Raw genomic sequence first — 94,870 nt, 5'->3', positions numbered from 1 at the left:
CGCTTCCGCGTGCCTCCGCGTGCCTGCGCGGGTGGGAGCCGGCCGCTTCCGCGTGCCTCCGCGTGCCTGCGCGGGTGGGAGCCGGCCGCTTCCGCGTGCCTCCGCGTGCCTGCGCGGGTGGGAGCCGGCCGCTTCCGCTGTGGGCAGGCGTCCCGCACGGCGGGACGGGTGGGCACAGCCCACGACGCAGGGTGCGATGAACCAGAAAGATCAGCCCCGACGACCTCGGGCAAGCAACAGAGAGGCCAGCACCGAACCGGCAAGCACCAACCCCGAGTTGACCACAACAGCACCGGTCACCCCAGAAAGCACCGAGCCCCGCGCAGCGACCACCGCACTCATCACCGGAATCCCCAACGTGATCCCCACCTGCTGGGTCATCGTCGCGAGCCCCGTGGCCAGCCCCTGCTCATGATCGGGAAGCCCCGACGTCGCCGTGGCCGTGAAGCCCACGAGGGGCGTGCGCACCGTCCCGTACCGCCCGACCACCCGCCCGCCCAGCGGCCCGCCGAGCACGGTGCCGAGCCCGAGCACCCCGAAGGCCAGCCCCGTCGCGAGCGGCGAGTAGCCGAGGACCTCCTGGAGGTACAGGGTCAGCAGGAACACCAGCGAGGTCTCCGTGGCGAAGGCCACGAGCCCGGCCACGTTGCCCCACACGACGCTGCGGCGCCGCATGATCCGTACGGGTACCAGGGGCGCCGCGGCCCGCTGCTCGACGAACCAGAACCCGACCAGCAGCGCCAGCCCAACACCGATCCCCACCACACCAATTGGGTCGGCCCAGCCCTCCGCCCCCGCCCGCGTCAGCCCGTACACCAGGGCCAGCAGGCCACCCGTCACGGTCACCGCGCCCGGCACGTCGAGCCGGTGCCTGCACACGATCTTCGAGTCACGGATGACGGACGGTGCGAGAGCGACGACGGCGGCGGCGACCGGCACGTTGACGAGGAACGCCCACCGCCACGACAGCAGCTCGGTCAGCAGCCCGCCGAGCACGGCGCCCGCCGTGAACCCGGCCGACATCAGGGCGCCGTTGAGCCCCAACGCCCGCTCCCGCAGCGGTCCTTCGCGGAAGGCCGTCGTCAGCAGGGCGAGCCCCGCCGGGGTGACGGCGGCCGTCGCGAGACCTTGCAGGACGCGGGCCACGATCAGCGTCTCCGGCGTCGTGGCCAGCCCGCCGAGCAGCGACGACAGACCCAGCACCGCCATCCCGCCGACGAAGAGCCGCTTGCGCCCGAAGAGGTCGGCGACCCGCCCGAAGAAGAGCGTGAACCCGGCGGCGGCCAGCGCGAACGATGTCGCTATCCACTGCAACTGCCCGAGCGGGAAGCCGAGTCCGGCGCCCACGGCGGGCAGCGCCACGTTCAGGATGGAGAAGTCCACGGCGACCATGAACTGGGAGCCGAGGAGGAGCGTCAGGACGAGCGTCTGCCGGCCGGTCATGCGGGGCACGGCCTCGGTGGTGGCCCGCGCGTCGGACGCGGGCTCTTGGAGCGGGGACATCGCACGTGACTCCTTGTGGCTCAGAGGGAGTCGATGTCGACCGCACGCGCCATCGCCGCATAGCCCGCGTCGTTCGGGTGCAGGTGGTCACCGCTGTCGTACGCGGGGCGGATCCGCTCGGGGTCCGCGGGGTCGGCCAGCGCCTTGTCGAAGTCGACGTACGCGTCGTACTCGCCGGACGTGCGCACCCACGTGTTGAAGGCGTCGCTGACCGCCGCCGCGTGCTTGCCGTAGTGGTCGGAGCCGCCGAGCGGCAGCAGCGTGGCCCCGACGATCCGCTTGCCCTCCGCGTGCGCCTCGCGGATCAACGTCCGGTGCCCGTTGATGAGTTCGCGGGCGGACACGACGGGCGCGGGCTTGTAGGTGGGCTTGTCGGTCTCGCTGAAGCCGATGTCGTTGAGCCCTTCGAGGACGACGACCGTGGAGACGCCCGGCAGGTCGAGCGCGTCCCGGCGGAAGCGGGTGGAGCTCTTGTCGCCGTACCAGGCCGAGTCGTTGAGGACCATGTTGCCGCCGATGCCCTCGTTGACGACGGGGCGCGGCGTGCCCGCCTTGGCGAGGCGCCCGGCGAGCGCGTCGGACCAGCGGCGGTTGAGGTCGGTGGAGGAGGCGAAGCCGTCGGTGATGGAGTCGCCGAAGAGCACGACTCCCTTGCCCGCGTGCTCTCTCGGCCCGCCCGTCACGTCCACGCCCGACAGGTAGTACCAGGACTCCGTCGACTCCTTGAACGCCCCGCCCCCGGTGTCCCGGATGTGGTCGCCGTCCGCGCGGTAGCTCGTGGCGAAGGACTGGGCGTGGAAGGTGGCGGGCCCGGTGGTCCGCTTCAGGTGCAGCGTGACGGTCACGGACTCAAAGGGCTTGAGGTCCAACTCGGCGGCATCACTGGAGAGTTGACCGTACGCGGGGATGGTCACCGAAGGCTTTCCGCCAAAGGTGAGCCGCCGCACCGATCCGTCCTCGACGGCGGAGCCCTTCGTTCCCTTGGTGCGGGCGACGGTCGCGCCTGCGATGTGCAGGGGCGAGGGTCCGTACGCGTTGGAGAGCCGGATGCGGGCCCGGTCGCCGCCCGCCGTGACACGGACGACCTGGCGCAGGGTCTGTCCCGAGAAGCCGGACTCCGACCAGTTCGCCTTGAATCCGGTGCTCGGGCGCTGCGGGGCCGCGGCCCAGGCGGCGCTCCAACTGTCGTGGCTGTTGGATTCGTTGTCGGCCTGCGCGGAGGTCACGGCGAGGCCCGCCGTGAGGGCGAGCGCGGCGGTGGCGACGACGGTCTTGCGGGCGAGCGTCTTGCGGGCGGCAGCAGACATGGGAATCTCCGGGGAGTGAGGGAGGGGGAGGCGCTCGGTCGTCCGTGAACCGGACAACTCAAAGATCCGCCGACGCCACTTCCCGATCAACGGCGAAGCGTGAAACGATCCACGCGCTATCGCTTATCGATGCAGGTCAGAGGCTATTCGTAGGGGGAGCGGCCGTGGAACGGCATGAGCTGGAGACCTTTCTGACGCTCGCCGAGGAGCTGCATTTCGGACGCACCGCCGAGCGGCTGCTGCTCTCGCAGGCGCGGGTCAGCCAGACCGTGAAGAAGCTGGAGCGCAAGATCGGCGCCCCGCTCTTCGAGCGCACCAGCCGGGTGGTGCGGATGTCGCCGCTCGGACGGCAGTTGTACGAGGACGTGGCGCCGCTGCACGCGCAGATGGAGCAGGCCCTGGCGCGCGCGAAGGACGCGGCGCGGGGCGTCGAGGGCGAGCTGAAGGTCGGCTTCCTGGGGTCGGGCGCGGGCTCGCTGACCGCCGCCGTCCTCGCGACGTTCAAGGAGCGCTGCCCGCGCTGCGAGGTGCGGATGCGCGAGACGCAGTTCCAGGACCCCCTGGGTGCCCTGCGCGGCGGCGAGGTCGACGTCCTGTTCACCTGCCTGCCGGTGGCGGAGCCGGACCTCACCGTCGGCCCGGTCGTCATCAACGAGCCCCGGGTCCTCGCCATGCCGCTCGGCCACCCCCTCGCGGGCCGCACCTCGATCTCCCTGGAGGAGCTGGCGGGGGAGACCTTCTTCGGCGTCGTGAACAGCGCGCCCGCCTACTGGTGGGACTTCCACGTGCCGTCGCGCACCCCGAGCGGCCGCGAGATCCACCGAGGCCAGGCGGTCTCCACCTTCCAGGAGCTGATGACGCTCATCGCGACGGGCCAGGGCATCTCACCGGTCATCGCCTCCGTCGAGACGTACTACTCACGGCCCGACGTGACATTCGTGCCGATCCACGACATTCCGAAGGCGGACGTCGCGCTGATCTGGCGGACGGAGGGCACCAACTCCCGCACGCAGGCGTTCATCCGCGCGGTGGAGGACACGGTTACGGCCAATGGCGGTCCCGCCGAGTTCTAGGGAGTGCGGGCGCGGGCAGGAACCGTGTCCAGCATCCTGACCCCGCGCCCCCGGGGTCAGGATGCGTCCCGTGACCGCCCTGACGTTCTCCGCCGCGTTCATCACGTTCTTCTCGGTCGTCGGCCCGCCCAAGGTGCTCCTCGCCTTCGCGGAGCTGGCCCAGACCCGGGAGCTGTCTGCACTGCGCCGGATCGCCCTCGTCTCCTCCGGTGCCGCCGTCCTCGTGGGCCTGGTGGTGAGCGTCTCCGCGCCGTGGGTGCTGAAGCTCTTCCACATCTCCACGCCCGCGCTCCAGCTCGCGGGCGGCATCATCTTCTTCCTCTACGCCGTCGGCCTCGTCCTCGGCATCCACCTCGGCTCCGACGGCCCGCACGCCGCGACGCCCGACCTGATCGGTGGCGTGCGCGAGCTGCTCATGCCGTACATCGTGAGCCCGCTCGCCCTGACGGCGGTGCTGATCGAGGCCGCCGAGCGCGAGAACTCGTGGAGCTGGCGCTCGACGGTCGGGGGCGCGTACGTGTCCGTGATCGCCCTGAACCTGGTCTGCGTCCTGCTCCTCGGCCACTTCCTGCGCCGCACCCACCACACGGTCACCGAACTCCTCGTCCGCCTCCTCGGCCTGCTGCTCGCGGCGGTGGCCGTGGACCTGATCCTGGACGGCCTCTACGACCTGGGCGTCAAGGCGCTGCATCCGCCGTTCGGCCAGTGACGCTCGCCGGCGGCGCCTGTGCGACCAGCATCTCGGGCCGCCCGCTGACCAGCAGCCACGCGGGCAGCGCCGCCACGCACAGCAGCGGCAGCAGGTCCAGGTCGAGGACGACGGTCGCCGCCGTGAACAGCGACAGCCAGCCCTGCCGGGTGGTGGCGAGCAGCAGCCCGAGGATGGCGCAGCTGACGGCGAGCGCGGGCTGTACGGAGTCCACGAGGGCGTGCGCGCACAGGCCGAGCGCCGTTCCGGCGAACACGGCGGGGAAGATCCGCCCGCCCCGGAACCCGGCGCAGGACGCGACGGTCAGCGCCGCCAGCTTGACCACGCCGAGCAGCAGCAGATTCCCCGCCCCGCGCCCGCCCGCGTCCGCCGTCAGCTCCTTCATCTCCTCCAGGCCCTTGAACAGGGTGAGTTGACCGCCCAGCGCCCCCAGCGCGCCGAGCACGACCCCGCCCACGGTCAGCATCAGGACCGGGTGCGGCAGGGCGTGGAAGACCCGGTGCAGATACGGGAAGGCGGCGACGGCACCGAGTCCCGCGAGCGCGGCCAGCGGGCTGATCACCAGCGCCGCGGCCCCGTCCGCCCAGTGCGGGCCCCGGAAGTCCGGCAGGTCCACGGAGAACGCCGGGTGCGCCACGAGCACGGTGGTGAGGGCACCCGCGCCCGCCGCGACGAGGGGCGCGAACAGCCGGTCCCACAGGGGCTGTTGAGGGCTGCCCCCTTCGCTCCCGCTGCCGCCGCCACTGCTGAGTGACTCCGAGAGCACGAGGGCCGCCGCCACCGGCGTCCCGAACAGCGCCCCGATCGTCCCGGCCGCCGCGAGCGCCGCCCACGCCGCGCCCGGCACCCGGGGCAGCGCCCGTACGCCGAGCCCGTACGCGAGGGCGATGTTGATGGCCGTGATGGGGTTCTCCGGGCCGAGGCTCACGCCGCCCGCGAGTCCGACGAGCGCGGTCAGCGCGATGCCGGGCAGCACGCGCAGCGGCAGCGGCGGGTCGACGAGCCCGGTCGTCGCCGGGTCGGGCCCGGCGTGCCCCGGCACCTTCCACACGAGGAGCCCGACCACCAGTCCGGCGGCCGTGAGCACCGCGAAGGTCCACCCGGCAGAGGTCCCGTCCACGCCCGCCCAGTCCGGCACGGAGTCCCAGAGCAGGTCCTGCAGCCGGTCCGCGACGGCGGAGAGGGCGAGCAGCACGAGACTGCTCCCGACGCCGATGAGCAGCGCCGGGAGCACGGTCGGGAGCAGGGCGCGGGCCTGGGCCGTCCCGCCGCCGCTGGTCATGCGCGTCAGCTGGTGGTCGACCCGGTGGACGACCGGTCGTGGCACAGCGCCCAGATCACGAAGATCCCGATGGCGATGGAGATGAGACCCCACAGCGGCTGGTACGGCAGCCACACGAAGTACACGACGATCGCGAGGGCCGCGAGCCCGATGCCGGTGGCCCGCGCCCACTCGGCGCCCTTGAGGATGCCGTAGCCGGTCACCGCGACCAGGATCCCGAGGATCAGGTGGATCCAGCCCCACGTGCTCAGGTTGAACTTGTAGACGTAGTCCCCGAGGCGCTCGTACACGTCGTCCTTGGCGATTCCCGCGATGCCTTCGAGGATGCCGAGGATGCCGTTGACCAGCATCAGGACACCCGCGAAGACGGTGCCGCCGACGGCCCAGCCGCTCTCCGCGTCCCCGCCCTTGTCCGCGTTCTTCTCCGTCTTTTCCGTGTCGCTCATGCTTCGACCCTGTGAGGGGCGCGGGCGTGCGGCTACCCGGGTGGGCCGTTCAGGTGTCGCGGTCGTGGTCGCACTCGAACCAGATGGTCTTGCCGTCGCCTCCCGGCAGGTGCCACACCTCCCAGCGGTCGGTCACCGCGTCGACGAGCAGCAGTCCGCGTCCGCCTTCGGCCAGGCCGTCGGGGTAGGGGGGTTCCTCGGGCGGGAGATCCGGACTCCCGTCCGCGACCTCCACACGCACTCCCTGCTCGCGCCGCCGGATCAGCACCGTGCAGCGCCGGTCCGGCACATGGCGTACGACGTTGGCGACCAGCTCCGTGAGGGCGAGCACGGCGGCGTCGGCGAGCGGGTCCATGCCCCAACTCGTGAGGTAGCTGCGGAGGATGAGGCGCAGGTGCCGGGCCGAGTGGTCACTGACCGTGAGGCTCATCCGGTAGGAGTCGCCAACTCCGGGGTCCAAGAGGTGAGTTGCGTGATTCACGTCACCAGACTGAAGCGGTTTGATTACGCTGGGCTACGTCTAGAGAGCAACACTGCCGGGCGTTGCCGGCTGGGGGTGGCCGTTCCCATGGTGCGCATCAATGAACTGGACCCCAGCGCGTCGCCGCTGGACTACTACGGCTCGGAGCTGCGCCGCTTGCGGGAGGCGGCGGGCCTGAAGCAAGGGCAGTTGGGGGACTGCATTTTCTGTACGGGTTCCTTGGTCGGACAGATCGAGACGGCGAAGAAGGTGCCGACGCGGGACTTCTCCGAGCGGGTGGACGCGGCGCTGGGGACGGATGGGGTGTTCTCGCGGTTGGTGGGGCTGGTGTTGCGGAGCCAGTTGCCGAGCTGGTTCCAGGCGTATGCGGAGATGGAGGCGAGAGCGGCGTATATCTCCACGTTCCAGGCTCAGTTGGTGTACGGCCTTCTCCAGACCGAGGGATACGCCCGTGCCGTTCTCGAAACGGGTCAGCCCAGCAACCTCGATGACCTGGTGGCCGCGCGAATGGAGCGGCAACGCATCTTGAGCAGGGAGCGGCCACCTCTTGGGCTGGTTGTCCTCGACGAATCCGTACTCCATCGACCGATCGGTGGGGTCGACGTGATGCGAGACCAACTCGCGCACCTATTGAGCTTCCAGGAAGCACGGTGGCTGCAACTTCAGATCCTGCCGTTCGGGGTGGGGCAACACGCAAGCTTGGATGGGTCGTTCAACCTGCTCCGGTTCGACGATGACCCGGACTTGATCTATACAGAGGACCTGATCTCGGGCCACATGACGGCCAACCCGGAAACCGTTCGTGAGGCCAGCCTTCGTTACGCTAGCTTGCAGGCCGCCGCCCTCTCTGCAGAGGATTCGGCAACTCTGATCAGGCGTGTACTGGAGGAACGTTATGGGCACGAAGCCGGATCTGACCAACGCACCCTGGCGTAAATCCAGTTACAGCGGCAGCACAGGCGGCGACTGCATAGAAGTCGCTCAAGCCCCTTGCAAAGGCACCGTTGCGGTTCGCGACAGCAAGAACCCCGGTGGGCCCACCTTCTCCGTCGCGCCGCACGCCTTCGTGGCCTTCGTGACCGCCGCATCCCAGGGAACCCTCTAGCAGCAAACGGCGCGATCCGGCCCCGGCGGCGTCAGGTGAGGCCTCGGATTGCGTCGAGTGGCCGCCGTGCCAGGACCACCGCTCGAACACCGGTTTGCCCCGCCCGCCCCGGCCAACCGCCTGCGCACACCGTCCCGTACGCGGCGTGAACTTCCCGTTTCACAGGGTGAATTGAGCCACTCAGTCACCGGAGCTACACAATCCGTTACCGCTCCGCATAGCCTTCCTGAGTGTCACGGAGCCAGTGGTTCGGGCGGCCACTGCTCTTGGTGTCCGGTCGTACGCCGCGTCGTTCTCCACTGCCGGAGCGACGGGGCGGACCGGACACCGTCTGGGGGAGAGGGGAGGGAGGCCGCACCGTTTCAGGAGCGGTGCGGCCTTCTGCCTCCAGGAGGGGAGGCGGCGGACAAGTGGGGTCACGGGACCGGTAGTTGGGGCTACCAGGTGGGGCGTGCCCCCACTCCGCCGTCCACCACCAGATCGGTTCCCGTGATCCAGGACGCCGCGTCCGAGGCGAGGAACACGCAGGCGGAGCCCACGTCTTCGGGGCGGCCGAGGCGGGTGAGGGGCGCGGCGGCGGTCCAGCGGGCGACGCCCTCGGGCCAGGCGTCGGCGAGGCCGGGCCGGTCGATGAGGCCGGGCGAGACGCTGTTGACGCGGATGCCGAGGGGCCCGTACTCCAGGGCGGCGGAGCGGGCGAACATGATCAGGGCGGCCTTCGAGGCGCTGTAGTGGGCGTGCCCGGCGGCGGGGTGGGAGCCTTCGATGGAGGCGATGTGGGTGACGGACCCGCCCCCTTCCTGGTCCCGCATCCACCCCGCGGCCGCCTGCGTGCAGCAGAACGCACTGTGCACGTTGGCCTCGTTGACCTCACGCCACTCGGCAGCCGTCATGCCCGCGAGGTCCTGAACCGGTTGTACGCCCGCGTTGTTGACGAGTGAATCGAGCCGCCCGCGCCAGGCGTGGGCCTCCTCGACGAGGTGGTGGCAGTCGGCCTCGTCGGTGAGGTCGGCCGGGACGGCGAGGGCGTCCCCGCCGCGGTCGGTGATGCGCTGCACCAGCTCCCGGGCTCCCTTGTCGCCCCGGTGGAAGTGGACGACGACGGCCGCCCCCGCCTGGGCGAACCGCCAGGCGATTCCGGCACCGAGGAGACCGCTGCCCCCGGTGACGAGGGCGACCCGCCCGGACAGCAGGGGCAACGTCTCGTCGCGCAACGACTCATCACTCATGCGCCCCATCCTCCGTCATCCTCAACGGGGCGTCGGGACGGCACAGTTCGCGGATGACCTCCGCCCGCCCCGGATACCGCGCAGCCAGCGCATCGGCGTCCCCGCCCTCGTAATCCCGCTCCATGAACCCCGGCGCCATGGTCGTCCCGACCAGTGACCAGCCCCCGCCCGCCGCGACCCGCGCCCCCATCCAGGTCCCGGCGGTCACGACGAACTGCACGATGTCCGGCCCCAGTTGGACGATGCGATCGCTGCCGTCCGGTGCGAGCAGCACCAGCTCCAGCGGATCCCCCCGATAGAAGTGCCAGATCTCGTCGATGGGGAGCCGGTGGAGGGCGGAGAAGTCGTCGGGGGCGGAGGTCAGGAGGACGAGGATCGCGGAGCCGGCGGGCCGCCCGTCCGGTCCGGGCGGCCCCGCCCACGTACGGCGGAAGCGGCCGCCCTCCACGGGCAGCGGTTCGAGCCCGTGGCGAGCGGCAAGGGCCTCCGGGTCGTCAGGACTTGAGGATGTGGACGTCATAGAAGAACTGGTACCGCGTCGGGTCGTCCGGCAGGAACCAGTGGAAGCCCTCCAGCAGGAACACCGCGACGAGGTTGACGGCGATGATGAGGGCGACGAAGCCGAACACCAGCCGCCCGACGGTGCGTTGGGGGCGGATCTGGATCTCGCGGGCCGCCGTGAGGTGGGCGAGCGACATGACGATGCCGACGGCGACGACGGACGCCATGAAGAGGATCCACGCCCACACGTACATGTGCAGGCCGAGCACCGGGGCGCCGTAGCCCTTGTCGCCGGGCAGGATGTGCAGCATGGTCTGCCGCCAGGCCGCGAAGCCGCCCCCGATGCAGGCGACGAGCGCGAGACCCCAGCCGGCCATGTAGTCGCGCCCGGTGACGGTGCCGGTCATGCCCTTGCGGACGATGTGGAGGGCGCCGAGCGCGGCCAGCAGCATGAACATGCGCTGCACCATGCAGAGCGGGCACGGGTAGTCCCAGCTGCCGAACTGGACGCCGAGCCCGGCGCAGACGATGCCGGTCCAGCCGACGGCGAAGAAGCAGGCGAACCAGTACTGCACCTGGCCGAGGAACCCCTCGGCGTCCCGCTCCGCGAGCGGCGCTGTGGTCGTGGTCATCAGTAGCTCAGCCCCAGCTTCAGGCTGCTCGTGATGTGGTGCGAGAGCAGCAGGATGGTGGCGAGGAGCACGATCCACCAGGCGGCGAGGACGAGGGTCCGGGAGCGCTGTTGATAGAGCGCGACGATCGTGGCCAGGAGGCCACAGAAGATGAGCGTGTCCATGGCCCCGGACGGTAGGAGGGCGGGCGTGCGCGGGCCGGGGAGCGGGTGCCGGACGCGCGCGAAGTCCCACGGGAAGGGACACGGGCCGTACGCCGGTTGGCGGTGCGGGGGCGGCGGGCCGGCCCGCCGGTGCGCAGCCTGGTCGTATGACGCCCCCTGCCGCTCCGGCCGCCCCCGAGGGCCCTGGCGGTCCCACGGGCTCTGCTGGCCCTGGCGGTCCGGCTGACCCTGCGGGTCCTGGCGGTCCGGGCGGTGGCCCGTGTCGGCGTGCGGTGTGGCAGCGGGGAACCGGGGCCCCGCCGGGGGGCTCCCGGCTCTACGGGCCCGAGCACCCCCACGGGCCCGAGTCCCTCGGGGACTGGTGGCGGCAGTTGCCGCCTGCCGCCGGGTCCGCCGTCATGGCCACCGGGATCCTCTCCGTCGGGCTCGGTCTGCTCGGGTACGAGGGGGTCTCGCGGGTCCTTCTCGGGGTGGCCGGGGTCGCCTGGCTGGTCCTCGCGGCCGCCTTCGTGAACCGGTTCGTGGGGGAGCGGACGCACTGGGAGGCGGACGCCGACACCCCGGCCGCGCTCACCGCCGTCGCCGCGACCACCGTCCTCGGCACCCGGTTCACCGGGCTCGGCTGGCGGCCCCTCGGCGCCGCACTGCTCGCCCTCGCGGTCGTGCTCTGGCCCGTGCTGCTCACGTTCGTCCTACGGCACCTGGGGCGCCGTATGCCCGGCGTCGTCTTCCTCGTGTGCGTCGCGACCGAGGGCATCGCGGTCCTCGCCGGGACGCTCGCCGCCGCCTGGCCCGCCCCGTGGCTCGCCCGCGCGGCCCTCGTCTTCTTCGTCCTCGGGTTCGCCCTCTACGCGGCGGTCTTCCCGCGCTTCGGCCTCCACTACGTCCGGGACGGGGCCGGGGACCAGTGGGTGGCGGGCGGGGCGCTCGCCATCTCGGCGCTGGCGGGCGCGAAGCTCGTGGGCGCGAAGCTCGCGGGCACGGAGCTCGTGGGGCCGGCAATTTTCGAGGGTGCCGCCCACGACGTCCTGCGCACCGTCACCCTCGTCGTCCTCGCCCTCGACCTCACCTGGTACGCGGTCCTGCTCTGCGCCGAACTGCGCTGGCCCCGCCCCCACTACGACGTGCGCCGCTGGGCCACCGTGTTCCCCATGGGAATGACGGCGGTGGCCACGCTCTCCGTGGCCACCGCCGCCCAGGTCCCCTGGCTCACCCGGCCAGGACAGGTACTGCTGTGGATCGCGCTCGCCGCCTGGCTGCTCACGCTCGCCGGTCTGCTGCGCCGAGCAGCCCGCGCACCGCGGCCCGGTCCACGCTCGTGAGGGCGCGGAGAAGGACCGGGGTCAGCAGGACGAGGGCGACGCCGACCAGCGAGACACCGGCGATCTGCCACGGCGACTCGATGTAGTACTCGTGGTGCGTGCCGCCCGACGTGGTGAAGTCGAAGACGCGGTAGCCGGGCCAGTCCAGGTAGTGCGGGAACACCCAGGCGTAGGTGGGGAAGAGCGCGACCACCCAGCCGGTCACGAAGAACGTCACCGCGAGCACGAAGCTCGCCACCCGCCACGGGAACATGACCACCTGGAACACGAGGGCCTTCCAGCCCGCCGCGTCCGCGACCCGCGCCCGCACCGCGCCCCACGCGCCCGCGCCCTCCGGCACCGCGACGGGCGCGGGCGCCGCCACGTCCAGGCCGAGCGCGCCCCGGGCCCGCCCGCGCTCGGCGGCCCCGAGCCCCCGCGCCCCGGCGAGCATCGCGGCGAACACCGGCAGGCCGAGCAGCGTCACCAACAGCCCCGCGCCGAGCGAGAACAGCGTCACCGCGAAGGCGAACCCGACGATCGCGACCGGCAGCGACCCGACGGTGTACCCGAGCTCGCGGAAGGTGACGGCGCTGAACGGGGCGCGCCAGAAGCTCCGTCGGGGAGCGGCCACGGAGCCGGAGTAATGGGTCGGGTAGTCGGTGGAGCGGGGAGTGGTGAGCGTCGTCGTCATGGCGGGCCTCTTCGTCTGCGTCTTCGGCATCGGTGGGGACGTTCCGTGCTGATGCCTCAACTCTCGCCGAGCAGGCGGCCCGAGGGCATGGGGCGACCATGCCTCTTGGGGTGGTGCTAGGCCCCCTATACGGGGGACCGGTTGAGACCCGCTACACCGGGGACGGGGTGAGGCCCGTCTCCTCTTCCTGTTCCGCCTCCGACTCCGGCTGCGCCGCCAGGCGGTGCGCGCCGATGACGCTCGCCGTCCCCTCCGGGTCGAGGAGATGCACGGGCAGCCGCGTCTGCGCGCGGATGTGCTCCTCCAGGCCGGGCAGGAGCGCCCCGCGCCCGCACAGCAGGATCCCCCGGTCCAGGACGTCGTGGGCGAGCTCGGCGGGGCTGTCCGTCATGACCGCGCTGATCAGGTCGACGATCTCCTCGCGCAGCCGGAGCGTGAGCCCCGGCAGGTCGGCGGGGGCGAGCTCCTGGGCGCGGGGCCAGCCGCCGGTGAGGTCCTTGCCGCGTACGGGCAGCGGCTCCATGGCCGAAGTGGCCTGTGCCAGACGGAGTTTGGCGTCCTCGGCGGACTCGGCGCTGACCATCAGGCCGTACCCGAGGCGGAGGTGCTGGGCGAGGGCGGCGTTCACGGTCTCGCCGCCGTAGTCGGAGCTGCGGGCCGCCATCGTGTAGCCCATGGTCATCATGGCGGCGGAGGTGCGGTGGGTGCCCACGTCGACGACGAGGGCGCCGGAGGGCTCCCGTACGGGCAGGCCGAGGCCCACCACGTGGGAGAGGGACTTCGGTATGAGACGTATGCGGCGCAGGCCCGCTTCCTCGCAGAGCTCGGCGAGGGCGCTGCGCTGCAGGGGCGTCGCCCCGTCCGGCACGCACACCGCGGCCTCGCCGTCCTCCCCGGGACCCGGGACGCCGGCGTCGGCCGCCGCGGCGCGCAGGGCGGCCCGCAGCAGGCGTACGGCGGCGTGGGGGTGCGTCACGACGCCGCGCGCCACCGGCTGGATCACCTCCAGCTCGGCGGGCGCCCGGCCGCGCAGCCGCAGCGCGTCGGTGCCCCAGGCGCGCACCTTGCCCGCGTGATCGAGGGCGACGATCGAGGGCGCGCACAGGACGGCGCCGCCCACCGGGCCCGTGCACAGACGCAGGGTGGAGCTCCCCAGGTCCAGTGCGAGGGTCTGCTGCCGTGTCCGCCGCATGGTCCGCCCTTCCCGCCGCCGATGCGCGTCGCGCGCTCTGCTCCTGACTCTCGCAGCAGGTCAGCGGGTGCGCGAACGCTGGCGGGCTCTCCTTAGGCCACCCGAAAACGGGTGCCGTGAGAACGCGAAACGGCGAGCGGAAATTCGATGCCGCCGGACGCGGGAGCGCGGGTAGCGTCGGCGTCCATGACTCCCGCGCACCCGCTCCCCGCCGACCCGACCGTCCTGCACCCGATGCCGGAGCAGCCCCGGGTGGTGCTCCTGAAGCCCCTCGTCACGTCGCCGCTGATCGAGGTCGGCGAGTTCTCGTACTACGACGACCCGGACGACCCGACGCGGTTCGAGACCCGCAACGTCCTCTACCACTACGGCCCCGAGAAGCTCGTCATCGGCAAGTTCTGCGCGCTCGGCGAGGGCGTCCGCTTCCTCATGAACGGCGCCAACCACCGCATGGACGGCCCCTCCACCTTCCCCTTCCCCATCATGGGCGGCTCCTGGTCCGACCACTTCGACCTGATCTCGGGCCTGCCGGGGCGCGGCGACACGGTGGTGGGCCACGACGTGTGGCTCGGCTACCGGACGCTGGTGATGCCGGGGGTGCGGATCGGGCACGGGGCGGTGGTGGCGTCGGGCTCGGTGGTCGTGGACGACGTACCGGACTACGGGATCGTGGGCGGGAACCCGGCGCGGCTGATCCGGACGCGGTACAGCGAGGAGGAGGTGGCGCGACTTCTCCGACTGGCGTGGTGGGACTGGCCGCTTGAGCACCTCACGGCGCATGTGCGGACGGTGATGTCGGGCACGGTGGCGGAGCTGGAGGCAGCGGCTCCGTAATCGGGGGAGTGCCCTACAGGGGCGCGGGGCTGTGTCGATATGCGGCTCCGCCGCGTGGGCGCGACAAGCCCCCACCGGCCCGCAGTGGAAGAACCACCCGTCAACGGGGCCCCCGAACAGCACTGCGCCCGACCACCGTCCCCGCCCGGTCGATACAGATGACGTCGACCGCGACGGGGGCACCCCGCAACACGGCCAGGGCCTGGTCCCGGGCCTCCGCCGCCACCAGGTCCCCCAGCGCAACCCCCGCCGCCAGGCTCAACTGCAGCGCCGCAAGCCCCGTGTTGGCACCCGCGATGTCCTCGCAGAGGGCCGCGTCCGCGCCCCCTCGGCGGGCCAGCCCGGCCAGGAACCCCTTGTCGACCTGGGACCTCCCCGAGTGCAGATCCATGTGCCCCGCCGCCAGCTTCGACAGCTTGGCGAAGCCCCCGCAGAGGGTCAGCCGGTCCACCGGATGCCGCCGCACGTACTTCAGGACGGCCCCCGCGAAGTCCCCCATGTCGAGGAGTGCGTCCTCCGGCAGCCCGTACTCGGCGACGACGGTCTTCTCCGACGTCGAGCCCGTGCACCCGGCGACATGGGTGTGCCCGGCGGCGCGCGCCACGTCGACGCCGCGCCGGATGGAGTCGATCCAGGCGGAGCACGAGTAGGGGACGACGACGCCGGTCGTGCCGAGGATCGAGAGCCCGCCGAGGATGCCGAGCCGCGGGTTCCAGGTGGAGCGCGCGATCTCCTCGCCGTGATCGACGGAAACGGTGATCTCGACGTCGCCCCGGGCCCCGTACGCCTCGGCGACGCGCGCCACGTGGTCGCGCATCAGCTGCCGGGGCACGGGGTTGACGGCGGGCTCCCCGACGGGCAGCGGAAGGCCGGGCTTGGTGACGGTGCCGACGCCGGGCCCCGCGACGAAGACGACCCCCGCACCGGCGGGGAGCGCCCGCACGGTGGCCCGCACGAGGGCGCCGTGCGTGACGTCCGGATCGTCCCCGGCGTCCTTCACCACGCCCGCCATCGCCCACGCGCCGTCCCCCAACTCCTCGGCGGCGAGCGCGAACGACGGGGTGTGCCCCTTGGGCAGCGTGACGGTCACGGGATCGGGGAACTCACCGGTCAGCAGCGCCGTGTACGCCGCCGTCGCCGCGGCCGTCGCACAGGCCCCGGTCGTCCATCCGGCCCGCAGCCCGGTGTGCTTGAGTTGACCGCTCCGCCCACCCCCGGGGGCACCGACACCGTCGGCCCCATTCGCCCCACCCACCACACCACTCACGAGAGGACCCACCCCACCGTGCACGTCCTGATCCTCGGCGGCACCGCCGAGGCCCGGCGGCTCGCCGAGGTCCTGCACACCGCCGCGCCCGCGGGCACCCGGGTCACGACCTCGCTCGCCGGTCGCGTCGCGGCGCCCCGGCGGCCCCCGGGGGACGTCCGCGTGGGCGGCTTCGGCGGGGCCGAGGGGCTGGTGGGGTGGGTGCGCGAGCACCAGGTGGACGCGGTCATCGACGCCACACACCCTTTCGCGGGGACGATCAGTTTCTCGGCGGCGGCGGCCACCGCCACGGCCCATGTTCCCCTGCTCGCGCTCCGCAGGCCCGGCTGGGTCGCGGGCCCCGGCGACGACTGGCACCCGGTCGGCTCCCTCACCGAGGCCGCCGCCCTCCTGCCCGCGCTCGGCGCCCGCCGTGTCTTCCTCAGCACCGGCCGCCTCGGGCTCGCCGCCTTCGCCCCGCTCGGTGAGTTCCACTTCCTCCTGCGGTCGGTGGAGCCGCCCGAGCCGCCCCACCCCCCGCATCTCCAAGTCGTCCTGGACCGGGGGCCGTTCACCCTCGACGGGGAGCGGGAGCTGCTGCGCACCCACCGCGTGGACGTCCTCGTCACCAAGGACAGCGGCGGCGCGGCCACCGCCCCCAAGCTGGCGGCGGCCCGGGAGGCGGGCATCCCGGTGGTGGTCGTGCGGCGGCCACCGGTCCCCGAAGGGGTTCCGGTGGCGGCCGACGTCGAGCAGGCCGTCGCCTGGGTCCTTACTCTTCCTCGCTCGCCAGCGCGTTGACCGCCGCGGCCGCCATCGCGCTGCCGCCCCTGCGCCCCCGTACGACGAGGTGGTCCAGGCCGAGGCGCTGCGCGGCCAGGGCCTCCTTGGACTCGGCGGCGCCGACGAAGCCGACCGGTACCCCGATGACGGCGGCGGGCCGCGGCGCCCCCTCCGCGACCAGTTCGAGGAGCCGGAAGAGGGCCGTCGGCGCATTGCCCACCGCGACCACGGCCCCCTCGAGGCGGTCCCGCCACAGCTCGAGGGCGGCCGCGCTCCGCGTCGTGCCCAGCTTCGCCGCGAGGTCCGGCACCGCCGGGTCGGAGAGCGTGCACAGCACCTCGTTGCCGGCGGGCAGCCGCCTGCGGGTCACGCCGCTCGCCACCATCTGGACGTCACAGAGGACCGGCGCCCCCGCCCGCAGCGCCGCCCGCGCACGGCTCACCACGTCCGGCGTGTACGCGAGGTCCCGTACGAGATCGACCATCCCGCAGGCGTGGATCATCCGGACCGCGACGCGGGAGACGTCCGCGGGCAGCCCCGCGAGGTCCGCCTCCGCGCGGATGGTGGCGAAGGACTGGCGGTAGATCTCCGCACCGTCCTTCTCGTACGTGTATCCGCCGTCCTTCTCGTACTCGTGCTGGTACCCGTACTCGTGCACTCCGGCCCGCCCGCCCTCGTCGTCCCGCACCGCTCTGACCGCTCTGACCGGCCCGATTGTCCCTCAGAGGCCCCGGCTGAGGTGCCGCCGCCCGCGCCCCCTGCCATGTTGAAGTCATGAGCCACGACCACGGCGCCCCCTCGGCGGCCCAGGGAACCCTCACCGGGACGTACCGGAACCGGCTGCTGTGGACCATCGGCATCAGCGCGAGCATCACCCTCATCCAGGTCGTCGGCTCGCTCCTGTCCGGCAGCCTCGCGCTCCTCGCCGACGCCGCACACAGCCTCACCGACGCGATCGGCGTCTCCCTCGCGCTCGGCGCGGTCACCCTCGCCCAGCGCGCCCCGACGCCGCGCCGCACCTTCGGCTTCTACCGCGTCGAGATCTTCTCGGCGGTCCTCAACGCCCTGCTCCTGCTCGGCATCTTCGTGTGGGTCCTGTACTCGGCGATCCAGCGCTTCAACGAGCCGGTGGAGGTGAAGGGCGGGCTGATGTTCGCCATCGCCGTCCTCGGCCTGGCGGCGAACGGCGTCGGCCTCTACCTCCTGCGCGACGCCAAGAACGACAGCCTCAACATGCGCGGCGCCTACCTGGAGGTGCTCGGCGACGCCCTCGGCTCCATCGCCGTCATCGTCGGCGGCCTCATCATCCTGTTCACCGGCTGGCAGGCCGCCGACCCGATCGCCTCCATCGTCATCGGCCTGCTGATCGTGCCCCGCTCCTACCAGCTCCTGCGCGACGCCACCCACGTGCTCCTGGAGGCCACGCCCCAGGACACCGACCTCGACGAGGTCCGCCGCCACCTCCTCGACGAGCCGGGCGTGGTCGCCGTCCACGACCTGCACGCCTGGACGGTGACGTCCGGGATGCCGGTGCTCACCGCGCACATCACCGTCGCCGCCGACGCCCTGCGCGCCGAGGACTACGGAAAGCTCCTGGCCCGCCTCCAGGACTGCCTCGGCGACCACTTCGACATCGCGCACTCGACGCTGCAACTGGAGCCGGAGGGACACCGGGAGCCGGAACGGGTGCTGCATTCGTAGCACTGGGTGCGGGCCCATGGGGGTGAGACGGGCGCGGGCGGGATTGGCGGCGCCGGTCGGGGAGGAACACCTTGCGCCATGAGTGGAACACGTACGAGATCGGCCCTGGCGAAGGTGACCGCCGCCCTGTTCGCGGCGCTGGCCCTCACCCTGGGCGCGGCCTTCGAGTCCCCTGCCGCCCCCGCGGCCCCGGCCGCCGACCCCACGCCCGCCGGGTCCGGGGCGCAGCAGCGCTTCGTCTCCCCCTTCACCGGCCTGAATGCCCGTCAGGGACCGGTCCTGGCCGTCAAGTTCGACAACCACAGCATGGCCCGCCCGCACACCGGACTCGACCAGGCGGACATCGTGTACGTCGAGAAGGTCGAGGGCGGCCTCAGCCGCATCATGGGCGTCTACTCCAGCCGCTACCCGCGCACCCTCGGCCCGGTCCGCAGCGGCCGCGAGTCGGACCTGGAGCTGCTGCCCACCTTCGGCCGCCCGGTCCTCGCCTACTCCGGTACCCACCCCGGCATCAACCGGCTGTTCCGCAAGGCCCCGTTCCCGACCCGCTCGCACGGCAAGCTGCCCGGCGCCTACTTCCGCTCCGGCAGCCGGGTGCCCCCGCACAACCTGTTCGTGCACCCGCGGGCGGTCCTCCGCTCCGCGCCCACCACGAGCAAGGCCGCCGACATCGGCTTCCGCTTCGGCCCGGCGCCGCGCGGCGGCAAGCCCACCGCACGGCGCACCGTCCGCTACGGCGCGGCCACGCACTCCTTCACCTGGTCGCCCCGGCGCGGCCGCTGGCTGGTGTCGATGGACGGCAGCCCGGCCAGGGCCACCAATGGCGCCCGCCTGGGCGGCCGCACCGTCGTCATCCAGTACGCGAAGATGTGGCCGACGCGCTTCCGCGACTCCAACGGAGTGCCCGAGCCGTACATCAAGACGATCGGCACCGGCCACGCCACGGTCCTGCGCGACGGCAAGGCGTACGCGACGCGGTGGAGCCGCCCGACCCGCAACAGCCCGACGGCGTTCACGCTCCGCAACGGAAAGCGGATGCCGTTCGCGCCGGGCCAGGTGTGGGTGGTCTACCAGAAGCAGTGACTCCCGCTGCCGGCCGCCAACTAGCCTCTGCTTGCGCCTACTTGGGGAGCTCGGTCCCGAAGCCGAGCGCCAGGTAGGACTTGGGGCCCTTCTTCGACGTCGGCCTGGACAGCAGATCGGTGCTGATGTAGAAGCGGCCGTGCGTGAAGCGCATCTCGGAGTCGAGCTGCGGGATGCCCGCTCCGGCGACGCTCGCCTTGCTCTTCAGGAGCGTCGACTGCTTCATCGTGCGGCCGTCGATGGAGACGATCTGGACGCCCGAACCCCACTTGTAGGCAAGGACGTTGCTCCCGTCCATGCGGATCGGGAACATCTCGTACGGCTCTCCGGCATCGGCCCGCTCACCGGTGGTCTTCCCGGTGCCGAGGGCGTACGAGATGATCTCGTTCGTCGAGCTGAACTTGCCCTTGCCGTCGTGCCGCGCGGTCGCGAGGTACAGCTTGTCGTTGCCGACGGTGATGCCCCGGCAGCCGTTCACGATGCCGGTGGGGCAGTCGAACTGGAACTTCCGGTCCGGCGTCACGATCTTCGAGCGCAGCTTTCCGCGCCGGTCGATGGCGAGGATGTCGCTGGCGCCGGCGCCGGAGATCTCGCCCGAGTCCACGCCGACGACCAGCGGGTCGACGGAGAAGATCTTGGGGCTGCGGACACCGCTGGGCAGCTTGTACGTGATCTTGTCCTTGCCGGAGGCCGGGTCGAGCACCTGGACCTTGTAGCGCTCCTTGCCCGTCTCGCCGCACGCGCGCACCGCGCCGAGCCGGCTGCCGCCGCCCGTGTAGCCGAGGTCCTGGCACTGGGACGACAGGGACGGCCGCCACAGCTCCTTGCCGCTGCGCAGATCGAAGGCGACCCCTCCATAGATCCCGCCGACGCCGACCGTATTGCCGCTGATGGCGGCCTGGTTGAACTCCATCTTCCGCGACTGGCTGCCGAGGGTGACCGACTTGGTCCAGAGCTTCTTGCCGGTGTCGACGTCGAAGGCGACGATCTCGGTGCAGCGGGGGAAGAGGTCCTGCGCGGACGGCTTGTCGTCCTTCTTCTTGTCCCCCTTCTTCCCCTTGCCCTTCTTCCCCTTCTTGCCCTTGTCCTTCTTGTCGTCCTTCTTGTCGTCCTTGGGCTTCTCGGGCTTCTTCGTGGGCTGGGCGGCGATGACCACGCTCACGCCGTCCTTGCTGATGTCCGGGGAGGCACCGCACGACTTGCCGGGCAGCGGGAGCTGCCACTTGTCCTTGCCGGTGACGGCGTCGACGGCGCCGATGCGGTTGACGGACGCCTTCGCGTACACCTTGTCCGTGAGCCAGGAGCCCTTGGTCTCCCAGGAGTTCGAGCCTTTGGGTAGCTCCGGTCCGGGCGCCGAGACCTGGAAGGTGGCGGTGGGATCCTTCGGGACCCGCTCCTCGGGCCGCACGTAGGCGGGCCCCTTCGGTCCCTTCCCCTTGGCGTCCGCGTCCCCGTCGTCGCTGATGGCCTGCCAGCCGAACCAGCCGCTCCCGCCCACGAGGACGGCGGCCGCGGTGGCGGCGGCGCCGAGCACGGCCCGGCGACGGGCCGCGGACGGGGCGGCCGCCCGGCGCCTGGACTCGCTGAACTCGCTGAGCGGGTGCGGCCCTTGGGGCGGTCCGAAGCCGTCGGGCGGCGGGGTGGGCTGCGTCATCGGGTGTCCACCTTGAGGTGCGAAGAGAGAGCGCGGGCTGAGGTCGGTTCAAGAATCTCCGAACGACAGGATGCCCGCCCGCTTCCCTTCGGTTCCGGCGCTTTCCCCTTTTTTGTAATCGGTGTTCACTTTGCTGGGCCGGAGGTCAGCGCCCCGGGCGCGGGAAGGGCCCGCTGCCGGGCGGGCTGTGGACGATCTCGGCGGCCACGTCGGCGATCTTCAGGTGGTTGCGGCGGGCGTGATGGCGCAGCAGGTCGAAGGCGTCGCCGACGGTGCAGTCGAGCCGCTCGGCGAGGATGCCCTTGGCCTGCTCGATCAAGACCCGGCTGTTCAGGGCGTGTTGGAGCTGCTGCTCGCGGTTCGTCGCCTGCCGCAGGGCGTTGCGGTGGTCGAGGCCCGCGGTGGTGGCGTCGGCGAGCAGGGTGCTCCAGCGCAGGTGCTCCGGCAGCAGGGCGCCCTGCGGGTGGTGGAGCGTGAGCGCGCCCAGGGAGCGGTCGTCGTGGCGCAGGGGCAGGGCGGTCACCGTGGTCACCCCGGCCTCGACGGCCCGTGGGGTGAAGTGGGGCCAGCGGACCCGGCTGTGCTGATGGGTGAGATCGACATTCGTCAGGGGTTTCCGGGTGCGCCAGCTGTCCGTGCCGGGCCCCTCCCGCACATCGCCCTGGATCAGCTCCAGTTGACCGGCGACGTCGCTGGTGGCGGTCGTCTGCACCGGATGGGCGTCGGCGTCCAGGAGACTGCAACTGGCCGCTTCCACGCCCGGGATGAGGACGGCGGCCCGGGCGAGACGGCGCAGCAGCTGCTCGTCGCTCTCACCGTTCAGGGGCGCGTCGGCCAGGGTGATCAGCGCAGGCGCCATGGCGAGATCCTGCGCGGGAAGGGACAGCGGGGGCGAGACAGGAGGGCGAGGCATGGCGACAACCCTTGGACGATGGGGAGTTCCACATTTGCACGCTGAACTGTTGCCGATTTGCTGACTTGTGCTGGTGGCACATGACCGCACAGCGAGCGAAGCACATCCCGCAAGCAGTCCGCTACCCCGCGTCAGCGCCCTTCGTCACCCGGACGCGGTAGGTGCCGTCGTCGTCGGTGCCGAGGACCTGGACGGAGACATTGTTCCTGGTGTCGGTGTAGGTCTGACCGGGAGTGAACGTGGCGTCGCTGAAGTCGGCGCTGACGTTCGGGTCGGTGTAGCAGCCCTCGCTGCCGGGGGTGGAGTCGGCGACGCGGACGGGCCCCGTACCGGTGTTGACACGGGTGCTGACGGTGGCGATCAGAACCCCTGGCCGGCACACCGCCGCGTCGAGCTCTCCCTTCGTACGGGCCTCGACGGTGATCAGCTCGTTCGCCGAGACCGGCACGGCGACCAGCTTGACCCCGCCGCTCACCGACAGCGGACTGAGCGTGAACTCCCGTGTCCCGTCCTCGGCTTGGCACCCGACCTGGTCCGCGTCGAGCCAGCCCAGCTTCCACTTGTGCCAGGCCATGAAGTCATTGGTGGGCCCCCAGTCCTCGTCCATCGGGTCCCAGTGGCCCGCGAAGTGCGGCGGGTACCCGGACCGGGTGGCGTACAGGTCGGGGAGCCCGAAGGCGTGCCCGTTCTCGTGGGCCAGGACGCGCCAGGCGCTGTCGCCGGTCTGCCGGCTCCAGATGAAGGACCCGGCCCAGGGCACGGACCCCTTCCCGAGGTCCATGTATCCCCCGGCGAAGGTGACGGAGAGGACCTTCTCGGTGGCGGGCGGACCGGCGTTGGGGGTGGCGAGGACGTTGAGGACGTCATACGAACCGAGGTCCGCCTCGTCGCCGACCGCCGCGACGATCTCCCGCGTGACCGCCTCGTACCCGGGCTGGAACGGCACGCCGCGGTCGATGCCGTACGCGCTGAACGGCTTGGACATGCGGATCCACTGGAGGCGGGGCGTGGACCGGTAGTCCATCTTCCCGTACGAGCTCTTGCCGTAGTAGTCGGCGACGGCCGGGAAGAACTCGGCGTAGCGCTCCTGCGGGGTGCCCTCGGCCGGGGCGTCGGGGAAGTCGATGAAGACGGTGTACGCCTTCACGGCCCCGGACGACGTGCGGAAGTTGCCCGGCGTCGGCACGCCCTCGAACTGGTAGGCGCCGCCAGGTCCGCTGAGGGCGCAGGGCCCGGAGGGCGGGGCGGACACGGCGTCCGCGGCCGCGGCGGGCGGAACGGTGGCGGCGAGGGCGGCAGGGGCCGCGGGGGCGGCGAGGGCGGTGAGGGCGGCGAGCAGAACGGTCGTGGTGGCGGCGGCCGCGGCGGCGGCCAGGGATATGCGCTTCATCAGGGCTCCCGAAGGTCGGCTTGTGGTGGCGCTGTGCGACCAGCACAAGCCGGGGAGTCCGGCCCGCGCGCGACGGGAGGGCCGGATGGCCCCAACAAAAGAACCCCCAGACCGTCATCGGTCTGAGGGTTCGAAGAAGAGCGGGTGACGAGAATCGAACTCGCACTCTCAGCTTGGGAAGCTGATGTTCTACCACTAAACTACACCCGCGTAGTACGGCCCCTGAAGCGGCTTCGTACTGGCGGACACTGTACCTCATCCCGGGCTCCGGGCGCCTCCGCGTCCAGGGCCCGGCTGCGTTCTGAGAGGTGTAAGTGACTGCGGGTGAAGGGAGTTGGGGCGTACGGTGAATCGCGGTCGTGCCGCCTGGAGCCGCGTCCCTTTCATCCCTTAATGTGGCCTTTCGTCGTCACGGTATTGGGGAAGGGACTCGAGGACTTGATGGAGCGCACCGTCGTCCGTTGTGCCGAGGGGCACGTGTTCAGCACCGCTTCGTTTCCGATGCAGCAGGCCGACCGGCTCGGCCCCGGGCGGCTCCTCCGGTGTCCCCGGTGCGCCCGGCTCCGGCACGCGGTGCCGGTGACGCTGCAGAAGCGGTAGCAGCAGGCAGCAGCAGGAGCGGTAGCAGGAGTCGTAGAACAGCGCTGGAGCGCAGGGCGCGCGGGGCGGTCGCGGAGAGTGAATTGCGGCTGGCCCGCGCGCTCTGCGTATCCTCGGGGCGTGCTTCTCTCAGACAAGGACATCCGGGCCGAGATCGACGCCGGACGGGTGCGGATCGATCCCTACGACGAATCCATGGTGCAGCCGTCGAGCATCGATGTGCGGCTCGACCGCTACTTCCGGGTGTTCGAGAACCACCGGTACCCCCACATCGACCCGTCCGTCGAGCAGGCCGACCTGACGCGGCTCGTGGAGCCGGAGGGGGACGAGCCGTTCATCCTGCACCCCGGTGAGTTCGTGCTCGCGTCGACGTACGAGGTCATCACGCTCCCCGACGACCTGGCGTCGCGCCTGGAGGGGAAGTCGAGCCTCGGGCGGCTCGGGCTCGTCACGCACTCGACCGCCGGGTTCATCGACCCGGGCTTCTCGGGACACGTGACCCTCGAACTGTCGAACCTCGCGACGCTGCCGATCAAGCTCTGGCCGGGCATGAAGATCGGCCAGCTGTGCATGTTCCGGCTCACCTCGCCCGCCGAGGCACCGTACGGCTCGGAGCGGTACGGGTCGCGTTACCAAGGACAGCGCGGGCCGACCGCCTCGCGGTCCTTCCTCAATTTCCATCGGACACAGGTGTGACATCCAGCATGAGTGACGTGCGCGAGAACCTTACGTACGAGAAGTTCGGCACCGCCGTGCGCGAGCTGGCGCAGACCATCGCTGACGACGGGTACGAGCCCGACATCATCCTGTCGATCGCCCGCGGCGGCGTCTTCGTCGCCGGCGGTCTCGCCTACGCGCTCGACTGCAAGAACATCCACCTCGTGAACGTGGAGTTCTACACGGGCGTCGGCGAGACGCTCGAGATGCCCGTGATGCTGGCGCCCGTTCCGAACGCGATCGACTTCTCCAACAAGAAGGTGCTCATCGCCGACGATGTCGCCGACACCGGGAAGACGCTGAAGCTCGTCCACGACTTCTGCCTCGACGAGGTCGCCGAGGTCCGGTCCGCCGTGATCTATGAGAAGTCGCACTCGCTGGTGAAGTGCGAGTACGTGTGGAAGCGCACCGACGAGTGGATCAACTTCCCGTGGAGCGTCGAGCCGCCCGTGGTGCAGCGGGCCGGGCAGGTTCTGGACGCGTGAGCCAGTGGACCGCGGGCCGGTCCACGGATGTACGAGGGCCCCGGTGAGAGTGCGTCACTCTCGCCGGGGCCCTCGTGTGTGTCCGCCTAGAACGTGCCGAGCTTGATGATCGACAGGATCGCCAGGAGCTGGATCGCCGAGGCACCCAGGGCCTTCGGCCAGGGCAGGTCGTGGGACTTGCTCACCATCGACGTGAGCAGCGCGCCCGCCGCCAGCCAGGTCGCCCAGCCGAGGAGCTGGACGAAGGGCTGGTCGCCGCCGAGGAACATGGCCACGATCAGGCGGGGGGCGTCCGTGAGGGACATGATCAGCATGGAGAGGCCGACCGTCGGCTGCCACGCGCCGTTGCCGCCGAGCTGGCGGGCGAGGCTGTGCGTGACCACGCCGAGGATGAAGGCGCTGATCGTGATCGCCACGGCCGTGGTGAGGACGTACGGGACGGCCGCGGACAGCGTCGCGTTGATCGCGTCCTCGCGGGCGCCGTCGAAGCCGAAGATCGCGAGCAGGCCGTAGAGGAACGTGACGATGACGGCGGGCGCCCACATCGCGTAGTCCCGCATCTGCAGGAAGGTCGGGCCCGGGCGGACGACGATGCCGCGGAGCAGGTCCTTCCAGTGCAGCTTCGGGCCGATGGGCGGGGCCGGTGCCTGGCCCGCGCGATAGGTGTCGCCCTGGCTGTACGGGTCCTCGCCGAGGGAGAACGCCTGCGTGCTGCCGGGGTTGTTGGCGGCGTACGGGTCGTAGCCGCCGTGGCCCGGGTCGCCGGGTCCGCCCTGGCCGCCGCCGAAGTACTCCGGCTCGCCGTGGGCGCCACCACCTGCCTGCGGCCACTGCTGCTGCGGATGGCCCGGCTGCTGGGGGTACCCCTGCTGTTGCGGGTAGCCCGGCTGCTGCGGGGCGCGGCCGTAGGCGTGCGGGTTCGGCTGGGAGCCGTACGGGGGCGGGCCCTGGGGGGCCTGCTGTCCGCCGTACGGCTCCTGCCGCGGTCGTTGTTGCGGGGCGCGGTTGTCCCGGCCGCGTCCGATCCTGAATCCAGCCACGGAATCGAACGTACCTGGTCTGCCTGAGTGGGGCGTCCCTCCTCCGGAGGAGAGGGCTGTTTGCGGCCGTCCTGTGACAACCCCTAGGGGGACCCTGAGGGGATATCCCCCCAGCCCTACCGGCCGAGGACGTCTCGTACGCCGTAGGGCGCCTAGCGGGGCAGTACCGACCCGTACGACACCGCGCCCGACAGGCCCAGCTTCGCCGGGGTCACCGAGTGGGTGTCCTCGAAGGGTGCGTCGTCCGGGCCCCAAGCCGCCCATACGCCGCCGGAGTCGGCGTTCTCGCCGGGCGCGCCCACCGCGTAGTCCGTGTAGCGGCCCGCGTAGAAGCCGGTGGCCGCCACCGTCGCGCCGAACTGGTCGCCCGCCTCGGCGGTGCCCTCCACCCCGTCGGAGTTCTGGGTGGTCATCCCGCCGACGAACGTGGGCTGGTCGTAGGACGCCTCCAGGTAGGAGTACGCGCCCGCGTTCTTCGCCGTGCCGACCGCCTCGTGACTGTTGCCCACGAGGAGGGCGTCGTACTGGTCGCCGGTCGGGTCGTGGATCGTGGCGAGCGAGGTGCCGAAGTTGTCCTCGGCCTCCGCCGTGCCGCCCACGCCGGGCGAGTCCTGCGTGGTGCAGCCCGCCGCGCCGCCGAGCGTGGTGCCCTTGGCGCCGAGGACGAGGGCGACGGCGCCGCCGAGGGTGTCCTTGCAGTACGTGTTGCCGGGGTCCGCCTCGGGGTTGGGCCTGACCAGGCCGATGGCGAGGTCCTTCGTCCCGTCGTGGTTGTAGTCGCCGATCGCGAGGGAGTCGCCGTAGTCGGGCGCACGCCACGTGTTCTTCCACTCGCCGGACGCCTTGCTCAGCGCGCGCGTGCCCGCGACCTCCATGCCCTTGTGCGTGGTCACGAGCTCGTCCGTGCCGTCGCCGTCCAGGTCGCCGGAGGCGTACGTGCGCGGGGCGCCGAAGGCGTAGCCCTCGACCAGGGAGGGGGTCGTGGCAGACGATGCCGTGACCGGGCCCGGCCGGGTCATCGTGGTCGTGCCCTCGTCGCCCTGCGAGGAGAAGACGAGGTCCTGTGTGCCGTCGCCGTCGTAGTCGCCGGCCGTCATGATGCGGCCGATACGGGTGTCCTCGGTGCCGCTCTTGAGGGCGGTGATGCCGCCCTTGGTGAAGCCGTTCGCGGAGCCCCACACCACCGAGACGGTCCCCATCGAGGGGGTGTCGCCGATGGCCTCCTCGGGCGCGGAGACGGCCAGGTCGCTGTAGCCGTCGCCGTTGAAGTCGGCGGCCGTGACGGCGGTGCCGAAGAGGTCGCCCGCCTCCACCGTGCCGGGCACGCCGCTGGTGCCCTGGGAGACGTTGACCGAGCCGTGCCTGCCGAGGCCCTTCTCGCCGCCCCAGACGACGTTGACGTATCCGGCCTTGGCCTTGCCGCCGACCGTGGCGGAGGGCATGCCGACCGCGAGGTCCGTGTAGCCGTCGCCGTTGAAGTCGGACGTCAGCTTCGAGGGCGTGGCCGCGGAGGCGCCGCCCGCGGTGAGGCCCGAGAGTCCGAGGACGGTGGCGGCGCACAGGGCGCCGGCGGCAAGCAGCTTGTTGCGCTGACGCACGGGTGTGCGCACGTGTTGTCCGTGTCGTGACACTGAGTTTCTCCAACTCACGTAAAAGTAAAGGGGGTTCAGTGGGCAGGGGGGAGGTGGGGTGAGGTGAGGTGGGGTCGGGGTTCGGTGGAGAAGGGTCAGCGCAGCGTGTGGCCGAAGTCCGCGTCCGCCCCGCCGCCCACGCGGAAGTCCGAGCCGTTGAAGGACGTCGCGTACGAGGACGTGAGGCCCGTCGTCGTGCCGCGCAGTACCCACACCGCGCCGACGTCCGCCGTCGTGCCGATGTCCTCGCCGTTCGCCGCGATCGCGAGGTCCGCCCTGCCGTTCTTGTTGATGTCCTTGAGGCGCAGCGAGGAGCCGAAGTGGTCCTCGGGCTCGGCGACTCCGGGGACGCCCGCCGTCTCCTGGTGCCAGGACTTCCCGGCGCCCAGGCGGCCGTTCGCGGCGCCCTTGAGCAGGACCACGCTGCCGGTGCCCGCGACGCCGTCGACGGTCTCGCCGGGCGCGCCCACCGCGACGTCGGGGTGGCCGTCGCCGGTCACGTCGCCCGCGGTCACCGCCGCGCCGAAGCGGTCGCCCGGCTCGTCCGTGCCGGGGACGCCCGCGCCGGACTGGTCGTACGTCACCGGGGCGCCCAGCCCGTTGCCGTGTCCGCCCATCCGGACGGTCACCGAACCACCCTTGCCCGCCCCGGAGTTGCCGGTGACGAGGTCGTCGAAGCCGTCGCCGTCGAGGTCGGCGTGCGCGGCGGCGTCGCGGGTCGCGGTGGGGTCGTCGCCCTCGGCGAGGACCTTCGCGTAGTAGCCGTAGTCACCGGCGCCCGCCGGGAGGTGCGCGGTGTAGGCGCCGCCGTCGGCCCGCTCCCCGTACAGGACGTACGAGACGATGTCCTTGGACTGGAACGTGCCCGCGTCCATGCCGGTCAGGCGCACGCCCTTGGGCAGGAAGTCGACCTCCAGGCCGAAGGGGCGGTCCGGGTCGGGCACGCCGTCGGCGTAGTACCACCAGTTGTCGCCGCTGATCACGGCGAGGTTCGGGGAGCCGTCGAAGTCCATGTCGCCGAAGGCCACGCCCTCGCCGAAGCGGCCCTCGGTGTCGGCGGGGGCGTTGAGGGCCAGACCGCCGGAGGCGAAGCCCGACTCGTTGCCCCACAGGATGGTGACGGAGCCGGTGGGCCTGCCCTCGACCCGCTCGCCGGGGGCGCCGACGATCAGGTCCGCGAAGCCGTCGTGGTTGACGTCGCCGCTGGTGAGGCTGTCGCCGAACTCGTCCTCGGGCTCGGTCTTCCCGGGCACCTCGGAGGTCTCCTGGGTGAGCGTGAGGTGGCGGGCGGCCGCGACGCCGTTCGCCGAACCGAGCGTGACCGTCACGGAGTTGGTCCTGGGGTTGCCGATGGCGAGGTCGCGGTAGCCGTCGCCGTTGTAGTCGTCGCTGAGCGTCGTGGCGGCGCTCGCTGAGCCCGCGAGGGGCAGGGTGGGACCCGCCGCGGCGAGGGCCGCGACGGTCGCGGTGGCGGCCAGTGTTCGTACGCGCACGGGAACTCCCTGACAGAGGGGTGGAGCTGTCGGGGATGTGACTCGTGGGGTGTGCCAAGGGTTGTGCGCCGGGGGCGGGAAGTTGGCTTCCAGGTGAACGGGGCGCGGGGCAAATCCCCCTATGGGGGGCTGAGTTGGACGTATGGCTGCCCGGGTCCGACCCGCGGGAGGCAGAGCCCGGGCCCGACCTGCGGGCGGCTCAGCCCGGGCCCGACCTGCGAGAGGCCGGATCCGGCCTACGGGCGGCCGAGCCGGACGCCGAGTTCCTCGCTGCCGAAGTGCCGCACCCGCCCCACGTCGAGCCCGTCCGGCCCGCCCGGGAACACCAGGAACCGCCCGTCCTTCTTGTCGTGCCGCTGCGTGAACGCGACCACGTCCTGGCGCCCGTCGCCGTCCGCGTCGAGCAGCGCCTGCGCCCCGAACGTGAACGCCTCCACGCCGTCCGGCAGCTCCTTGTCGTCCCCGCTCACGGTCTGCCCGGCCGCCACGTCGAAGCCGCCCTTCGCCGACGCGGGCAGCAGGATCAGCTTGTCCGGGTCGATGAGGTGGAAGCCGGGCCTGCCGGTCAGCAGGTCGGCCTTGCGGTCGCCGTTGACGTCGCCGATCTCCGTGCCCGAACCCCAGGTGGAGCCGCGCCCCTGGAGGACCTCGGGCGAACGGCCGCCGCCGGGGCCGGACTTGGAGCCGTAGAAGAGGGTGAGCTTGCCGGGTTCCAGGTCGCCGGGGCCCGGTGAGACCACGAGGTCGTCGATGCCGTCGCCGTCCACGTCGCCGGCGGTGGCACCGCCAGGGCCCTCGTAGCCGCCCATGGCGGAGCCGATCGCCTCGGCGGAGTCTCTGGTCAGGCCCTGCGGGCCGCCCCGGAAGTAGGCGGTCTGCGGCGGCCCGTCCGGCGGGTCGTCGTTCTGCTCGTAGTCATCGGCGTCGTACGGGTAGGTGAACAGCGCGTCCGTGTGCCCGTCGCCGTCGAAGTCGCCGGTGACGCCGCCCTGCGCCGCCCCGTGATCACCGCTGACGCGGCCCGTGCGGGCGGGTCTGCCGTCCTTGAAGGGGCCGAACTGGATCGTTCTGCCGCCGGTGAGGTCGGCGTGGCCGTCGCCGTCGAAGTCGCCCGCCGCCGTCGGCCGGAAGGCGTCCGGAACCGAGAGGCGGCGCGGCTGCGAGACGCCGCGCCGCCCGCCGTGCAGGGCGACGGTCTCGGCCTTCTTGCCCCGCTGCCGCAGGGCGACGAGGTCGGGGAAGCCGTCGCCGTCGAGGTCGGCGCGGAGCGGGGAGCCGTACCCGGAGTCGGGGCCGCCGCCCGGCAGGGTGGTGTGCCAGCCGGGGTGGAGCCCGGCCTTCGAGCCGTAGACGACGACGAGCGAGGTGCCGTGCTCGCGGGAGGTGAGGGGGCCCGCGAAGTCGTCGTAGCCGTCGCCGTTGAGGTCCTTCAGGTGGACGGGCTGCCCGGGTTCCGCGGGCTTTCCCGCGGCCGGGCGGGTCCCGGAGGGCGCGGGTGCGGCGCCGCCGTCCGGCTCCCCGGCGGTGAGGAGCCCGCACCCGGACAGGAGCGCGGCGCAGCACAGCGCGGCGCCGGGCGCTCGCCACTTCGCACCGGCCGTCGGCCGCTTCACGAGGACGCCCCCTTCTCCATGGTGGTGAACTCGGCCGTGGAGAAGGTGAGTCGGGCCTTGCGCGACACCAGCGTCCCCGACTCCGCCCCCGGATGGACGCCCACCGTGTCCCCGCCCGAGTCCAGCGACGTCTGGAGCACCAGGTCGGCCTTCTTGTCCCCGTCGAAGTCCGCGACCTTCAGGACGCGCGTGGTGCCCTTGGCGGAGCCGGATCCGACGAGCGCGGTGGCGTTGTCCACGAGCCCCGACGCGCGGGCCCGCAGCACCCGGACGTCCCCGGCGGCGCCCCCGTCCCCGCTGCCCGCCCCGCTCAGCACGAGCTCGCTCAGCCCGTCCCCGTCGAAGTCCCCGGCGTCCACGGCGACATCGCGTGACTCCAGCGTGCCGCGCACCGTGCCCGGTACGTCGTACCGGAGGGCGACGCCGCGCGGCCCGGCGACGGCGGCGTCCGTGCCCTTGCCCTTCCCGAAGCGCCCGAAGGCCACGTCGGTCCCCGACGGAAGCAGCACCCCGGTCCGGTTGGGCCCCTTCGGCCCGCCGCGGACGACGCTGAGGGTGCCGCCCGCCTTCCGGACCACGATGTCGTCGTAGCCGTCCCGGTCCACGTCCGTGGCGGGCAGCGGCAGGATGTCGTTGCCCGGCGAGAGCAGCGGCTTTCCGGCGGCGCGCGGGGCGCCCTTGCGCGTGAACGGCCCGCGCAGGAAGCTCAGCCGGGCCCCGCTGGCGTGCACCACGAGGTCGCTCGCGCCGTCCCCGTCGAAGTCCCCGCAGGCGGGCTGGTCGGCCCAGTCGTTGCCGAACCGGGCCTGCGCCGGGACCTGGAGCTTGACGGCCTTGCCGGCGAGCCCGCGCGGCGACCCGAAGAGGATCTGCAGCGGCACGGGCGGCTGCCCCTGTCCGTCGTACGGCGGGTCGGTGGAGACGACGAGGTCGGTGAACCCGTCCTTGTTCAGATCGCAGGACGCCTCCGACTCGAAGGCGGCGGGCAGCTGGCCCTTGGTGCGGGCCCCGTTGGCGTGCGCGGTCAGCAGCTGCCGCGCCCCGGGCGTCAGTCCGTCCGGCCCGCCGTACAGCACCCCGATCCCGGCGTCGTCGCCCCCGTCGGGGTGCGCCAGGTCGTCGAGTACGAGATCACGGGCGCCGTCGCCGTTGAAGTCGTCGTCGACGCGGCTGCCCTTGCCCTGCGGGACGGGCCGGAGCGCGGCACCCTTGCCGGCGAGGCTGACGGGCTTGTGCCGGTCGCCACCGGAACCGCCGTCACTGCCGCTGCCGCCACAGGCGGTGGCGAGGGTGAGCAGAGCCGCACAGCCGACCGCCACGGAGACGAGCCGTGCCCGCCCCCCGTACCCGCCCGGCCCCGAGCTCGGTCCCTGCCCCGGGCCCCGGCCCACGGGTCTGTCCCCGCTCACGCCACCGTCACGTATGCCCGCACTCCGCATTGCCGCTCCACCCCGACCACACCAGACGTCACAACGCCCACATGATGCGCCTGCACCCTGCACACGAGTAAGCCCGGGGGGATGCCGCTTTGGTCACGCAGGGGTCACAGGTGCCGACGTGCCTGCCGGCATGACGAACGGCCGGTGCCTCCCCTCCTCGGGGCGGCACCGGCCGTTCGGCCTTACGGCTTGCGCTACTTCACCGGCTCCGGCTCCGGCGCGTCCGCCGACTCCTCCTCGCCCGCCGGGTCGACGGGCGTCTTCACGGAGTCGAGCAGCAGCTGCGCCACGTCCACGACCTGGATGGACTCCTTCGCCTTGCCATCGTTCTTCTTGCCGTTGACCGAGTCGGTCAGCATGACGAGGCAGAACGGGCAGGCGGTGGAGACGATGTCGGGGTTCAGGGACAGGGCCTCGTCGACGCGTTCGTTGTTGATGCGCTTGCCGATCCGCTCCTCCATCCACATCCGCGCGCCACCGGCGCCACAGCAGAAGCCGCGCTCCTTGTGGCGGTGCATCTCCTCGTTGCGCAGGCCCGGGACCTTGCCGATGATCTCGCGCGGGGGCGTGTAGATCTTGTTGTGGCGGCCCAGGTAGCACGGGTCGTGGTAGGTGATGATGCCCTCGACCGGGGTCACCGGGATCAACTTGCCCTCGTCCACCAGGTGCTGGAGCAGCTGGGTGTGGTGGATGACCTCGTAGTCGCCGCCGAGCTGCGGGTACTCGTTGCCGAGGGTGTTGAGGCAGTGCGGGCAGGTCGCGACGATCTTCTTCGCGGTCTTCGGCTTCGCCGACTCGGGGACGACCTTGCCGTCGTCGTCGAGCTCCTCGCCGAACGCCATGTTCAGCGCCATGACGTTCTCCTGGCCGAGCTGCTGGAACAGCGGCTCGTTGCCGAGGCGGCGGGCCGAGTCACCGGTGCACTTCTCGTCGCCGCCCATGATCGCGAACTTGACGCCCGCGATGTGGAGGAGCTCCGCGAATGCCTTGGTGGTCTTCTTCGCGCGGTCTTCGAGCGCGCCCGCACACCCGACCCAGTAGAGGTACTCGACCTCGGTGAGGTCCTCGATGTCCTTGCCGACGACCGGGATCTCGAAGTCGACCTCCTTGAGCCACTCCAGGCGCTGCTTCTTCGCCAGGCCCCAGGGGTTGCCCTTCTTCTCCAGGTTCTTGAGCATCGTGCCCGCCTCGGACGGGAAGGCGCTCTCGATCATCACCTGGTAGCGGCGCATGTCGACGATGTGGTCGATGTGCTCGATGTCGACGGGGCACTGCTCCACACACGCACCACAAGTGGTGCAGGACCAGAGCACGTCCGGGTCGATGACGCCGTTCTCTTCGTGCGTGCCGATCAGCGGCCGCTCGGCCTCGGCCAGGGCGGCGGCGGGCACGTCGGCGAGCTGCTCGGCCGAAGCCTTCTCCTCGCCCTCCATGGACTTGCCGCCACCGGCGAGCAGGTACGGGGCCTTGGCGTGCGCGTGGTCGCGCAGCGACATGATGAGCAGCTTCGGGGAGAGCGGCTTGCCCGTGTTCCAGGCGGGGCACTGCGACTGGCAGCGGCCGCACTCGGTGCAGGTGGAGAAGTCGAGGATGCCCTTCCAGGAGAACTGCTCGACCTGGGAGACACCGAAGACGGCGTCCTCGGCCGGGTCCTCCCAGTCGATGGGCTCCCCGCCGGAGGTCATCGGCTGCAGCGCGCCGAGCGCCACGTCGCCGTCCGCCTCGCGCTTGAACCAGATGTTGGGGAAGGCGAGGAAGCGGTGCCAGGCCACACCCATGTCGGTCTTCAGGGCGACCGTGATCATCCAGATGAAGGAGGTCGCGATCTTCAGGCCCGCGAAGAAGTACGTGAGCTGCTGGAGCGTGGAGACGTCCAGGCCGTCGAGGGCCGAGACCACCGGGTACGAGATGAAGAACGACGCCTCGTAGCTGTCCACGTGGTGCTGGGCGCCCTCAAGGGCGTGCAGCATGAAGATGCAGACACCGACGATGAGGATGACCGTTTCGACGAAGTACGCCTGGCCGGTGTTGGAGCCCGCGAAGCGCGACTTGCGACCCGGCTTGTCCGGGCGGCTCAGCTGCCGGATGACGATCAGCGCCAGAATGCCGAGCACGGTCATCGTGCCCATGAACTCGACGTAGACGTTGTACGGGGCCCAGTCACCGATGACCGGCAGCAGCCAGTCGGCCTTGAAGAGCTGGCCGATGGCGTTGACGATCGTCAGCAACAGGGTGAGGAAGCCGACCGCCACGAACCAGTGCGCGACGCCGACGACGCCCCAGCGGTTCATCCGCGTGTGGCCGAGGAACTCCTTGACCACCGTGATGGTGCGCTGCTTGGGGTCGTCGGTACGGGTGCCGGCGGGGACGGGCTGGCCGAGCCGTACGAAGTTCCAGATCTGGAGGATGGCACGGCCGAACAGCGCGACGCCGACCGCGATTAGGACGAGCGACACGATGATCGCGGCGAGTTGCATTGAGGGCTCCTCGGGCCTGCGAGGCGGACTTCGTAGCTGACTGACTGGCTCAGCCGACTACGCGATTACTAAGCGGTAACTTATGCAGTCCGTCTGAGACTACCCACTTACGCCGCCGCACTGTAGTCGGGCCCGTGGTGATCTGTGTCGCTGAGGCAACCCTGAGTGGTGCCGTGGCCCCATTGACCCATGACAGTTCTGCACCGCGTACGGCGGGCGGCCCGCCGTGTCGGACTCGACGTCGGCCGCTATCCCCAGGAGACCGACGACTTCCGCACCGCCCTCCTGCTGCGGGAGCACGGGGTCGGCGTCGTGCTCGACGTCGGCGCGCACACCGGGGGATACGGGGCGGGCCTCAGGTCGCACGGCTACCGGGGGCGGATCGTCTCCTTCGAGCCGGTCGCCGAGCACCACCGCCGCCTCGCCGCCCGCGCCGCCCGCGACCGCGCCTGGACCACCCGCAGGCTCGCCCTCGGCGCGGCGCCCGGCGAGGCGGCCCTGCACGTCGCGGGCAACGCGGGCGCGAGCAGCTCGCTCCTGCCGATGCTGGAGCGGCACGCCCGGGCGGCGCCGGACAGCGCGTACGTACGGCAGGAGCGGGTCGAGGTGGGGCGGCTCGACGCGGTGTGGGACGAGGTGGTGCGCCCCGGCGAGCGGGTCTTCCTGAAGCTGGACGTGCAGGGCTTCGAGCGGCAGGTGCTCGACGGGCTCGGCGCGCGGGTCGCGGACTGCGCGGGCCTCCAGCTGGAGATGTCGCTGGTGCCGCTGTACGCGGGCGGGGTGCTCTACCGGGAGCTCCTCGACTGGGCCGAGGAGCGCGGCTTCGCCCTGATGAACCTGCTGCCGGGGTTCGCGGACGCGGGCTCGGGGCGGATGTACCAGTGCGACGCGGTGCTGATGCGGGAGTGATGCGGCAGTGATGCGGGAGCAGTTCAGGAGGTACGGGCCACGCACGCCACGTCCGAGAACAGCGTGGGCCGGGCGCGGGCCAGGAAGGTGCCGAGGCGCTCGCCGAGGAAGCGCGGGCTCTCGAAGTACGGGTGGAAGGCGGCCTCCGCGTAACCGCAGCGGCGCGTGAGCATCAGGCCGAGCGAGCGGTGGGTGAAGTAGTGCAGATGGCCCTCGTCGTAGAGGTCGGCGGGGGCCCCGGCGTAGGTGGTGAGGCCCTCGTCGGTGCTCGCCGTGGACGGGAAGCGGCCCGCGGCGAGCTTGAGGCGGCGGGTCCACTTGGCGAGGTTCGGGGTGTCGACGTAGGCGAAGCCGCCGGGCCTGAGCAGGGAGCGGATGTCCCGCATCGCGCCGAGCGGGTCGACGAGGTGCTCGATGAGGGCGATCATCACGACCGCGTCGAAGGGCCCCTGGACGGTCGCCGACGGCCGCTCGGCGTCCGCGTGCGCGAACCGGATGCGCGGGTCGCCGAACGTGCGGCGCAGTCCGGCCAGGCGCGGCGGCGAGATGTCGCCGATGGTGTAGCTGCGGAACGGCACGCCGCCCGCGCGCAGGCTCTCCGCCACCACCCCGTTGCCCGCGCCGAGTTCGAGGACGTCGGCGCCCTCGGGCAGCAGCAGGGCGAGCGCGGTGACGGCGGCGGCCGCGCGGTGCGTGGGCCGGGGCGCGGCCAGGGGGAACGGGTCCGGCGGGGGAGCGGTGCGCTCGGCCGCGTACTTCGCCTCGTAGTGCTCGGCCAGGCGGGTGGGGATCACGGGGCCTCCAACGCTCGGTGCGGCGTCAACATCCTTATTTGTAGGCGAATGTATCTTTTGCCCGAATTGATCAGAGTGGATCACTGACGGGCAAGGAGACGTGTCGTGGCTGGCATTGACGCGGTGGTGACCGGAGCCGGTGGCTTCATCGGAGGGCATCTGACCCGGGCCCTGCTCGCCGAGGGGAAGAGCGTCCGCGCGGTCGACCGCAAGCCGGTCGAGGAGTGGTACCAGATCCACGACGACGCGGTGAACACCGTCCGCGACCTCTCCCTCCGCGACGCCTGCGTGCAGGTGCTCGACGGCGGCGCCGGCGAGGTCTACCACCTCGCCGCCGACATGGGCGGCATGGGCTTCATCGAGTCCCACAAGGCCGCCTGCATGCTGTCCGTCCTCTCCAGCACCCACATGCTGCTCGCCGCCCGCGACAGCGGCGTCGGCCGCTACTTCTACTCCTCCTCCGCCTGCGTCTACGCCGCCGACAAGCAGACCGACGCCGACGTCACGGCGCTGCGCGAGGAGGACGCCTACCCGGCGATGGCCGAGGACGGCTACGGCTGGGAGAAGCTCTTCAGCGAGCGCATGGCCCGCCACTTCCGCGAGGACTACGGGCTCGCCGCCCGCGCCGCCCGCTACCACAACGTCTACGGCCCGTACGGGACCTGGACCGGCGGCCGCGAGAAGGCACCCGCCGCCGCCTGCCGCAAGGTCGCCGCCGCCGTCCTGTCCGGCGCGCGCGAGGTGGAGATCTGGGGCGACGGCGAGCAGACCCGCTCCTTCACCTACATCGACGACTGCGTCGAGGGCACCCTGCGCCTGGCCCGCAGCGAGGTGACCGAGCCCCTCAACGTCGGCTCCGACCAGCTCGTCTCCATCAACCAGCTGTACGCCATCGTCGAGCAGATCGCCGGGGTCGAGCTGAGCCACCGTCATATCCCGGGCCCGCTCGGGGTGCGCGGCCGCAACAGCGACAACACCCGGATCTACAAGGAGCTCGGCTGGCAGCCCGGGATCTCCCTCCTGGAGGGCCTGGAGCCCACCTACCGCTGGGTGTACGACCAGCTGAAGGCCCAGCTCGACGGCCGCCCCCACCAGGTCTGACCCGACCTGACCCGACCTGACCCGACCTGAACCGAGCCGAGGTGAACTGATGTTGAGCATCCCCCGCGTCGATGTGCTCGGCACCGCCGTCAGCGCCGTCGGGCCCCGCGTCGCCCTCGACGAGATCACCCGCTGGGTGCAGTCGGACGGCGCCGTCCGCAGCTACGTCTGCGTCACCGGCGTCCACGGCGTCATGGAGTCCGTCCGCGACCCCGAACTCCGCGCCGTCCACAACGCCTCCGGGCTCACCGTCCCCGACGGGATGCCCATGGTGTGGGCCGGGCACCGGGCCGGGGCGTGGTGGATGGACCGGGTCTACGGGCCCGACCTGATGCTGGCCACGCTGCGGCGGGCGGCGGAGCGCGGGTGGTCCTCGTACTTCTATGGCGGCGGGCCCGGGGTCGCGGAGCTGCTCTCTTCACAACTCCGCTACCGCATGCGGGGGTTGCGTGTCGTCGGCAGCTACTCCCCGCCGTACCGGCCGCTCACCGCGGGCGAGGACGAGGACGCCGTCGCGCGCATCAACGCCAGCGGTGCCGACCTGGTCTGGGTCGGCCTCTCCACGCCGAAACAGGAGCGCTGGATGGCCTCCCACCGGCCCCGCCTCACCGCGCCCGCGCTGCTCGGCGTCGGCGCCGCGTTCGACTTCCACGCGGGGCTCGTGCCGCAGGCGCCGGAGTGGATGCGGGGGCGGGGGCTCGAGTGGACGTACCGCCTGGCGAAGGAGCCGCGGCGGCTGTGGCGGCGGTATCTGCGGAACAACCCGGAGTACCTGGCGCGGATCGCCCTCAGCCCGCCGAAGCTGCTGCCGGTGCCGCATCCGGCGAAGCCGCATCCTGCGAAGCCGCATCCTGCGAAGTCGCAGGCATGAAGGTCGCGCTGGTTCACAGCTTTTACGCCTCCGGGCAGCCCAGCGGCGAGAACGAGGCCGTGCGTGACCAGGTGGGGGCGCTGAGCACGGCCGGGCACGAGGTGCACCTGGTCGCGGCGCACACGGACGAACTGTCCCGTGACCCTCTCTACCCGCTGCGTGCGGCCGGGCGGGTGGCGACGGGGTGGGGTGCCAACCCCCTTGCTGAGCTACGGGAGTTCGGGCCGGACGTCGTCCACGTCCACAACCTCTTCCCCAACTTCAGCCGCTCCTGGGTGACGTCGTGGCCCGGCCCGCTGGTCGCCACCGTCCACAACTACCGGCCCCTGTGCGCGGCCGGGGACCTCTACCGGGACGGTGCCGTCTGTACGCGGTGCCCGGATGGTGACCGGTGGGCGGGGCTGCGGCACGGCTGCTACCGGGGGTCGCGGCTCGCCACGGCGCCGCTGGCCTGGGCGGGGCGGGGTGGGGCCGGCGGGGATCCGGTGCTCGCGCGGGCGGACCGGGTGGTCGTGCTGTCCGAGTCGGCCAGGGAGACGTATGAGCGGGCGGGGGTGGGCGCGGGGCGGCTGGCGGTCATCCCCAACTTTGTTGTGGACGGCGGGGGTTGGGCTCGTACCGCGCCTGTTGATGCTCCGTGGATCTTCGTCGGGCGGCTGTCCGCCGAGAAGGGTGTCCTCGAACTGCTTCGCCGCTGGCCCGAGGGCGAGCCCCTCGACGTGGTGGGCGACGGTCCGCTGGCCGGGGACTGCCGGGCCGTCGCGCCCTCGTCCGTGCGGTTCCACGGGCAGCTCGGCCGTGCGGAGGTGCGGCGGTTGCTGCCGCGCGCCCGGGGGCTCGTCTTTCCGAGCCGCTGTCGTGAGGGTGCGCCGCTGGTGCAGGTGGAGGCGTTGGCGGCGGGGGTGCCTGTGCTGGCCTTCGAGGGGTCGGCGGTGGCGGACGTGGTGCGGGAGCGGGGGGTGGGTGTGGTCACCGGGTGGGATGCGCCGCTCGGGCCGGTTCTGGTGCGGGCTGCGGGGGTGTTCTCGGGGCTGCGGGCGTGGTGTCGGCGGACGTACGAGGAGGAGTTCGGTGAGCGGACGTGGGTGGAGCGGATGCTGGCGTTGTACGGAGGGTCGGGGCGGGGACGCGGCGGTATGTCCGTCCTCGAAAAGCCGGGGGCGCGGTAGGGGTACACGAGTACTGGCTTGGGTGGGGTGCTGTACTGCGGGCGGACATACCGCCGCGTCCCCACCCCTTGCGCCGTCGCCCGTCTGCGGGCCGTCTCCCCTTTCCGCACGGGGGCGCGCCACACCAGGCCCAGCATCACGCCTGCAGGCCGTCTCCTCTTCCCGCCTTCCCGCGCGGGAATGGGCCCCTTTCAGCCTCGGGGGGTGTCTTTCAGCCCGTCCGGCGTTTGAGGACGAGGCCGTTCAGGCCGATGGGGGGTCTGGGGGCGCAGCCCTCAGGGGTGCGCCAGGGGCGACGGAGTCGGCGGATTCGGGAAGGGGCGGGGATGGGGAAAGAGCCCCGCAGGGGCCACCCCTGAGGCGGTGGGCGTGACGCGGCCCCGGGTCGCCGTGGTCGAGCCCTATCTGGCTCGCTATCGGGTGCCCCTCTACCGGCAGCTTGCCGTTGACCTGCGGGCGCGCGGTGTCGATCTCGTGGTGGCACACGGCCAGGCCACCGGGGCCCAGGCCCGACGCACCGATGGCGTGTCGGTGCCGGGCGCCGTGGTGCTGCGGCAGCGGTCGTTGCGGGTGGGGAGGCGGGAGCTGCTCTGGCGGGAGTTGGGTGAACTCGCTTCGTCTGTCGATGTGTTGGTGCTTGATCAGGCTCTGCGGAACCTGGAGAACCATCTGTGGCTGGGGCGTCGCCGGGGCCCCGCCGTGGCGCTCTTCGGGCACGGGGGGACCTACACCGTGGCGCAGGGGCGCCTCGCGCGTGCCGCCAAGCGGGGCATGACCCGGGGCGCCGACTGGTTCTTCGCGTACACGGACGCGGGGGGTGAGGACGTCGTGCGGGACGGGTTTCCTCGCGCGCGCGTCACCGTCGTGCGCAACGCCGTCGACACGGGCGAGGTGGCCGGGGCGCGGGAGCGGGTCACGGAGCGGGAGATGGCTGAGTTCCGGGCCCGGCACGGGCTGGTGGTGGGGCGGACCTGTCTGTTCCTCGGGGGCTTTGACGCCGCCAAGCGGATTCCCCTGCTGGTGGCTGCTGTTGAGCGCATCGAGCGGCAACTGCCGGGGTTTCGGCTGCTGATGGCGGGTGACGGGGAGCTGCGGGAGCTGGTGCGGGGTGCGTCTGCTGTTGTTGATCTGGGGCCGGTCGCGCGGGCCGAGGACAAGGCGCTCCTCGGGGCCGTGAGCGAGCTGCTGCTCATGCCGGGGCGGGTCGGGCTGTGCGCGGTCGACTCGTTCGCGCTGAGGACGCCCGTCGTCACGGCCGAATGGCCCTTTCACAGTGTGGAGTTCGAGTATTTGGAGCATGGGCGCAACGCGTGGGTGGTGCGGGGCGGGGAGAGAGAATTCGCTGCTGCTGTAGTGGAGTTGCTGCGGGACGGTGAGCGGGTGGAGCGGTTGCGGGCCGGGTGCGTCGAGGATGCCGCGCGCTACACGGTCGAGGGCATGAGCGAGCGGTTCGCCGACGGGCTGGAGCGGCTGCTAGCCCTCCGGTGAGGGGGTGGCGGCCGCAGTGAGGCGGGGGCTCTTTCCCGTACGGCGGGTGAGCAGGCCCCGGGACGCCACGACCCCGTACACGGGGAGGCGTTCGCGCACCATCAGCAGCGCCGCCCCCGCCGGGACCAGCGCGCACACCGCGCCGAGCAGCGCCCCCAACGGGCCCCCGCCGCCCGTCACGCTGTGGCCCGCCGTCGCCGCGAGGCCGAGCCAGCACCCGGCCGCCGCGTGCACCGCGTACGCCCGCAGCAGCGGTGGGAGCGCGACGGCCGATCGGGCACGCCATGTCCACAGCTGTGCGCAGATGCCCGCCGCCGGGCCCGCCGCCGTCGCCCCCGCGACAGCGGTGAGGCTGTGCGTCGCGGCGGCGATGCCGAGAGACGTCAACATGCCCAGGATGCAGGCCAGTTGGGTGCGCAGTGTGGCGCGTTCCGCGTGGCCCGCCTGGTCCACCGAGACGCCCACCGCGCAGAGCAGCGACAGCGCCGCACCCGTCGCCAGCCAGGGCACCAGCGGTCCCGCCGACTCCCAGCCGGGGCCGAGCAGCAGCCGCAGCGCGTCCGGCCCCGCCCCCGCGACCGCCCCGAAGAGCAGGAAACCGGCCGCCGACGTGGTGCACAGCAAGTCGTGCACCGTCCGGCGCGGCAGCCGGTGGTCCTCGGCCGACTCCGACAGCGCGGGCAGGGCGGTCTGGTGGATGCCCTGGAGCAGCATGTTCTGCGGGATGCCCGTCAGGAGCTGGGCCCGCGAGTAGTGGCCGACCGCCGCGGGGCCGTAGACGGCGGACACGCACCACAGGGGTGCGTTGGCGATCGCCGTGTCCATCAGGCCGTATCCGGCGAAGAAGCTCGACGGGCCGATCAACTCCCTTATGGGGACCGGGGGTCCGTCGGGGAGGGGGATGCGGGTGAGGCGGTGTGCGGCGATCAGTGCCGTGCAGGCCGATGAGACCGGGAGGGACGCCGCGATGCCGTAGGGCGCGATGCCGCACAGGAGGAGGGCGAGACCCGTCGCCGCCCCCGCTGCCTGTCCCGCCACCTCGGCCGCCGCCGCGGGGCGGGCCCGTCCGCAGCGCCGCAGCCCGCACAGCGATGTGAACGCCAGGGGATGGGTGAGGAACTGGGCGCTCAGCAGACGCAGCATCGGCTCCGCGTCGGGGATGCCGAGCAGCCGGGCGGCGGCGGGGGCCGCGGCCTGGGCAGACACGAAGCAGAGCAGGCCCACGGCTGTTGCGATGCGGCGGGCCGTGCGCAGGAGTGAGCGGGTGAGGGCGGGGCAGCGGAGCAGGGGCGTGATCAGACCGGCGTACGAGATGTGGCCCAGCAGAATCATCACGCTCAGCGCCGCCGCGTACGCGCCGAAGCGGTCCGGGGCCACCAGGCGCGCGGTGCCCGCCGTGTAGCCGAGCTGCACGACCAGGGCCGCGGCCGAACCGCCGTAGTTCCAGCCGAGGTTGCGCAGTGCCGACCGTCCCGACTGCCCGGAACGCCCCGACTGCCCCGACCGCGTCGGCCGTGTCGACCGTGTCGACCGTGTCGACCGTGTCGTCATGGGGTCGTGGGGGTGAGCGGCGTGCGCACGAGGGCGGGGGGCGCCGACTGCGTGCGGGCTTCGGCGTGCACCGCGCCGTGGCGGAGCAGCAGGCCCAGCAGCAGGCCCTGCTCCACCGTCGGCGCGTACGTGCAGCAGAAGACGCAGACCCCGGCGGTCGTCAGCCACAGGGCGAGCCCCGTGGGGGTGCGGCGGTCCGTGCGTCGCAGGGCGGCGACGATCGCCACCGCGGCGGCCACCAGGCCCAACAGGCCCGCGCGCAGCAGGAGATGGAGGAAGTAGTTGTGCGGCTGGCTCTCCACGACGCCGCCGTCCACGAACCGTGCGTACCCGGAGCCGAAGGGGAGGCCGAACAGCCAGTCCGCCGTCCCGTCGAGACGGTCGAGCAGCAGCCGCCAGCCCGCGATGCGCCACTGCATCGTCCCCTCGTCGGTGGCCGACGTGGTCAGGTTCTGGGTGAGTTCGCTGCCGGACAGGAGCAGCGCCCCGGTCACGCCGAGGAGGCCGGTGAGCCCGGCCGCGACGAGCGAAGCCGTCCTGCGCACCCCGGAGCCGGGGCGCAGCAGCAGCCAGCCCGCGCCCATCACGAACGCGGCCAGCCACACCGTGCGGTGCTGGAGCAGCAGCACGACCACGAGGAGCGCCGCGGCCAGCAGGCGGTGCCCGGGGCCCGTCCGGCGGGCGCAGAGCAGGGCCACGGCGGCCTGGGCGACGACGAGTGCGGAGGCCGCGTCGTCGGGCCGCGCGTTCACCAGCTCGCCGCCCACCAGGACCTGGTCGGAGCTGCTGCCGATGCCCGTCCGGGTCCACCACACCACCGCGACCGCCGCATAGAGGGAGGCGAGGAGCGTCCAGATGCGCCAGACCTGGGTGTCGAGGCGGGGGCTCGGCGGGGCGGACGCGGTGTAGGCGGCCGCCACGAGCAGATACGCGAAGGCGCCGCGCGCGTCGTTGCCCGCGGGCTCCAGGCCGTAGGCGCGGGCGCCGGTCACGAGGGACGCCAGCATCAGCAGGGCGAGGGCGCCAAGGGCCGCGTACCCGAGGTGCGGGCGGGTCGTGCGGCGGAGCAGCGCCACCACGGTCGCGACGGCGGCGCAGGCGGAGAGGACGTCGAGGGGGTAGAGGCTGATCAGGCCGAGGTCGAGCGTGGGCACCTGGCCGCGCGCGACGACCTGCCACGCCTGGCCCCCGGCGAGCAGCGCGACCCCGGCCGCCGGGACGCGGACGAGCACGAGGAGCAGCCCGGCGGCGGCGAGCGCGGCGGTGAGGGCGAGGAGGAGCGTGGTGGGTGAGGTGGTGGCGACGGTGGAGGCGGCGGCGGTGGCGGTGGTCATCGGGGGGTGGCCTCGTTCCCGCGGGGGCCCGAGCGCTGTCCGCGCAGGGCTCTGAGTGCCGTCCGCGCGTACGGGGACAGCATCAGGAGCGGAGCCCAGGGCCACAGGTGGCGGAGGCAGTACGCCCACCACTGCAGGGGCGGGAGTTCGCGCTGGGACGTGACGCGGCGCAGTGCCTCGCGCACGCCGATGCCGGGGGCGTGGGAGCCGGTGCCCGGCGGGTTGGTGTCGCAGACGCCGACGTGGCGCGGCGCCACGTACACGGGGATCCCGGCCCGGCGCGCCCGCAGGCCGTAGTCGAAGTCGCCCATGGAGTGCCGGAAGCGGCGGTCGATGTCGCCGAGCCGCTCGCGCACGGGGCGGGGCACGAGGACCACGTTGCCGTTGCAGGTGTCGCAGGGCTCGGGGCGGCCGGTCGGCTCGACCAGGGCGAAGTCGTGGGTGCGCGGGTGCCAGCGGGGGCGGGTGCGGCGGCGGCCGGAGTAGGTGGTGGCGGGGCCGTCCGTGGCGTGCACCGCCCCGGCCAGGACCGCGGGGGCGGGCAGTGCGTGGGCGGTGGCGAGGAGGTGGGCGAGGGCGTCGTCGGCGAGGACGACGTCGTCGTTGAGCCACAACTGGTGGGTCCAGGGCGGCAGTCCGGAGCGGCGGCTGTTGCGGCTGGCGAGGCGCATCCCGGCGCCCCAGAAGACGTCCGTGCCGACCCTCATCACGTCCACGTCGGGGTACTGCTCGGCGACGGCGGCCGCCGTGCCGTCGCCGCTGCCCGCGTCGACGAGGTGGACGGCGAGGGTGGCGCCGGCGGGCAGTCCGCGCTGCCGGTACAGGGCCGCGAGGGCCGCGAGCGTCCTGTCCCGGCGGTTGTGACAGGTCATCAGGACGGCGACGCGGGGGATGTTCACGGGTGTTTCCACGGGCGTCTTCTCTCGGGGCGGCAGAGTGGTTCGGGGTGTCAGGTGGCCGGGGTGGGGACCAGGTGGCGGCCGGCGGGGCGCAGGCCGTCGAGGGCGGCGACGGCGGGGGCCAGGGCGGCCGTCGCGAGGACCAGACAGCCGCGCCGGTCACCGGTCTCGGCGGCGGCGCGGGTGGCCGGGTAGAAGGGCCGCCAGCCCGGCAGTTCGGGGAGGTAGTCCAGGTTGAGCGGGGCGCCGCCGTACCGGGTGTAGGCGTAGCCGGGGTCGTCGTGCACCTGGAAGTCGTCGATCATCACGACCGCGCGGGGCCAGCGGGCGTGGATGATGCGCAGCTCGTCGTGGCGCGGGACGTCCTCGCCCCAGTGCGCGTCCAGGTAGCAGAAGAGGGTGGGGGCGCCGGGCCGGGCGGCGAGTTCGCGCAGCAGGTCCCGGGAGTCGCGGTGGTGGACCGTGACGGACGGGTGGGTGGCGCAGCGCACGCGCGCGTAGCGGACGTAGCGCGGCGACACCTCGGCGGTGTGGACCGGCAGCCCGGAGACATCGCTGAGGAAGGTCGTGGTGACGCCCCGGTAGGTGCCGGTCTCGACGATCTCGTCGAAGGCGACGGCCCGCATCAGCTCGCGCACCAGGCGCTGGCGCGCCCCTTGGCCGTTCATCGGTCCGCCGTAGAAGCGCAGCGGGCGCAGCAGGTCGAGGCGGTAGCCGAGCGGGGCGGGCAGCAGGGAGTCGAGCTTGAGGCGGGCGCGTTCGCTGAGGCGCATGGCGGGCTCCGGGGGGAGGGGGAGGGGGAGAGGGATGCGGGCAGGGGCGTCAGTACGTGGGGTGTCACGGGGTTCAGTGCGAGGGGCCGTACGGGTTCGGTGCGCGAGGGGCATACGGAATCGCGGAGCCGTACGAGGTCAGTGCGCGCCCCGCGCGGTCAGCACCGCCGGGACCGTGCGGGCGAGGATGGCCAGGTCGAGGCGGAGCGAGCGGTGTGCCACGTAGTGCAGGTCGAGCCGGACCATCTCGTCCCAGGTCAGCGAGGACCGGCCGCTGACCTGCCAGAGGCCGGTCAGCCCCGGCGGCACCGCGAGGCGGCCGCGGGCGGGGCCCGTGTAGCCGGAGTCGGTGAGCGGCAGCGGGCGGGGGCCCACCAGGGACATCTCGCCGCGCAACACATTGACGAGCTGCGGGAGTTCGTCGAGGGAGAGGCGGCGCAGGAGACGGCCCACGGGGGTGATCCGGGGGTCGTGGCGGAGCTTGAAGAGGTGGCCGTCCGCCTCGTTGCGGGCGGTGAGCGCCGCCCGTTCGGCGTCCGCGCCCGCGCGCATCGTGCGGAACTTCAGCATCTGGAAGGGGCGTCCGTCGCGGCCCGCGCGCGCCTGCCGGAACAGGACGCCGCCGGGGGAGGTCAGGGCGATCGCGGCGCAGATCAGAGCGGCGGGCAGGGCGGCGAGGAGCAGCAGAACCAGGCTCCCTGCGAGGTCGATGAGCCGCTTGGTCAGCATGCGCGGCGTCCTTTCGTGGGAAATCAGCGTGGTTTGTCACGAAAGATCCGTTTTAAGGCTAGGACTCTCTCACGATGTGCAGGGCCGGGTCGGGCGCCACGCGTGGCCGGACGGCACCAGAACCCCAGAGCGCGAGAGGTACGGGCATGCGGGCCGTAGTGACCGGAGGTGCCGGATTCCTCGGCTCCCATCTGTGCGAGCGACTGCTGGAGAGCGGGTACGACCACGTCGTCTGCGTCGACAACTTCCTCACCGGGAACCCCGAGAACATCGCGCATCTGACGGTCCGTCCGGGGTTCACGCTCCAGGGCTGCGACGTCATCCACGGCCTGGAGGTGGAGGGGCCCGTCGACGCCGTCCTGCACTTCGCCTCGCCCGCCTCCCCGGCCGACTATCTGCGCCACCCGCTCGCCACGCTCCGGGTCGGTGCCGAAGGGACCCGCCACGCACTGGAGTTGGCGACCGCGAAGGGCGCCCGGTTCGTGCTGGCGTCGACCTCCGAGGCGTACGGGGACCCGTTGGTGCACCCGCAGCCGGAGAGCTACTGGGGCCATGTGAACCCGGTCGGCCCGCGCGGCTGCTACGACGAGGCGAAGCGGTTCGCCGAGGCGATGGTCATGGCCTACCGGCGCCAGCGCGGCACCGACGCCGGGATCGTGCGGATCTTCAACACCTTCGGGCCGCGCATGCGCCCGGGCGACGGCCGCGTCGTGCCGACCCTGATCCGCCAGGCCCTGGACGGCGCCCCCCTCACGGTGACCGGCGACGGCTCCCAGACCCGCTCGCTCTGCTACGTCGACGACCTGGTGGACGGCGTGCTGCGGATGCTCGGCGCGGACCTCGCGGGCCCGGTCAACCTCGGCAACCCGCACGAGGTGACGATGCTCGAACTCGCCGGGTGGATCCGCGAACTCACCGGCTCCCGCGCGGAGATCGTCCTGGTGCCGCTGCCCGAGGACGACCCCAGGCGGCGCCGCCCGGACATCGCCCTGGCCGGCGCCGAGCTGGGCTGGACCCCCGCCGTCCCGGTCGCCGACGGGCTGCTGCGGACCATCGAGTGGTTCACGGAGCGCGCCGAACGCCCCGCCCACCTCGCCGAGGTCCCCGCCCCCGCCGCCCCCGAGGCCGGAATGGCGGTGTCCTGAGCCATGGGACGCGTACGACTGCCCCGGCCGTCTGGTCTGTCCCGGCTCCCCGGCCTGCCCCGGCTCTCCGGCCCGCGCCGCCCGAACCTGCGCCGCCTGTGGAAGGTCGCCGCCCTCGGCGCCGCCGTGGTCACCGTGGTGTCGGCCGTCGCCGCCTACGCCCTCTACCGCAAGTTCGACGGCAACATCCGCACCGACGAGTCCGTCGCCAGGGCCCTGGCCCTGCACAGCGCCGAGCGCCCCCGGGCCGCCCACGGCGAGGCCCGCAACATCCTCCTGATGGGCTCCGACTACACCGCCGAGCACGGCAACGGCCGCTCCGACACCACGATGCTGCTGCACCTGTCCGGCGACCGGAAGCGCGCCGAGATCATCAGCGTCCCGCGCGACCTCTACGCCGACATCCCCAGCTGTGCCACGCCGGGCGGCGGCCGCAGCAGGGCCCAGCGCGCCCAGTTCAACTGGGCCTACGAGTTCGGCGGCGCCGCCTGCACCATCCGCACCTTCGAGCGGCTCACCGGCATCCGCGTCGACCACCATCTGGTCCTGCAGTTCGCCGGGTTCAAGAAGATCGTGAACGCCGTCGGCGGCGTCGAGGTGAACCTGCCGAAGCCGGAGCGCGACCCCAATGTGGGGCTCGACCTGCCCGCCGGACGCCAGACGATCAAGGGCGACGACGCGCTCGCCTACGTACGGGCGCGGCAGTACGTCGGCGACGGCAGCGACCCCAACCGCATCCGCCGCCAGCAGGCGTTCCTCACCACCCTCGGCGAGAAGCTGCGCGGCTCCGGCGTCCTCGCCTCACCGACCCGCATCTACCCGGTCCTGGACGCGGCGACGTCCTCGGTCACCGCCGACTCCGGACTCGACTCCCTCGCCGAGCTCTACGGCATGGTCAAGCGGGTCCGCGCGGTGCCCCAGGAGGACATCGCCTTCCTGACGGTGCCCTACCGCACGGCGCCCGACGACGCCGACCGGCTGGTGCTCCAGCAGCCCGCCGCGTCCCGGCTCCTCGCCGCCGTCCGTGCGGACCGCCCTGCTCCGAAGGTCTGAGCACGGCGCGGCGGCCGCCCGAAACGGACGGACCGCCTCCATTCTCGACGCAATTCGAGACGCAATTCGAGCCGCAGTTCTCTCGACGCAGTCAGCCACGAGGAGCGCACATTGGATCTCCGCGGATTCCTGAAGGTACTCGCCAGACGCTGGCGGCTCAGCGCCCTCTGTCTGCTGCTCGGCATCGCCGGCGCGCAGACCGCCACCGCGCTGAGCACCCCCGAATACGAGGCCCGCACCCAGCTGTTCGTGGCCACCCGGGCCGGGGCGGGCAGCACCGAGCTCAACCAGGGGCAGAGCTTCTCGCAGGCCCGTGTCCAGTCGTACGCGGCGATCGTCGCCACCCAGCAGGTGACGCGGCCCGTGGTGCAGCGGCTGCACCTGCCGACCACTCCGGAGGAGCTGGCGACGCGCGTCACCGCCGAGGCGCCCCCCAACACGGTGCTCATCAACATCGCCGTCCGCGACACCGACCCGCGCCGCGCCGCCGCCACCGCCAACGCCGTGGCCACCCGCTTCAGTTCGGTCGTCGAGAGCCTGGAGACCCCCCGCCAGGCGCCCGCCGCCGAGCCCGGCATGCCCGCCCCCGCGGGCCCGCCCGTCTCCCCGGTCTCCCTCGGCACCACCGAGCGCGCCACCACCCCGCAGGAGCCGGTCAGCCCCAAGGCGCTGCTCAACCTCGCCGCCGGGGTCCTCGCCGGACTGCTCCTCGGCGCCGGGCTCGTGGTCCTGCGCGAGACCCTCGACACCACCCTCAAGTCCGGCGAGGCCCTCGGCGCGCTGACCGACCTGCCGGTGCTCGGCGCCATCCCGTACGACAAGGACGCCCCGCAGCAGCCCTTCGCGGGCGCGGGCGGCGGCCACTCGGCGCGCGCCGAGGCGTTCCGCAGGCTCCGCACCAATCTGCAGTTCGCCCAGGTCGACGACCGGCCCCGGGTGATCGCCGTGACGTCGTCGCTGCCCGGCGAGGGCAAGACCAGCACCGCGGGCAACCTCGCCCTCTCGCTCGCCGCGGCGGGCGTGGCCACCTGCCTCGTCGACGCGGACCTGCGCAAGCCGCGGGTGGCGCGGACGTTCGGACTGGTGCAGGACGCGGGCCTGACGACGGTCCTCATCGGCCGCGCGGGCGTCGAGGACGTCGTCCAGCAGGCCCCGCACGGACTCGCCGTCCTCGCCAGCGGCGCCGTGCCGCCCAACCCCACGGAGCTGCTCGCCTCCGAGCGCATGCGCGACGTCCTGCGGCAGCTCGCCGAGCGCTACGAGGTGGTCATCGTCGACACCGCGCCGCTGCTGCCCGTCGCGGACACCGTGGGCCTGGCCCGGCTCGCCGACGGCGCGCTCCTCGTCGTGCGCGCCGCCAAGACCACCCGCGACCAGGTGCGCGGCGCCGCCGAGTCGCTGGGCCGGGTCGGCGTGCGCACCCTCGGCACCGTGCTCAGCATGGCCGCGCTCCCCAAGGACAGCGGCTACGGCAGCTACGGCGACCTGCCCGCCCCCCGCCCCCCGGCGACCCGGCACCTGTCGCCGCCCGCGCCCGCGCTCTCCTACCTCGCGGGCGACAAGTGACCACGGAGGGGCAAGTGACCACGGACGGGCAAGCGGCCATGGAGGGGCAAGTGACCGGTGTGCCACGGGAGTTGACGCCAGACGGGCGCGCCGTCACCCGCGTGCTGTTCGTCTGCACCGGCAACCAGCACCGCTCCGTCCTCGCCGAACGGCTGCTCGCGCTCCGGCTCGGCGCGGACTCGCCGGTCCTCGTCGCCAGTGCGGGCACCCAGACGGAGCGGCGCCCCGGCATGGACGCCGCCACCCGCTCCGTCCTGGAGGAACGCGGCGGCGACGGCGCCGACTTCACCGCCCGGCCGCTCACCGAGGAGCTCGTCGACGGCGCCGACCTGGTGCTCGGCCTCGCACGCGAGCACCGCGAGGCGGCGGTGCGGCTCGCCCCGCTGGCGCTGCGGCGTTGCTTCACCCTGAAGGAGTTCCTGCGCCTCGCGTCCGCCACGGAGCCGGGGCCCGGCGTCATCGCCCGCGCCGCCGCCCGGCGCGGCACCGTCGCCGTGGTGCCCGCCGCCGAGGACGAGGTCGCCGACCCCTGGGGCGCCCCCTACGACGTGCTGCGCGCCTGCGCGGCGGAGCTCGACGACGCGGTCGGGCGGCTCGCGGGGCTGCTGGTGGGGGTGCGTGCGTGGTGAGCGTGCCCGACGTGCGCGTCCCTGGAGCGGCCGTGCCGGGCGTGGTGGCCCGGTTCGCGGGCCGGGCCCGGCAGCAGCGGTGGCGTGAACTCATGCTCAGATTCCCTGAGTTGAGCGAGATGGACGTGCTCGACCTGGGCGGGTCCGCCTCCTTCTGGCACACCGCCCCGGTGCGCCCGGCCTCCGTCACCCTCGTCAACACCGACCCGCACACGGTCCGCGACGAGGCCCCCTGGATGCGCGAGATCGTCGCCGACGCCTGCGAGGGAGTGCCCGGCGCCTACGACGTGGTCGTCTCCAACAGCCTCCTCGAGCACGTCGGCGGCCACGAGCGGCGCCGCCGCCTGGCCGACACGGTCCGCGCCGCCGCCCCGCGCCACTGGGTGCAGACGCCCTACCGCTACTTCCCGATCGAGCCGCACTGGAACTTCCCCGGCATGCAGTGGCTGCCGTTCCAGGCGCGCGTCCACGTGGCCCGGCACTGGCGGTACGGGCACATCAAGCCGGGCGGCCACGCCAAGGCGGTACGGGACGTGGCCGAGGTCGAGCTGGTGTCCCGCACCGAACTGCGGGACTACTTCCCGGAGTCGGAGATCTGGGAGGAGCGGTTCGCCGGGCTGACGAAGTCCCTGGTGGCGGTGGCGGGCGGGGTGCCGCTGCCGCCACCGCGCAGTCGTCGGGCGGCCGAGAAGGCGGCCAACCCGGCCCGGTAGACGGCGGGTTGGAGTCCGGACAGGGCCGTCTCGAAGCGCGCCGGGGTCGTCCGCGTCGACACCCGCAGCCGGCTCAGGCGCAGCGGGTGCCGGTCCGCCGGGTCGGTGAGGCGGTGGTCGTAGCGGAAGCCGGTGCGGTAGCCGAGCCCGGCGAGCAGCCGGTCGGCGCGGGCGTCGAAGTCGCCGTTGGGGTAGGCGAAGGAGCCCGGCGGGGTGCCCAGGTGGCCGGTGAGCAGCTCATGGGCGGCGGTGACCTCCTCGCGCACGACGGTGTCGGCGCAGCGGTCGAGGCGGGGGTGGGTCAGGGTGTGGTTGCCGATCTCGACGCCGCCGTCCCGGAGTTCGCGCAGCTCCTCGGGGGTGAGCTGGGGGCGGCGCGGGGCGCGGGGGAGGCGGGCGCGGGCGCGGCGGAACTCCTCGTACGGGAGCTGCTTGAGCGCGTACTGCTGGGCGTCGCTCAGCCCGTCCCACCAGAAGGGCTCGTCGGTGCCGACGAGCCCCGCGACGACGAAGCAGACGGCGGGGATCCCGCGCTCCCGGAGCAGCGGCAGTCCGTGGGTGAGGACGGAGCGCTCACCGTCGTCGAAGGTGACCAGGACCGCCCGCGCGGGCAGCGGCCGCCCCTCGTGCAGGGCCGCCTCGACCTGCCGCAGCGACACCGGGCACGCGCGCGCGTGCAGGTGGTCCAGCTGGGCGGCGAAGGCGGCCGGGTCCTCGACGCCGTGGTAGCCGAGCACCGCGAGGCGGCGGGCGGCGCGGCGCGTGAAGAGGGGCTGCGCCGGGGAGCGCAGGAGGGCGCGGTCGAGGCCGTGCCACTGCTCGTAGCGGAGGTAGAGGCCGACGCGGCGGTCGGTGGCGGTGCTCACCGGGACGTGCCCGTGGCCTGCGCGCGGGACGACGACGCCGGGGGTGCGGCGGCCGGCGGCAGGTACGAGGCGCCGTAGCCCGCGCCCGGGTGCCAGTGGTGGGCCGGGGCCTCGCGGAAGTGCAGGAAGGAGCGGCCCTCCCGCTCCGACCAGTGGGCCAGCTCCGGCCACAGGTGGCTGGTGGTGGACAGGACGAGCGCACCGGGCGCCAACGCACGTGTGGCGGCGGTCAGTTCGGCGCGCTCGTGCTCGGGGCCCACGTAGGTGTCGAGGAGCAGGAGGCCGGCGTCCCGCCCCGCGAGGTCGGCGAGGGCGGCCGCGGAGTCGCCGCACACGCGGTCGGTGACCTTCGCGTACGGGCCGTGCACCAGCTCTCCCGCGCGCGGGTCGACGTCGACGGTGGTGACGCGGCCTGTGCCGTTGCGCAGCAGGGCGGCGGCGACCAGCGTCGCGGTGATGCCCCGGTGGGTGCCGCAGTCGACGACGAGGGCGGGGCGCAGGGCCCGCACGGCGGCGTATGCGGCGGCCCTGCGTCCGTAGCGCACCAGGTGGTCGCAGGTCCTGCTGCGCGCGCCCGCCGCGAGCCGGGAGCGCAGGGACTCGCGCAGCGCGGCGTCGCCCTCCACCTCGTCGAGGTAGCCGCGGATCTCCTGGACGGGGCGGCCGGTGACGGTCGCGGTGAACCAGGCCAGGTGCTCGCGGTTGACCGGCTCCAGGTCGTACGTGAAGCAGGAGTTCTCGCGCGAGGTGACCAGCCAGCTCGCGGAGCGCCGCAGGACGTTCGCGTTGTAGCGGCCCACTACGGAGAGGCGGAGGGGGAGCGCGGCGAGGGCGGCGAGGGGGCTCGCGGCCAGGCGCCGGGTGAGGGGGGTGGGGTCCACGGGCTCAGAGTAGGAAGCCCCGGTGGGCAAAGCGGGCAGAAGGCTTGCGGCGCCTCGCCCGTGTCGCGTTCCTGCCTGTAAGAGCGGGATAAAAGTTGAGTGGCCTCGACTCAGGTCTGTTGACGATGTCCGATGGGTCATGCATCCTTGAGTCAGTTCCACTCAAGAAGGTATCTGGAGGAATCGAAATGGCACGTGCGGTCGGCATCGACCTGGGCACGACTAACTCCGTCGTCAGCGTTCTGGAGGGCGGTGAGCCCACCGTCATCACGAACGCAGAGGGCGCCAGGACCACGCCGTCCGTCGTCGCCTTCGCCAAGAACGGTGAGGTGCTCGTCGGCGAGGTCGCGAAGCGTCAGGCGGTCACCAACGTCGACAGGACCATCCGGTCGGTCAAGCGCCACATGGGCACCGACTGGAAGGTGGACATCGACGACAAGGGCTTCAACCCCCAGCAGATCAGCGCCTTCATCCTGCAGAAGCTGAAGCGCGACGCCGAGTCGTACCTGGGCGAGAAGGTGGCCGACGCGGTCATCACCGTCCCGGCGTACTTCAACGACTCCGAGCGTCAGGCGACGAAGGAGGCCGGCGAGATCGCGGGCCTGAACGTCCTGCGTATTGTCAACGAGCCGACGGCGGCCGCCCTGGCCTACGGCCTCGACAAGGACGACCAGACCATTCTCGTCTTCGACCTCGGTGGCGGCACCTTCGACGTCTCGCTGCTCGAGATCGGCGACGGCGTCGTCGAGGTGAAGGCCACGAACGGCGACAACCACCTCGGTGGTGACGACTGGGACCAGCGCGTCGTCGACTACCTGGTCAAGCAGTTCAACAACGGCCACGGCGTGGACCTGGGCAAGGACAAGATGGCGCTCCAGCGCCTCCGTGAGGCCGCCGAGAAGGCCAAGATCGAGCTGTCCTCCTCCACGGAGACCACGATCAACCTGCCCTACATCACGGCCTCCGCCGAGGGCCCGCTGCACCTGGACGAGAAGCTCACGCGCGCCCAGTTCCAGCAGCTCACGTCCGACCTCCTGGAGCGCTGCAAGACGCCGTTCCACAACGTCATCAAGGACGCCGGCATCCAGCTGAGCGAGATCGACCACGTCGTTCTCGTCGGTGGCTCCACCCGCATGCCCGCCGTCGCCGACCTGGTCAAGGAGCTGACCGGCGGCAAGGAGGCCAACAAGGGTGTGAACCCGGACGAGGTCGTCGCCATCGGCGCCTCGCTCCAGGCCGGTGTCCTCAAGGGTGAGGTCAAGGACGTCCTGCTCCTCGACGTGACCCCGCTGTCCCTCGGCATCGAGACCAAGGGCGGCATCATGACCAAGCTGATCGAGCGCAACACGACGATCCCGACGAAGCGTTCGGAGATCTTCACGACGGCCGAGGACAACCAGCCGTCGGTGCAGATCCAGGTCTACCAGGGCGAGCGCGAGATCGCGGCGTACAACAAGAAGCTCGGAATGTTCGAGCTCACGGGCCTGCCGCCCGCGCCCCGCGGCGTCCCGCAGATCGAGGTCTCCTTCGACATCGACGCCAACGGCATCATGCACGTGACCGCGAAGGACCTGGGCACGGGCAAGGAGCAGAAGATGACCGTCACCGGCGGCTCCTCGCTGCCGAAGGACGAGGTCGACCGCATGCGCCAGGAGGCCGAGCAGTACGCGGACGAGGACCACCGCCGCCGCGAGGCCGCCGAGTCCCGCAACCAGGGCGAGCAGCTCGTCTACCAGACGGAGAAGTTCCTGGCCGACAACGCGGACAAGGTCCCCGGCGAGGTCAAGACCGAGGTCGAGGAAGCCGTCACCGAGCTGAAGGAGAAGCTCAAGGGCGAGGACACGGCCGAGATCCGCACCGCCACGGAGAAGGTCGCCGCCGTCTCGCAGAAGCTGGGCCAGGCCATGTACGCCGACGCCCAGGGCGCGCAGGCCGCGGGTGGCGCCGAGGGTGCCGCTCCGGGCGGCGAGGCCCCGAACATGTCGAAGGACGACGACGTCGTGGACGCCGAGATCGTCGACGACGAGAAGCCCGGTGACGCGAAGGGCGGCGCCGCCTGATGACTGAGGAGACCCCGGGCCTCGGCGACGCCGAGCAGCCCGACGTCCCCTCCGGCGCCACCCCTGATGACGCGGCGCCGAAGGCCGCCGAGCCCTCCACCGAGGAGGGCCCGGCGGCCCCGGCCGGGGACGCAAGCCAGTCCGTCGGCCTGACCGCCCAGCTGGACCAGGTCCGTACCGCGCTCAACGAGCGCACCGCGGACCTCCAGCGGCTGCAGGCCGAGTACCAGAACTACCGCCGCCGGGTGGAGCGGGACCGGGTGACGGTGAAGGAGATCGCCGCGGCGAACCTCCTCACCGAGCTCCTCCCGACCCTCGACGACATCGGCCGCGCCCGTGAACACGGCGAGCTGGTGGGCGGCTTCAAGTCGGTGGCGGAATCCATGGAGACCGTCGTCGCGAAGCTGGGCCTCCAGCAGTTCGGCAAGGAGGGCGAGCCCTTCGACCCGACGATCCACGAAGCCCTGATGCACAGCTACGCACCGGACGTCACCGAGACGACCTGCGTGGCGATCCTGCAGCCCGGCTACCGGATCGGCGAGCGCACCATCCGTCCCGCGCGCGTGGCGGTGGCCGAGCCGCAGCCCGGCGCGCAGACGGTCAAGGAGGACGGCGAGGCCGCCTCCGCGGGCGAGGCGGACGAGAAGAAGGAGACCGGTGGCCCGGACGAGGGCTGACGGCACTGAGATGAGTGAGGAGGGACGTCGAGGCCGATGAGCACCAAGGACTTCATCGAGAAGGACTACTACAAGGTCCTCGGCGTCCCCAAGGACGCCACCGAAGCCGAGATCAAGAAGGCGTACCGGAAGCTCGCACGCGAGAACCATCCGGACGCCAACAAGGGAAACGCGAAGGCGGAGGAGCGCTTCAAGGAGATCTCCGAGGCGAATGACGTCCTCGGCGACCCCAAGAAGCGCAAGGAGTACGACGAGGCGCGTGCTCTCTTCGGCAACGGCGGCTTCAGGCCAGGCCCCGGCGGCGCCGGCGGCGGCACGTTCAACTTCGACCTGGGCGACCTCTTCGGAGGCGGCGCCCAGGGCGGCGGTGGGGCGGGCGGCGCCGGCGGCTTCGGCGGCGGGCTCGGTGACGTCTTCGGGGGCCTGTTCAACCGGGGCGGCGGTGGCGCGGGGACGCGTACGCAGCCGCGCCGCGGCCAGGACATCGAGTCCGAGGTCACGCTCAGCTTCACGGAGGCGGTGGACGGCGCGACGGTCCCGTTGCGCATGTCGTCCCAGGCCCCCTGCAAGGCGTGCTCGGGCACGGGCGACAAGAACGGCTCACCGCGCGTGTGTCCCACATGCGTGGGCACCGGCCAGGTGTCGAGAGGAGGCGGCGGCGGCTTCTCGCTCACCGACCCCTGCGTGGACTGCAAGGGCCGCGGGCTGATCGCCCAGGACCCCTGCGACACCTGCAAGGGCTCGGGCCGCGCGAAGTCCTCGCGCACGATGCAGGTCCGCATCCCGGCGGGCGTCTCGGACGGCCAGCGCATCCGCCTCCGCGGCAAGGGCGCTCCCGGCGAACGGGGCGGCCCGGCAGGCGACTTGTACGTCGTCGTCCACGTCGACGCCCACCCGGTCTTCGGCCGCAAGGGCGACAACCTCACGGTGACGGTGCCGGTGACGTTCGCGGAGGCCACGCTCGGCGGCGAGGTCAAGGTCCCGACCCTCGGCGGCCCGCCCGTGACCCTCAAGCTGCCACCGGGGACGCCCAACGGCCGTACGATGCGGGCCCGCGGCAAGGGCGCGGTCCGCAAGGACGGCACCCGCGGCGACCTCCTGGTGACGGTGGAAGTAACGGTTCCCACTTCCCTCACCGACTCGGCGAAGGAAGCACTGGAGTCGTACCGGAAGGCGACTGCGGGCGAGGATCCGCGGGCAGAACTGTTCCAGGCCGCGAAGGGAGCGTGACGGAAAGTGGACAGGGACGGCCGCCGACGCAACCCCTACCAACTGACCGACGAAACCCCGGTGTACGTCATCTCGGTGGCGGCACAGCTGAGCGGGCTGCATCCGCAGACACTCCGCCAGTACGACCGCCTGGGCCTGGTCTCCCCCGACCGCACCGCGGGTCGGGGCCGCCGCTACTCGGCCCGCGACATCGAACTGCTCCGTCAGGTGCAGCAGTTGTCGCAGGAAGAGGGCATCAACCTGGCCGGCATCAAGCGCATCATCGAGCTGGAGAACCAGGTCGCCGCGCTCCAGTCCCGCGTCGCGGAGCTCTCCGCGGCCGTGGAGGGAGCCGCCGCCGCCATGCAGCAACGTGAGGCGGCGGTACACGCCTCGTACCGTCGCGACCTGGTGCCGTACCAGGATGTGCAGCAGACGAGCGCGCTGGTGGTGTGGCGCCCGAAGAGACCGGGCGACTAGCAGTCCTCTGCGTATGAGGGGCCGGGAGGCGGGAACCTCCCGGCCCCTTCGCGCGTTGCGGAGGGCGACCTGATCGCTTGATCACCTGATCGTTGTGGGGGAAGTGAGCAACGCATGGCCATGGTGGGCCTGTTCTGGATCGCCGAGGGCGATGTGTACGTGGGCGCGAAGCCGTCGGGCCTGGCCCCCGGCGTCCGCCTGACACCGGAGGGTGTGGTGGCCCTGGGCCACAACCAGTCGGGCCTGTGGCTGTGGGAGGACGTGCACGCCCTGACGGTGGCGGACATCCCCGTGAAGTCCCTGAAGCGCCAGGTGGGCGCGGTGGTGGACCTGGCCCTCACGGTCGGCCTCGGCGGCGCGGACGAGGCCCCCGCGATGACGGTGTGCGTGGAGTCCCCGGACGGCGAGGAACACGAACTGACGGCGTACGTCGCCGCGGCCACGGGCTACTCCCAGACCGAGGTCGACCTCTCCCGCACGCTCCTGTCCCGCCTGGCGGAGGGCGCCGCGACGATGTCCACGACGCTGGCGTCCATGTCGGAGTGGGGCCGCGCGTGGGAGGGCGGGTCGCCCCGGGGGGCTGAGCGGGTGGGGTTGCTGCGGGGGTGGGTGGGATAGCCGAGGGGCGCACTCCGACGTCCCCGTGGCCTGCCGGACGGGCGCGCCACGGCGCAGGTCAGCGGTCTTGCTTGAGGATGCCGGACTCGCCGATGAGGTAGCCGAGCTGGGCGCGGCTCTCGCTGCCGAGGGTGGCGGCGAGTTTGGCGATGTGGACGCGGACGGTGCGGACGTTCATGCCGAGTCGGGTGGCCATCTCCGCGTCGGTGAGGCCCTCGATGAGGAGGGTGGCTATGGCCCGCTGGCGGGGGGTGATGCCGCCCGGTTCGGTGGGCTGCGGGGCCGCGTAGGGGTACATCGGGGTGGCCAGTCGCCAGAGGCGCTCGAAGGTGGTGACGAGGTAGTCGACCAGGGCCGGGTGGCGGAGTTCGAGGGCCATCGTGTCGCCCTTGTGGGCGGGGATGAAGGCGATGGTGCGGTCGACGACGATGAGCCGGTCCGTGACCTCGTCGAGGGTGCGGACCTCGACGTCCCCGTCCAGCTGCTCGTAGTGGGCGAGGACGGGCAGCGAGTGGCGGGAGGTGTGCTGGTAGAGGGTGCGCATGCGACAGCCCCGGGAGAGGAGGGCCTGTTCGCGGGCGAGCGTGTTGGCGAGGAGCTGGGGTGAGCGGTTGCCGCCGGGCTGGACCGTGAGGAGTTCCTCGCCGGCCTCGGACATGGCCTGGGTGATGGCCCCGTTGATGCGGGGGAAGCCGTCGAGGACGGTGACCGCGGGGGCCTCGTGGGCCGGGGTGCGGTACGCCTCGATGGCCATCAACGACTGGAACAGCGCCGACAGCTGGGCCTCTTGTGCGCGCTGCTGGGCGATGTCGGTCTCGATGGTGCGCATGAGCCGGGCCAGGACGGTGGTGGGGGAGGACGGGAGCAGCCAGTGCATGTCGTCCACGTCGGGATGGAGGAGGCCGAAGTCGATCAGGCAGGGGGCCCGGACGGCATCGTCTTTGCGGATGCGGCCTTCGCGGAGGGCGCGGGCGTAGACGGCGGCGCCTGCTTCGCAGAGTTCCTCGACTGGGTGCTCGGTGTGTTGCATCAGTGGTCCTGCTCCAGGATTCCCGACCGGCTCATGAGCAAGCCGAGTGGGGCTCGGCTGTGGGTGCCGAGGGTGGCGGCGGGTTTGGTGATGGCCTGTCGGTTGGGGGTGGGGCTGTTGGGGCTGTCGGGGGTGGGGGGTTGGAGGGTTGCTTGGGGGTACGTGGGGGCGGCGAGGTGCCCGAGACGGTCGAGGTGTCCGAGGCATCCCAGGTGTCCGAGGCGCCCGAGGCGTCCCAGGTGTCCGAGGCGTCCCAGGTGGTCGAAGACCGTGACGCATGGGGCCGGTACCGGCATCGCGTGCCGAGTCGTGTGCCGGTGGAGCGCGCGGATTCGGGCACCACGGCGCAGAAGAGCCTGCGCGACGGGGAAGGCGTCGGCTGCGTGGTTCGGCTTCCGGAAGCGGCAGTTGAGCAGGCACGGGGCGGGGGAGGTGCCCTGGCGGGGTTTGCGGCCTTCGCTGAGCGCACGGGCGTACGGACTCGCGCCGACTTCGCACAGCTCGTCGGCTCCGTGCGGGTGGTGCTCGGGCGCCACGGTTTCGCATCCTCCTTCGCTGACGCTGCCGGAGTTTATGCCTCGGGTAACCAGTTGACGGCGAGTAGGCGGGTGGTGGGTGCGGGGGGCACGTGCAGGTTGGCTTGATCTGGATGGTCGAGCAGTTGCTCAGCTGGTGTCGTTGTCCAGGATTCCGGACTTCGCTATGAGGTAGCCGAGTTGAGCCCGGCTGCCGCTGCCGAGAGCAGCCGCGATCTTGGCGATGTGGGCGCGACAGGTGCGGACGTTCATGCCCAGGCGGCGCGCTATGGCCTCGTCCACGAGACCTTCGATGAGGAGCCGGGCGATGGTGCGTTGCACCCCGGTGATGCCATTGGCGGTAGGGGCGTAGGGCACTTCTTCGAGGAGCGGAGTTGCTCGGCTCCACAGTTGTTCGAAGACCTTCGCGAGATAGGCGACCAGGCCGGGCTGGCGTATTTCCAGGGCGACTTGACGATCGTCGCGGGCAGGGATGAAGGCGATCGCGTGGTCGAATATGAGCAGCCGGTCGATCACCTCTTCCAGCGTCCGGATCTCCACGTTTCCCTGGGCGATGCGCTCCGCGTACGCGAGAGTTCCCTGGCTGTGCCGCACGGTGTGCTGGTACAGGGTGCGCATGGTGACGCCACGGTCCAGGACGGACTGTCCGCGCTTCAATGCCGCGTTGAGAGTGTTCTCGCTGCGGCCGCCGCCGGGCTGAACGGTGAGTACTTCGTAACGGCATTCCGCCGTAGCGCGCTCTATGGCTTCTTCGATCCTCGCGTCACCTTCGAGAACGGTGATCGCATGAGTCGTGGGCTCAGCTCGCGCGGTGATGGCCATGAATGGCTCGAAGATGTCGGTCAGTTCAACGGTGAGCCTTCGGCGTTCCTGAATCTCCCGCTCGATGGGGTGGAGACGCTGTGCGAGTGCGGCCGAGGGAGACACCGGGCGAAGCCAGCCGGGGTCGTCGGGGTCGGGGTGCAGCAGGGCCGACTCCACGAGGCAAGGAGTGGTCTCAGCCTCTGCGCGCGCCAGGCGGCCATCGCTCAGTGCGATGGCGTACAACCTCGATCCCTCATCACACAGTGGAGTTGAGGGGTGAGGATGTGTCGTTTTCGCCCGTGTTATGTCCAAATCTCCACCCCCCAGGGTCCTGAACGTGCAGGAACATGATGCATCCACTGTGTGGCTTTGACGTGCTCGATTAGGACATCGTCTTGTTGGAGCCGGGGGAGTGGAACCTACCAAGTGAGGACGAAGCCGACCATGTTTAAGAGCATGCTTCGCTCAGTGCTTGTCGCCGCCTTCTCCGTAGGGTTGGTCGTGGGCACGGTGAGTACGCTTGATTCAGCCCCGGATGGTGCGTCAGCGAGTACCTACTCCGTCTCCGCGACGCCTGGCGATATTGGCTGGAACGTGGGCCCGGCAGGGGCCGCGTCATGAGCACTCCTCCTGACGACCGCACCTTCCGCCGCGAAATGGCCACCGCCTACCGCTCCGGCTGGCACTTCATCGATCTCGTCACCGCCATCCCCGAGCAGGGCGACTCCCTCATGGTCACCCTCCTCGGCGAGCCCGTCGTTCTCGTTCGCGACGAGGACGACGAAGTGCGCGCCTTCCGGTGCCTGCGCCGCCCCCGCGGCGCCCCGCAGCCCGTGCGCTGTGCCATCCGGTACGGGATGGTCTTCGTCAACCTGGACCAGCGCGATCACGAGCTGGTCGGTGAGCGGCGTGGGCGCGGGCCGCGCTCCGAGTCCGCTCTGCCCACAACTGCCACCCCCCGCAGTGCCTGACGCGATTCCCCCGTCGTTGTAAATCGCGCAGGCGCTTCCCCCAGCAGCGGCGCCACCGTGGACCTGAACACGGTGGCGCCGCTGTGGTGTGTGCGGCCCGCGTTCTGAGGTCAGGGAGGCCAGGGAGGTCAGGGAGACTGCAAGGACCTGTGCCCCATCGCCCGGTCCAGCACGATCGCGATCACCACCCGGTCCGGGTTCGGCGACGGCACCCTCCCGTACCGCTCCTCGTAGCGCCGTTCCCCCTCGGCCACCTCCGCCGGATCCGTCCGCACCTCGGCCCGTCCCTCCAGCGTCGCCCACACCCTCCCCTCCACCTGGCAGACCGCCACCCGCGCACCTGGACCGCCCGGGCCGCCGGGGCCGTCCACGCCCGAGGCTGCCAGGACGTTGGTGACCTTCTTGCTGGACTTGTTCGCGAGGACGCGGGCGAGGCCGGCCTCCGGGTCGTACGTCACGCCGACCGGCACCACGTGCGGGGTGCCGTCCGGGCGGGGCGTCGTCAAGGTGCACAGGTGCCGCTCCCGCCAGAAGCTGAGGAACGGGGTACTCGGGTCTCGCGGGTCGATGGCCATGAGCGGGAACCTAGCTCTCCGGGACCTAGGTCCCTTCAGCCACCTCCTTGAGTGGAATAGGCTCAACTTTGTGTACGTTAGGTAAGTCATAGGCGTGGTGCCGTGGAGAGGTCTCAGGAGGAGAAGAGCAACGTGGACGCAGAGCTGACCAACAGGAGCCGGGACGCGATCAACGCGGCGACCAGTCGCGCGGTGAAGGACGGGCACGCGGACCTGACCCCCGCGCACCTGCTGCTCGCACTGCTGGAGGGGCAGGACAACGAGAACATCACCGACCTGCTCGTCGCCGTCGAGGCCGACCAGGCCGCCGTGCGCGCCGACGCCGAGCGGGCCCTCGGCGCACTGCCCAGCGTGACCGGGTCGACCGTCGCCCCGCCGCAGCCCAGCCGCGAGATGCTGGCCGTCATCGCCGACGCCGACCAGCGGGCCAAGGAGCTGGGGGACGAGTTCCTCTCCACCGAGCATCTGCTCATCGCCACCGCCGCCAAGGGCGGGAGCGCCGGTGAGATCCTGAACAAGCACGGGGCGTCGGCGAAGAAGCTGCTGGACGCGTTCGAGAAGAGCAGGGGAGGGCGGCGGGTGACGACACCCGACCCGGAGGGGCAGTACAAGGCGCTGGAGAAGTTCGGGACCGACTTCACCGCGGCCGCGCGCGAAGGCAAGCTTGATCCTGTCATCGGGCGGGACCAGGAGATCCGTCGTGTGGTTCAGGTCCTGTCCCGGCGTACCAAGAACAACCCCGTCCTCATCGGAGAGCCCGGCGTCGGCAAGACCGCCGTCGTCGAAGGGCTCGCCCAGCGCATCGTCAAGGGAGATGTGCCCGAGTCGCTGCGCGACAAGCGGCTGGTCTCGCTGGATCTGGGGGCGATGGTGGCCGGGGCCAAGTACCGGGGTGAGTTCGAGGAGCGGCTGAAGACCGTCCTCTCCGAGATCAAGGAGAGCGACGGGCAGGTCATCACCTTCATCGACGAGCTGCACACCGTCGTGGGCGCGGGCGCGGGCGGAGATTCCGCCATGGACGCAGGCAACATGCTCAAGCCCATGCTGGCGCGTGGTGAGCTGCGCATGGTGGGCGCCACCACCCTCGACGAATATCGCGAGCGGATCGAGAAGGATCCCGCCCTGGAGCGCCGCTTCCAGCAGGTCCTCGTCGCCGAGCCGTCCGTCGAGGACTCCATCGCCATCCTGCGCGGGCTCAAGGGGCGTTACGAGGCGCACCACAAGGTGCAGATCGCCGACAGCGCGCTGGTCGCCGCCGCCGCGCTCTCCGACCGCTACATCACCTCCCGCTTCCTGCCGGACAAGGCCATCGACCTCGTCGACGAGGCCGCCTCCCGGCTGCGCATGGAGATCGACTCGTCCCCCGTCGAGATCGATGAACTCCAGCGCTCCGTGGACCGGTTGAAGATGGAGGAGATGGCGCTGGCCAAGGAGACCGACCCGGCCAGCCGGGACCGCCTCGCCAAGCTCCGCCGCGACCTCGCGGACAAGGAAGAGGAGCTGCGCGGGCTCAACGCCCGCTGGGAGAAGGAGAAGCAGTCCCTCAACCGCGTCGGTGAGCTCAAGGAACGTCTCGACGAGCTGCGCGGGCAGGCCGAACGCGCCCAGCGTGACGGGGACTTCGACACCGCCAGCAAGCTGCTGTACGGGCAGATCCCGTCCCTGGAGCGGGAGTTGGAGGAGGCCAGCGAGGCCGAGGCCCAGCAGGAGGCCGCCAAGGACACCATGGTCAAGGATGAGGTCGGGCCCGACGACATCGCCGATGTCGTCGCCGCCTGGACCGGGATTCCCGCCGGGCGCCTCCTGGAGGGCGAGACGCAGAAGCTGCTGCGCATGGAGGACGAGCTCGGCAAGCGCCTCATCGGGCAGAGCGAAGCCGTGCGTGCCGTGTCCGATGCCGTGCGGCGCACCCGCGCGGGCATCGCCGATCCGGATCGGCCCACCGGGTCCTTCCTCTTCCTCGGCCCGACGGGCGTGGGCAAGACCGAACTCGCCAAGGCCCTCGCCGACTTCCTCTTCGACGACGAGCGGGCCATGGTCCGCATCGACATGAGCGAGTACAGCGAGAAGCACAGTGTGGCGAGGCTGGTCGGGGCTCCGCCCGGATACGTCGGCTACGAGGAGGGCGGCCAGCTCACCGAAGCGGTGCGGCGGCGGCCGTACTCCGTCGTCCTGCTCGACGAGGTGGAGAAGGCCCATCCGGAGGTCTTCGACATCCTGCTGCAGGTCCTGGACGACGGGCGGCTGACCGACGGGCAGGGGCGCACCGTCGACTTCCGCAACACCATCCTCGTCCTCACCTCCAACCTGGGCAGCCAGTTCCTGGTCGAGCCGCTCAGCACGGAAGAGGAGAAGAAGCAGCAGGTCCTCGAGGTGGTGCGGGCCTCCTTCAAGCCGGAGTTCCTCAACCGGCTCGACGACCTCGTCGTCTTCTCCGCGCTCACCAAGGACGAGCTCGCCCACATCGCCGAGCTCCAGATCGGCCGGCTCGCCAGGCGCCTCGCCGACCGCCGCCTGACCCTCGACGTCACGCCCGAGGCCCTGGCCTGGCTCGCCGACGAGGGCAACGACCCGGCGTACGGGGCGCGGCCGCTGCGCCGCCTCATCCAGACGTCCATCGGCGACCGGCTCGCCAAGGAGATCCTGGCGGGCGAGGTGAAGGACGGGGACACGGTCCGCGTCGACGCCTTCGGGGACGGACTGATCGTGGGACCGGCCACGGGCAAGTCGCTGTAGCCAGTCCCCCCGTAACCAATCCCCGTAACCAGTCCCCGTGACCAATCGCTGTCCGCAGCGGGCGAACGGCCGAAACCCGGTGGAGAGGGACCCGGGCTTGCCCCCGGGGCCCCTTCCTGGGAGAGGATGGGCGCATCCATACGAAGGGACCAAGCACGTGAGCATCGACCCGTCCTCGATTCCGAATTTCGGGGGACAGCCCGAACCGCAGCAGGGCGCAGGACCGGCGGGCCCCGTCGTCCCCGACCAGGACCTGGTGAAGCAGCTCCTGGACCAGATGGAGCTCAAGCACGTCGTCGACGACGAGGGTGACCTCGCGGCGCCGTGGGAGGAGTTCCGTACGTACTTCATGTTCCGTGGCGAGGACGACCAGCAGGTCTTCTCGGTGCGGACCTTCTACGACCGGCCGCACCAGATCGAAGACAAGCCGCAGCTGCTCGAGTCGATCGACGACTGGAACCGGCGCACGCTCTGGCCGAAGGTCTACAGCCACACCCACGACGACGGCACGGTCCGCCTCATCGGCGAGGCCCAGATGCTGATCGGCACCGGTGTCTCGCTGGAGCACTTCGTGTCGTCGACCGTCAGCTGGGTGCGGGCCGCGATCGAGTTCGACCGCTGGCTCGTGGAGCAGCTGGGTCTTGAAGAGGACGTCGACTCCGCCGAGGGTGACGAGAAGTCTGACGACGAGGGCTGATCCCCCGTTTTACAAGGGCATATCGGCGATCGCGACCAGATACGTCCCGTACGCCAGCGAAAGCCCGGCCAGGGCGCCCACCACCAGGTGGGCGGACCTGCGCCGGGCTTTTGTGAGTGCGCAGGCGAGCGGGAGGAGGAGCGGGAACGCGGGCAGCAGGAAGCGGGGCTTCGACTCGAAGAAGCCGGAGCCGCCGACCGTGATCAGGAGCAGCACGCCCGTGTAGACCGCGAGGGCGAGCGGGGGCCGGTCGGCGAGCAGGAGCGCGTACAGCAGGACCGCCGCCGCCACCAGGACCAGCGTCATGGAGAAGACGAAGCGGTCGCCGTCCAGGAGGACGTGTTTGGCGAAGGCGAGGGAGCCCGCGCCGAAGTCGAAGCGGGAGCCCCACTCGCGCTGCACCGTGAAGTAGCCGCCGAGCGGATCGCCGGCGCGCACGCCCACCCACAGGACGTACGCCGCCCAGCCGAGCGGCGCGAGCGCGGCACCCGCCCAGAGGCGGCCCGCGACCCGGCCGCGCCGGCGCCCGATCTCGTACGCGGCCGTGGCGAGGACCGCCGCCGCCACCGCGAAGCCATTGGGCCGGGACAGCCCGGCGAGCGCCGCGAGGGTGCCCGCCCAGAGCCAGCGGCCGGTGAGGAGCGCGTACAGGGACCAGGCGGCGAACGCCGTCAGGACCGGCTCCGTGTACGCGAGGGACAGGATCACCGAGTGCGGGAGCAGGGCCCAGAGGGCGACCAGGAAGGTCGCGGTGCGGGGGCCGCGCAGCCGGGCGGCGAGCAGGTAGATGCCGTACGCGGAGAGGGCCGCCGCCAGCCAGGACAGGAGCAGTCCCGCGGCGCCGGAGCTGAGCGGCGTGACGGTCGTGACGGCGCGCACCAGGGCCGGGTAGAGGGGGAAGAAGGCCAGGTCGCTCTGGGTGACGTCGGGGCCGAAGTGGAGGGTGCGGCCGTAGCCGTGGGCGGCGATGCCGAGGTACCAGCGGGAGTCCCAGGAGCGGCCGAGCAGCCGGAAGGTGTCCTGGTGGGTGAGGTGCGCGGCGACGGCGACCGCGACGAGGCCGGTCAGCCGGGCGGCGGCGAAGACGCCGAGGGCGTGGGCCGCCGCCGGGAGCCGGGTGCCGGGGCGGCGGCCCGCGGCGTGCTCGGGCTTCTCGTCGGGCCGCTCGCCGGTCTTCTTGCCGGGGGTGGGGACCAGAGTGGTGCTCAGGTGCGTCACATAGGCACCCTGCGCCCCCGGCGCGGGCCGCGCGACTCGGGCAGAGCCGGACGGGAGACGGAGCGTCCCCGTACGAGCTACAGGGACTTGAGGCGGGCCGCCGCCTCCTCCAGGACGGACGTCTGCTTGCAGAACGCGAACCGCACGAAGGGGGCGCCGGTCTCCTTGTGGTCGTAGAAGACCGCGTTCGGGATCGCCACCACGCCGATCCGCTCCGGCAGCGCCCGGCAGAACGCGAAGCCGTCGCTCTCGCCGAGCGGCCGGATGTCGGTGGTGATGAAGTACGTGCCCTGCGGGCGGTAGACCTCGAAGCCCGCCTCGGTGAGCCCGGCGGCGAGCACGTCCCGCTTGGCGCGCATGTCCGCGCGGAACGACGCGAAATAGCTGTCCGGGAGCGCGAGCGCCTCGGCGACCGCGTACTGGAAGGGACCCGAGGAGACATACGTGAGGAACTGCTTCGCCGAGCGGACGGCGGTCACGAGCTCGGGCGTCGACGTCACCCAGCCGACCTTCCAGCCGGTGAACGAGAACGTCTTGCCCGCCGAGCCGATGGTGACGGTGCGCTCGCGCATGCCGGGGAACGAGGCGAGCGGGATGTGCTCGGCCTCGTCGAAGACCAGGTGCTCATAGACCTCGTCGGTGATCACCAACAGGTCGCGCTCCACGGCGAGTTCGGCGATCGCGGTGAGCTCGGCGCGGGTCAGGACCGTGCCGGTCGGGTTGTGCGGGGTGTTGAGCAGGAGGAGGCGGGTGCGGTCGGTGACCGCGTCGCGCAGCTCGTCGAGGTCGAGGCGGAAGCGTCCCTCGCCGGGGCGGAGCGTCACCGGGACGCGCCGGCCGCCCGCGAGCGCGATCGACGCCGCGTACGAGTCGTAGTACGGCTCCAGGGCGATGACTTCGTCGCCGGGCTCCACCAGGGCGAGCAGGGAGGCGGCGATCGCCTCGGTGGCGCCCGCGGTGACGAGGACCTCGCGGTCCGGGTCGTAGGCGAGGCCGTAGACGGCGGACTGGTGGGCGGAGACGGCCTGGCGCAGCTCGGGGACGCCGGGGCCCGGCGGATATTGGTTGCCGCGGCCGTCGCGCAGTGCGCGCACCGCCGCCTCGCGGATCTCCTCGGGCCCGTCCGTGTCGGGGAAGCCCTGGCCGAGGTTGATGGCCCCGGTCTGCACGGCGAGCGCCGACATTTCGGCGAAGATCGTCGTACCGAACTCGGCGAGACGGCGGTTGAGCAGCGGTCGGCCGCTCGCCGACGTGCCGGATGTGCTCGCTGACGTGCCGGAAGTGGAGGTCATGGCGGCCATCCTGCGCCGAACCTCTGGACTTCCTCAACTCTGCTTTGGCGCCGCGTGGCCGAGGGCATCTGCTTGTCACGCAAGAAGGCACCAAGTACCGCAGCAAGCAAGGCACCAAGGACGTGCCACTACGGGGGAACGGAAGGAGCGTGATGGCCATGGTCATGGCCTTCATCTTCATCGGCGTGGTCGTGATCGCGATCGTGCTCGCGATCGCCACTGGAGGGCGGGGCCGGTCGCGCTCCGGCTTGCGCTCCGGTGCTTCGAGCTCCTCCGGCTCCAGTTGGTGGGCCGGCGGCGGCGACAGCGGCGGCGGTGGGCACCACCACGGCGGCGGGCACCACGGCGGCCACTCGTGCGGCGGCGGCAGCTCCTGCGGGGGCGGCTCCTCCTGCGGCGGTGGCTCCTCCTGTGGCGGTGGGGGCGGATGCGGCGGCGGCGGAGGCAGCTGACACGGGGCAGCTGGTCCAGCACCGGAGCGAGGGGGCCCTCCTCCACACCGACCGGGGCGCCCGGCGGGAGGCAACTCCTGCCGGGTGCCCCGCCGTTGTACGCGCGGCGGAGGATTGAACAGGTGAGCTGGGTAGCCCTCGGGGGGATGGAAACCCTACGAAGTTGGGTAAAAACGCTGTGGCGGCGTCGCCGTCCATGATTCCCTCTAAACCGTCAACACAGCCCTCGGACGTTCGGTCATCAGGACCTCTTCCCGGTTTACCGGCGTACTCGTGGGCACGAGCCGGCCATCCGACCTCCCGGTGTTCCAGCCGGGCGGGCCGGCACCACCTCCATTGCGTGTTAGCGGAGCCGACCCATGCTCACGACCCTGAAGACTGCCTACACCGACACGCGCGCCGCGGACCTCGCCTGGGCCCTGGGCCGCGAGCCGCTCCCGGCCCTGGCCACGCTCGACCTCCAACTGGCGGACGCATCGCTGGAGTTGAGACTCCTCGGCGCCTCGCACCAAGTCCTCCTCGACCAGGAACAGGGCAGCTGCTCGGAGACCGTCGCCTGCATCCCCGGCAGCAGCACCCCGCTGCCGCTCGGCGTCGCCAAGCGGGTGGGCGACTGGGAGTACGAGTTCGCGGCGCGCGTGGAGACCCTCTCCAGAGGCCAGTTCGCGGGCCGCGCCCAGGAGTTGCTGGCCCTGGTCGCCGAACATCCGCACGGCCTCGCGGGCGTGTTCCCCGGCTCCCCGCACGCGTTCACGGCGCTGCTCGCGCAGTGGCACGAGGGGCAGGTGCAGTGGCGCACCTGGCACGCGTACCCGCAGGACGGTCAACTCGTGGCGACGCGCACGCGGGTGGGGGCCAGGATGCCGGCGGCCCTGTGACGTGCCCCGGTGAAGATCACGTACACCTCCGGGCCGCGTTTGCACCCTTGTGGGTGACCAGACGTAGGAGTGCGGTGACGTAGCGTTCCCAGCGTGATCGAGCCGCCAGCGCGCCTGCCCGTCACGCCCCGGACGGGCCGTCTCCTCGTCCTCGTGGGCGTCTTCATCTGCGCTGCCTGCGGCCTCGTGTACGAACTCGAACTCGTCGCCCTCGCCTCGTACTTGATCGGCGACTCCGTCACCCAGGCGTCCGTCGTGCTGTCCGTGATGGTCTTCGCGATGGGCATCGGCGCGCTCCTCGCCAAGCGCATGCGGTGCCGGGCCGCCGTCGGCTTCGGGCTCATCGAGGCGGCGCTCGCGCTCGTCGGCGGCTGCAGCGCGATGGCGCTGTACGCGGCGTTCGCGTGGACCGGCGACCGCGGCGGCGTCTGGGCGGGCGGCTCGCGCTACCTCCTCGTCGCGTTCTCGCTCGCCATCGGCGTGCTCATCGGCGCCGAAGTCCCCCTGCTCATGGTGCTGATCCAGCGCATCCGGCGCCAGGACGCGAGCGGCGCGGTCGCCGACCTCTTCGCCGCGGACTACGTGGGAGCGCTGGTCGGCGGCCTGGCCTTTCCCTTCCTCCTGCTCCCCCTCTTCGGCCAGCTCACGGGCGCACTGCTCACCGGAGCCGTCAACGCCGTAGCGGGCGGCGCCCTCGTACTCGGCCTGTTCCGCCGGGACTTGAGCATGCGCGGCCGCTGGGTGCTCCTGGTGGCGAACGTGACGGTGCTCGGCATGCTCGCCTCCGCCGCCGCCCTCGTCGGCGACTTCGAGCGGGCGGCGCGGCACGCGGTGTACGGGGAGGGGGTGCGGGTGGCGGTGCAGACGGATGTGCAGGAGGTGGTGCTGACGGGGGGTGCGCCGCGGGGCGGTGATGCGAGTGGCTCAGGTGGCTCAGGTGGAGCGGGCAGCGGAGGTGGCTCACGTGGTGGCGGGGGCGGTGCGGGTGGCTCAGGTGGCGCGCGCGGCTCCGGGAAGCCGTCCGCCTCCGCGCATTCCTCCGGCTCCGCCCGCTCCTCCGACACCCCTGACTTCGCCCGTGACTTCGACCTCTTCCTCGACGGGCGGCTGCGGGTCAGCGGCCGGGACGAGCGGCGCTACCACCAGGCGCTGGTCCGCCCCGCGATGCAGGGCCCGCACGCGCGCGTGCTCATCCTCGGCGGCGGCGACGGGCTGGCCGTCCGCGAGGTGCTCCGCGTCCCCGGGGTGCGCCGCGTCGACGTGGTCGAACTCGACCCGGGCGTCGTCGACCTGGCCCGCCACGACCCGGCGCTCAGCGCGCTGAACGAGCACGCGTACCGCGACCGGCGGGTGCGCGTGACGAACGCCGACGCGTTCCGCTGGCTGCGGATGGTGCCGCACCGCGCCACGTACGACGTGGTGCTCTCCGACCTCCCCGACCCCGGCATCACCGCGTCCACGAAGCTCTACTCGCAGGAGTTCTTCGGCCTCGCGGCCCGCGTCCTCGCGCCCCGCGGCCGCCTCGCCGTGCACGCGGGCCCCTTCGACTGCCGCCCCCGCGTCTTCTGGACGGTCGAGACGACGCTGCACGCGGCGGGCCTGCGCACGGCGCCGTACCGGGTGGGCGGCCGTGTCTCCGGCTTCGCCGCGGGCCCGGACCGCACGGCGGACGGCTCCTCGGCCCGGGCCCAGCCGAGGGACTGGGGCTTCGTGCTGGCCGCGCGCGACCGGCCGGTGGTGCGGGCCGGGTACCGGGGGAGTGCGCGGGCCGCGGAGCGGGCGCGGGTGCGGGGGCTTGCGCCGTCGACGCTGGTGCATCCGCGCTATGCGAATTGAGTCGGTGAATTGCGTACAGGTGCGTACAGGGCGGTGGGGGCGTGAGTAGGCTCGATTGTCATGGACCATGAGGTGTTCGTTCCGGTACCGGCGGAGGCGCTGCGGAAGGTCCTCGACGACCCCGAGCGGGTCGCGGGCGCGGTCCCGGGGCTCCAGCGCGACGCCGACGCGTACTCGCCGCCCTTGTCGGGGCGGCTGAAGGTGCGGGTCGGGGGGCACGCGATCACGTACAAGGGGTCCGTGCGCATCGCGCGCCGGGACGGGGACGCCGACGCCGATGCGTACGAGCTCGAGGCCGAGGGCACGGAAGTGCGGGGCAGCGGGGCGGTGAAGGTCGCGCTGACCGTGAAGCTGGTTCCGGCGGACGGCGGCACGACGCTCGCCTTCGCGGTGACGGCGTCCGGGGGCGGGCGGGTCGCCGAGAGTTCTCCACAGGCTGTGGAGGGGGCCGGGCGGAGGCTGCTTGAGCGGTTCGGGGAGGGGCTGGGGGTGGTGGCGTCCCGGGGGGAGGAGCCGGTTGTGGACGCCGTCGAGGCCGAGCCTGATCCTGACGCTGCCCCCGATTCCGGCGACCTCGGTGACGTCATCTCCATCTTCGACACGGAGGTGCCGCCGCCCTCTCTCGACCCCCTCGTGGACGAGGGCGCGGACGTGGGCGTGGACGAGGACATGGACGAGGACGCGGACGAGTCCGTGGTCGTGCCGCCCGCGGAGGCTGCGCATGCGCGGCGGACGATGATCGGGCGCAGTGCGGAGGAGGTCGACCACGCGCCGCCCCGGGGGCGGTACGCGCCCGCTCCGGCGCCGGAGACGACGTCGGCCACGGCCACCTTGCGGTGGGCCGCGCCCGCGGCTGCGGTGGTGGTGGCTTCGGCGATCGTGGTGGGGCGGGTGCTGCGGCGCCGGCGGTGAGTTTCCTTTTCCCCGGCCCCGCCCCTTTTCCCCGGCCCCGCCCCTTCCCGAATCCGCGACTCCGTCGCCCTGGGGCACCCCTGTCGCCGCTGACGCGGCTCGTCCTCAAACGCCGGACGGGCTGATGGTGCTCCCCGGGCAGGAAGGCCGCCCCAGGCCCGCGGGAGCGGGATTTCGGGGAGGGGCGGGGTTGGGGAAAACTCAGCTCCATGACCACCACCGACGTGACCCTCACCGCAGGCGCAGCCCAAGTCACCGTCCAGCCCGGCAACGGCTGCCGCATCGGCAGCCTGCAGCTCGACGGCGTCGAACTCCTCCGCCAAGGCCCCCGCTACGGCTGCTTCCCCATGGTCCCGTGGTGCGGCCGCATCAGGGACGGCCGTTTCCTGGACGGCGCCACCGTCCACCAGATGCCCCTCAACTCCCCGCCCCACGCCATCCACGGCTTCGCCCGCGACGCCGAGTGGACCACCGCGAAGGCCACCCCGACCGAGGCCGCCTTCACGTACGACCTCACCGACCCCTGGCCGTACCCGGGCCGGGTCACCCAGGTCGTCGAGCTCACCGAGGACGCGCTCACGCTCAAGCTGGCCGTCGAGACGTACGGGGACTCGTTCCCGGCGCAGGCGGGCTGGCACCCGTGGTTCAACCGGAGCCTCGGGGCGGACCGGGAACCCGTGACCCTGGACTTCGCTCCGGCCTGGCAGGAGGAGCGCGGGGACGACCACCTGCCCACCGGGAAGCGGATCGAGCCGCGGCCCGGTCCCTGGGACGACTGCTTCGGGATGCCCGACGGCGGCGTCGACGTGACGCTGACCTGGCCCGGACAGCTGGAGGTCAACGTGAAGAGCCGCGAGGAGTGGGTCGTCGTCTACGACGAGCAGGACGCCGCCGTCTGCGTGGAGCCGCAGACCGGGCCGCCCAACGGGCTCAACACCGCGCCCCGCCTCGTCACCCCGCTGGAGCCCCTGGAGGCGGCGACCACATGGACCTGGCGGCGGCTCGGGCAGGGCTGAACGCGCTCTGAGCTCGCTCTAAGCTCGTAGGCATGACTGACGACGTACGCGGCGCCCTGCTGCAGCAGATCAAGGACAAGGCCGTCGTGCACGGCAAGGTGACCCTCTCCTCGGGCATCGAGGCGGACTACTACGTGGACCTCCGCCGCATCACCCTCGACGGCACCGCCGCCCCGCTGGTCGGCGAGATCATGCTGGACCTGACCGCCGCCCTGGAGTACGACGCCGTGGGCGGGCTCACCCTCGGCGCCGACCCGATCGCGGACGCGATGCTGCACGCCTCCCACGCGCGCGGGACCCGCTCCGTGCCGCTCGACGCCTTCGTCGTCCGCAAGGCCGCCAAGGCGCACGGCATGCAGCGGCGGGTGGAGGGGCCCGACATCAAGGGGCGGCGGGTCCTGATCGTCGAGGACACCACCACCACCGGGGGCTCGCCGCTGACCGCCGTCGAGGCGGCCCGCGAGGCGGGCGCCGAGGTGGTCGCGGTCGCCACCATCGTGGACCGGGCCACCGGTGCGGGCGAGAAGATCAAGAACGAGACGGGTGTCCCGTACCTCTTCGCGTACTCGAAGGACGAGCTCGGCCTCAGCTGACCCACGGGGAACCGGGGACCTACGGCCCTGGGATTCCGGTCTCTCCCCGGCTGGAGCAATCCGGCAAGTCTGGAAAGATGGGGGCGACGATGACGTCGCCCCCGTAGGTCAGGGCCCAGCACCCACCCGCACATCACAAGGAGCGGACACATGCCCATCGCAACTCCCGAGGTCTACGCCGAGATGCTCGACCGGGCGAAGGCAGGCAAGTTCGCCTACCCGGCCATCAACGTGACCTCGACCCAGACCCTGCACGCTGCCCTGCGCGGCTTCGCGGAGGCCGAGAGCGACGGCATCATCCAGATCTCCACCGGTGGTGCGGAGTTCCTGGGCGGCCAGTACAACAAGGACATGGTCACGGGCGCGGTCGCGCTCGCCGAGTTCGCGCACGTCGTCGCCGCGAAGTACGACATCACCGTCGCGCTGCACACCGACCACTGCCCCAAGGACAAGCTGGACGGCTACGTCCGCCCGCTGCTCGACATCTCCGCCGAGCGCGTCCAGGCCGGCCGCAACCCGCTGTTCCAGTCCCACATGTGGGACGGCTCCGCCGAGACCCTCGCCGACAACCTGGCCATCGGCCAGGAGCTGCTCGCGAAGGCCGCCGCCGCGAAGATCATCCTCGAGGTCGAGATCACCCCGACCGGCGGCGAGGAGGACGGCGTCACGCACGAGATCAACGACGAGCTGTACACGACCGTCGACGACGCGCTGCGCACCGCCGAGGCCCTGGGCCTGGGCGAGAAGGGCCGCTACCTGCTGGCCGCGTCCTTCGGCAACGTCCACGGCGTCTACAAGCCGGGCAACGTCGTCCTGCGCCCCGAGCTCCTCAAGGACCTCCAGGAGGGCGTCGGCGCCAAGTACGGCAAGCCCGCCGGGTCGCAGCCGTTCGACTTCGTCTTCCACGGCGGCTCCGGCTCCACCGAGCAGGAGATCGCCACCGCGCTGGAGAACGGCGTCGTGAAGATGAACCTCGACACCGACACCCAGTACGCCTTCACGCGTCCCGTCGCGGACCACATGTTCAAGAACTACGACGGCGTCCTGAAGGTCGACGGCGAGGTCGGCTCCAAGAAGACCTACGACCCGCGCACCTGGGGCAAGGCCGCCGAGGCGGGCATGGCCAAGCGCGTCACCGAGGCGTGCGCGAACCTGCGCTCCACGGGCACGAAGCTCAAGTAGCTCTTTCCGTACGTGAGTCGGGCCCGGCTTCCTGGGGAAGCCGGGCCCTTCGCGTGTCGTTCCAGGAGGGCTGCCCGTGGGGTTGCCCGCGGGGTCTACTCGCCGTCGATGATCTGGTGCAGGTAGATGACCTGGCTTTCGCCGCCCGGCACGCTGTCCGCGGGGTCCCCGTCGTGCGCGATGTAGAACTCGGGGGCCTTGTCGCCGCGGAGCTCGCCGCTCTTCTCCATCTCCTCCAGCTTGGCGAAGAACTTCTGGGCGTCCGGCGTCTTGGAGCCCAGCTCCTCGGCGAGCGTGCCGCCCACGACCACCTTGAAGTGGTTCGGCTCGACGAGCAGGTTTGTCGCGGCGCCGGTCGCGCTGGACGGCGTGAAGACGGGGCCCTCGCCGCCGCACTCGTAGTAGCCGAGGACGACGCCGAGATCCGGGTTGACGCCCTCGCCGCTCATGTCGATGGACTCGACAACCCCGTACTGGTCCTGCTTCGGGGCGTCGCAGAGGTTGTAGGACGGCAGCTTCTGGCGGTCCGCGAGGTCCCAGTTGTCGTCGCCGCTGCCGCCCGAACCTCCGTCGCTGCCACCGGAGTTGGCGCTCTCGTCCTTGCCGCCGGTGTCGCCCGTGCTGCCGCCGGTGTCGCCCGTGCTGCCGCCGGAGTTGCCGGTGCTGCCGCCGGAGTTGCCGGACGGCTTCTTCGCGGACTCGGACACGGTCGGGGACGGCTTGGAGCCGCTGTCGCTGTCGTCGCCGCCGGAGGGCTCACAGGCCGTGGTGGCCAGGGTCAGGGCGGCGGTGGCGGCCAGCAGGCCGAGCTTCCAGTTCTTGCGGGTCTTCGTGCGCATGGGGTTCCCCCGTAGGTGTGGCGTGAGTGGTGAGGGTGGTTGCTTTTTGCCGGTACGCGGTCAAGGAACCGGCCGCAGCAGTGTGCGGCAGGATCGAGCGATTCCGGCCAGGGCGCACGCGATCGTTACCGATCTCGGACAATGGCGCAGACTTGTTCACATGGCCATTCACGAGAACCTGCTCGGGGGACCGCCCCCGACCCATCTGCCCGACGACCCGGAGCCGCGCGAGCTGCTCGCGGGCGGGGCGGCGCCCGCCGACGTCGCCGCCAAGTACCCGAAGTCCTCGCTCGCCTGGGCCCGGCTCGCGGACGAGGCGTTCGAGGCGGGCCGCGTCGTCGAGTCGTACGCGTACGCGCGCACCGGCTACCACCGCGGCCTGGACGCGCTGCGCCGCGCGGGCTGGAAGGGCCACGGCCCGGTGCCGTGGGAGCACGAGCCCAACCGCGGCTTCCTGCGCGCCCTGCATGCGCTCGCGCGGGCCGCGCAGTCGATCGGGGAGCAGGACGAGTACGAGCGCTGCGCGGGCTTCCTGCGGGACTCGTCCGCGACGGCCGCTGACACGTTGGGCTGACGCCCCGTCGAACGGAGGGCGAGCGGGCCCACGGGGTGTGGCGCCCCGTGGGCCCGCTCGCCCTTCTCGGGGGCTTCGCCCCCGGCCCTCTCATCGGCCTGAACGGCCTCGTCTCATCGGCCTGAACGGCCTCGCCCTCGATCGCCGGGCGGGCGATGAACCCTCAGGCCAGCTTCCTGAGCATGCCCACGTCGTACGGGGTCGCCTCGCCCAGGCGGTCCGTGACCGCCTTGTCCGCCCACTCCGGGTCCGCGATCAGGGAGCGGCCCACCGCGATCATGTCGAACTCGTCGCGCTCCATGCGGTCCAGGAGGAGGTCGATGCCGGTGGACGCGGTGTCCTTGGCCCAGCCCTGCGGGCCCACGAACTCCTTGTCGAGGCCGACCGAGCCGACGGACACCGTGGCCTTGCCGGTGAGCTTCTTGACCCAGCCCGCGAGGTTGAGGTCCTCGCCGTCGAACTCGGGCAGCCAGTAGCGGCGCGTGGAGGCGTGGAAGGAGTCGACGCCCGCGGCCGCCAGCGGGGCAAGGAGGGCGTCCAGCTCGGCCGGGGTGTCCGCGAGCTTCGCGTCGAAGGCGTTCGCCTTCCACTGCGAGAGCCGGAACTGGACGGGGAAGTCGGCGGAGACCGCCGCGCGCACCGCCGCCACGAGCTCCGCCGCGAAGCGGACGCGGGACGCGAGGTCGCCGCCGTAGCCGTCCGTACGCCGGTTGGTGCGGTCCCAGAGGAACTGGTCGATCAAGTACCCGTGCGCGCCGTGCAGTTCGACGCCGTCGAAGCCGATCCGCTCGGCCGCCGCGGCGCCCTGTGCGAACGCGGCGATCACCGCGTCGAGGTCCGCCCCCGACATCGCCTCACCCTTGGGGCTGCCGTCCAGGTCGATCCCGGAGGGGCCCGCCGGGGGAGCGGCCGGGACGGGGCCGCTGCCCGGGTTGCGGGTGACACCCACGTGCCACAGCTGCGGCATGATCGCGCCGCCCGCCGCGTGCACCGCGTCGGCCACGGCACGCCAGCCGGCCAGGGCCTCGTCCCCGTAGAAGCGCGGCACATCGTCCTCGGTGCCCGCCGAGGCGTGGTCGACGTAGGTCCCCTCGGTGATGAGCAGCCCGGTGCCGCCCGCCGCCCGGCGCGCGTAGTACGCGGCCACGTCCTCGCCGGGTATGCCGTTCGGCGAGAACTGGCGGGTCATGGGGGCCATCGCGATGCGGTTGCGCAGGGCGAGGCCGCCGAGGGAGAAGGGGCGGTCGAGGACGCGGGCGGCCCGTGACTGCTCCGTGGGGTCGGCTCCCGTGGCGGGGGTGGCCGCTCCCGTGGCGGTGGTGTCTGCTCCGGCGGTCATGGAATTCCTTTCCGACATGAAACATTCAGAGGCCGTAACAACGGAGCGGGCGGAATCGTTCCGCCTTGCCCTGGCGGAGATCACCCACGGATGATGTGCGGTGGGGACCGGGGCCCCCGTGTCGCTACGGCAGGGGCGGACCGCTACCCGGAGTTCGTTCAAGGAGACAGCGATGTCCCACGAGGCGGAGACCTCCTATCCGGAGGCGCCAGAAACCCCGCATCTCGACTTCGCCGGCACGACGCCCTACGAGGACTACGTCCAGGCCGACGTGCTCACCCACCTCCAGCACCCCCTCTCCGACGACCCCGGAGAGATGGTCTTCCTGGTGACGACCCAGGTCATGGAGTTGTGGTTCACCGTGATCGTGCACGAGTGGGAGACCGCTTCGCGGGCCCTGCGCGAGGACGACGTGCCGGTCGCGATCGCGGCCCTGAAGAGGTCGGTCCGGGAACTGGACGCACTGAACGCGTCCTGGCGGCCGCTGGGTCAGCTGACCCCGGCCCAGTTCAACTCGTACCGCAGCGCGCTCGGGGAGGGGTCCGGCTTCCAGTCGGCGATGTACCGGCGCATGGAGTTCCTGCTCGGCGAGAAGTCCGCGTCCATGCTGGTGCCGCACCGGGGCGCCCCGCGCGTCCACGACGAGCTGGAGAAGGCCCTCCAGGAGCCGAGCCTGTACGACGAGGTGCTCCGGCTCCTGGCCCGGCGTGGCCACGCCGTCCCCGCCACCGTCCTGGAGCGGGACGTGGCCCTGCGCTACGAGCCCTCGCCCGACGTCGAGGCGGTCTGGACGGCCCTCTACTCGGGTGACGAGAGCGACGAACTGGCCCGCCTGGGCGAGGCGTTGACCGACGTCGCCGAGCAGGTCTGGCGCTGGCGCAACGACCACCTGGTGGCCACGCGCCGCGCGATGGGCTCCAAGACGGGCACGGGCGGCTCGGCGGGCGTCGCCTGGCTGGAGAAGCGAGCCAGGAAGAACGTCTTCCCGGAACTGTGGAGTGCGAGGTCACATGTCTGAGCCCGACGAGACGGCGAGCCCCTCCGGTTCTGGACAGGCGACGTCCGAGCCTTCCGGTCTTGGACAGGAACCCGGTCGTGGGCAGGTGTCGTCCGAGGCCCCCGGTTCTGGCCAGGCGTCGTCCGAGCCTTCCGGTTTTGGGCAGGCGTTCCGCACGGCGGAACGGGTGGGCAAAACCGCCCACGGCGCTGCGGATGACGTCCCAGCGCAAGTGGCAACGCTGGCCGCGCGAGCGGCGAAGCTGGATGCCGCAGACGAACTCGGCGCGAAGCGCGAGGAGTTCGTCCTCGACGACACCATCTACCTGGACGGGAACTCCCTGGGCGCCCTCCCCAAGGCAGTTCAAGCCCGCGTAGCGGAAGTAGTCACCCACGAGTGGGGCACCCTCCGCATCCGCTCCTGGGAAGAAAGCGGCTGGTGGACCGCCCCCGAGCGGATCGGCAACCGCATCGCCCCCCTCGTCGGCGCCGCCGAGGACCAGATCGTCGTCGGCGACTCCACCAGCGTGAACGTCTTCAAGGCGCTGGTCGCGGCGGTCCGCATCGCGCGGGGCGGAACGGACGACGCCCACCCGGACGAGGGGCGCGACGAGATCGTCGTTGACGCCACGACCTTCCCCACGGACGGGTACATCGCCGAGTCCGCGGCCCGCATGACCGGCTGCCGCCTCATCCCGGTCGCCCCGGCGGACACCCCGTCCGTCCTGGGCCCCCGCACCGCCGCCGTCCTCCTCAACCACGCCGACTACCGCACCGGCCGCCTGCACGACCTGCCCGGCCTCACCGCGGCCGGGCACGCGGCGGGCGCCCTCATGGTGTGGGACCTGTGCCACACGGCGGGCGCCCTGCCGGTCGGGCTCGACGCGCACGGCGTGGACCTCGCGGTCGGCTGCACCTACAAGTACCTGAACGGGGGCCCGGGTTCGCCCGCGTACCTCTACGTGCGCAAGGAGCACCAGGCGCGCTTCGACTCGCCGCTGCCCGGGTGGAACGGACACGCCCAACCCTTCGGCATGCGGCCCGAGTTCACGCCCGCCGAGGGCGCGGTGCGCGGCCGGGTCGGCACCCCCGACATCCTCTCCATGCTCGCCCTGGAGGCGGCGCTCGGCGTCTGGGACGGGGTGTCGGTCGAGGCGGTGCGGGCCAAGTCCCTCGCCCTGACGGACTTCTTCCTGGAGTGCGTCGAGGCGTACGTACCGAAGGGGCGGGTGGAGCCGGTGACGCCGGCCGCGCATACCGAGCGCGGCAGCCAGGTCGCGCTGCGCTGCGCGGACGCCGGCGAGGTGATGCGGCGGCTCATCGCGCAGGGCGTGGTCGGTGACTTCCGCGAACCGGACGTGCTCCGGTTCGGCTTCACCCCGCTGTACGTCTCCTTCGCGGAGGCCGAACGGGCGGCCCGGGTGCTCGCGCACACGCTGGCCGGGGCCTGATAGCGTCCGGCGGATCTTGCTCCGTGACCGGGCCGTCCCACGCCGGGCGGCCCGGTCACGGGGAGGCCCGCCGAACGCACGTGATCCGCTGAGAGGTTGAGCATGCAGGAAGACGCAGCCGGTGCCGCAGCCGACGCCGCCGCCGTGGCCCGCGACGCCGCCGAGGCCGAGGCCGCCTTCTCGCATCCGGAGGTGGAGCCCGACGCCACCGCCGCCTACGGCGACCACCCCGACCAGGTCGTGGACTTCTACGCGCCCCGCGACAACGCCGCCGTCGCGCCGCTGGTGGTGGTCCTGCACGGCGGTGCCTGGCGGGCCCCGTACGACCGGCGGCACGTGACGCCGTTCGCGGACTTCCTGGCCCGGCGCGGCTTCGCGGTGGCCAACGTCGAGTACCGGCGCGGCAGTTCGCTGCCCGCGCAGGGCGGCACGGGGCCCGTCGCCGGGCGCTGGCCGGAGACCTTCGACGACGTCGCCGCCGCGTTCGACGCGCTGCCCGCCCTCGTACGGGAGTTCCTGCCCGCCGCCGACCCGCGCCGCACCGTCGTGACCGGGCACTCGGCGGGCGGGCAGCTCGCGCTGTGGGCGGCCGCGCGGCACGTGCTGCCCGATGACGCGCCCGCCGCCTGGCGCACCGACCGGCCCGCCCCGCTGCGCGGCGTCGTCGCGCTCGCCCCGATCGCGGACTTCGGGCGGGCGCGCGAGCTCGGCGTCTGTTCCGGGGCGGAGACCCAACTCCTCGGCGGCGAGGGGAAGTTCGAGGAGCGGCTGCCGTACTCGGATCCGGCCGCGCTCCTCCCGACGGGCATCGCCACCACCGTGGTGCAGGGCCGCACCGACATCGTGGTGCCGCAGGCCGTCGCCGAGGCGTACGCCGACGCGGCCGCCAAGGCGGGCGAGGTGGTGGGCCTCACGCTCCTGGAGGACGTGGGGCACTTCCCGCTGATCGACCCGGCGGCGGACGCGTGCGCGGTGGTCGCGGAGGAGATCGCGCAGCTCGCGTTCTAGTTCCAGGCCGTGTCGGGCAGCCCGTGGGCGGGGCTTCCCAGTGGCCCTGGGGATACCCGTAATACCTGAGAGCTACGCGGCAGGTGCATACCCCGGCGTGATGTGGACGACGGCGTGTGATCCCTAACTTCCTTACCAGAGACGCGAAAGCGTGGACGGGAAGGAAGTGACCGATGAGGCTCCGGGTCGGGCGGCTGCGCCGCACTCTGCTCGCCGTGTGTGTCGCGGGTGCCGTCGTGGTGCCGCTGTCGGCCGCGGCCCGCCCGCAGGTCCCGGCCCCCGCCCCGGCGCACCTCGCGCCGGTCACCGCGACGACGCTGCACACGACATACGCGGCGCACCGGGCGAACGCCGCCGAGGCCGCCACCATGGCCGAGCGGTACGGGGCGCAGGACCGCGCCGCCGCGCTGCGCGCCATGGCTACGCCCGACCGGCACTTCCTCAGCTTCGACGGGCGCGGCGCGGGCCAGGCCGTCGAGGTCCTCGGCGAGCTGGCCCGCGCGGACCGCGTGGCCGTCCTGGTGCCCGGCTCGGACACATCGATCGACACGTACGACCGCTTCCGCGCGGGCGCTCTCGCCCTCCACGACGAGCTCGGCCCGCGCGCCGCCGTCGTCTCCTGGCTCGGCTACCGGACGCCGGGCACCATCAGCCCCGAGGTCCTCACCCAGGGCCGGGCCCAGGACGCCGCGCCCGCGCTCCGCTCCTTCGTCACCGACCTGCACCGGATCAACGCCCACGCGCGCGTGTCCCTGCTCTGCCACTCGTACGGGACGGTGGTGTGCGGCGCAGCCGCCTCCGGCCCGACCGGCCTGGACGTCGCGGACATCGCCTTCTACGGCAGCCCCGGCACGGGCGTGGACCGGGCCTCGGAGCTGAACACCCGCGCGCGGGTGTGGGCGGGCCGCGGCGCGGACGACTGGATCGCCGACGTCCCGCACACGAGTGCCGACTTCTTCGGTACGACGGTCGGCTTCGGCACCGACCCGGTCTCCCGCTCCTACGGCGCCCGCGTCTTCGCGGCCGGGAGCGGCGGCCACAGCGACTACTTGAAGCCCGGTTCCGTGGCGCTCACCAACATGGCGCGCATCGTCCTCGGGGACGTGAAGGGAGTCAGTCATGCGTGAACTGCTCGCGCCCGTACGGCAGTTGGTGCACAAGGTCGACGCCGCGACGCCCCCGGACCGGGACCGCGCCGTGGACGCGCTGCGGGCCTTCGCCATCCTCGGCGTCGTCCTCGGGCACTGGCTCGTCACGGCCCTCGTGGCGGACGGCGGCGCGCTGCACGGCGCGAGCCCCCTCCAGCACCTGCCGTGGCTGGCCCCGATCTCCTGGGTCTTCCAGACGCTCGCGGTGTTCTTCCTGGTGGGCGGGCACGTGGCGACGAAGTCGTACGCGTCGGCGCGGGCGCGCGGGCAGTCGTACGGGCAGTGGCTCGGGGCCCGGCTCACCCGGCTGTTCAAGCCGGTCGCCGCGGTCCTCGCGCTCTGGTCGGCGGTCACGGCGGGCCTGCTCCTGTCCGGGGCGGGCGCGGCCACGGTGCACACGTTCGTGACGCTCGCGCTCTCCCCGCTCTGGTTCCTGCTGGTCTTCGCGGGCCTGACGGCGGCGACCCCGCTGGTGGCCCGGCTCAACCCGCTGTGGCCGCTGGCCGTCGTTCTGCACGTGGACCTCATACGGTTCGGGCTCGGCGGCCCCGCCTGGCTCGGCTGGATCAATGTGGCGGCGGGCTGGCTCGTCCCGTACACCCTGGGCGCGGCCTGGACCCGGGGCGAGCTGACCCGGCGCTCCGGCTGGGTGCTGCTCCTCGGCGGGGCGGCGGCCGCGGCGGGCCTGGTCGCGTGGGGCGGCTACCCCGCGTCGATGGTGGGTGTCCCGGGCGCCGCCATCTCGAACCTGAACCCGCCGACGCTCGCCGCCGTCGCCTTCGGCCTCGCCCAGTGCGGCCTCGCCCTGCTCCTGCGGGAGCCGCTGCGGCGCGGTCTGCGCAGGCCCGCCGCCTGGGCCGCGGTGGCCCTGGTCAACCTCTCCGCGATGACGATCTTCCTGTGGCACCAGACGGCGATGATGGCCGTCACCGCCCTCGGCCTGCTCGCGGGCGCCCCCCTGCCCGGCCTGCACACGGCCCCCGACGGCCCCGGCTGGATCCTGGCCCGCCTCGCCTGGCTGCCGGTCTTCGCGCTCGGCCTCGCGGTGTGCTGGGCCGCGTTCCGCACATACGAGCAGGGCGGCCGGCGCCGCAGCCGGGGCGGGAGCCGGGTGGTGCGGGTGCACCGGCCGCGGTCCGGGACCGCGGGGGCGCGGAGGGCCGGCCGTGCCTAGGGTTCGTGATGTGGACGACGGTGCGGTGAGGCGTGGTGGCGATGGGCCCGACGGGCCCACCCGGCCCGCGCACCCTTCCCACCCTTCTCAGCCTCCCCAGCTCTCACACCCCTCCCAGTCCTCACCGCCCTCACCGCCCTCGCGGCTCGGCGGTCTCGTGCGGGCGGTCGGGCGGGGGCTGCGGGACGACCTGTGGACGATGACGCCCATGGCACTGCCCCCGCTGTCGCGGCCCCGCCGCCCCCGCTGGCTGAGCTGGCTGCGCTGGGTGCCGCACGTCGTGATCGCGCTGCTCGCCCTCTCGTCGGTGCTCGGCAATCTGGACCAGCTGAGCCAGCGCTACGACCTCGGTGTCTTCGGCATCGTGGCCGCGGTCCTCGAAGGGGTGGCGCTGCTGTGCGCGATGCGCCGCCCGGTGCCCGCGTTCTGGCTCTCCCTGGCGGCGAACGTGGCGTCCGCGCAGCTGGCCGCCCCGCATCTGTCCACGTCCGTGAGCATGGGAGGCGAGCCCTGGCCATGGGCGCCGCCCGGCATGACCCTGCACGCCATGGTGCTGCTGCTGCTCGCGCTGCGGGTGCCGACCGGGGCGGCCGTCGGGGCCGCCGTGCTCAGCTGCCTGGTGGGGCCGGTGCTGCAGCGGCTCGACGGGGCGGCCGCGTACGACCCGACGTCCACCGTCTCGGCCATCGTCTTCGCCTTCGTCACCGTCATCGGCGTCTCGGCGCGCGGCCGCCGCGTGGCGCGGACGCAGCTCGTCGAGGAGAAGGAGCTGACCGCGCACGAGCGGGAGCGCCGCACACTCCTGGAGGAGCGCAGCCGCATCGCGCGCGAGCTGCACGACGTGGTCGCGCACCACATGTCGGTGATCTCCATCCAGGCGCAGGTCGCCCCGCACCTGGTGAAGGACCCGCCCGAGGAGCTGAAGGAGAACCTGGCAGGCATCCGGCAGAACGCCCTGGAGGCGCTCACGGAACTCCGCCGCGTCCTCGGCGTCCTGCGCTCCGAGAACCCTGACGACCCCGACGACCCCGGCGCCCCCGAAGCCGCCCCCCAGGCCCCGCTCCCCACCCTCGCCCGCCTCGACGCACTGGTGGAGAACGCGCGCGCGGCGGGCCTCACGGTCAGCTGCGAGACCTCCGGGGAGGCGCTCCCGCTGCCCCCGGGCGTGGACCTCTCGGCGTACCGCATCGTGCAGGAGGCGCTGAGCAACGCCATCCGGCACGCCCCCGGCTCCACGGTCCGCGTCGAGCTCGCCCACGCGCGCGCGGGCCTGCGCGTCCGCGTCACCAACACGGCCACGACCGCCCCGGCCGGGCCCTCGCCGGGCGCGGGCCACGGACTGCTCGGCATGCGCGAGCGCACCACCATGCTCGGCGGCGACCTCGCCACGGGCCCCACACCCGACGGCGGCTACGAGGTGGCCGCGTTCCTGCCCACAGACGGAGGCCCCCAGCGATGACACCCCCGCCGATCAGGGTCCTGATCGCCGACGACCAGCAGATGGTCCGGCAGGGCTTCTCGGTCCTGCTCAACACCCAGCCGGACATCGAGGTGGTCGGCCAGGCGGTCGACGGCCTGGACGCGGTCGCGCGGGTCGCCGAGCTCGCCCCGGACGTCGTCCTGATGGACATCCGCATGCCCGAGCTCAGCGGCATCGAGGCCACCCGCCGCATCACGGAGAAGACACCCGGCATCAAGGTCCTGGTCCTGACCACCTTCGACCTGGACGAGTACGTGTACGAGGCGCTGCGGGCCGGTGCCTCCGGCTTCCTCCTCAAGGACGCCTCGTCCGACCAGCTCGCCGAGGCGGTCCGGGTGGTGGCGGCCGGGGACGCGCTGCTCGCGCCCGGCATCACCCGCCGCCTGATCGCGGAGTTCGCCCGCCTGGACGGCACCCCGAGGTCCCCGCTGAAGTCCCGCGTCGGCGAGCTCACCGAGCGCGAGACGGAGGTCCTCGCCCTGATCGCCCAGGGCCTGTCGAACGCGGAGATAGCGAGCCGTCTCGTCGTCGCCGAGCAGACGGTGAAGACGCATGTGGGGCGGATCCTGGTGAAGCTCGGGCTGCGGGACCGCACGCAGGCGGCGGTGTTCGCGTACGAGTCGGGGCTGGTGCGGCCTTCGGGGTACTGAGGGGGTGCCGCGGGCCCGCGCGGGTTCCGCGTAGTACTCAGGTCGGACCCCGAAGGACCAGCCTCCAAGGGGACGCGACCCGCACCCGCGCCGCCGTACCTTCGTAGACGTGACCGAGACGACCAGTTCCAAGCCGCGTACCCCGGGCGGGCGGAGCCCCGAGTACAACCTCGCCAAGAACGCCCTGCGCGGTCTCCGCGACGACCTCTTCCGGGACGTCTTCGCCTACCGCCCGCTGCCGAAGGGGACGTACGAGGGCCTGCTCGCGCAGCGCCTCCCGAAGGGGATGCGCAGGCACCTCGGGTACTTCCCGCACGGCGTGGTCCTCGCGGCGGCCGCCATCACGCTGGCCATCGGCGTGATGGGAACGGACCCCGGATACGGCACCAACCAGCTCGGCTGGCTGCTCGCGGCCCTCATACCGGCCGTCGCCGTCGCTCTCACCCTGCTCCGCCCCACCCTCGCCTGGTGGCTCTCCCTCGCGGCCGCCCCCCTCGGGGTCATGGCGAGCTATGGCAGCGAGCGCCCCTGGCCGGTGTCGAGCCTCTTCGGGCACATCGCCGTGCTGATGGTGGTCGCGGCGCGGACCCGGCCCCGGACCGCGGCGTGGATGTACGCGCTCACGGCGTGCTACTCCTTCTTCGCGGACGCCGCGTACGGCGGCTGGGACTCGGACACCGCCCCCATGCTGTTCCTCGCCGCCATCGCCGTCGCCTTCGTGGTGTCGATCCAGATCAACTGGAAGGCCCGCCACGAAGTGGTGCGCGAGCGAACCGTCAGCGCCGTCGAGCGCGACAAACGCACCCTCCTCGAGGAGCGCACCACCATCGCCCGCGAGCTGCACGACGTGGTGGCGCACCACATGTCGGTCGTCGCCATCCAGGCGGAGGCGGCGCCCTACCGGGTGGAGAACCCGCCGCCCGAGCTGGAGCAGGCGTTCGTGACGATCCGCGAGAACGCGGTGGCCGCACTGACCGAGCTGCGCCGCGTCCTCGGCGTCGTACGGGCGGAGGACTACGAGGCGCCGGACGCCCCGCAGCCCACCCTCGCCGACCTCGACCGGCTCCTGGCCAACGTCCGCGAGACGGGCCTCACCGTCGAGAAGGCGGTGACCGGCGCGGTCCGCGAACTCCCGCAGGGCGTCGAGCTGTCGGCGTACCGCATCGTGCAGGAGGCGCTCAGCAACGCCCTGCGGCACGCACCGGGCGCGACCGCCCGCGTCGAGGTCGGCTACGTCCTCGGCGGCCTCGGCCTGCGCATCGTCAACGGCCCGCCGACCGGCCTCGTCAAACCGTCACCCGGGGCGGGTCACGGCCTCACCGGCATGCGGGAGCGCGTCACGATGCTGGACGGCGAGATGACGACGCGGCAGACGGAGGACGGCGGTTACGAGGTGACGGTGTTTCTGCCGGTGGCCGCACGCGCCGAGGAGAACGACCGCACGGAGGGCACCGCATGACCATCCGCGTCCTCATCGCCGACGACCAGATGATGGTGCGTGAAGGCTTCTCCGTACTGCTCAACGCCATGCCCGACATCGAGGTCGTGGGCGAGGCCGTCAACGGCCGCGAGGCCGTCGAGCGGGTCCGTGAACTCGCCCCCGACGTCGTCCTGATGGACATCCGCATGCCCGAGCTGAACGGCATCGAGGCGACCCGCGAGATCGTCGCCACGGCGGACGACCACGCGAAGGTGCTCGTCCTGACCACCTTCGACCTGGACGAGTACGTGTACCAGGCGCTGCGGGCCGGTGCCTCCGGCTTCCTCCTCAAGGACGCCTCGGCCCGCCAACTCGCCGACGGCGTACGGGTGGTGGCCTCCGGCGAGGCGCTCCTCGCCCCGTCCGTGACCCGCCGCCTGATCACGGAGTTCTCGAAGCTGGCGGAGACGCCGAGGCTCTCGGTGGCCGCGAGCCAGGAGGCGTACGGGGAGCTCACGGAGCGCGAGACGGAGGTGCTCGTGCTCATCGCGCAGGGCCTGTCGAACGCGGAGATCGCGGAGCGCCTCGTCGTCGCCGAGTCCACGATCAAGACCCATGTCAGCCGGATCCTGGTGAAGCTGGGCCTGCGGGACCGCACGCAGGCGGCGGTGTTCGCGTACGAGGCCCGGCTGGTGACGCCGGGTTAGAGCGCGGGTTACCGTCCCGCCATGGACGCCCTCTTCGCCCCCGCTTCCCCCGCGTTCCTCGCCGACCCCTACCCCGCCTACGCCGAGCTGCGCGCCCGCGGCCGGGTGCACTACTACGAGCCGAGCGGGCAGTGGCTCGTGCCGCACCACGCCGACGTGTCCGCCCTGCTGCGGGACCGGCGCCTGGGGCGGACCTATCAACACCGCTTCACCCACGAGGAGTTCGGCCGCACCCCGCCGCCGTCTGGGCACGAGCCGTTCCACGTGCTCAACGACCACGGGATGCTCGACCTCGAACCCCCGGACCACCCCCGTATCCGCCGGCTCGTCTCGAAGGCGTTCACGCCGCGCACGGTGGAGCGGCTGCGGCCGTACGTGGAGGAGCTCGCGGCGACGCTGGTGCGGGGGCTCGTGGCGGAGGGCGGGGGCGACCTCGTGGGGGCCGTCGCCGAGCCGCTGCCGGTCGCGGTGATCGCCGAGATGCTGGGCGTCCCGGAGGCGGACCGGGGGCTGCTGCGGCCCTGGTCGGCGGCGATCTGCGGGATGTACGAGCTGAATCCGTCCGAGGAGACGGCGCGGCGCGCGGTCGCGGCGTCCGTCGAATTCACGGCGTACTTGAGGGAGTTGATCGCCGCGCGGCGCAAGGAACCGGGGGACGATCTCATCTCCGGGCTCATCGCCGCGTACGAGGACGGCGAGCGGCTCAGCGAGCAGGAGATGATCTCCACCTGTGTGCTGCTCCTGAACGCGGGCCACGAGGCGACGGTCAACGCGACCGCGAACGGCTGGTGGGCGCTGTTCCGGAACCCGGAGCAGCTGGCCGCGCTGCGGGCCGACCCCGAGGGGCTGCCGGCCACTGCCGTGGAGGAGCTGATGCGGTACGACACCCCGCTCCAGCTCTTCGAGCGCTGGGTCCTCGACGACATCGAGATCGACGGAACGGTGCTGCCCCGGGGCGCGGAGGTGGCCCTCCTCTTCGGCTCCGCCAACCGCGACGAGGCGGTCTTCGCCGACCCGGACGCCCTGGACCTGTCCCGCCCCCAGAACCAGAACCCGCACATCTCCTTCAGCGCGGGCATCCACTACTGCATCGGCGCCCCGCTGGCGCGGCTCGAACTGGCCGCTTCCCTGCGGCAGTTGCTGCGCCAGGCCCCGGGCCTGCGGCCGGCCGCGGACCCGGTCCGCAAGCCCAACTTCGTGATCCGGGGCCTGGAGAGCCTGCTCGTGGAGGTGTAGGGCGCCCAGCCGAGACCTAGGGGCGCGGGGAACTGCGCGACCAGCCCCCAGCAGGGCGCGGCCGCCGACGTGCCGCTGTCGGCAGACGCGTCTGCCGGGTTCCGCGCCGTCGACCTCTGCGGGTCGTCTCTGGTTGCTCGCGCAGTTCCCCGCGCCCCTTAGTAGGGCGCCCTCGTACGTCAGGTGGTCATGTCCCGGCGCCGCAGCCCCACGAGCCCGCCAGCGACAAGAGCCGCCGCGATCGCGGTCAAGGCGAACAGCGGCGTCCACGTCAGCTCCCCACCCGGGAGCTTGGGGAGGTGGCCGAAGGGGGACAGGTCCATCACCGCCTGCGGCAGCTTCAGCGTGGGGCCGATCCAGCCGATCACGAGCGCCGCGCCCGCCACGCCCCACGCGGCCGCCGCGGCCTGCGGCGAGAGGCCCTGGAGCAGGACCGCGAGCCCGCCGATCAGCCAGATCGCGGGGAGCTGCACGAGGCAGGCGCCCAGGATCGGGCCGAGCTCCTGGCCGTAGCCGATGGCGAGGCCGAGGCCGCCGAGGAGCATGATCAGGACGGCGCCGCCGAAGGCGATGACCAGGTGACCGGAGGCCCAGCGCAGCCGGCCGACCGCGTTCGCGAGGACCGGTTCGGCGCGCTGCGAGGTCTCCTCGCCGTGCAGCCGCAGCACCGCCTGGACGACGTAGAGCGCGGCGACCATGCCGAGCATGCCGACCATCGTGGCGAGGAACGAGTCCGTGACGCCGGACTGGCCGCCCATCCGCTCGATGAGGTCGCGGGTCTTCTCGTTGTCCCCGACCAGGTCGGCCACGCCGTCCGTGACGCCGCCGAAGGCCACGCCGGAGACGAAGAAGCCGAGGCTCCAGCCGAGGACGCTGCCGCGCTGCAGCCGCCAGGCGAGGGCGCCCGCCGTGGCGAGCTTCCCCTGTGCGGGGCCCGGCCGGGTGGGCAGGAAGCTCATGCCGATGTCGCGGCGCCCGGCGAGGACGTAGGCGACGGCGCCCTGCGCGAGCACGGCGGCGGCGAACAGGAGGAGCACCCACCAGCGTTCGGCGGCGAAGGGCCGTACGTTCTCCGTCCAGCCGATCGGCGACAGCCAGGTCAGCGGTGAGGAACCGTCGGTCTCGGCGGAGTCGCCGGCGGCGCGCAGCACGAAGGCCGCGCCGAGCACCGCGGCGGTCAGACCGCGCGCGAGCCGTGCGCTCTCGGTGAGCTGGGCGACGATCGCGGCCATGGTCGCGAAGACCATGCCGACGCCGCCGACGGCGAGCCCGAACGCGAGGGCGCCGCCCGCCCCTTGGCCCGCGAGGCCCGCGGTGACGAGGAGCGCGAGGACGCCATTGGCGACGAGCGCGGTGAGCAGCGCGGCCGTCAGCGGCGCCCGCCGCCCGACCATCGCGGACGCCACCAGCTCCTGGCGCCCGCTCTCCTCCTCGTCCCGGGTGTGCCGGATGACGACGAGCAGGCTCATGATGGCGGCGAACAGCGCCACGAACGACCCGATCTGAGTGGCCGTCAGGCCCCCGAGCGAATCGCTGAACACCGGTCCGTACAGGGCGCGCAGCGAGCTGTTGGTGGTGATGTCCCGGGCGAAGTCGGCGCGCTCGGCGGCGGTGCCGTAGATGCCTTCCAGGGCCTTGGGGCGGGTGAGCACCATCATCGTGATGAGGCCGACCCACACCGGGAGCAGGACCCGGTCCCGGCGCAGCGCGAGCCGCAACAGGGCGCCGGTACCCGCGAGTTGGGAGGACCGCCCTGGCCCGCGCGCGGTGCGGGGCGCGGTGGTCACGGCGGCAGTCATCGCGACACCGCCTCTTCCGAGGACGGGGACGAGGACGGGGATGAGGGCGAGGGCGAGGCCGTGGCCCGTACGGGCGCGTCGTCCTGGTAGTGGCGCAGGAAGAGCTCCTCCAGGGTGGGCGGGGTGCTGGTCAGGGACCGCACGCCCGACTCGGTGAGGGAGCGCAGGACGGCGTCGAGCTTGTCGGTGTCGACCTGGAGGCGCACCCGGTGCCCCTGCACATCGAGGTCGTGCACGCCGGGCAGCGTGCCCAACCCGCCCGGGGCACCCGCGAGTTCGGCGCTGACGCTGGTGCGGGTGAGATGGCGCAGGTCGGCGAGCGAGCCGGTCTCGACGGTGACTCCCTTGCGGATGATGCTGACCCGGTCGCAGAGCGTCTCGACCTCGCTCAGGATGTGCGAGGAGAGCAGGATGGTCCGCCCGCGCTCGCGCTCCTCGGCGACGCAGCTCTGGAAGACCTCCTCCATGAGCGGGTCGAGCCCCGAGGTGGGCTCGTCCAGGATCAGCAGGTCCACGTCCGAGGCGAAGGCGGCGACGAGGGCGACCTTCTGCCGGTTGCCCTTCGAGTAGGTCCGCCCCTTCTTGGTGGGGTCCAGCTCGAACCGCTCGATGAGATCGGCGCGGCGCGCGGGGTCGAGCCGCCCACCCCTCAACCTGCCGTACAGATCGATGACTTCGCCCCCGGAGAGGTTCCGCCACAGCGTGACGTCGCCCGGCACGTACGCGATGCGGCGGTGCAGCTCGACGGCGTCGTGCCACGGGTCGCCGCCGAGCACCTGGGCGGCGCCGGAGTCGGCGCGCAGCAGGCCGAGCAGGACGCGGATGGTGGTGGACTTCCCGGCGCCGTTGGGCCCGAGGAAGCCGTGCACCTCACCGGTCTCGACGTCGAGGTCGAGGCCGTCCAGCGCGTGTGTCTTGCCGAACGACTTGTGCAGTCCGGAGACGGTGATTGCCTTCGTCATGGTTTTGAACGTACGCTACTTTCACAAATTTGTGAAGTTAAGAAAGAGTATAAAGTCGGGGCGGGAGCTCACGTGGGGTGCCGAGGGGAGACGATGGGGCGATGACCAGCGAAGAGAGCGCGACGGACGAGGTGGCCGTGCGGGACGAGGAGCTCGTGCGGGACGAGGAGCTCGTGCGGGACGAGGCGGCGGTCTCCCGCTTCGTCGAGCGGTTCGCGGGGGAGCTGACCGAGGCGGGCATGCAGCGGATGGCCGCGCGGGTCTTCGCGGCCCTCATCGCCTCCGACAGCGGCGCCCTGAGCTCGGCGGAGATCAGCGAGCGGCTGCAGATCAGCCCGGCCGCGGTCTCCGGCGCGATCCGCTACCTCACCCAGGTGGGCATGGTCCGCCGCGAGCGCGAGCCCGGCTCACGCCGGGACCGGTACCGGCTCGACCACGACCTCTGGTACGAGACGTTCACGCGGCGGGACCAGATCCTCATCCGCTGGGAGAAGGTCCTCCGCGACGGCGCGGAGACGCTGGGCCCCGACAGCCCGGCGGGTCTGCGGGCCCGCGAGTCCGCGGAGTTCATGAGCTTCATGGCGTCGCAGCTGAGCTCGTTGATGGACCGCTGGCACGAGCACAGGGCGACGCTGGATCTGGGCGAGCCGGAGTAGGGCGGCGCCCTGCCAGGGGCGCGGGGGCCGCAGGGCCCCCTAACGCGGCAGGGTCAGCCCCCACGCGCTGGGCCGCACCGTCCACGTACGCGTGCGGACCGGCCCGCCGACCAGCGCGTCGGCCCGGTACCGGAAGTCCGCCCCGGAAACGGTGATGGTCCGTGCCCGCACCCGGACAGGCGCTGCCTCGGCGCCCACGGAAGAGGCCCGCACCTCCACCCGCGCGAAGCCTCCCTCCGGCGCCGTGCTGACCCGGACCCCCTCGACCGCCTCGTCCAGATCCACCAGCGTCACGCCGTCGGCCTCGACCCGCAGGCGCGGGGACTCGGGGCCGGGTCCCGCCGCCACCCGCGAGGGCCGCGCCGCAAGCGTCCGTACGAACGACTGGCACGTCCGCAGCCACCCGGCCCCCTCGACGGCGACGCCGGGCCCGACCGGGGCCGGGGCCGCGGCCGGGGCGGGCGGGATCCGCAGGTCCCCGAGCACCACCCCGTCCCGGTCGTCCACGAGCAGGTCGAGCCGCCGCTCCGTGCCCTCGAGGACCGCCCGGGCCGCCGCCACCGCGCCCTGCGGCACCCCGAGGGAGCGGGCGAGGCCGAGCGCGGCCGTGCCGCCCACGGGGACCATCGCGAGGGCGCACCCGGCGAGCTCCCGCTCGCGGTGGAGCACCCCGACGGCGCGCAGCAGCGCCCGGTCGTCGCCCACCACGACGGGGCGCCGTCCGCCCCGCTTCTCCAGCGCCCTGACGAACTCCTCCGGGCCGTCCGGCAGGCAGACCCGCACCGCCGCGCCGGCGCCGAGCACGTCGCGCGCGATCCGCACCGACTCTCCGTCCGTGCGCCGGGCGACGGGGTCGATGACCACAAGGAGCTGGTCGCGAGCGGACAACGTGCGCCCTTTCTTTTAGTCGTTCTTTGAGTCCTCGGGTAGCATCTTTGTGCAAGAGCCCCTTGCGCTATTGCGCCAGGGGCTTCGTCTATTCCGGGGCAGCTTCCAGGGCACACCCAGGCCGTACTCGCCACACACCCATATGGGGGCGACGGCCCCTGACCTTGGACATGCCCCGCCCGGAAGGGGTGTACGCCTGTGCCCGCACTTGTGCTGCTCGGTGCTCAGTGGGGTGACGAAGGCAAGGGAAAGGCCACCGACCTGCTCGGTGGCTCCGTGGACTATGTAGTGCGTTACCAGGGCGGCAACAACGCCGGCCACACGGTCGTCGTGGGCGACCAGAAGTACGCGCTGCATCTCCTCCCTTCCGGGATCCTCTCCCCGGACTGCGTGCCTGTCATCGGAAACGGAGTCGTCGTCGACCCGTCGGTCCTGCTCTCCGAGCTGAGCGGACTCAACGAGCGCGGCGTCGACACGTCCAAGCTGCTGATCAGCGGCAACGCGCACATCATCACGCCGTACAACGTCACGGTCGACAAGGTGGGCGAGCGCTTCCTCGGGAAGCGGAAGATCGGGACCACCGGCCGTGGCATCGGTCCCACCTACGCCGACAAGATCAACCGCACCGGCATCCGCGTGCAGGACCTCTACGACGAGTCGATCCTGACGCAGAAGGTCGAGGCGGCCCTGGAGCAGAAGAACCAGCTCCTCACCAAGGTCTTCAACCGCCGCGCCATCGAGGCGGAGCAGATCGTCGAGCAGCTCCTCGAGCACGGCGAGAACATCAAGCAGTACGTCGCCGACACGACCCTGATCCTCAACAACGCCCTCGACGAGGACAAGGTCGTCCTCTTCGAAGGCGGCCAGGGCACGCTCCTGGACGTGGACCACGGCACGTACCCCTTCGTCACCTCGTCCAACCCGACCGCCGGCGGCGCCTGCACCGGCACCGGCGTGGGCCCGACGAAGATCAGCCGCGTCATCGGCATCCTCAAGGCGTACACGACGCGTGTGGGCGCGGGCCCGTTCCCGACCGAGCTCTTCGACGCCGACGGTGAGGCGCTGCGCACGATCGGCGGCGAGCGGGGTGTGACGACCGGCCGTGACCGGCGCTGCGGCTGGTTCGACGCCCCGATCGCGCGCTACGCGACGCGCGTCAACGGCCTCACGGACTTCTTCCTCACCAAGCTGGACGTGCTGACCGGCTGGGAGCAGATCCCGGTCTGCGTCGCGTACGAGATCGATGGCAAGCGCGTCGAGGAACTCCCGTACAACCAGACGGACTTCCACCACGCGAAGCCCGTCTACGAGACGCTGCCGGGCTGGTCCGAGGACATCACGAAGGCCAAGACCTTCGCGGACCTGCCGAAGAACGCGCAGGGGTACGTGAAGGCCCTGGAGGAGATGTCGGGCGCCCCGATCTCCGCGATCGGCGTGGGTCCGGGCCGGGACGAGACGATCGAGATCAACTCGTTCATCTAGACACGGCTCATCGCACCCGTTGAAGGGGGCTCGCGCGCACACCGATGTGGGCGCGCGCCCCCAGCCGTGTTACCCGGCGCCGCCCCCACGGAGGCAATAC

Annotated in this window: 89 protein-coding genes and 1 tRNA gene; 48 read left to right on the top strand and 42 right to left on the bottom strand. The window is 72.2% G+C overall.

From position 1 onward, the window contains the following. Positions 1-210: 210 nt before the first annotated feature. Together ACFWYM_RS36310 and ACFWYM_RS36305 are read right to left on the bottom strand one after the other, a co-directional pair. Positions 211-1,503 carry an MFS transporter gene (locus ACFWYM_RS36310; protein ID WP_384847002.1) on the bottom strand — a complete coding sequence of 431 codons (1,293 nt, stop codon included), beginning with the start codon at positions 1,501-1,503 and terminating at the stop codon, positions 211-213. A 20-nt stretch (positions 1,504-1,523) separates the two neighbouring features. Beyond that, positions 1,524-2,810, bottom strand: a complete 1,287-nt coding sequence (locus ACFWYM_RS36305; RefSeq protein ID WP_384847000.1) for an SGNH/GDSL hydrolase family protein — start codon at positions 2,808-2,810, stop codon at positions 1,524-1,526. A 164-nt stretch (positions 2,811-2,974) separates the two neighbouring features. Between ACFWYM_RS36305 and ACFWYM_RS36300 the strand changes: the two genes are divergently transcribed. Both ACFWYM_RS36300 and ACFWYM_RS36295 read left to right on the top strand, forming a co-directional pair. Beyond that, positions 2,975-3,883: a LysR family transcriptional regulator gene (locus tag ACFWYM_RS36300; protein WP_384846998.1), complete on the top strand. Its 909-nt coding sequence runs from the start codon at positions 2,975-2,977 to the stop codon at positions 3,881-3,883. 70 nt (positions 3,884-3,953) lie between these two features. Then, the gene (locus ACFWYM_RS36295) at positions 3,954-4,592 is read left to right on the top strand and encodes a MarC family protein (RefSeq protein WP_384846997.1); all 639 of its coding nucleotides are present in this window, start codon (positions 3,954-3,956) and stop codon (positions 4,590-4,592) included. On the opposite strand, the gene ACFWYM_RS36290 is transcribed toward ACFWYM_RS36295, so the two are convergent. The 3 genes from ACFWYM_RS36290 to ACFWYM_RS36280 are packed head-to-tail and all read right to left on the bottom strand — an operon-like array spanning position 4,561 to position 6,750. Beyond that, a complete protein-coding gene (locus ACFWYM_RS36290; protein ID WP_384847008.1) occupies positions 4,561-5,874 on the bottom strand; it encodes an ion channel protein in 1,314 nt (437 codons plus the stop codon). The genes ACFWYM_RS36295 and ACFWYM_RS36290 overlap by 32 nt on opposite strands. A gap of 5 nt (positions 5,875-5,879) precedes the next feature. Next, positions 5,880-6,320 (bottom strand): hypothetical protein, encoded by a 441-nt coding sequence (locus ACFWYM_RS36285; RefSeq protein WP_384846995.1) that lies wholly within the window; start codon positions 6,318-6,320, stop codon positions 5,880-5,882. A 49-nt stretch (positions 6,321-6,369) separates the two neighbouring features. After that, positions 6,370-6,750 (bottom strand): ATP-binding protein, encoded by a 381-nt coding sequence (locus ACFWYM_RS36280; RefSeq protein WP_384847006.1) that lies wholly within the window; start codon positions 6,748-6,750, stop codon positions 6,370-6,372. 138 nt (positions 6,751-6,888) lie between these two features. Between ACFWYM_RS36280 and ACFWYM_RS36275 the strand changes: the two genes are divergently transcribed. Together ACFWYM_RS36275 and ACFWYM_RS36270 are read left to right on the top strand one after the other, a co-directional pair. Further along, positions 6,889-7,737, top strand: coding sequence for a helix-turn-helix domain-containing protein (locus ACFWYM_RS36275; RefSeq protein WP_384846993.1), 849 nt, complete (start codon positions 6,889-6,891; stop codon positions 7,735-7,737). After that, positions 7,697-7,906, top strand: a complete 210-nt coding sequence (locus ACFWYM_RS36270; RefSeq protein WP_384846991.1) for a DUF397 domain-containing protein — start codon at positions 7,697-7,699, stop codon at positions 7,904-7,906. The genes ACFWYM_RS36275 and ACFWYM_RS36270 overlap by 41 nt, the downstream gene beginning before the upstream one ends. Positions 7,907-8,343: 437 nt before the next feature. On the opposite strand, the gene ACFWYM_RS36265 is transcribed toward ACFWYM_RS36270, so the two are convergent. From ACFWYM_RS36265 to ACFWYM_RS36250, 4 genes are read right to left on the bottom strand one after another with little or no spacing between them, the layout of a single operon-like run. Then, positions 8,344-9,135 carry an SDR family NAD(P)-dependent oxidoreductase gene (locus tag ACFWYM_RS36265; protein WP_384846989.1) on the bottom strand — a complete coding sequence of 264 codons (792 nt, stop codon included), beginning with the start codon at positions 9,133-9,135 and terminating at the stop codon, positions 8,344-8,346. Beyond that, positions 9,128-9,655 carry a cupin domain-containing protein gene (locus ACFWYM_RS36260; RefSeq protein ID WP_384846987.1) on the bottom strand — a complete coding sequence of 176 codons (528 nt, stop codon included), beginning with the start codon at positions 9,653-9,655 and terminating at the stop codon, positions 9,128-9,130. The genes ACFWYM_RS36265 and ACFWYM_RS36260 overlap by 8 nt, the downstream gene beginning before the upstream one ends. Next, entirely contained in the window at positions 9,630-10,268 is a 639-nt protein-coding gene (locus tag ACFWYM_RS36255) for a disulfide bond formation protein B (RefSeq protein WP_384846985.1), read from the bottom strand. Before ACFWYM_RS36255 ends, ACFWYM_RS36260 begins: the two co-directional genes overlap by 26 nt. Further along, positions 10,268-10,432, bottom strand: coding sequence for a DUF5993 family protein (locus tag ACFWYM_RS36250; RefSeq protein ID WP_384846983.1), 165 nt, complete (start codon positions 10,430-10,432; stop codon positions 10,268-10,270). The genes ACFWYM_RS36255 and ACFWYM_RS36250 overlap by 1 nt, the downstream gene beginning before the upstream one ends. Positions 10,433-10,830: 398 nt before the next feature. Between ACFWYM_RS36250 and ACFWYM_RS36245 the strand changes: the two genes are divergently transcribed. Continuing rightward, entirely contained in the window at positions 10,831-11,754 is a 924-nt protein-coding gene (locus ACFWYM_RS36245) for a tellurite resistance/C4-dicarboxylate transporter family protein (protein WP_384846981.1), read from the top strand. Here ACFWYM_RS36245 and ACFWYM_RS36240 read toward each other — a convergent pair. Both ACFWYM_RS36240 and ACFWYM_RS36235 read right to left on the bottom strand, forming a co-directional pair. Further along, entirely contained in the window at positions 11,693-12,457 is a 765-nt protein-coding gene (locus ACFWYM_RS36240; RefSeq protein WP_384846979.1) for a sensor domain-containing protein, read from the bottom strand. The two genes, ACFWYM_RS36245 and ACFWYM_RS36240, sit on opposite strands and share 62 nt — an antisense overlap. 121 nt (positions 12,458-12,578) lie before the next feature. Beyond that, entirely contained in the window at positions 12,579-13,619 is a 1,041-nt protein-coding gene (locus ACFWYM_RS36235; RefSeq protein ID WP_384846977.1) for a rod shape-determining protein, read from the bottom strand. Positions 13,620-13,805: 186 nt separating this feature from the next. Between ACFWYM_RS36235 and ACFWYM_RS36230 the strand changes: the two genes are divergently transcribed. Next, the gene (locus tag ACFWYM_RS36230; protein ID WP_384846975.1) at positions 13,806-14,453 is read left to right on the top strand and encodes a CatB-related O-acetyltransferase; all 648 of its coding nucleotides are present in this window, start codon (positions 13,806-13,808) and stop codon (positions 14,451-14,453) included. Positions 14,454-14,553: 100 nt separating this feature from the next. Here the strand turns inward: ACFWYM_RS36230 and ACFWYM_RS36225 are convergent, their stop codons facing one another. Then, positions 14,554-15,720: a cobalt-precorrin-5B (C(1))-methyltransferase gene (locus ACFWYM_RS36225; protein ID WP_384846973.1), complete on the bottom strand. Its 1,167-nt coding sequence runs from the start codon at positions 15,718-15,720 to the stop codon at positions 14,554-14,556. A gap of 18 nt (positions 15,721-15,738) precedes the next feature. Here ACFWYM_RS36225 and ACFWYM_RS36220 point away from each other — a divergent pair, with 18 nt between their 5' ends. Further along, complete coding sequence (locus ACFWYM_RS36220) at positions 15,739-16,500, top strand: cobalt-precorrin-6A reductase (protein ID WP_384846971.1); 762 nt, start codon at positions 15,739-15,741, stop codon at positions 16,498-16,500. On the opposite strand, the gene ACFWYM_RS36215 is transcribed toward ACFWYM_RS36220, so the two are convergent. Then, complete coding sequence (locus tag ACFWYM_RS36215) at positions 16,472-17,140, bottom strand: precorrin-8X methylmutase (protein WP_384847004.1); 669 nt, start codon at positions 17,138-17,140, stop codon at positions 16,472-16,474. The genes ACFWYM_RS36220 and ACFWYM_RS36215 overlap by 29 nt on opposite strands. Before the next feature lie 116 nt (positions 17,141-17,256). Here ACFWYM_RS36215 and ACFWYM_RS36210 point away from each other — a divergent pair, with 116 nt between their 5' ends. Together ACFWYM_RS36210 and ACFWYM_RS36205 are read left to right on the top strand one after the other, a co-directional pair. Continuing rightward, positions 17,257-18,183, top strand: coding sequence for a cation diffusion facilitator family transporter (locus tag ACFWYM_RS36210; protein ID WP_384846969.1), 927 nt, complete (start codon positions 17,257-17,259; stop codon positions 18,181-18,183). Between the two features lie 78 nt (positions 18,184-18,261). Then, positions 18,262-19,266, top strand: coding sequence for a DUF3048 domain-containing protein (locus ACFWYM_RS36205; protein ID WP_384846967.1), 1,005 nt, complete (start codon positions 18,262-18,264; stop codon positions 19,264-19,266). Positions 19,267-19,303: 37 nt separating this feature from the next. Here the strand turns inward: ACFWYM_RS36205 and ACFWYM_RS36200 are convergent, their stop codons facing one another. The 4 genes from ACFWYM_RS36200 to ACFWYM_RS36185 all read right to left on the bottom strand — a co-directional run bounded on the left by ACFWYM_RS36200 (position 19,304) and on the right by ACFWYM_RS36185 (position 23,433). After that, a complete protein-coding gene (locus tag ACFWYM_RS36200) occupies positions 19,304-20,920 on the bottom strand; it encodes a PQQ-binding-like beta-propeller repeat protein (protein WP_384846965.1) in 1,617 nt (538 codons plus the stop codon). Positions 20,921-21,065: 145 nt separating this feature from the next. Next, positions 21,066-21,779: an ANTAR domain-containing protein gene (locus tag ACFWYM_RS36195; protein ID WP_384846963.1), complete on the bottom strand. Its 714-nt coding sequence runs from the start codon at positions 21,777-21,779 to the stop codon at positions 21,066-21,068. Between the two features lie 175 nt (positions 21,780-21,954). Next, complete coding sequence (locus ACFWYM_RS36190) at positions 21,955-23,223, bottom strand: M6 family metalloprotease domain-containing protein (RefSeq protein WP_384846961.1); 1,269 nt, start codon at positions 23,221-23,223, stop codon at positions 21,955-21,957. Between the two features lie 139 nt (positions 23,224-23,362). Next, a tRNA-Gly gene (locus tag ACFWYM_RS36185) sits at positions 23,363-23,433 on the bottom strand. A gap of 510 nt (positions 23,434-23,943) precedes the next feature. Here ACFWYM_RS36185 and dcd point away from each other — a divergent pair. Then, positions 23,944-24,519: a dCTP deaminase gene (gene dcd, locus ACFWYM_RS36180; protein ID WP_384846959.1), complete on the top strand. Its 576-nt coding sequence runs from the start codon at positions 23,944-23,946 to the stop codon at positions 24,517-24,519. An 8-nt stretch (positions 24,520-24,527) separates the two neighbouring features. Further along, the gene (locus tag ACFWYM_RS36175) at positions 24,528-25,025 is read left to right on the top strand and encodes a phosphoribosyltransferase (protein WP_384846957.1); all 498 of its coding nucleotides are present in this window, start codon (positions 24,528-24,530) and stop codon (positions 25,023-25,025) included. 86 nt (positions 25,026-25,111) lie between these two features. Here ACFWYM_RS36175 and ACFWYM_RS36170 read toward each other — a convergent pair whose 3' ends face one another. The 6 genes from ACFWYM_RS36170 to ACFWYM_RS36145 all read right to left on the bottom strand — a co-directional run bounded on the left by ACFWYM_RS36170 (position 25,112) and on the right by ACFWYM_RS36145 (position 34,718). Continuing rightward, positions 25,112-26,065, bottom strand: a complete 954-nt coding sequence (locus ACFWYM_RS36170) for a Yip1 family protein (RefSeq protein WP_384846955.1) — start codon at positions 26,063-26,065, stop codon at positions 25,112-25,114. A gap of 152 nt (positions 26,066-26,217) precedes the next feature. Next, positions 26,218-27,675: an FG-GAP-like repeat-containing protein gene (locus ACFWYM_RS36165; protein WP_384846953.1), complete on the bottom strand. Its 1,458-nt coding sequence runs from the start codon at positions 27,673-27,675 to the stop codon at positions 26,218-26,220. A 116-nt stretch (positions 27,676-27,791) separates the two neighbouring features. Next, positions 27,792-29,189 carry an FG-GAP repeat protein gene (locus ACFWYM_RS36160; RefSeq protein ID WP_384846951.1) on the bottom strand — a complete coding sequence of 466 codons (1,398 nt, stop codon included), beginning with the start codon at positions 29,187-29,189 and terminating at the stop codon, positions 27,792-27,794. Between the two features lie 236 nt (positions 29,190-29,425). Further along, positions 29,426-30,802, bottom strand: coding sequence for an FG-GAP repeat domain-containing protein (locus ACFWYM_RS36155; protein WP_384846949.1), 1,377 nt, complete (start codon positions 30,800-30,802; stop codon positions 29,426-29,428). Further along, positions 30,799-32,211 (bottom strand): FG-GAP repeat domain-containing protein, encoded by a 1,413-nt coding sequence (locus ACFWYM_RS36150; RefSeq protein ID WP_384846947.1) that lies wholly within the window; start codon positions 32,209-32,211, stop codon positions 30,799-30,801. Before ACFWYM_RS36150 ends, ACFWYM_RS36155 begins: the two co-directional genes overlap by 4 nt. 224 nt (positions 32,212-32,435) lie before the next feature. After that, positions 32,436-34,718 (bottom strand): (Fe-S)-binding protein, encoded by a 2,283-nt coding sequence (locus tag ACFWYM_RS36145; RefSeq protein ID WP_384846945.1) that lies wholly within the window; start codon positions 34,716-34,718, stop codon positions 32,436-32,438. Between the two features lie 189 nt (positions 34,719-34,907). On the opposite strand from ACFWYM_RS36145, the gene ACFWYM_RS36140 reads away from it, so the two are divergent. Then, complete coding sequence (locus tag ACFWYM_RS36140; protein WP_384846943.1) at positions 34,908-35,627, top strand: FkbM family methyltransferase; 720 nt, start codon at positions 34,908-34,910, stop codon at positions 35,625-35,627. Positions 35,628-35,650: 23 nt separating this feature from the next. Here the strand turns inward: ACFWYM_RS36140 and ACFWYM_RS36135 are convergent, their stop codons facing one another. Then, positions 35,651-36,421 (bottom strand): class I SAM-dependent methyltransferase, encoded by a 771-nt coding sequence (locus ACFWYM_RS36135; protein ID WP_384846941.1) that lies wholly within the window; start codon positions 36,419-36,421, stop codon positions 35,651-35,653. Between the two features lie 105 nt (positions 36,422-36,526). Here ACFWYM_RS36135 and ACFWYM_RS36130 point away from each other — a divergent pair, with 105 nt between their 5' ends. The 4 genes from ACFWYM_RS36130 to ACFWYM_RS36115 all read left to right on the top strand — a co-directional run bounded on the left by ACFWYM_RS36130 (position 36,527) and on the right by ACFWYM_RS36115 (position 41,050). Then, positions 36,527-37,522, top strand: a complete 996-nt coding sequence (locus ACFWYM_RS36130) for an NAD-dependent epimerase/dehydratase family protein (protein ID WP_384846939.1) — start codon at positions 36,527-36,529, stop codon at positions 37,520-37,522. 49 nt (positions 37,523-37,571) lie between these two features. Then, complete coding sequence (locus tag ACFWYM_RS36125) at positions 37,572-38,393, top strand: WecB/TagA/CpsF family glycosyltransferase (protein WP_384846937.1); 822 nt, start codon at positions 37,572-37,574, stop codon at positions 38,391-38,393. Next, positions 38,390-39,562 (top strand): glycosyltransferase family 4 protein, encoded by a 1,173-nt coding sequence (locus ACFWYM_RS36120; RefSeq protein ID WP_384846935.1) that lies wholly within the window; start codon positions 38,390-38,392, stop codon positions 39,560-39,562. The genes ACFWYM_RS36125 and ACFWYM_RS36120 overlap by 4 nt, the downstream gene beginning before the upstream one ends. A gap of 369 nt (positions 39,563-39,931) precedes the next feature. Further along, positions 39,932-41,050 (top strand): glycosyltransferase family 4 protein, encoded by a 1,119-nt coding sequence (locus ACFWYM_RS36115; RefSeq protein ID WP_384846933.1) that lies wholly within the window; start codon positions 39,932-39,934, stop codon positions 41,048-41,050. Here ACFWYM_RS36115 and ACFWYM_RS36110 read toward each other — a convergent pair. The 5 genes from ACFWYM_RS36110 to ACFWYM_RS36090 form a co-directional block, all read right to left on the bottom strand. Then, positions 41,036-42,601 (bottom strand): oligosaccharide flippase family protein, encoded by a 1,566-nt coding sequence (locus tag ACFWYM_RS36110; protein WP_384846931.1) that lies wholly within the window; start codon positions 42,599-42,601, stop codon positions 41,036-41,038. The genes ACFWYM_RS36115 and ACFWYM_RS36110 overlap by 15 nt on opposite strands. After that, complete coding sequence (locus ACFWYM_RS36105; protein WP_384846929.1) at positions 42,598-43,935, bottom strand: hypothetical protein; 1,338 nt, start codon at positions 43,933-43,935, stop codon at positions 42,598-42,600. The genes ACFWYM_RS36110 and ACFWYM_RS36105 overlap by 4 nt, the downstream gene beginning before the upstream one ends. Continuing rightward, positions 43,932-44,846: a glycosyltransferase family 2 protein gene (locus ACFWYM_RS36100; protein WP_384846927.1), complete on the bottom strand. Its 915-nt coding sequence runs from the start codon at positions 44,844-44,846 to the stop codon at positions 43,932-43,934. Before ACFWYM_RS36100 ends, ACFWYM_RS36105 begins: the two co-directional genes overlap by 4 nt. Before the next feature lie 38 nt (positions 44,847-44,884). Beyond that, complete coding sequence (locus ACFWYM_RS36095; RefSeq protein ID WP_384846925.1) at positions 44,885-45,607, bottom strand: hypothetical protein; 723 nt, start codon at positions 45,605-45,607, stop codon at positions 44,885-44,887. Positions 45,608-45,745: 138 nt separating this feature from the next. Continuing rightward, positions 45,746-46,336 carry a sugar transferase gene (locus ACFWYM_RS36090; RefSeq protein ID WP_384846923.1) on the bottom strand — a complete coding sequence of 197 codons (591 nt, stop codon included), beginning with the start codon at positions 46,334-46,336 and terminating at the stop codon, positions 45,746-45,748. A 146-nt stretch (positions 46,337-46,482) separates the two neighbouring features. Here ACFWYM_RS36090 and ACFWYM_RS36085 point away from each other — a divergent pair, with 146 nt between their 5' ends. The 4 genes from ACFWYM_RS36085 (at position 46,483) to ACFWYM_RS36070 (ending at position 50,729) form a co-directional block, all read left to right on the top strand. After that, positions 46,483-47,481 carry a UDP-glucuronic acid decarboxylase family protein gene (locus tag ACFWYM_RS36085; protein ID WP_384846921.1) on the top strand — a complete coding sequence of 333 codons (999 nt, stop codon included), beginning with the start codon at positions 46,483-46,485 and terminating at the stop codon, positions 47,479-47,481. A gap of 3 nt (positions 47,482-47,484) precedes the next feature. After that, positions 47,485-48,534 carry an LCP family protein gene (locus ACFWYM_RS36080; RefSeq protein WP_384846919.1) on the top strand — a complete coding sequence of 350 codons (1,050 nt, stop codon included), beginning with the start codon at positions 47,485-47,487 and terminating at the stop codon, positions 48,532-48,534. 111 nt (positions 48,535-48,645) lie between these two features. Continuing rightward, on the top strand, positions 48,646-50,100 hold the full coding sequence (locus ACFWYM_RS36075; RefSeq protein ID WP_384846917.1) for a polysaccharide biosynthesis tyrosine autokinase: 1,455 nt from the start codon (positions 48,646-48,648) through the stop codon (positions 50,098-50,100). A gap of 50 nt (positions 50,101-50,150) precedes the next feature. Then, entirely contained in the window at positions 50,151-50,729 is a 579-nt protein-coding gene (locus tag ACFWYM_RS36070) for a low molecular weight phosphatase family protein (protein WP_384846915.1), read from the top strand. 574 nt (positions 50,730-51,303) lie between these two features. Here ACFWYM_RS36070 and ACFWYM_RS36065 read toward each other — a convergent pair. Further along, positions 51,304-52,308, bottom strand: coding sequence for a polysaccharide deacetylase family protein (locus ACFWYM_RS36065; RefSeq protein ID WP_384846913.1), 1,005 nt, complete (start codon positions 52,306-52,308; stop codon positions 51,304-51,306). Continuing rightward, on the bottom strand, positions 52,305-53,189 hold the full coding sequence (locus ACFWYM_RS36060; RefSeq protein ID WP_384846911.1) for a class I SAM-dependent methyltransferase: 885 nt from the start codon (positions 53,187-53,189) through the stop codon (positions 52,305-52,307). The genes ACFWYM_RS36065 and ACFWYM_RS36060 overlap by 4 nt, the downstream gene beginning before the upstream one ends. 188 nt (positions 53,190-53,377) lie before the next feature. Here ACFWYM_RS36060 and dnaK point away from each other — a divergent pair, with 188 nt between their 5' ends. The 5 genes from dnaK (at position 53,378) to ACFWYM_RS36035 (ending at position 58,233) form a co-directional block, all read left to right on the top strand. Further along, complete coding sequence (gene dnaK / locus ACFWYM_RS36055; protein WP_384846909.1) at positions 53,378-55,249, top strand: molecular chaperone DnaK; 1,872 nt, start codon at positions 53,378-53,380, stop codon at positions 55,247-55,249. Then, positions 55,249-55,926 carry a nucleotide exchange factor GrpE gene (gene grpE / locus ACFWYM_RS36050; RefSeq protein WP_384846907.1) on the top strand — a complete coding sequence of 226 codons (678 nt, stop codon included), beginning with the start codon at positions 55,249-55,251 and terminating at the stop codon, positions 55,924-55,926. The genes dnaK and grpE overlap by 1 nt, the downstream gene beginning before the upstream one ends. Before the next feature lie 36 nt (positions 55,927-55,962). After that, positions 55,963-57,156, top strand: a complete 1,194-nt coding sequence (gene dnaJ, locus ACFWYM_RS36045; RefSeq protein ID WP_384846905.1) for a molecular chaperone DnaJ — start codon at positions 55,963-55,965, stop codon at positions 57,154-57,156. Between the two features lie 6 nt (positions 57,157-57,162). Beyond that, positions 57,163-57,615: a heat shock protein transcriptional repressor HspR gene (locus ACFWYM_RS36040; protein ID WP_384846903.1), complete on the top strand. Its 453-nt coding sequence runs from the start codon at positions 57,163-57,165 to the stop codon at positions 57,613-57,615. 114 nt (positions 57,616-57,729) lie between these two features. Continuing rightward, entirely contained in the window at positions 57,730-58,233 is a 504-nt protein-coding gene (locus ACFWYM_RS36035; RefSeq protein WP_384846901.1) for a hypothetical protein, read from the top strand. 58 nt (positions 58,234-58,291) lie between these two features. Here ACFWYM_RS36035 and ACFWYM_RS36030 read toward each other — a convergent pair whose 3' ends face one another. The 3 genes from ACFWYM_RS36030 to ACFWYM_RS36020 form a co-directional block, all read right to left on the bottom strand. Beyond that, the gene (locus tag ACFWYM_RS36030; RefSeq protein ID WP_384846899.1) at positions 58,292-59,263 is read right to left on the bottom strand and encodes a LuxR C-terminal-related transcriptional regulator; all 972 of its coding nucleotides are present in this window, start codon (positions 59,261-59,263) and stop codon (positions 58,292-58,294) included. Further along, complete coding sequence (locus ACFWYM_RS36025; protein WP_384846897.1) at positions 59,263-59,799, bottom strand: hypothetical protein; 537 nt, start codon at positions 59,797-59,799, stop codon at positions 59,263-59,265. The genes ACFWYM_RS36030 and ACFWYM_RS36025 overlap by 1 nt, the downstream gene beginning before the upstream one ends. Positions 59,800-59,928: 129 nt before the next feature. Further along, complete coding sequence (locus ACFWYM_RS36020) at positions 59,929-60,846, bottom strand: helix-turn-helix transcriptional regulator (protein ID WP_384846895.1); 918 nt, start codon at positions 60,844-60,846, stop codon at positions 59,929-59,931. Positions 60,847-61,220: 374 nt separating this feature from the next. Between ACFWYM_RS36020 and ACFWYM_RS36015 the strand changes: the two genes are divergently transcribed. After that, positions 61,221-61,574 carry a hypothetical protein gene (locus tag ACFWYM_RS36015; RefSeq protein WP_384846893.1) on the top strand — a complete coding sequence of 118 codons (354 nt, stop codon included), beginning with the start codon at positions 61,221-61,223 and terminating at the stop codon, positions 61,572-61,574. Between the two features lie 128 nt (positions 61,575-61,702). Here the strand turns inward: ACFWYM_RS36015 and ACFWYM_RS36010 are convergent, their stop codons facing one another. Continuing rightward, positions 61,703-62,149, bottom strand: a complete 447-nt coding sequence (locus tag ACFWYM_RS36010) for a pyridoxamine 5'-phosphate oxidase family protein (RefSeq protein ID WP_384846892.1) — start codon at positions 62,147-62,149, stop codon at positions 61,703-61,705. Positions 62,150-62,281: 132 nt separating this feature from the next. Between ACFWYM_RS36010 and clpB the strand changes: the two genes are divergently transcribed. Beyond that, on the top strand, positions 62,282-64,885 hold the full coding sequence (gene clpB, locus ACFWYM_RS36005) for an ATP-dependent chaperone ClpB (protein ID WP_384846890.1): 2,604 nt from the start codon (positions 62,282-62,284) through the stop codon (positions 64,883-64,885). A gap of 157 nt (positions 64,886-65,042) precedes the next feature. Beyond that, positions 65,043-65,582 carry a YbjN domain-containing protein gene (locus ACFWYM_RS36000; RefSeq protein WP_384846888.1) on the top strand — a complete coding sequence of 180 codons (540 nt, stop codon included), beginning with the start codon at positions 65,043-65,045 and terminating at the stop codon, positions 65,580-65,582. 9 nt (positions 65,583-65,591) lie between these two features. On the opposite strand, the gene ACFWYM_RS35995 is transcribed toward ACFWYM_RS36000, so the two are convergent. Both ACFWYM_RS35995 and ACFWYM_RS35990 read right to left on the bottom strand, forming a co-directional pair. Next, entirely contained in the window at positions 65,592-66,800 is a 1,209-nt protein-coding gene (locus ACFWYM_RS35995; protein WP_384846886.1) for a glycosyltransferase family 39 protein, read from the bottom strand. Positions 66,801-66,877: 77 nt separating this feature from the next. Beyond that, the gene (locus tag ACFWYM_RS35990; RefSeq protein WP_384846884.1) at positions 66,878-68,101 is read right to left on the bottom strand and encodes a pyridoxal phosphate-dependent aminotransferase; all 1,224 of its coding nucleotides are present in this window, start codon (positions 68,099-68,101) and stop codon (positions 66,878-66,880) included. A 143-nt stretch (positions 68,102-68,244) separates the two neighbouring features. On the opposite strand from ACFWYM_RS35990, the gene ACFWYM_RS35985 reads away from it, so the two are divergent. The 7 genes from ACFWYM_RS35985 (at position 68,245) to fbaA (ending at position 74,961) form a co-directional block, all read left to right on the top strand. Continuing rightward, positions 68,245-68,544, top strand: a complete 300-nt coding sequence (locus ACFWYM_RS35985; protein ID WP_384846882.1) for a hypothetical protein — start codon at positions 68,245-68,247, stop codon at positions 68,542-68,544. A gap of 359 nt (positions 68,545-68,903) precedes the next feature. Then, positions 68,904-69,422 (top strand): DUF2617 family protein, encoded by a 519-nt coding sequence (locus ACFWYM_RS35980; RefSeq protein ID WP_384846880.1) that lies wholly within the window; start codon positions 68,904-68,906, stop codon positions 69,420-69,422. A gap of 93 nt (positions 69,423-69,515) precedes the next feature. Further along, the gene (locus ACFWYM_RS35975) at positions 69,516-71,258 is read left to right on the top strand and encodes a spermidine synthase (protein ID WP_384846878.1); all 1,743 of its coding nucleotides are present in this window, start codon (positions 69,516-69,518) and stop codon (positions 71,256-71,258) included. A gap of 60 nt (positions 71,259-71,318) precedes the next feature. After that, a complete protein-coding gene (locus tag ACFWYM_RS35970; RefSeq protein WP_384846876.1) occupies positions 71,319-72,170 on the top strand; it encodes an SRPBCC domain-containing protein in 852 nt (283 codons plus the stop codon). Between the two features lie 209 nt (positions 72,171-72,379). Further along, on the top strand, positions 72,380-73,186 hold the full coding sequence (locus ACFWYM_RS35965; RefSeq protein WP_384846874.1) for an aldose 1-epimerase: 807 nt from the start codon (positions 72,380-72,382) through the stop codon (positions 73,184-73,186). 32 nt (positions 73,187-73,218) lie between these two features. Beyond that, positions 73,219-73,779 carry an orotate phosphoribosyltransferase gene (pyrE, locus tag ACFWYM_RS35960; RefSeq protein ID WP_384846873.1) on the top strand — a complete coding sequence of 187 codons (561 nt, stop codon included), beginning with the start codon at positions 73,219-73,221 and terminating at the stop codon, positions 73,777-73,779. Between the two features lie 150 nt (positions 73,780-73,929). After that, entirely contained in the window at positions 73,930-74,961 is a 1,032-nt protein-coding gene (gene fbaA, locus ACFWYM_RS35955; protein WP_384846871.1) for a class II fructose-bisphosphate aldolase, read from the top strand. A gap of 95 nt (positions 74,962-75,056) precedes the next feature. Here the strand turns inward: fbaA and ACFWYM_RS35950 are convergent, their stop codons facing one another. Next, complete coding sequence (locus ACFWYM_RS35950; protein WP_384846869.1) at positions 75,057-75,800, bottom strand: hypothetical protein; 744 nt, start codon at positions 75,798-75,800, stop codon at positions 75,057-75,059. 160 nt (positions 75,801-75,960) lie between these two features. On the opposite strand from ACFWYM_RS35950, the gene ACFWYM_RS35945 reads away from it, so the two are divergent. Next, on the top strand, positions 75,961-76,374 hold the full coding sequence (locus tag ACFWYM_RS35945) for a DUF3151 domain-containing protein (protein WP_384846867.1): 414 nt from the start codon (positions 75,961-75,963) through the stop codon (positions 76,372-76,374). Between the two features lie 163 nt (positions 76,375-76,537). Here the strand turns inward: ACFWYM_RS35945 and ACFWYM_RS35940 are convergent, their stop codons facing one another. After that, entirely contained in the window at positions 76,538-77,713 is a 1,176-nt protein-coding gene (locus ACFWYM_RS35940) for a 12-oxophytodienoate reductase (RefSeq protein ID WP_384846865.1), read from the bottom strand. Between the two features lie 172 nt (positions 77,714-77,885). Here ACFWYM_RS35940 and ACFWYM_RS35935 point away from each other — a divergent pair, with 172 nt between their 5' ends. From ACFWYM_RS35935 to ACFWYM_RS35890, 10 genes are all read left to right on the top strand, one after another. Then, entirely contained in the window at positions 77,886-78,731 is an 846-nt protein-coding gene (locus tag ACFWYM_RS35935) for a tryptophan 2,3-dioxygenase family protein (protein WP_384846863.1), read from the top strand. A gap of 211 nt (positions 78,732-78,942) precedes the next feature. Continuing rightward, positions 78,943-80,160 (top strand): kynureninase, encoded by a 1,218-nt coding sequence (gene kynU, locus ACFWYM_RS35930; protein ID WP_384846861.1) that lies wholly within the window; start codon positions 78,943-78,945, stop codon positions 80,158-80,160. A gap of 102 nt (positions 80,161-80,262) precedes the next feature. Next, positions 80,263-81,168 carry an alpha/beta hydrolase gene (locus ACFWYM_RS35925; protein ID WP_384846859.1) on the top strand — a complete coding sequence of 302 codons (906 nt, stop codon included), beginning with the start codon at positions 80,263-80,265 and terminating at the stop codon, positions 81,166-81,168. Positions 81,169-81,341: 173 nt separating this feature from the next. After that, positions 81,342-82,295, top strand: a complete 954-nt coding sequence (locus tag ACFWYM_RS35920) for an alpha/beta hydrolase (RefSeq protein ID WP_384846857.1) — start codon at positions 81,342-81,344, stop codon at positions 82,293-82,295. Then, positions 82,288-83,490: an acyltransferase gene (locus tag ACFWYM_RS35915; protein WP_384846855.1), complete on the top strand. Its 1,203-nt coding sequence runs from the start codon at positions 82,288-82,290 to the stop codon at positions 83,488-83,490. Before ACFWYM_RS35920 ends, ACFWYM_RS35915 begins: the two co-directional genes overlap by 8 nt. Positions 83,491-83,698: 208 nt before the next feature. Continuing rightward, a complete protein-coding gene (locus ACFWYM_RS35910) occupies positions 83,699-84,949 on the top strand; it encodes a sensor histidine kinase (protein ID WP_384846853.1) in 1,251 nt (416 codons plus the stop codon). After that, positions 84,946-85,620: a response regulator gene (locus ACFWYM_RS35905; RefSeq protein WP_384846851.1), complete on the top strand. Its 675-nt coding sequence runs from the start codon at positions 84,946-84,948 to the stop codon at positions 85,618-85,620. The genes ACFWYM_RS35910 and ACFWYM_RS35905 overlap by 4 nt, the downstream gene beginning before the upstream one ends. A 109-nt stretch (positions 85,621-85,729) precedes the next feature. Further along, positions 85,730-87,079: a histidine kinase gene (locus ACFWYM_RS35900; RefSeq protein ID WP_384846849.1), complete on the top strand. Its 1,350-nt coding sequence runs from the start codon at positions 85,730-85,732 to the stop codon at positions 87,077-87,079. Continuing rightward, the gene (locus ACFWYM_RS35895; RefSeq protein WP_384846847.1) at positions 87,076-87,747 is read left to right on the top strand and encodes a response regulator; all 672 of its coding nucleotides are present in this window, start codon (positions 87,076-87,078) and stop codon (positions 87,745-87,747) included. Before ACFWYM_RS35900 ends, ACFWYM_RS35895 begins: the two co-directional genes overlap by 4 nt. Positions 87,748-87,768: 21 nt before the next feature. Then, on the top strand, positions 87,769-88,983 hold the full coding sequence (locus tag ACFWYM_RS35890; protein ID WP_384846845.1) for a cytochrome P450: 1,215 nt from the start codon (positions 87,769-87,771) through the stop codon (positions 88,981-88,983). A gap of 179 nt (positions 88,984-89,162) precedes the next feature. Here ACFWYM_RS35890 and ACFWYM_RS35885 read toward each other — a convergent pair whose 3' ends face one another. Together ACFWYM_RS35885 and ACFWYM_RS35880 are read right to left on the bottom strand one after the other, a co-directional pair. Further along, complete coding sequence (locus ACFWYM_RS35885) at positions 89,163-90,782, bottom strand: ABC transporter permease (RefSeq protein WP_384846843.1); 1,620 nt, start codon at positions 90,780-90,782, stop codon at positions 89,163-89,165. Then, complete coding sequence (locus tag ACFWYM_RS35880) at positions 90,779-91,744, bottom strand: ATP-binding cassette domain-containing protein (RefSeq protein WP_384846841.1); 966 nt, start codon at positions 91,742-91,744, stop codon at positions 90,779-90,781. The genes ACFWYM_RS35885 and ACFWYM_RS35880 overlap by 4 nt, the downstream gene beginning before the upstream one ends. Positions 91,745-91,845: 101 nt before the next feature. Here ACFWYM_RS35880 and ACFWYM_RS35875 point away from each other — a divergent pair, with 101 nt between their 5' ends. Further along, positions 91,846-92,400 (top strand): GbsR/MarR family transcriptional regulator, encoded by a 555-nt coding sequence (locus ACFWYM_RS35875; RefSeq protein ID WP_384846839.1) that lies wholly within the window; start codon positions 91,846-91,848, stop codon positions 92,398-92,400. Between the two features lie 39 nt (positions 92,401-92,439). Here ACFWYM_RS35875 and ACFWYM_RS35870 read toward each other — a convergent pair whose 3' ends face one another. Further along, positions 92,440-93,288: a diacylglycerol kinase gene (locus ACFWYM_RS35870; RefSeq protein ID WP_384846837.1), complete on the bottom strand. Its 849-nt coding sequence runs from the start codon at positions 93,286-93,288 to the stop codon at positions 92,440-92,442. 198 nt (positions 93,289-93,486) lie between these two features. Between ACFWYM_RS35870 and ACFWYM_RS35865 the strand changes: the two genes are divergently transcribed. Then, positions 93,487-94,770: an adenylosuccinate synthase gene (locus ACFWYM_RS35865; protein WP_384846835.1), complete on the top strand. Its 1,284-nt coding sequence runs from the start codon at positions 93,487-93,489 to the stop codon at positions 94,768-94,770. Positions 94,771-94,870: the final 100 nt, after the last annotated feature.

The sequence above is a fragment of the Streptomyces sp. NPDC059009 genome, assembly GCF_042740175.1.
Lineage (GTDB): Bacteria > Actinomycetota > Actinomycetes > Streptomycetales > Streptomycetaceae > Streptomyces.
The sequence above is the reverse complement of the archived record's forward strand: the minus strand, read 5'-3'. Positions and strand labels throughout refer to the sequence as shown.

Coding starts and splice junctions, on each gene's coding strand:
- ACFWYM_RS36310 (WP_384847002.1), bottom strand. CDS start 1,503: ATGTCCCCGCTCCAAGAGCCCGCGTCCGACGCGCGGGCCACCACCGAG.
- ACFWYM_RS36305 (WP_384847000.1), bottom strand. CDS start 2,810: ATGTCTGCTGCCGCCCGCAAGACGCTCGCCCGCAAGACCGTCGTCGCC.
- ACFWYM_RS36290 (WP_384847008.1), bottom strand. CDS start 5,874: ATGACCAGCGGCGGCGGGACGGCCCAGGCCCGCGCCCTGCTCCCGACC.
- ACFWYM_RS36285 (WP_384846995.1), bottom strand. CDS start 6,320: ATGAGCGACACGGAAAAGACGGAGAAGAACGCGGACAAGGGCGGGGAC.
- ACFWYM_RS36280 (WP_384847006.1), bottom strand. CDS start 6,750: ATGAGCCTCACGGTCAGTGACCACTCGGCCCGGCACCTGCGCCTCATC.
- ACFWYM_RS36275 (WP_384846993.1), top strand. CDS start 6,889: ATGGTGCGCATCAATGAACTGGACCCCAGCGCGTCGCCGCTGGACTAC.
- ACFWYM_RS36270 (WP_384846991.1), top strand. CDS start 7,697: ATGGGCACGAAGCCGGATCTGACCAACGCACCCTGGCGTAAATCCAGT.
- ACFWYM_RS36265 (WP_384846989.1), bottom strand. CDS start 9,135: ATGAGTGATGAGTCGTTGCGCGACGAGACGTTGCCCCTGCTGTCCGGG.
- ACFWYM_RS36260 (WP_384846987.1), bottom strand. CDS start 9,655: ATGACGTCCACATCCTCAAGTCCTGACGACCCGGAGGCCCTTGCCGCT.
- ACFWYM_RS36255 (WP_384846985.1), bottom strand. CDS start 10,268: ATGACCACGACCACAGCGCCGCTCGCGGAGCGGGACGCCGAGGGGTTC.
- ACFWYM_RS36250 (WP_384846983.1), bottom strand. CDS start 10,432: ATGGACACGCTCATCTTCTGTGGCCTCCTGGCCACGATCGTCGCGCTC.
- ACFWYM_RS36245 (WP_384846981.1), top strand. CDS start 10,831: ATGGCCACCGGGATCCTCTCCGTCGGGCTCGGTCTGCTCGGGTACGAG.
- ACFWYM_RS36240 (WP_384846979.1), bottom strand. CDS start 12,457: ATGCCGAAGACGCAGACGAAGAGGCCCGCCATGACGACGACGCTCACC.
- ACFWYM_RS36235 (WP_384846977.1), bottom strand. CDS start 13,619: ATGCGGCGGACACGGCAGCAGACCCTCGCACTGGACCTGGGGAGCTCC.
- ACFWYM_RS36230 (WP_384846975.1), top strand. CDS start 13,806: ATGACTCCCGCGCACCCGCTCCCCGCCGACCCGACCGTCCTGCACCCG.
- ACFWYM_RS36210 (WP_384846969.1), top strand. CDS start 17,257: ATGAGCCACGACCACGGCGCCCCCTCGGCGGCCCAGGGAACCCTCACC.
- ACFWYM_RS36205 (WP_384846967.1), top strand. CDS start 18,262: ATGAGTGGAACACGTACGAGATCGGCCCTGGCGAAGGTGACCGCCGCC.
- ACFWYM_RS36200 (WP_384846965.1), bottom strand. CDS start 20,920: ATGACGCAGCCCACCCCGCCGCCCGACGGCTTCGGACCGCCCCAAGGG.
- ACFWYM_RS36195 (WP_384846963.1), bottom strand. CDS start 21,779: ATGGCGCCTGCGCTGATCACCCTGGCCGACGCGCCCCTGAACGGTGAG.
- ACFWYM_RS36190 (WP_384846961.1), bottom strand. CDS start 23,223: ATGAAGCGCATATCCCTGGCCGCCGCCGCGGCCGCCGCCACCACGACC.
- ACFWYM_RS36175 (WP_384846957.1), top strand. CDS start 24,528: ATGAGTGACGTGCGCGAGAACCTTACGTACGAGAAGTTCGGCACCGCC.
- ACFWYM_RS36145 (WP_384846945.1), bottom strand. CDS start 34,718: ATGCAACTCGCCGCGATCATCGTGTCGCTCGTCCTAATCGCGGTCGGC.
- ACFWYM_RS36140 (WP_384846943.1), top strand. CDS start 34,908: ATGACAGTTCTGCACCGCGTACGGCGGGCGGCCCGCCGTGTCGGACTC.
- ACFWYM_RS36125 (WP_384846937.1), top strand. CDS start 37,572: ATGTTGAGCATCCCCCGCGTCGATGTGCTCGGCACCGCCGTCAGCGCC.
- ACFWYM_RS36120 (WP_384846935.1), top strand. CDS start 38,390: ATGAAGGTCGCGCTGGTTCACAGCTTTTACGCCTCCGGGCAGCCCAGC.
- ACFWYM_RS36110 (WP_384846931.1), bottom strand. CDS start 42,601: ATGACGACACGGTCGACACGGTCGACACGGTCGACACGGCCGACGCGG.
- ACFWYM_RS36105 (WP_384846929.1), bottom strand. CDS start 43,935: ATGACCACCGCCACCGCCGCCGCCTCCACCGTCGCCACCACCTCACCC.
- ACFWYM_RS36095 (WP_384846925.1), bottom strand. CDS start 45,607: ATGCGCCTCAGCGAACGCGCCCGCCTCAAGCTCGACTCCCTGCTGCCC.
- ACFWYM_RS36090 (WP_384846923.1), bottom strand. CDS start 46,336: ATGCTGACCAAGCGGCTCATCGACCTCGCAGGGAGCCTGGTTCTGCTG.
- ACFWYM_RS36085 (WP_384846921.1), top strand. CDS start 46,483: ATGCGGGCCGTAGTGACCGGAGGTGCCGGATTCCTCGGCTCCCATCTG.
- ACFWYM_RS36080 (WP_384846919.1), top strand. CDS start 47,485: ATGGGACGCGTACGACTGCCCCGGCCGTCTGGTCTGTCCCGGCTCCCC.
- dnaK (WP_384846909.1), top strand. CDS start 53,378: ATGGCACGTGCGGTCGGCATCGACCTGGGCACGACTAACTCCGTCGTC.
- grpE (WP_384846907.1), top strand. CDS start 55,249: ATGACTGAGGAGACCCCGGGCCTCGGCGACGCCGAGCAGCCCGACGTC.
- dnaJ (WP_384846905.1), top strand. CDS start 55,963: ATGAGCACCAAGGACTTCATCGAGAAGGACTACTACAAGGTCCTCGGC.
- ACFWYM_RS36035 (WP_384846901.1), top strand. CDS start 57,730: ATGGCCATGGTGGGCCTGTTCTGGATCGCCGAGGGCGATGTGTACGTG.
- ACFWYM_RS36030 (WP_384846899.1), bottom strand. CDS start 59,263: ATGCAACACACCGAGCACCCAGTCGAGGAACTCTGCGAAGCAGGCGCC.
- ACFWYM_RS36015 (WP_384846893.1), top strand. CDS start 61,221: ATGAGCACTCCTCCTGACGACCGCACCTTCCGCCGCGAAATGGCCACC.
- ACFWYM_RS36010 (WP_384846892.1), bottom strand. CDS start 62,149: ATGGCCATCGACCCGCGAGACCCGAGTACCCCGTTCCTCAGCTTCTGG.
- ACFWYM_RS35990 (WP_384846884.1), bottom strand. CDS start 68,101: ATGGCCGCCATGACCTCCACTTCCGGCACGTCAGCGAGCACATCCGGC.
- ACFWYM_RS35985 (WP_384846882.1), top strand. CDS start 68,245: ATGGCCATGGTCATGGCCTTCATCTTCATCGGCGTGGTCGTGATCGCG.
- ACFWYM_RS35980 (WP_384846880.1), top strand. CDS start 68,904: ATGCTCACGACCCTGAAGACTGCCTACACCGACACGCGCGCCGCGGAC.
- ACFWYM_RS35970 (WP_384846876.1), top strand. CDS start 71,319: ATGGACCATGAGGTGTTCGTTCCGGTACCGGCGGAGGCGCTGCGGAAG.
- ACFWYM_RS35965 (WP_384846874.1), top strand. CDS start 72,380: ATGACCACCACCGACGTGACCCTCACCGCAGGCGCAGCCCAAGTCACC.
- pyrE (WP_384846873.1), top strand. CDS start 73,219: ATGACTGACGACGTACGCGGCGCCCTGCTGCAGCAGATCAAGGACAAG.
- fbaA (WP_384846871.1), top strand. CDS start 73,930: ATGCCCATCGCAACTCCCGAGGTCTACGCCGAGATGCTCGACCGGGCG.
- ACFWYM_RS35950 (WP_384846869.1), bottom strand. CDS start 75,800: ATGCGCACGAAGACCCGCAAGAACTGGAAGCTCGGCCTGCTGGCCGCC.
- ACFWYM_RS35945 (WP_384846867.1), top strand. CDS start 75,961: ATGGCCATTCACGAGAACCTGCTCGGGGGACCGCCCCCGACCCATCTG.
- ACFWYM_RS35940 (WP_384846865.1), bottom strand. CDS start 77,713: ATGACCGCCGGAGCAGACACCACCGCCACGGGAGCGGCCACCCCCGCC.
- ACFWYM_RS35935 (WP_384846863.1), top strand. CDS start 77,886: ATGTCCCACGAGGCGGAGACCTCCTATCCGGAGGCGCCAGAAACCCCG.
- ACFWYM_RS35925 (WP_384846859.1), top strand. CDS start 80,263: ATGCAGGAAGACGCAGCCGGTGCCGCAGCCGACGCCGCCGCCGTGGCC.
- ACFWYM_RS35920 (WP_384846857.1), top strand. CDS start 81,342: ATGAGGCTCCGGGTCGGGCGGCTGCGCCGCACTCTGCTCGCCGTGTGT.
- ACFWYM_RS35915 (WP_384846855.1), top strand. CDS start 82,288: ATGCGTGAACTGCTCGCGCCCGTACGGCAGTTGGTGCACAAGGTCGAC.
- ACFWYM_RS35910 (WP_384846853.1), top strand. CDS start 83,699: ATGGCACTGCCCCCGCTGTCGCGGCCCCGCCGCCCCCGCTGGCTGAGC.
- ACFWYM_RS35905 (WP_384846851.1), top strand. CDS start 84,946: ATGACACCCCCGCCGATCAGGGTCCTGATCGCCGACGACCAGCAGATG.
- ACFWYM_RS35895 (WP_384846847.1), top strand. CDS start 87,076: ATGACCATCCGCGTCCTCATCGCCGACGACCAGATGATGGTGCGTGAA.
- ACFWYM_RS35890 (WP_384846845.1), top strand. CDS start 87,769: ATGGACGCCCTCTTCGCCCCCGCTTCCCCCGCGTTCCTCGCCGACCCC.
- ACFWYM_RS35885 (WP_384846843.1), bottom strand. CDS start 90,782: ATGACTGCCGCCGTGACCACCGCGCCCCGCACCGCGCGCGGGCCAGGG.
- ACFWYM_RS35880 (WP_384846841.1), bottom strand. CDS start 91,744: ATGACGAAGGCAATCACCGTCTCCGGACTGCACAAGTCGTTCGGCAAG.
- ACFWYM_RS35875 (WP_384846839.1), top strand. CDS start 91,846: ATGACCAGCGAAGAGAGCGCGACGGACGAGGTGGCCGTGCGGGACGAG.